Genomic DNA, 86,435 nt, shown 5'->3' with positions numbered 1-86,435 from the left:
TGATAACTTAATCGAACTGTTTGATCTTTAAACTCTTTACTGTAAATACGTTTTTTCATGTTTCTAAGATATTTGTTTTGTAACAAACGGTCTTAAATTTTGTGTCCGAGTAAAGGTAACAACTCCACCAAAACCATGTCCTCCTTTTTCATACAAATGCATTTCAACTGGAACTTTAAATTTCTTAAGCGCTTGAAAGTAATTAATACTATTTTCTACTGGAACAACGGTATCATCAGTTGCATGTATAAGAAAAGTAGAAGGAATATCTTGAGTAACTTGTTGTTCGTTAGAATATTTTTTAATTAATGAAGCAGAGGGTGATTCTCCTAATAAATTATTTCGAGATCCAATATGTGTAATTTCATCGGTCATTGAAATAACCGGATAAATTAAAATTGAAAAATCAGGACGAGCACTAATACTATCTGGAACATCATATGTTTTATCATTAAAATGAGTTGATAATGTTGAAGCTAAATGTCCACCAGCTGAAAATCCCATAATTCCAACTTTATTAATATCAATATTCCATTTTTTTGCATTACGCCTTACAAATCGAATAGCTTCCTGTGCATCTTGTAAAGGCCCAATAGTTTTATCTTTCATTATACTATCACTTGGCAATCTATATTTTAACACAAATACAGATACTCCTAACGTATTTAGCCACTTAGCAACCTCAAAACCCTCTTTATCCATAGCTAAATGATAATAACCACCTCCTGGACAAATAACAACAGCTGTTTCATTAGATTTATCTTTTTCAGGTAAAAAAATGGAAAGTGTTGGTGTTGTTACCTTACTTGTACGATAAAATTTATCTTCTTTAATAACTTTCGTTTCTTTATAATTGTCGTTATTTATTGACCCTGGAATATTTTCTGACCATAATGAAATGACCTCTTGCTGCGCGTATATAAAACCACTCAATCCCAAATAAAAGGTTATAAAAAAAAGAAGTGAATACTTATTATAGGTTTTCATATTTTATTTTTTTATTAGAATTATTTCTTCTTTTATTTGGATATCTAACAATTCTATTTGCTGTACCACTAATTTAGCTATTTCTCTTGCTCCTTTTACAGAAAGATGCGTATCATCTATTTTACCTTCTGGAAAATACGAATTTTCTCCCGGTTTAAAATGTAAATGAAGTTCTTTTGATTTTTCAACACCATAAGATTCTTCCAGTTTTTCGGTAAGATATTGAAGATCAATAAAAATAACATCTAGTTCTTGAGCAACTAATTTTGTTTCTAAAGGATATTCTCCATGCGTATCTATAAGTACCCCTTGTTCATTAAAATTTCTTCTTACAATTGATGAGAATAAAATAGGAATTGCTCCTTTGTCTCGTGTTTCTTTCACAAACCTTATTAAATTATTTCTATAAGCTGTATGTGGATTGGTATAGCGTTTTGGATCTTTTTCTTTTTGGTCATTATGTCCAAATTGAATAAAAACATAATCTCCTTTTTTTAGTTTGTTATAAACAGAATCCCATCTTTTCTCATTAATAAAACTTCGAGTACTTCTACCATTAACTGCTCTATTATCAATTTTAATATTATCATTGAAAAATTGTGGCAACATTTGAGCCCAACCACGCTCAGGATTTTCTTCAGGATTGGGTTTGTTTGCCATTGTAGAATCTCCAATTGTGTAAACTGTTGTTTTTTGTGCTAAACAATTTACAGTTAATAATAACAGAATTATAAATTTTAATTTCATATTTCAATTATTTAAAATTTGCGTACCATTTATAATCTATATCAACAGTTTTTGATCCTAAAATATTTTCAATAGTATATTTTTTAGCCTTTCTATTTTTAAGTTGATGCGACCAAGAAACTCTTTCTTTTGGTTTAAATCCTTCTCCAAAACATTTATATTCAGCATAAAAAGCTGTTTTTTCAGCTTCAGGTTTAGACCAATTATGCCAGCCGTCAGACTTAATATGATTTCCCATTTCACAATTTATAAAAACTGTTTTAGCATAAATTCTCCAAGGTCTTCCTAAATAAACTTTAGTTACATCTTCATTAGCAGTAAGTTTACAATTTTTGAATACAAAACCATATTTAGCTCCTTTTGGAGTAGATGCAGCTGTTATGTATGAATTCTTTTTACTGTGAATTGTGCAGTTTTCAAATAATACTGTTGCTTTACCAAAAATAAAATCGGTGGTTCCTTCAATATAACAATTTTTAAAATAGTGTCTATTGCCGTCTCCTGAAGTATATAATGTATCTTGATTTCCTAAAATATTACAGTTTTCAACAACAACTCTATCTGAAAAAACCGATAAAGCAACTGCCTGACCAACTTCACCAGATGTGTTTTGTATGGTTAAATTTGTAGCATAAAAATCATTGGCTTCTACCAATAAAGTATAAGTATAAAAGGTACTATTTCTACCCAAATTCATTTTCCCAAAATAATCATTGTAGGTGATTATAGTATTTTCTTTACTTTCTCCTATTAGCGAAATATTAGTATTCCATTCGGGAATCTTTATTTTTTCATAATAAATTCCATTTTTTACAAAAATTGTTACTCGTTGATACGGAAATGACTTTGTATTATTAATTGCTTCCTGAATGCTGGTATAATCACCACTACCATCTTTTGTAACAACTATATTAAATTCATTTTTTAGTTTTTTTTTTAATGTTTTAGTTTCAACCGGCTTAATTCCATATTTCTTTTTCCACTTCGGGTATTTTTTTAAAACTTCTTTTGGTTCATTTGTATACCATGCATATCCATTTCTACGTTCTGCTCCTATTTCAGCTAACGTTGCTTTTTTAATACCATCTCTATCACAGAAAAAAGGAGTATTATCATCTAACTCCATAAAACGCGCCCAAATTGGTTTCGCATCAGGATCAGGAATCATTTTTTTGTCAATTATTTTACCTTTTTCATTATAAAAACGATCTTCTCTTAATCCGGTTATCTTCACTTTTTCAAACCAAGCCACAGCACTATTTACTGCAGTAATTATTTCTTCAGACGGATTTTCAATTGACATTAATAACAAAACTATTTTAGCTGATTCTTTTCCGCTTAAAGAAGGAAGTTCATAAGCACGTGCCTTTGCCGGTAACAAAGTATTTTCATCGTGTTGTGCACACCAACTTGTTAATACTCCATTTTGCTTATACTGTGTTTTTAGTATACAATCTATACCTTTTTCAAATGCTACTTTAACACGTTCAACTGTTTCTTCTGATGGTTGTATCGAAAAATAATCTGTTTTATTTTTTATTTCTTCTAATACCCTAAGAATGTTATACATAGAGTCGTCGTTATAAGTAATATACGTATAATACCCTTTTTTTAGCGGATAAAATTGTGGCCAACCACCACTATCATATTGAGCTTCCAATATATAATCTAACCCTTTAAGAAACGCATTTTTATATCTTTCATCAGAAACTTGTCTGTACATTTTTGATAAAAAAATCATTTCTTGATATGTTGCCCTATTATCTGTTGTACACCCTTTGGTAGATTTTTTTGCAGCTAATAATTCTTGATTTTCTTTTTCAGAAAGTGGTTTTTGCATTTGAATATTTTTAGGCCAACCACCAATATCGCGTTGATAAAGCAATACATTTTCTGCAATTGCTATAGCTTCTTTTGAAGCAAACCAAGGTCCTTCTTCTTTTTCTGTAATACTTTCCCAAGATTTGTTATGAACTTGAGCATGAATAACTGAAATTGATATACTTATATATACAACAGCAATTAAAATAGTTTTAAAATAATTCATTTTTATTTATTTATTTTATTAAATCTAAACCAATCAATATCAACATTTCCCGCATCATTTATTTTTCCTTCACGAAGTGCTAAAAACCCTATTTTTGCCCCAATCCATTTACCTTCTCTAGCAGTAAAACTATTACCTATGGCATTGAATTTTTCACCATCTTCACTATACAAGAAATCACATATTGCTCCTGCTTTTACTTTTACTTGAAGATAAAAAGTATTGCTTTTCAATTGAACGGAATCGCTTTCGACTTCACCTTTATTTTTATCGGCATTTTTGCATATAACTTGAGATAAATAGAGCTTCCCTTCTCGTTGTTTCACTCTCAAATAACTATAATCTAACCCCATAATCAACAAACCTGTTTGCTCTTTATCAAAACGAGCATTGAAAGTCATTTTCGCAGTAGCTTTAAATTCTTCGGAAGGAAATTTTTGTAATAATAAATTAGGAACATCATACAAATTATCTGCTTCATCAGGCATTGAACGACAATACATTATGTAATGCCCCATATTTGTTGGGAATCCCCAATACACTTGTGAATTTGCGTGCCATTGCCATTGTAAACCAAGTTTTGGTTCATTGAATTCATCTGAATCTGGAGGAGTTACAATTGGAAATATTTTTCCAACATTCGGCTTTTTATAATTCACAACAGGTTCTCCAATTCCGTTTCCATCATCATCATTTCCTATTACGGGCCAATAGTTTACCCATTTCATAGGCTGAAGATGTACAATTCTTCCATAAGCACCTTTATCTTGAAAATGAAAAAACCAATCTTCTCCAGTTTGAGTTTGTACCCAAGCACCTTGATGTGGACCATTAATATCCGTTTTTCCTTGCTCCATTACTTTTTTCTTTTCATATGGTCCATAAATATTTTTTGACCTTAATACTGTTTGCCAACCTGTGGAAACACCACCGGCAGGAGCAAAAATGTAATAATAGCCATTGTATTTATAAAACTTAGGTCCTTCAATTGTAGGCTCATCTATATGTCCGTCAATAAGTAAAACTTCATCATTATTAACTATTGTTCCTTCTTCATTCATAGTACAAACAACAAGTAAACTTTTTATTCCGGCTCGACTTCCTGCGAAAGCATAAACCAAATAAACTTTACCATCATCATCCCATAATGGAGTTGGATCAATCAATCCTTTTCCTGCTTTCACTAAAATTGGTTCAGACCAAATACCTTTTGGATCTTTTGCTTTCACCATATAAATTCCATAATCAGGATCAGGATAATAGATATAAAATTCATTTTTATGAAATCTAATACAAGGTGCCCAAACTCCATTACCATGTTGTGGTTTATCAAAAACATCAAAAGGTGGTTGCTTTTTAAGTGCGTAATTTATCAACTCCCAATTTATCATGTCTTTTGAATGAAGAATTGGCAAACCCGGAACACAATTAAAAGAAGATGCTGTCATATAATAATCATCTCCTACCCTTATAACATCTGGGTCAGAATAATCTGCATGTAAAATAGGATTTTTATAAGTTCCATCTCCATTATCTGCAACCCAAACATTAGAATAATTATTATCGTTTTCAATTTGCCCTAACACTAATTGATTAGTGCTAAATATTAAAATAATAATTATAATTTTAAAAAATCTCATAGATTCCTATAGTTATAAAAAAGCTTTTTTTAACTTTCAGTTATTATCTATCTAATTCTAAAGCAGCCAAAATAAATGGCCCTGTCGCTTTAGGATCGTTATCTTTTTTTCTTTCATTTACATAATATTCATATGAACCATCTCTGTATGGATTTCCACCTAAACCTGCTACTGCACAAGCTTGGGTAATCGTTATTTCACCATCATCTGCTACTTTTATTAAATCTCTGGTTAAACCGTCAAATGCTTTATTTGCAATAGCTTTAAATTCAATAGGCAAGTATCCTTTATTTACACCTTTTGCTAGTGCATAAGCAAACATTGAAGTACCTGTAGATTCTAAATAATTTCCTTCTTTACCTCCCATGTCAGTTACTTGATACCACATTCCGGATTCATCCTGATATTTTGTGAGTGCTACAGCTAGCTGATTTAAATAGCCAACTAATTCTTGTTGTTTGGGATGTTCTTTAGGAAAATAATCTAACACATCAACCAATGCCATAACATACCAACCTAAAGAACGCGACCAAAAATTAGGAGATGTGCCTGTTTCTTTATTTGCCCAATCCATTGCTTTACTTTCATCCCAGCCGTGATATAACAAACCTGTTTTACTATCTAATGCATGTTTTTGAATCAATTCAAACTGTTTTGCAACATCACCTAAATTTTTACCATCTTCAAATTCAACAGTATATCTTGTATAAAATGGCTCACCCATATACAAACCGTCTAACCACATCTGACTTGGATATCTTTTTTTATGCCAAAAACCTCCTTCACTAGTTCTTGGTTGTTCTGCTAATTGTTTTCTTAACAATTGCATTGCTTTTACATATTTTTCATCTTTTGTTGTATTATACAATTCGAAAAGAATATTTCCAGCTTCAATCATATCTATATTATAATTACTGAACTTATATGTTTTAATATTTCCTGCACTATCAATAAGTACATCTGCATATTCTTTGATATAGTTATAATACTTTTGATGATGCGTTTTTTTATATAACTTTTCAAATGAAGTTAAAACTAATCCGTGTACATAATCCCACTTTGGTTTTGTTTTTCCATCAATTTGATATGCTTCCGGATTGCGTTTCATTATAGATAACGCCATTCTTTCAGACCATTTTAAAGTATCTGAAATAACCATTTCTTTTATTTCAACAACATCATCTTTATTTTCAGTTTTAACCTGTTTACAGCTTACAATTGCAACAAATACAATAATAAATCCAATTGAAATCTTATATAAACCTTTTAATTTATCACTTACCATATTATTGATTTTTTATTTTTTTTTGATATTTTTTAATAACAAGGTACTTTAATTCGGTATCTCCGGCATTAGAAATTCCATGCATAACCATTGACGGACAATATAAACTAGTATAAGCACCAACAGTAGTAGTTTTTCCATCTAAAAAGAAAGTTGCTGTTCCTTCTAAAACAAAAAAGAACTCGTCTTCAATATGCTTATGCGGTGCGTGTGTTGATTTATGTGGTGCAACCACACTCATTTTAAGGGTACGTCCATCAATAAAATCTTTATCGGCAAACCAATATTGATAACCAACTTTAGTTTTAACCGTATCTGCTATATTAAACTGATTTACACAGTTTTCAATTGTATATTTTTTTACAGAATCATTGGTAGCTTCTTCTTGAGCTGATATAGATTGGAATGAAACTATAAACAAACACATTAAAAAAATATTTTTAAGTTTAAAATCAGTCATTATCTTTATTTTAATGTATTCTTAGCATTTAATTCATTTAACAGTCCGTCTAAATAAGATAAAAACTCTGCTTCAGTTTTTATGCCGTTTTTCTCCTGTTCCCAAGCTCCTAAAAAGTAGAACGATATTTCGGCTGTTGTAGGTTTAAATACTAAAAGATAGTCGTGCTCCCACTCAGTTATTTCTTTAACTGTTTCAACTTCATAAAAAATTGCCATCCCTAATTTATCCGGAACCAAAGTTTGTTCTCCATAAGTTGCTACATACCCCCATTTTTTATTTTCACTTTCTTTAGTAAAATAATTAACACCATGTTTTACAATTCCGGTACAAATTCCTTCAACCCCTTTTGAAGGTTTAATAGTGTGCTTGGTATAACGAACATTTGGAGTTATTGATAACACTTGATGTAAATTAATGGTATCATTTGCTGTATTCCAACCATAGTAATCTGTTATAACTGTTGATTTGTCATATGCATTTTCAACTTTAGCAATTGTAGAATCAACTTTATTAAAATGCAATACTTCTTTGTTTATATATCGGCCAATAGAACCTATTCCTAAACCTTTTCCTGCCTTTAAAATATCCTGTCCCCAATCATTTTTTTCATGGTAAGAATCAAAACCATCTTGACCAACTTTTGAAAGTACCATACTATCAGTTACTTTTCCAAAAATGTCAATACAATTTCTCCAATCCAGATACATTCTGTAAGCTATTTTATTGTTTTCCCAACCCGGTCCTTCATATCTAATAAACCAAGAATGGTCAGTATGCTCAACAGGTATTTTAAGCTGTGTTATATTTTTAAAAGTTCCGCCGATATACTCTCTGCCTTCCCAATGACCACCTTCTTTAATCGATAATTCTGCATACGTTTTAGCAGTTTTGATGTTATAAGAAGTCTCAGATACAGCTGTTTCAATTTCCTCTTTCTTTTCCTGGTTTTTACAAGCAGTAAAGATTATTAATAACAAAATTGCAATGATTTTTACTATTTTCATTTTTAAAATTATAAATGGTTATATAAGATTAGCTTTCTTTAAAAATTTTATCTAAAAATTTAACGATATATTCAAGCGTATTGTTGTACCACGGATGAAACAACCAAAAAGTATGAGGCGAATTCTCAATGGTTTCAACTTGAGTATAAATATTATGTGAATTTAAAATTTTAATCATATCATCTCTTCCTGCATGAAACCTTTCATATTGACTGTTTATAAATAAAATTGGAGATGTATTTTTACTTGTGTGTGTAAGTGCCGAAGCGTTTTTCCAAATTTCAGGAATACTTTCATAACTTCCCCCCAACCATAAACCGGCTGCTTTTCCTTCTTTAGATTGAGGATGCTTAAAAGCCAAAATACCATCTATATCAATAATAGCTTGAACAGAAGATGGCATTTTATATTTACTCTTTGCATCTTCAAAAGCATGATTATTGTTAGTAGCACCAATTAGAGCCGCCATTTGCCCTCCGGATGAGCATCCTAAAATAGCCACTTTATCAGAATTAATTTTGAATTCATCAGCATTCAATTTTATAAATTGAATAGCATTTTTTACATCATAAATTCCAGCAGGATATTTAGCTTCCGGTGATAATCTATATTCAACAGTAAAACAAGCATATCCTTTTGAAGCAATACTTTGAGCTAAAGGTTTCATATGTGATTTATTCCCTGATTTCCATCCTCCTCCGTGTAATAAAACTACTGCTGGTTTTACTTCTTCAGAAGTGTTCAAATAAGCATCTAAATGAAGTTTTCTTCCTCCTATTTCTTTATAAATAATTTCCTTTTTTTCGGTTATATTTTCGAAGTTTTGAGGTTTTACAATTTCAATAAATGGATACTTTTTTATTGATTTTTTAAATGCACTATTTACTGTATAAGATGTGTCAATAGCACGACTTATTTGTGAAAAAATAAGATTTGAACACAAAAAACAAATTATAAATATTACTTTATTTATTTTCATTTAAAATTATCAATATTCAAAAACACCTATATCTGGTGCTGAACCATTAAATGGTAATCCAACATCAATCCCTTTATCAATTAAATCACTATCACTATTTAGATGAAAGAAATTAACATCCGGTAAACTTCCATCTTCTTTTCTTGAAGCCAACAGTTCACTATAATCTATACCTTTAAAATCCTCTTCAGAAGTAATAATACCATTTTGCCAACTATTATGTGTTACATCAATGGTTGTTGCATTTATACTTCCGTATGCTCCTAATGCGCTACTATTTTTTATTGTTAATTTTTCAAGCGGATTGGTACTGCTAAATGAGTAATTTTTTCCGTTATCATAAGCAGCACAATTATATAAAACGACAATACCTCTATTACTGTTATGATCAAAACCATCATAAACATTTCCAACAGCTATACAGTTTTTATAAGTTGCATTGTGTTTTAACAACTTATCATCACTTCCCCCTGTTTTAAAACCGTTTCCATCTCCATTTCCTTTTGTTCCATCTTTTAAATATCCATTTTTTACAGACCAACAATTTTCATAAGTAGTTGTTATATTATCAGTATTTCTTAAATAGCCATCCCAACCATCATCTAAATTTTGCCAAGCTCTGCAGCCTATAAATTTATTACCGGTACCGGCACTTAATTTACAAGCAAAACCATCAGCATTTTCAATTGAAGAGTCTGCATTAAAATAAGAATCGCAATTTAAAATTGTATTATTGGAAGCTCCATCATCTATTTGCAAACCTGTGTCAGCACATTCAGAAAAAGTACAAAACTCAATCAGATTATTATTTCCTTTAATTTGTAAACCATTGTCTCCAGCTTTGTAAATATCAATTCCTTTAATATGCCAAAAATTACCTGTTAAAACGATTCCTTGATTTGAAGAATTTTCAGACATTGAAGAGAAATCAAGTTTAACTCTTGCTCCTTCAGTTTGACCAAGTATTGTAATTTCATTTCCTTCTTCACCTGAAATACTCAATGTTATTTTACTATTCACCACATAATTTCCTCCATTTAAAAATATGGTTTCGCCTGCACTTACATTGGCTAAAGCCGACAAAAGTTCAGCAGTTGTAGAAACTGTATAATCATACGCTGTAGTAGTAAAACTTGAAATTTTGATTTCTTTTGTAGCAGTTATAACATTTTTATCAATTGCAGTAGCTGTAATTATAACAGTTCCATTTTGATACGCGGTTATTAGTCCGCTTGAAGAAATAGTCGCTATAGTTTCGTTAGATGAAGACCATACAATAGTTTTATTATTAGCATTTGTTGGTAAAACCTCAGCTGTCATTTGACCAGTAGTTCCCGAAGTAATATCTGAACCGTTAATTGTTATTGATTGAACATAAACAATTGGTTCTGGTATTATAACTTCTGAATTATCATCATCTTTAGAGCAAGAAAAAAGACTAATAATAAGTAACATATTTATTACTTTCATTTTCATTTACAGTTATATTTTATTTCTTAGTTAAATGAAATTTAATTTAGGATTTAATTAAAAGAGGTATGCAAAAAATGCATACCTCTAAAATTAAAACAACCTATGCATTAGATCTTATTATTGTCTCCAACGCGGATCTCCCACCTCATTATCAATTAATGTTTGATTTGTAATTGTAAAATCACCATTTTCAGCGTCTACAAATCCAGGATCTAAATTTGTAGCAGTTGGGTCATATCTTTTTTCACTCGGGTCTGTTAATGCCGGTGCATTAAAGTAATTGTTATTTTCAAAAACAATATCTTCATCTGTTTCGTCACGATCTGAGATAGCATCTATATCTGGAGTATCCGTAATCAAAGTATTTCTAATCTCAATTTCATTTGCATCAAACCTTACATAAACAATTCTTTTACTTGATGAATTTGAAACCATATATAGAGTACAACTTTCTAACAAAACGTTACAGGTTAATCCTGTTCCGGCAGAAGTACCAGCATTATCAATTCTAATAAAGTCTCTACTTGGAGCACAATTATCAAATGTACTCGTGGTTACATTTAAGTTCAATACATCTGAATTTCTAAAATCGATGAAATCTGCACTATTTGTAAGTATATTAGTAACTATACAATTTTCAATAGTTACAGTTTGTACAATTGCATCAAGAGTTTGACCCTTTATAAGTGATTTATCGTAGTCATGTATATTACAACCGCTTATTAATAATGAGTTGAAGTTTCCCGGTACTGCAAAGTCTACTACATCTGTTAAACCTAAATCAACATCACCTGTTAAATCCAAATCAATTAAACTAACATCATCTGCACCCGGATTTAAGGAGAAAGAAACTTTTAAAAGTGGTTTATCATAACTTCTTAAACCTCTAATTGTAATTGATTTATCCAATGATATTGTTCCTGTTTGCTCTGTATAATCACCAGGTTCCAACACTAAAATATCACCAGAAGCTGCATCAGCAATCATTTGTAATAAATCGTCAGTTGTTGTAACCAAAATTCCGGTACCAATATCTATTCCTGTTGTAAAGGTTGTTGTTCCTCTTATTTTAGTATTATTGAATAATACAGCTGTATATTCTGTTTCTCCGGTTAACCCAACTACTGTAGCTACTCCATCAATTTTTTCTTGAGCTGTAATATCATGTATAATATCACCTGGCTGAACTACAATTTGTGTAACATTACTATTAGGCACCCATCTTAATGTAGCTTCTACTGCTTTTATATCTCCAGGCTCTCCTGTTATAAAAAGCTGTTCTGTTAATGTTTGTGCTGTTGTAGTTGCCCATTTAGAATCATCTAAACCTCTGGCACTTACTGCTTTTACTCTAATTGAATATAGCGTTTCACCATCTAAAGTAACCTGAATAGGTAATTGGCTTGCAGTAACGTTTACAGTTTCAACAATAGTTGAAAACCCAGAGTCGTCACTAAATTCAACTACGTAATAATCAACGTAATCATTTACTGTCCAATTCAATTCAACTGTTACTTGATTTCTTACTCTCGCATTTAATGCTACCGGAGCAAATTCTCTTTCAATCGACAATTCTTCTATCAATTCCTCACTATCACTGCAACTGGAGAACGTTAATGTTAGGAAAATTACCACTATTCCTTTTAATATATATTTTGTTTTCATAATCATAATAGCTTATTATTTCTTATTTTTCTTGGCAAATTTCTAATAGCCATAGTCATTAACCAATTTTCCATTACTTCCATCAATAAATACTTGCCATATTGGCCAGAATTGTCGGTCATCAGGATTTACACCTGCTTTATAAAGAGAATTAATCATATCATCAAACATCGTATTCCAATCAAAAGCGGAATATTCTATACCGGGATCTTGATCTTCTCCTCTATTTAAACCATAAATCTGCAAAGTTTCATTATCATCATCATACTTATAATATAATGTTGTAGGTACATCGGTATATTCACCTGTACGATTTTGTAAGTTCAGCATTTTTGCTTTGGCTTCATCTAAATTAGCTTTTAATAAATTCCAACGAATAAGAGCTTGCTTACGTTCCATTTCTCCTGTAAATTCATACATATGTTCTTTTACTATAGCATTAAACATATCTTGCTTACTTGTTAAAGAGTTAACATAATTTTCTACCTTTTCATTATGATACTCTGACGAGAATGCTCTTCTTCTAATTTCTTTCAAATAAGATGCTGCAACAGCCGGTCCTTGTAATTCATTTGCTGCTTCAGCAGCTATAAGAAGCACTTCAGCATAGCGCATATAAATTTTATTAACACCATCATCATTGGTAGAAGTAACATAGCGTGTCATCCACTCATAACGATATTTTCCAAAATACCAAGTGTCTAATCCTACTAATTCCTGTTGAGAAACTCCGTTTACAGCTGTTCCCCATTCATAAGGAATGCATGTTATATCTCTTCGAGTATCATTTTCATCAAAATCGTAAAAAACAATAGGAAGCGGTCCGGCTATTCCACCTCTGGCTTGACCAGTATATTGGTCAACACTACGATGACGTACTGCAAAAGAAAACAATACACGACCACGACCTGCTGAAAATGGAATTTCCCACAAAGATTCTCCTCCTGAAGCTATTTTTTCTTCATTATAATTTCTCCATAAAGTTTCAAATGAAGATTCTAATTGTGCTGTCCCACTCAGAATTACATCACGACATTCATCTAATGCAATTTTATACATTTTACTAACAGAAAGATCCGGGTCATTACTTCTTCTAACTCCATCAGGATATTGTTGATAACCACTGGCAGTCATAGCCAAACGTGCTCTAAAAGCTTTTACAAAAGCTTTGTTAATTCGTTCAACACTAGTTGTGCTAGAAGTTTCGTTAGGCCATGCCACTAAAGTAGAAGCTTCTTCTAAATCTTGTATGATTTGTTTATAAATGATATCACGACTTGATTTTTCTAAATATATCGTTTCCGAATTTATTGGCTCAAAACGTGCTGGCACATCTCCCCAAGCTTTCATTAAATCTGCATAATAAATAGCTCTATAGGTTAAGGCTTCACCTAATAACTGCCCAAGTTCTGTTTCAGGTTCAGGATTACCAAAATTACGTAATCCTCGAATGCAGATATTTGCACGTTCAATACCTGAATACATCATTGCCCAAGCATTATTTTCAGAATTCATTTGAGTATTGGTAGATTTGGCATCGTAAATACAAAGTTCTCCTTGAGAGCTTCCAACATCATCAGAACTGTAATTCCATTCAGCATCGGTATTAAACCCATAAAAAGGTATAAAACGTCCTCTGTAAGAATTAGTTTGCCCCATAGGCTCTAAAATACCATCTACAGCACCTTTAGCTAACCCAACAGTTGAAAAAATAACAGATTCATCTAGCGTTGATTTCGCCGGTGCTTCTAAAAAATCATCTTCAAACTCTTGACAAGAGCTAAATAACCCTGCAATTATTATTCCTGCGATTATTATTTTATATTTCATCTTTAAATAATTATTAAATTAAAAATTTAGGTTTAACCCAAATACCACTTGTCTACTACGTGGAAATGGTGAATAATCTACTCCCGGCGTTAAAGGAGTCTTTCTTCTTGTAGAAACTTCAGGATCTAATCCTGAATAGTCTGTAATAATAAATACATTATTAGCCGTAACATAAAATCTTAGCTTAGAAATGCCATAACCTGACAATGCAGATTCCGGTAATGTATAACCCAATGTTAGTGTGTTCAATCTTAAGAAAGAGCCATCTTCCACTGCCCAATCACTGAAAACATAATTTTTCATATACGGCGACCACATTGTGGTATTTGCATTAAGACTGGCCAATGCATCAGGGTCAGTCACCAATTGTCCTGAAACCGGATCTAAATTCGTCCACCTTTTTCCATCAGCCATTATAGTACTCAAATTTCTATATTGTCCATTTTGATTAGATGTGGTAAATTCAACTTTATTTGCATTGTATACATCATTTCCTACACTCCAGTTAAAAACTGCCGACAAGTCAAAACCATACGCGTTGGCATTTATAACAAAACCTCCTGTATGTTTCGGATTTGAATCCCCAATAATAGTATTATCACCTGTAGTTATTACTCCATCACCATCAATATCTTTTAATTTCATAGTTCCAGGCATAATATCACCAACAATGTCATTATAATTTGCTCCTCCAGATTTTAGAGTATATTCTTGAGTAGTAGGATTATAATCGAAGTCTGAAACTTCATAACGCCCATCATTCAAGTACCCATACATAACACCTATTGACTTACTAACATTTACAACATAATCATCTCCAATTTGCGTAGATGCCCAGTTTGTATTTTCCCTGAAATCTTTCATAATTCCAAGTGAATTTATACGATTTTTATTGAACCCTATATTGAAAGAAAAACTCAAGCCGTAATTATCATTTTGTATAGCGATTATATTTAATGAAGCTTCGATACCTTTATTTTGAGTTTCCCCCATATTTCGGTACTGTGTTGTATAACCTGTACCCGGAACAGGGAAGTTAATTAAAAGGTCTTTTGTTAAATTTTTATAAGCTTCTAATGATCCTGTTACTCTATTGTTAAAAATATCAAAATCAAGCCCCACGTTTTGCGTAACTGTAGTTTCCCATTTCAAATCAGGATTTGCCAATGTTGTTGATGCAGCCCAATAAGTAGGAATATCATTTAAATATGTTGTAGTTTTCGATTCAAAATTTTGAACCGTTTGTCCTGAAGGAATATTATTGTTACCTGCTTCTCCATAACTTAGTCTTAATTTAAGTGCATTAATCCAAGAGCTGTTCTTTAAAAAATCTTCTTCAGAAATTTTCCAAGCTACTGCTGCTGATGGAAAATAGCCCCAACGATTATCCCCTAAAAATTTACTTGAACCATCGGCACGATACGTAGCTGTTAAAAGATAACGATCTTTATAAGCATAATTTATACGACCAAAGAAAGATAATAATTTATCATTTGGGCTGTAAAAATTATCAACCGATTGTGGTACACCTTGAGTTGTAAGATTTCTAGAAGTATCAAAGTCAAAATCCTTTGGAAAACCTTGAAGCTCAGTATATACTTCATTGTTTTTGGTAACCAGCATTTCCTCTCCAACAAGCAATTTTAAACTATGATCTTCACCAATAAGATTTTTAAAATCATAATTAATGGTATTTGCATTTCTAAATCTGTCTCTTTTTCTATCTTTTATTATTAATGAAGGTAGGCCTTGGTTTTCAGCTGCAGGTTTGTTGTTTGAATAGTAGGTTGAACGACCATAGAAACGGTAATCCAAACTATTGTAATTGTCAAATCCCAAATCGGTTTTAAAATTAAGGTTTTCCAATATTTCCCAAGAAAAACTACCTATCATATTAAAGTTCTTTCTTTTCTGTAAACGTTGACTATCATCAACAGCAACAAAAGGATTTACAAGATAACTTGAAACAGCTTCATCTGTATTATCAGTTGTTAAACCGGGAAGTGGTATTGGAGAATAACCTACGCTATGTCTAAGACGTGCATCAGTCGATGAGACTTCGTCTTGTTCATTTGTTCCACCTCCGTTAATTTCAGTATCTGAATAACGAATTGTAAATGACAAATCAACTTTATCACTCGTTTTGTTTTTTAATGATAATGAAAGGTTATCTCTTCTATAATCTGACCCAACCATTATTGTTTTTTCATCATAAAGTGAATAGTTGAAATTAAAACTTACTTTTTCAGATCCTCCACGAATTCCCAAATCATAATTTTGAACTTCACCTAACTCTCCATAAATTTGTTTTTGCCAGTTATTTCCTTTTATTCCTAAATATTGGTCATAATCTTGCCATTGACCAAAATATTTTTCGTACGATTCTAAGTCATCATCAAGTAAAGCATATTCGTATTGCCATTTAACAAAGTCTTCAGTTTTTTGAACATTAATTGTTTTTGCAATAGATTTAAACCCGTAGTATGTGTTAAAATTAACATCTATCTTACCATCCCTACCACTTTTAGTAGTTATAATAACAACTCCATTAGCACCTCTTGAACCATAAATTGCAGTTGATGATGCATCTTTCAATACAGATATATTTTCAATATCAGCTGGAGAAACATCACTCATGCTATTTACCGGAAATCCATCAACAATAATTAATGGTGAACTATCTTGAGTTAAAGATCCTCCACCACGAACCCTAATTTTGATATCTGCATCAGGAGATCCTTCTGAAGATGTAACTTGAACACCTGCCATACGTCCTGTTAAAGCTTCTGCAACATTTGAAATTGATTGCCTCTTCAAATCTTCGCCCGATATAGCAACTACTGAGCCTGTTAAATCTGACTTACGAGCTGTACCATAACCTATAACTACTACTTCATCAAGTGATTCTAAATCAGCTTTTAGTACAACATTTACTGTACTTTTACCAGATATATTGATTTCTTTGCTTTCAAAACCAACATAGCTGAATATTAAAATAGCGTTAGAATTTGAAACTTTTATTGTATACTTACCATCATAATCGGTAGTTGTACCATTTTTAGTACCCTTTTCAATGATATTTACACCTGGTAAAGATTGATTGGATGCTTCTGTAACTATCCCGCTTACTGTAACCCCATCCTGAGCTAAAATTCCGTTTCCCATGAATAAGAACAGGAGAAGGAAAAATGTATAATTACATTTTAAGCTGTTTTTAAATAAATATTTAATATTCATAATTTTGCTATTATTTTGGTTAATGATTGTACTAATTAATGATGCTTTTCATAAGTTCTCCATTTATATATGTATTTTCTAAATGCAAATCTTTTACATTTTCTAAAGAAAAAGGGGTCTTAACACTATCAATTGTGACATTATTTAAATGTATATTTTGTATAGGAGACTCGGCATAACCTTTTGCTAAAATTCCAAACTTACCTCCATTTTTAACTTTAATATTTTCTAAATTCACATTCCTCACAATAGGAATGAAATTCCCTGTTTGATTTCCATGAACATCATAAAACATATTTATTTTCAAAACAGCTTCTTTCACCTGCCCTACTTCAATATTTCTTACATAAACCCCTTCAACAACACCTCCTCTTTTAGAATTGGTTTTAATTCTTATAGCCCTATCAAGATTTGGACTATCCATACTACAATTTTCAACAAAAACATTTTTAACTCCCGCAGATATTTCACTGCCCATTACCACACCACCATGTCCATCAATCATTTTACAATTTTGTACTATAATGTTTTCACTTTTTATAGCAACCCTTCTTCCATCCTCATTTCTTCCAGATTTTATTGCAATACAGTCATCACCTGTATTAAAAGTACAATTTCGTATAATTACATTTTTTGAATATTCCGGATCACAACCGTCATTATTTGGCCCATGACTTTCAACAGTTACACCGTTAACAATAACATTAACGGATTTAATAGGATGTATAACCCAAAATGGAGCATTTACAATTTTAACTCCCTCAATCATAACATTTGAGCATTCAAATGGCTCAAAAAAGCTAGGACGCAAATAATGTCCGTCTCCAAAAACTCTTTCTTTTGGAGGAACATTCATTTCAGCTAACTTTACCAATTGCGGTCTATTAAGGCTGTCTTGTTGATTTGGCATACCTTCTTTCCACCCATAAGTGTCTTTTCCACACCAAGGCCACCAGTTTTCATTATTAGCTTGCCCATTTAAAATACCTTTACCTGTTACAGCAATGTTTTTTTTCTTATAAGCATAAATTAGAGGTGAGTAATTCATCAGTTCAGTTCCTTCAAATGAGGTATGAACTAAAGGGTAATAATCATTAGGGTTTGTACTAAATAAAATTTCTGCCCCTTCATCTAAATGAAGGTTTACATTACTTTCTAAATGTATTGGACCGGTCAGATATTTTCCTTCAGGAACTATAACAGAACCGCCACCATCATTTGCGCACTTTTCAATTGCTTTTTTAAAAGCTTGTGTATTATCAAAAATTTCATCTGATTTTGCTCCAAAATCTAAAACATTAAAAGTCTTATCAGGAAATGTTATTGTACCAACACTATCAATTACCTGATACATAATTTCCCAAGAACTATTTGTAATAGAACTAATTGAATCCTTTTTATTTTTACATGAAACAAAAATGAGCAGCACAATAAATAACAAGAAAAAACCTTTTTTGAAAGGCTTTCTTTTTTTCTTAAATCCAGTTTTAATAAAATGCATTATTTAAATTATCTTTTGATTAAATTAATGTAATCGATTACACAAATCTAATTAATTAGTGTTGAAAAACCAAATTTTATCATAATAAAATGTTAAATTTATATTTGCATAGGGTAATTTTTGAGATGCTTATAAAAAGATGTGTGTTTTTAGGTAAATTAATACCTTATTTTTTTAATTTTATATAATAAAGAACAGCTTTTTATATAAAAAGGTAATCGATAACATAAAATATATTAGGAGTAACCATTAGATTTTATACTTTTACAAATTATTACTATTATTAACAATAAATGAATGGGGGAAAAAGTTACCATCTACGATATTGCTAAAAAACTAAATATAACAGCAGCTACAGTTTCCAGAGCTTTAAATAACAATCCAAAAATAAAGGCAAGTACACGTGAATTAGTTATTGAAACAGCTGCTAAAATGAATTACAAACCAAATAAACTTGCTTTAGCACTTAAAAGTGGTAAAAGTAATAATGTAGGTGTGATTGTACCTCGTATTGACAGTAATTTTTTTGGATCAACTATTAGAGGAATTGAAGAAGTTTTGTATCCTCATGGATATCATGTTATAATTTGCCAAACACATGAGGAGGAAAAATTAGAAATTGAAAATATTAACACTCTTTTAAATGCACAAGTTGATGGTATTTTAATGTCTATTTCTAATGCAGAGATTGATAAAGATCATATTATTAACAGAGTTCTTAAAAAAAATGTACCACTTATATTTTTTGATAGAAAGAAAAACATAGATGGCGTTAGCACAGTAACTATTAATGATTTTGAAGCAGGATATAAGGTTACCAAACACTTAATAGATCAAGGGTGTAAGCGTATAGCCCATTTATCTGGTGATAAATCTATGGAAATATATAAAGATAGGTGTTTAGGATATAAGCAAGCATTACTTGATAATGGTTTTGAATTCGATAAAAATTACATTATCCAAACTAAAAGTAAAGTTGAAGAAGGCAGAAAAGCTGTAAAAAAACTATTAAAAATGAAAAATCCGCCTGACGCTATATTCTCAGCAAGTGATTTTGTTGCTTTAGGAGCAATTCAAGAACTAAAATCTAAGGGAATTAAAATTCCTGAAGAATTTTGTGTTGCCGGATTTAGTAACGAACCATTTACCAGATTTATGGAACTTTCCATAACTTCGGTAGATCAATTTCCCTTAGAAATGGGAAAAATGGCTGCTAAAGTATTTTTAGAACAGGTTAAAGACTCCGGTAAGGTTAAGATTGAAAAAAAGGTGGTTCTAACACCTAAATTACATATACGAAAATCAACTTTAAGAAAGAACAATGCGTAGAGTAATCAAATAAAAAACTGCTTTAAAGCAGTTTTTTTATTTTATAATGACACACCTCTACGCCAAGGAATAAAATCATTTTGATTTAAAAGCATCGACTTGGTTTTTATTTTACCACTTGCAACATCAATAATAAATTCGAGCATTTCTTCTGCCATTTCTTCAATCGTCTTTTCACCTTTAATAATTGCTCCAGTATCAATATCAATAATATCAGACATTTTATCTGCTAATTCCGAATTAGACGAAACTTTGATTATTGGAGCTATTGGATTTCCTGTTGGCGTTCCTAAACCCGTAGTAAATAAAACAATATTTGCGCCAGAACCAACCATTGCTGTTGTGCTTTCTACATCATTACCTGGTGTACACAATAAGTTTAAACCTGACTTAGAAACATATTCTCCATAATCTAAAACATCATTTACAGGTGATGTTCCACCTTTTTTTGCAGCCCCTGCTGATTTCATCGCATCGGTAATTAAACCGTCTTTAATATTTCCAGGTGAAGGGTTCATATCAAATCCTGAACCGGCATCAACAACTGATTTTTCAAAGGCTTTCATTAGTGTTAAAAATTTATCAGCTTTTTCTTCTTCAACACATCTATTAACAATTTCTTGTTCTACACCACATAACTCTGGAAATTCCGATAAAATCGCAGTTCCATTTAGAGCAACTAACAAATCCGAAGTATGTCCTAAAGTTGGGTTTGCCGATATTCCTGAAAAGCCATCAGAGCCACCACACTCTAAACCAATTCTAAGTTTAGATAATGGCGCAGGTTTTCTTTCTATTTTATTTGCTTTTTTTATAGCTTCAAATGAATCTTTAATTATTGCTCCCAACATTTCATCTACAGTTCCCATTTTTTGCTGTTCATAGATTAAAACAGGCTTATTGCTACTAGGATTAATTGATTTTAAAGCATCTTTAAATATCTGAATTTGTAAATTTTGGCAACCTAAACTTAACACTGTTGCTCCTGCAACGTTAGGATTATTAACATAACCTGCCAATAATTTTGCTAAACTTTCAGAATCTTGACGGATACCTCCACAGCCTCCTGAGTGCATTATAAATTTTACTTCAATATTTTCAAATACATTTGTTGAAGTATTATTGGTTTCTTCTTGTGTATTTCCTTTTTCATTATTTACTAACGAACGAAGTAAAAGTTGATGACTATTAACTTTTTGATTTAACAGCTCTTTTTCAAAAACTTCTTTTAAAATTTCAATGTTTCTGTTTTCACAAAAAACCAAAGGAAAAAATAACCAAACATTAGCAGTTCCAACTTGTCCGTCTTCTCTATGATACCCTAAAAATGTTTTATCTTTCCATTTATCGATATTTGGTGCTAACCAACCAATTGTATCCGTTTTTTTGAAAACTTTTTCACTCTCGTGCTTTACATTAGTAGTTGTTAAAACTTCTCCTTTTTTTATAATTCCGTTAGCTTTACCAACCAAAACACCATACATAATAATTCTATCTCCTGAATTAAAATTGTTTAATGCAATTTTGTGCTTCGCTTTTGTCTCAGTTATAATTTGTATTTCTTCCTTATCAAAAGACACTACTTCTCCAGCAGTTAAATTTACTAACGCAACTGCTACATTATCTAATGGATGAACTTTTATTAATTTCTTTTGCATAGAAGATGAATTTATTATTATAATTTATTGCTAAAACTAGCAAAACCGTTTTCTATACCGTTTTGTTCTATTTCTTCTAACGCTAACACAATGGCTTTTGTTAAATTTGGTATTATTGATAAATCTTGATCCCAAAAATCTTTGTTTGATAATGTTTGTTTTGCTACCAATTCTAAGTTATTGGTTGTCCAAATATTTTTAAAAGTATCAATAACAGCTTCACTATCATTTAATAAGATTTCTTTTCCATTCCAAGACCCTTTATAATACCTAATTAAACAAGCAAATGCGTATGTTAAATGTTTTGGAATTTTATTTTTGATGGAGATATATTCCAACAAACTTGGTAAAACTCTTACCTTAAATTTTGAAATTGCATTTAGCGATAAACTTGACAATAAATGTTTTATAAATGGATTTCTAAAACGGTCAAATATTTCTTCTGCGAAAGAAGTTAATTCTGCTTTATCCATTTTCAAAATATCTATAACTTCTTCAAAAATAGCCTTATAAATAAAATTTCCTGTAAAATTATCATCTACAGTTTCTTTTACTGTTTCATTTCCGTATAAATATGAAAGTGCAAAAATTGAGGTATGTGCTCCATTTAATATACGAACCTTTCTTGTTCTATAAGGCTGCATATCATTTACAATTTTCACGTCTAAATCAGTTTTATGAAAAGGTAATTTTTCTTTTAAAACTTCATCACCTTCAATAACCCATAAGAAAAACTTTTCAGCACTAACAATTAAATTATCTTCATAATTTAATTGACTATTATATTCTTCTATTTGATCTTTTGGGTAGCCAGGCACAATTCTATCGACTAATGTATTGTGAAAAGTACTATAATTTATAAGCCACGTTTTAAATCCTTCTTCCAGCTTCCAATCATCAATATATTTTAAAATAATTTCTTTTAAAGTATCTGAATTGTAATTGATAAGTTCGCATGGTATAATAGTAAGACCCTTAGTAATATCACCTTTAAAATGCTTATACCTCTCATACAAAAGCACTGTTAATTTAGCAGGAAATGAACTTGGAGGTTGCATTTCAGCAGTATCCGAACCTACAAAAGCAATACCTGCTTCGGTAGTGTTAGAAATGATAAATTCAAGATTTTCTTCTTTTGCAAGATTTAAATACTCATTAAAATCTGTATAAGGGTTTACACCTTTTTCAATGTTTGATATCAATTCTTTTTCTTGAACTTCTTTTCCTTTAACTATACCTTTCATAAATAAAGTATACAACCCTTCTTGTTCATTAAGCATATTCACCAATCCTCTATCAATTGGTTGTACAACTGCCACTCCAGCATTAAAATTAACTGTATTGTTTAATTTTTGTATTGCGTAATCTACAAAAGCTCTTAAAAAATTTCCTTCTCCAAATTGTACTATTTTAATTGGAAGTTTATTTTCTAATCCAGTATTTTTTCTATTTAATTTTTTCATTTTCTATATAAATATATAAGGCTTTTATTTGAAAAACATATCAATCCCTTTGGGCACTAACCCATTGAACTAGGAAGTAATTTTTAAAAACCTTGAACTTATTATTCTGTTATAGGTTTTAAATTTTCATCAAGCGGTGTCATTTTTGGCATTAATAAATGAACAAGACCAAGTATTATAAGATAAATTGAACCTGCAAATAGAAATGCCCAAAAATACCCACTATTACCTGCTTGATCTAATACCGAACCTAAAGCAGCATCTGCAACAATACCTGCTACTGCTCCAATCATTCCTCCAATTCCTACAACCGAAGCTGTTGCTTTTCTTGGAAAAACATCAGAAACTAATGTAAATATATTAGCAGACCACGCTTGATGTCCTGCCGCTCCTAAACCTATAAGAAAAATGGCAATCCATTTACTTTCTGTAATAGCTACAAAGCTTACAGGTAGTATAATTAAGGCACAAATTAAAAGCGTAATTTTCCGAGCTTTATTTACACTCCATCCTTTTCTGATAAATACTCCCGATAGATAACCTCCTAAAATACTTCCCCCATCAGCTAAAATATATATAACAAAAAATGGAAGTGCTATATTTTTAATATCAACATTAAAAGTTACTGCCAAAAATTTTGCTCCCCAGAAAAGATAAAACCACCAAACAGCATCTGTTACTTTAGCCAAAGCAAAAGCCCAAGTTTGACGCTTATTAAATACGCTTGACCATGGTAATTTTTCTTCATTTTCTGTCTCAGAATCACTTTGTATGTAGGCTAATTCTTCTTTTGAAACTTTTGGATGAACTGCAGGTTTTTTATACATACGAAACCATAAAAATACCCAAATAGCACTAAGAGCTCCTGTAATTAAAAATGGAATTTGCCAATTTTTGCCGTCTTTATGTACTATCCAACCAACTACAAATGGTGCTGCAATTGCTCCTATACTTGTTGCTGCATTAAAAAGTCCGGTTGCAAATGCACGGTCTTTTTTAGGAAACCATTCAGCAGTTGTTTTAATTGCTGCCGGAAAATTTCCTGATTCTCCAAAACCTAATCCAAATCGTGCGGCCGCAAATCCTATAACACTAAATCCCGGACGAACCAATGCGTGTAACATTCCAAAAACACTCCAAATACCTATTGATAAAGTATATCCTTTTTTTGTACCTAACCGATCTATTACTCCACCCATTAAAAGCATTCCTAAAGCATAAGCTACTTTAAATGAAATCATTATAAAGGCATAGTCACTATTAGTCCAATCAAACATTTTTTCAAGGGTTGGAGCTAACACTCCAATAATACTTCTATCAAAATAGTTAATGGTTGTTGCAAACATTAAAAGCGCTAAAATTCTATACCGGTAGTTACCTATCTTCTGATTTGTTTTATTCATAATTACTAATTTATTGGCTATATGCAATTGAATGTTTAACTCACATATTGATTACCAAATGATTTTAACTGTTATTTTTACTTTCTTACTTCTTTTATAATATCTAATGCAGCTTTAACTTTTGCTGCAAGTTTTGTATAATTTTCAGATTTTAATATTTCACTTGATATTAATTGCGATCCCATTCCTACACAAGTTACACCGGCTTTAAACCAGCCGGATAAATTTTCAACTGTTGGAGAGACACCTCCCGTTGGCATTATACTTGTCCAAGGTTGAGGACCTTTTATTCCTTTTACAAATTGAGGTCCGTAAATATCTCCAGGGAATAATTTTACAATTTCACAGCCTAATTCTTCAGCTCTTGCAATTTCGTTTAAAGTTCCACAACCCGGAGACCACAACACTTTACGTCTGTTACAAGCAATTGCTATATCTTCTCTTAATACCGGAGTTACTATAAAATTTGCTCCTAAAGCCATATATAAGGATGCTGATGCTGCATCGGTAACAGAACCTACACCCATTATCATTCCCGGTAATTCTTTAATAGCGTATTTTGTTAATTCACCAAAAACTTCGTGGGCAAAATCACCACGAGATGTAAACTCCATTAAGCGAGCACCACCATCGTAGCATGCTTTTAATACTTTTTTACTTACTTCAACATCTGTATGAAAAAATAAAGGAATCATTCCGGTTTCTTTCATTACAGAAGCTACTTCTAATCTAGAATATTGTGCCATTATTATTTTTTTATCGTAAGTTTATCTTGCAACTCTACCGGAAGCATCACCTCCCATTAGTTTTTGAACTTCATCAACAGTTACTAAATTTGCATCACCTTTAATTGTATGTTTTAAACAAGATGCTGCCACTGCAAAATCTAACGCATTTTGGTCATCTTCAGGATACGTTAATAATCCATAGATTAATCCGCCCATAAAACTATCTCCTCCACCAACTCTATCAACAATATCTGTTATTTGGTATTGACGGGTTTCGTATAATTTCTTTCCATCGTACAATACACCTGCCCATGTATTATGAGAAGCGGATATAGATCCTCTTAAGGTAGTAATTACTTTTTTGGCTTTTGGGAATTTTTCCATCATTTGTTGACAAACTGATAAGAATGCTTCAGCTTTAACATCGTGTCCGTGTTTTGTAACATCCAATCCTTCAGGTTTAATTCCAAAGTGCATTTCTGCATCTTCTTCATTACCTAAAATGATATCACAATAGGATGTTAACTCTGTCATAATAGCTTCTCTATCGCCTCCGTATTTCCATAATTTTGCTCGGTAATTTAAATCGGTTGAAATAGTTATACCTAATTTACTTGCTGCTTTTACAGCTTCTAAACAAACGTCGGCTGCTCCTTGAGAAATAGCCGGAGTTATACCTGTCCAGTGAAACCATTCAGCTCCTGCAAAAACATCAGACCAATTAATCATTCCCGGTTTAATTTCTGCTATTGCGGAATACGCCCTGTCGTATACTACTTTTGAACCACGAGATACTGCTCCTGTTTCTAAAAAGTAAATTCCTAAACGATCTCCTCCCCATACTATTTTATCAATGCCTACGCCTCTTTTTCTCATTTCCATCATTGCGCACTGTCCAATATCATTTTTTGGCAAACGCGTTACAAAATCTACCAAAATTCCATAATTGGCTAACGATACCGCTACGTTTGACTCACCTCCACCGTAAACCACATCAAAATTATCTGCTTGTGAAAATCTTAAAAATCCTTGAGGTGCTAATCTTAGCATAATCTCTCCAAAGGTTACTACTTTGCCCATTGTTAATTGTATATTAATTTTTTTAATTTAAAATTTGAAATATTCTTTTGCATTGTTATAACTAATATCGGAAACCATTTTACCAATCCACTCCATATCGTTTGGTAATTCTCCTCTTTTAATTTCATCACCTAAAAGATTACACAACACTCTTCTAAAATATTCATGTCGAGGAAAGGATAAAAAACTTCTTGAATCGGTTAACATTCCAATAAAACAACTTATAAGCCCCATATTTGAGAGCGCATTTATTTGTTTTGTCATCCCGTCTTTTTGGTCTAAAAACCACCAACCAGATCCATATTGTACTTTTCCTTTTATACTTCCATCATTAAAATTGCCTATCATAGTTGCCATAACTTCATTATCAGCAGGATTCAAATTATATAGAATGGTTTTGGTTAATTTATCTTTGCTATCTAAGGTATTTAAAAATTTTGATAGCTTTTGAGCTTGAGAATAATCTCCAATTGAATCCCATCCTGTATCAGGTCCTAAAACTCTTAACATACGTTCATTATTATTTCTCAAAGCTCCTAAATGGAATTGTTGCACCCACTCAAATTCGTGATAAGTTTCTGATAAAAATAATAAAATAGCACTTTGAAACTTAAGTGCCTCCTTATTACTTACTTCTTGATTGTTTCTTTTCTTTTTAAATATCAAATTTACTTCATTTTCAGTAAAATTTTCGAAATAGATTTGGTCCAATCCATGATCACAAAGTTTACAACCATTTTTATCAAAAAATTCAATTCTGCTTTTTAAAGCATCGCATAAATCTTGGTAAGAGTTAATAGAAATATCAGCCGCATTTTCAAGCAAATCAATATAACTATTATAACCTTCATTATTGATATAAATCGCTTTATCCGGTCTAAAAGCTGTGCTTACTTTAATACTGAGATTACTTTTAGCTATTTTTTGATGATGTTCTAAGTTGTCTATTGGATCTTCTGTAGTACATACAACTTCCACATTTACTTTATGAAGTAAATTTTGGCAACTGTATGCATTTGTATTTAATTTTTCTTTTGTTTCTTGATAAATTCTCTCTGCCGAATTTTCATTCAACAATTCATGAATATCAAAATATCTCGCCAACTCTAAATGTGTCCAATGATACAATGGATTTCTCATTGTATATGGAACCGTTTTAGCCCAATTTTTAAATTTATCTTCATCTGAAGCTCCACCGGTAATAAACTCTTCATTTACACCTAGTGTTCTCATTGCACGCCATTTATAATGATCACCATTTATCCAAACATTTGTGATATTACTAAAAATTGTATCATCAGCAATTTGTTGTGGAGGTAAATGGTTGTGGTAATCTATTATTGGCTGTTGTTTAGCATAGTTATGATACAATTCTTCTGCAAATTTATTTTCCAGCAAAAAATTATCATATATAAATTTCGTACTCATTTTACTTTATTTCTAATAAAATTATTTTTCATTTAATGGCTTTCCAATTGTTGCTAAGATACCGCCATCTACATAAACAATTTGTCCGTTTACAAAATTGCTCGCTTCAGAAGCTAAAAATATAGCAGTTCCTGCCAAATCTTCGGGATTTCCCCAACGACCCGATGGTGTTCTGTTAATAATAAATTCGTTAAAAGGATTTCCATCAACACGTATAGGCTCCGTTTGTGCTGTTGCAAAATATCCCGGTCCAATACCGTTAACTTGAATATTGTATTTCGCCCATTCTGTTGCTAAATTTCTGGTAAGCATTTTTAAACCACCTTTAGCAGCAGCGTAAGCACTTACATTATCTCTCCCAAGTTCACTCATCATTGAGCAAATATTGATGATTTTTCCTCCTCCACGTTCAATCATTCTTTTACCAATTAATTGAGACATTATAAAAGCACCAACTAAATCTACATCTACAACTCTTCTAAAATCAGAAACGGACATATTTACTGCAAGTTCCCTTTTTATAATTCCCGCATTATTTACAAGAATATGAATTTCCCCTTCATTTTTTTCAATGTTTTCAACTTGTTCAGCTGCTAATTCTTCATCAGTAATATCAAAAATATAACCTGAAGCTTTATAGCCTTTATTTTTATAGTAAGTTAAGGCTTCCTCTAATTTTTTAGGAGTTGTACTTGTTATAACAAGTTCGGCTCCTGCACTTGCCAAACCTTCCGCCATTGCCAAGCCTAAACCATGAGTTCCTCCTGTTATTAAAGCTCTTTTGTTTTTTAAATTGAATAAATTCATTGGTTTTATTTTAATTCGTTTGGTGCACAAACATCCATATCTCCATAATCTAAATTTTCACCGGCCATTCCCCAAATAAAGGAATAATTTGACGTTCCTGCGCCAGAATGGATAGACCATTCAGGTGATAATACAGCCTGATTATTTTCCATAAAAATATGTCGGGTGTTTTGTGGCTCTCCCATAAAATGACTTATTGTTTGTCCTTCTTCTAAATCAAAATAGAAATAAGCTTCCATACGTCTGTTATGTGTATGCGCAGGCATTGTATTCCAAATATTACCAGGTAACAACTCGGTAAGACCCATTTGAAGCTGACAGGTTTCAACAATACTATTTACAATCAGCTTATTTAAAACTCTTTTGTTAGCATTTTTTTGGTCACCTAACTGAATTACTTCAGCATCATTTAATCCAACTTTTTTTGTTGGATATTTTTTATGTGCCGGAGCAGAATTGACATAAAATAAAGGTTGTTCTCCATTAATACCAGAAAAAATTACTTCTTTACAGCCTTGACCTACGTAAAGTGCTTCTTTTTTTTGCAATTCATACTTTTTACCATCAACGCTTACAACACCTTTTCCACCAACGTTAATAATTCCCAATTCTCTTCTATCTAAAAAATTCTCAGACTTTAAATAAGGAATGGTTTCCAATTTCAAATCTTCATTAACCGGCATAATTCCGCCTACAATATACCTATCGTACATTGAATACGTTAAATTGATTTGATCTTCAACGAATAGCTTTTCAATTAAAAAATGTTCTCGTAATTCTGTTGTCCCATATTTTTGTGCATCTATGGGATTTGAAGCGTATCTGAAATTATAATTTATCATAATAAAGTTGTAATTGTAATCGATTACACAAATATAATATAAATTATTTTAATTCCTATTTTGATTACATTATCTTTTTAAATTAAAGGCAATATTTTCTAATTTATGATTAGAATTCTTATTTTTAATCATAAATTAGAAAAATAATTCAAACTAAATATAAATTATCATTTTACCATCAATAAGCCCTCTTTAGCCGAATTATCTTTAGGGCGATTCAGCAACACTTTTTGAAACAAAATTTTTGCATCTTTTTTATTTCCTAACCGTAAATTTGTCCAACCATACATTAACAAACCATCATAATCAAAAGGATACAAATCTACAATTTGTTTAAAATAGGTTATCGCCTTATCAAACTGACCACGATTGTAATAAATTGTTCCCAAATAATACATTGCTCGAGTATTATGGCTTGAATTGGTTAAAATTTGATTGTATACAGTTACTACTTCATCCCATTTCCCTAATGCAGATAACGGAAAAGTATAACCAAACTTTGGCTCATCGGCATAAGGCATTAATTCAATTGATTTTTTATAAAAAGCAATAGACTCGTTAAAATTACCTGCCATATAATTTAACCAACCTAAGCGTAAATTGGTTTCGTAAGAGTTTTCTTGATAAACAGATTTTAACTGATCTACTGCCGATACATAATTACCTTTCATTTCAAACTCGTAGCTTTTACTAAATGCATCTTGTAAATTTTCAAAAGGAATTTGGGCATTTGCTAAATTTCCCATCAAAAATATTCCAATAAAAATTAGTTTTTTTATAGTCTCCATGTGATACCTCCTATTATATTATTTTGATTGAATTTGTATTTTTTTGTAGAAATTAAATAATCTGCCGTTACGTAATTATCTTCCATTTCCATATAAGAATATCCAACTTTAATGATGGCTTTTTTTAGATAAACCTGTAATATAGCCCCATATTCATTAGTAGTTGTAGCAGATTGATTGTAAATTAACGAACCATTGTTTGAATTAAAATTATGCATATCTCCAAAGTTTCCAAAACCAGTGATGTTAAAATCTTTTGTTCCTGCTGAAATTCCTCCTGAAAAAATAAAACGAGAATCGGAATTGGAATTTTTACTTTCATTTTGATATTGTACCGATGCAAATGGCACAAAATAAGTGCTTCCTAAAGGATAAATTGAAATGGTATAACCGACCTGAAATTGATCGGCATCATTTAAATTTGAATAAGAAACATTTACTGTATTTCTTGTAAAATACATTGCTTTGGTAATTGAAGCTCCAAAAACATAATCGGTATAATTTTCTTCATCATATTTATATCTAACTCCACTTCCGTTTCCATTGCCATTTCCAACTGTTGTTTGAGTGGTTAAATCATCGTAACTGCCAAAAATTAAATCTAAATACATATCTAAATACCACTTATTTCCAAGGGCGAAAGTAGCATCAGCATAATATCTTATTTCCTCTCCTTCGTACGAAGTATTTTCAACTTCACCTGCTGAATTAAGTTGATAATTGGATTCTATAGGCATATAGGTAACCCTATGATACAAATTGATTCCTTTTGATAAAGGATGATTTAAACCTAAAGTGTATAACTGATACTTATCCGGAAAATAACGTGATTCGCCATCATCAGAATAGCCAACAGATGTCAACATATCATCATAATCGCTGTTATTTGTTGCTACAAATCCAACATCAATGGCAGAAACTACAGGCAATTTTAATTTTACGGAATCTTTAACCGTTTGTGCCATTTTTTGATAAAACAACTGTGATTCTAAATTCAATCCGCTATACACATAAGCCCAATATAAATACTCTTGCACAAAAATATCACTTGGGTTTACAGCATAAGCTTCTTCAAACATTTTAACGGCACTTAACATTTTTTCTACTTTAAAATAAGCAACTCCCATTCTTACTTTAAGGTAATAAAAATCAATTCCGGCTTGTTGAGATTTTTTCCCTAAATCTATAACCGATTTCCAATCTTGTTTTAAATAGAAGCTGTACGATGTACTGTCGACTTGTTTAAATGACAACTGGGTTTCTTGTGCATGTACTGTAATTACTAACAGCAATAACAATACTATTATTCTATTTTTTCCCATCTTAATTTAATTTTATTATTTCTTTTTAAACTACATTGCATTTCAATACTTCTATCTTTACCAATAACTATATTTGCTGAAAAAAGTTTTTGTTCTTTTTTACCTAAAATTTCTGATTCCAAATTTATTTCTGAAGGATTAAATATTTGTGTGATTTCCTTGTATTTGAGTATGTAATTTCCTTTTAAAAATATTCCAAAAGGCACTAAAAAATCTTGAATTGTAAGCAACGGAAAACTGTATAAATGATGTATAGGAAAACGTGTTTCTACCACCAAATTTGAACTTTCGCTTAAAATAACTTTGAAAAAAGAGCTGTAAAAATAAAATAGCGGACTTTTTTTTGAACCTACATAATTTAAAGCGGAAAAAGTTTTTCCATTATTTTCATAATACAATTTTGCTCCGGTTTTTATACAATTTAAATAGGACTGATTGTAAGCATTAACCTCATTTCTAATTAAATAAGAAGTTTCTTCTTCTTCATTTACCAACTTATACAACATAAATTCATCTCCGGGATTCCATAAAAAAGCATCATTCAATAATTGCGAAGTTGAAATGTTTGCAATACATTCATTTTCTTTCGGAATTCCTTTCGGAATAAATTCAAATTGAGACGTATCTGATCTAAAATATTCAAAAAGCGGCCAAAAAATTGTTTGGCTGCCTATAGCTTGAGTTGATTGTATTTGAAAATGAAGATGTGGATATGGTGAACGCCCTGAATTACCACACTTACCAATAAATTGCCCTTCTGTAACAACTTCTCCAACCGAAACTTTTATAGTACCTTTTTTTAAATGACTTAATTTGGAATACAAATACTCTTCGTGTTTAATTACAACTGTATTACCCCAATTTTGAAGTGTATTGGCTATACCAATTTCATTATCATCAACAGTATCAACTACTTCAACTATTGTTCCCTGAGCAGGAGCAACTATGGGTTTGTCAAAACAAAAATAATCACCGGTTAAGTTTCCTTCATTTGCATATTCTTTATTTGAAGATGAATCTTTAATAACAAAATCCCATGCGTATTTAAAAAAATCTTTATGAGTATGCTCCCCTTTATGACCCTGACTTACTGTCCATTCACCCATAAATGGCAATCTTATTGGTATGGTATAAGCTCCATATTTTTTTACCGGCTGACTATGATATAAATACGCATTAATTTCCGGATTTTTTTGTTGAATTCCAGTTAAAATTGGCGGATGTATTTGGTTATAACGTATTTTAAATGCATACAACATTCCAATCACTATTAAATTGAAAGGCAATGCAAAAACCGACAATTCAAATAATGCAAACAGTCGGTCAGAACCAATAGTGGTAACTACCAAAACAGGAATTAAAACAATACTCCATAAAAATGATTGCCTAGATGGTATTAAATAATACCCTCCAATAGCAATTGCCGACAAAATAAAGTTGAAGCCGTAATACGTATAATTTAAAGAGCCGGTATAAATTCCTAAAAAAGAATAAAACCAAAAAGCTATCAAAAAACCTACTACAGAAAAAAGAAAATGCACTCTTGAATGCAATAATAATCCTATAGCAATAAGTAATCCTGCCAATAAATTAAATTGAAAAAAAATGGCTCCCAACGACAAAAAATAAGTACCTACAACCGTGTTTAAAAACAATTTGTTAAGTCCATCAACCAAAATAACCAACCAACCTCCTCCAAGTTTAAAAAACATATTTGAAGGATATATAACCTCTGTATTTAAACTAATATCGGTAAATGATTGAAACGACAAAAGCAACAACCACATAGACAAAATAAAAGGAAAACTTAAAAAAGGTAAACCGTATTTTGTAAAAATGCCCATTATTAAAATGGTTGTAAAAAAAGCTACAACAGCACCAATTTCAACCAAAAAAAAAGCTTCTATACCCGGCGAAAAATAAGTACCAACACCTAAACCTACCAATAAAGCATTAAAACTAAAAAATCCTTTTCGAGTAGTTTCCGGTGAATAACCAAAAACCTCAGCTAAAATTACAGCAGTTAAAACAGCCAATAAACCGTTTAAGCCGGTCCACCAATTGATAAAACTTACTATAATTAAAATAGCCGCCAACAGCTTATTTTCACTGAAAAAAATTTGAGGATAGCTGTTTAAAATAGCTTCAACTATAAAATAACCCTTTGTTAATACTTTATTTTTCATGTATTTAGGTTAACCAAATATTTTGATATAACATTAGTTTTTTAATTCTGCCTTTTCAAGAAGGTGTTTCGGAACAATTTCTTGTTTACGAAAAACTTCTTTATCTTCTCCTTTACGTATTAAATGTAACTTCCCTTTTTCATCAATCAAAACCACATTTGGACGATAGGTTATAAACTGCATCCACTGAGTCATGGTATAAGCACCAACTCTTTTTATAACAAATCTGTCATCTTTATTCAACAATGGAAAATCTATATTTTTTCTAATCACGTCAATATTCATACATAACGGTCCGTACATAGTTGTTGGCTCTGATTGAAAGCTGGATTCGTTTACAGGATGAATTTCATAATCGTACCAAAAGGCGGTAAACATAATATTTACACCAACATCTAAAACCATTGCTCGGTGTCCGTCAGCCAATCGTTTATTAGCCAAAACGGTTCCTGCCAACCAACCGGCTTCATCAATTAAAGCCCTGCCGGTTTCTAAAATTAGTGTTGGCACTTCATTATTTGGGAAGTTTACTGAAGTTAGTGCTGTTGTTATGGCATGTGCGTAATCATCAAAACTTGGTGTAGTATCGGTAGCAGGTAAATAGGCTCCTTGCAATGTGTTTTGTGAAGCAAAACCTCCTCCAACATCAATATATTTAATAGTTGTTTTAAAACGTTCAAAAGTTTTATTGGCCAAAGATGCCAATTTTTCAATAGCAATTGCATACGCTTTAGACACTGTTATATATGTACCAATATGAGTATGCAAACCTATTAAATCTATTTTAGAATTGGTTAAAATGCGATTAATGGCATTCCACGCCTCTCCGTTTTCATAATTAAAACCAAACCTGTCCCACTGCGGATAAATGCCGGTATCCATATTAACTCGTATGGCAACTTGCGGACGTTCATTTAACTCATCAGTTAATTGAATAATTGTATATAATTCATCAAAATGATCAATATGAATTAACGATTTATTTTGAATGGCCTTTACTAAATCATTTTTACTTTTATCAGGTCCGTTAAAAATAATTTTATTGCAGGGAACATGGTTTGCCAATGCTTTTTCGTATTCAAAACCAGAAACCACTTCGGCCCAAGAACCTTCGCTATGAAAAATTCTGCAAACTGCGTCTAAATAGTTGGTTTTATATGACCATGCAAACTGAACTTTAGGATATCGGTTTGAAAATGCCCTGTAAGCCGATTTGTATGTGTCTCTTATTGTTTTTTCTGAAAGAATAAAAACAGGCGAACCATAGCTATCAATTATATCATCAATTAAAACATTATCAATCGTATTTATTGGACGTATTCTTTTCATACTTCCAAACTTATTTGGCATTCCTTCTACAACTTTGCGCAATATTGGACGCTCATATATTTTTTTATTCATAATTACACGTTTTTACAATTCACCAAAAATTACAATCTTTTCAAAATCACTGATATCACCTATCAAATCCCAAGAATAGCGAATAAACATTACTCCATTTTTATAAGTATTAATCGGTTTTACAGTTTCTCCCATAGCAAGTTTACAAAGCATTTCAGGAATATTTTGACCTGCTCCAACAGCCAAGTACACCCAAGCAGGAATACGAGGATTTATTTCGATAAGATAATACTCACCATCTTCTGTCTTAATCATTTCAAGCTCCATTCCTCCTCTCCATTTTGTAGATTTTATAATATGCCTTGTAATTTCAAGCATACGCTCATCTTCAATAGTAATACCTCCCCATGCTTTGCCTTTATCGGTAATATATTGCTTTCGCATAGGAACTGCTGCAACAGTATTGCCTTCTCCATCACCTAAAGCAATAACATTAACTTCGGTACCGTAAATTGATTGTTGAATAACTACCGGAAGTCCCCACTTTGCCGATAGTTTATTGAAATAATATTTTGCCTGACTGCTATCAGTTACCTTAAAAGCCTCATAAAATTTACCTTTAATCCAATACGGAAAAACTAAAGGTTTTGGTAAATCGTTTAAATCTTTAATACTGGTAAGTGCTATACTTTCAGGTACTTTAATGTCGTATTTTTCAGCAAATTCGGGTAAGTTGGATTTGTGGCGTTCTTCAAACTGTTCTAAAGTTGGCAAAAATGTACGAATGCCCATTTTTTTTAACTCATCATCAAACTTTATGAATAAATACAATTCAGAATCAAAATTTGGAATAACAACATCGATCTTTTCTTTAGAATGAATATACGAAAGACGCTCTAAAAAAGCTTCGCTTCCTGTTGAAGGATACGGCATTAAATAAGTTTTATCTACCAATCCGGGCATATAAATTCCGGGCTCCAAATTCTCGTACGCCAAACCTATAATTCGTACATCTAAATTAGAATCTTTAATTCCTCTAATTACAGGAACTCCGGGTCCCGGACTGTCAATATTATTAAGTCCGGTAACAGCAATTGTAAGTTTTTTATTCATAATTAGACCATATTCTCACGCTTTAACAAGTCTAAAAACTCATCCAAGTCGCGTGAAGCTGTTAATTTATCAATCTCAAACTCTCGGGTAATCTCAGTAATAATTTCATTTGTAGATTTATTCTCTTTTAAAAGATGAATAATATGCAGGCCTAATTCATTAGTTGTAAACGATTCTCCCGTAGATGGTTTGAATATGAATCCGTTATCACTAATTGCAAGTGAGTTTAATTTGCTCATTTCTACTAATTTTATGTTTATATTAGACTATAGTCTATATAAAAGGTTTAAAAAAACACCTCTGCAAACTATCAATACAAAACTTGAACGATACGTTTTGCAAAAATCTGTAAATCAGTATTTTAATAATAATTTATACTAAATTTACGTTATTATAGTATCGAGAAATGTATCAATTATTACATATAAAAGTTAGTAGTATCAATTCAACTTAAAAAATATGAAATCGTATATTTAAACAGTTTTAAACTAAAATTTCAATTAAATTTATTTAAAATTATTCAATTAACACTACGTTAAATGATTTACTTTCTTTAGCTTAACAATAAAAATCACTATATTTGATAGGCAAGCTATATTGGTTTAACTGCTTAATTCCATATTAATTATAGTGATGAAACCCTTTCAATTTTATAACAAGATTAAAAACTTTTTTATTGAAATAGGTGAACTGGCTTATTTTGCCGGCAGATTTTTTAAAGAGTTTTTTACAAGACCATTTGAGTTTAAAGAACTTTTGCGCCAGTGTTATACTATGGGAAATCGATCTTTAATTTTAGTTGGTGTAACCGGTTTTATTTTAGGTTTGGTTTTTTCACTTCAAACCAGACCAACTTTAATGAAATTTGGTGCAGAATCGTGGATGCCGTCAATGGTTAGTATTTCAATTATTAGAGAATTAGGGCCTGTTATTTTTGCTCTGATTTGTGCGGGCAAAATAAGTTCAGGAATTGGCGCTGAACTAGGTTCAATGAGAGTAACCGAACAAATTGATGCAATGGAAGTATCCGGCACTAATCCTTTTAAATATTTAGTGGTTACCCGAATTTTAGCTGCTACTTTAATGCTTCCTTTACTCATTATTTTTGGAGACGCCATCGCTTTATTCGGTTCTGCTTTAGTTGAAAATTTAAGAGGAGATGTATCCTTTCAGTTATATTTTATCAAGGTTTTTAAAGCTTTACATTTTTCAGATATAATTCCTGCTACTGTAAAATCTTTTTTCTTTGGATTTGCTATTGGTTTAGTTGGGTGCTTTAAAGGTTATAATTGTGAAAAAGGTACTGTTGGCGTTGGTGAAGCTTCAAATTCGGCAGTAGTATATACCTCAATGCTCCTTTTTATAATTGATTTTATTGCTGTATTTGTTTCTGATATTTTATTTGAAATTTAATAATGGAAAAAACAACAAACATATCGCCAATTATTGAAATTAAAGATTTGAAAAAAAGCTTTATAAATAATCATGTGCTTAATGGTTTCTCAATGCAATTGAACAAAGGTGAAAGTTTAGTTATCATGGGGAAATCCGGATCTGGAAAATCTGTTATGATCAGATGTTTGATAGGTTTAATGCAGCCAGACAGCGGTATTGTTAAAATAATGAACAAAAATATTGTTAACTTAGAACGAAATGACCTTGATAATTTGAGAACTGAAATTGGGTTTCTTTTTCAAGGTAGTGCCTTGTACGATTCTATGACTGTTCGTGAAAATTTAGAATTTCCATTACGCAAAAAAAAATTAAGTGCTAAAGAGAAAGAAACATTGGTAAGTGATGCTTTAGAAAGTGTTGGGTTACCGGAAACAGTAAATTTGATACCTAACGAACTTTCCGGAGGAATGAAAAGAAGAGTTGCGCTTGCAAGAGCCATTATTTTAAAACCTAAAATTATTATTTATGATGAACCAACAACCGGATTGGACCCAATAACTTCAAAAGAAATTACTCAACTAATGAAAGAAATTCAGCTTAAATACGGTACTTCATCATTAGTAATTACACATGATATTGACTGTGCCAGAGTAATTTCGGACAGAATGATTTTATTAATTGACGGCATAAATTATAAAGAAGGAACTTTTAAAGAGTTATCTTCTTCAAATGATAAAAGAATACAAGCATTCTTTAAATAATAAACTTATGAAAAACTCTAATTTACAAAAATTTTACCTTGGAATATTTGTTATTGTAAGCACCGTTTTATTAATTACAGCTTTATATTTTATTGGAAACAAACAAAATATTTTTGGAAAGACCTTTAAAATAAGCGCTGTTTTTAATAATGTAAATGGTTTATTATTAGGTAATAATGTTAGATATTCCGGTATAAATGTAGGTACTGTAAAAAATATTGTTATGATTAACGACACTACTATTTGTGTTGATATGGTTTTAGAAGATAAAATTTTAAAACACCTAAAAAAGAATGCTGTAGCTACAATAGGTTCCGATGGTTTGGTTGGAAGCATGATTATTAATATAATACCTGCAAAAGGAGAATCAGAATTATTAGTATCGGGAGATACCATAATGTCTTATAGTAAAATTACTACTAACGATATACTTACTACTTTAAATACAACCAATGAAAATGCTGCATTATTAACATCCGATTTGCTAAAAATTACAACAGCCATAAATCAAGGACAAGGAACTTTAGGAATGTTAATTACTGATAATGAATTGGCTTTAAGCCTAAAACAAACTGTTTTAAATTTAAATAAATCAAGTGCAGAGATTTCAACTACTATAAAAGAATTGAACAATATCATTAAATCAATTAATTATGATGAAAGTTTAGCCGCAGTTTTTTTAAGCGACTCTATTTCAGCAAATAAAATGAAATCTGTAATTAACAATCTTAACAATTCCAGCAAAAATATTGATTCTGTAATTGCCAATTATAATGCAATTGCTTTGGATATTAAAAATGGAGAAGGAACTTTAAATTATTTGGTAAACGATTCTACTTTAGTAAATAATATTGATGAAACTGTTAAAAATATTAAAGAAGGCAGTATACGCTTAAACGAAGATTTGGAAGCTTTAAAACATAATTTTTTATTTAGAAAGTATTTTAAAAAGCTTGAAAGACAAAAGAAAAAAGAAGAAAGGAAGAAAGAAAACAATTAAATTAAAAATATTTTTACTTGTTCTTTATAATTTTTGAGTAATTTAAATGTCTCTATTTCAGTCTGTTTTTTATGTTTTATCAAAGTTCAAATATTTTTGATACGCTTTTTGAAGCCATTCCTGAAGGTGCTATTATTATTGATAAAAAACATACCATTGTTGCTGCAAATTTTTCTGCCGAAAAAATGTTTGGTTATAAAAAGGGAGAATTGAATTTTAAAGATTTAACCGTTTTAATTCCAAAAAAATACCAAGAAAAATATGAAAAACATTTTACCTTTTTTTTAAACAATCAAAAATTAAGAAGAAAAAGAAATGGATTAACCCTTTTTGGAATCACAAAAACTAAAAAGATTTTTCCTACTCAAATAAGCTTAAATCCTTTCAGTATTAATAAAAAAACTTATGCTATTGCTTTAATAGCCGATATTTCTGCCAGAAAAGAAACTGAAAAAAAAATAGAGCAGTTACACTCTCAACTTGAAAAAAAAATACAATTGAGAACCTTTGAATTAAAAAACACCATTAAACAATTAAAAGAACTGAATTTCAACTATAAAAAAGAAATTGTAAAAAGAGTTGAAGCCGAAAATAAGATAAAAGTAGCCTTAAAAAAAGAAATTGAACTTAATGAACTTAAAACAAAATTTCTTTCACTTGTTTCTCATGAATTTAAAACACCGCTCAGTGGCATTTTAACATCAACTTTTTTATTAAAAAAATATCAATCTGGTGATCAACAAGATAAAAGAGATAAACACATAAAAACTATTAACGACAAAGTTGTTTATTTAAACAATATTTTAAACGATTTTTTATCGATTGAGCGATTAGATTCCAATAAACTGAATTACAAGTACACAACCTTTAATTTAAGTAAAATTATAAATGAAGTTGTTTACAATTCTAACATGCTTTTAAAAAGCGGACAAAGAATAACTATTCCTAAAGATACAGATAGTTACATACTTCATCAGGATGAGAAAATACTAGAACTGGCACTTTCTAATTTAATACACAATGCCATAAAATATTCACCCGAAAATACCGATATTAACTTAGAGTTATATACTAAAAATAAAAACATCGTTTTTAAAGTTATTGATAAAGGTATTGGAATACCGGAAAAAGATCAAAAATTTGTATTTAACCGATATTTTAGAGCTGAAAACGTATTAAATACTCAAGGAACCGGTATTGGACTTAATATTGTAAAGTCACATTTAGAAAATATTGGCGGTTCAATAAGTTTTACAAGTAAAGAAAACAAAGGTTCTGTTTTTACCATTGAATTACCCTTAAAAAGCGAGCAATGAAAACAATTTTATTAATTGAAGACGATACAGTAGTAAGAGAAAATATTGCTGAACTTTTAGAATTAGCAAATTATAAGGTTTTTACTGCTTCAAATGGTAAAATTGGCGTTATTGAAGCTAAAAAACATTTACCCGATATTATTATTTGTGATATTATGATGCCTGAATTAAATGGTTATGGGGTTTTACAAGTATTGTCTAAAGAAGAAACTACAAAAAAAATTCCTTTTATATTTCTTTCAGCAAAAACAGAACATAAAGATATTCGAAAAGGTATGAATTTAGGTGCTGATGATTACATTACCAAACCTTTTGACGAATCGGAATTATATAGCGCAATTGAAAGTCGTTTAGCTAAAATTGAAATTCTTAAAGATAATTTAGAGAAAGAAGAAGCTGAAAACAATGATTCTCCTGAAAATCAAATAAAATCGTTAGATCATTTAAAAAAATATTTTTCCGAAAAAGTTGAAATTTTTTCATTTAAAACAGGTGAAATTATATATCGTAAAGGCGATAATTCCAATTACGTTTATTTAATTCAAAAAGGAGTTGTAAAAACATATAAAATGGATGAACATGGTAAAGAATTGATAACCGGTTTACATAAAGAAAATGATTTTTTTGGTTTCACTTCCTTTATCCGAAATATACCACATTCTGAGCATGCAGCAGCTATAGAAAATACTCAGGTTTTAAGACTCATCAAAAGAGAGTTTAAACATATTTTACAAAAAAACCACGAAATTACTATTGAATTAATTGATTATTTATCTGATAATGTTTCGGAAATTAAAGAGCATTTAATTCAAATGGCTTATAGTTCGGTAAGAAAAAAAACTGCCGATACCATACTTCAATTCACCGAAAAAATTCAAAAACAAACCAAAGAAAATATTCAAATTTCACGAAGCGATTTAGCTAGTATAGCAGGTATAGCTACCGAAACTTTTATTAGAACTCTCTCCGATTTGAAAAAAGATGGAATTATTGATATTGATGGCAGAAATATTAAAATTGTTAATATTGAGAAGCTAAAAAAAGTTACCTAAAAACAAAGGTCATTTTAAACCTCTCAATTGATATATATCATTTTAAAAAATATATATACACACTATATTCGATAGTAATAAAAACCTGAAAATCAAATGAAAACAATTTTAATTCCAACAGACTTTTCAAAAAATTCGTGGAATGCAATAAAATACGCTTTGAATTTTTTTAAAAATATAGATTGCGATTTTTACATTTTGCATGTAACCGTAATTTCTTATTATGCTGATGCAGAAGTTTCGTTAGTTCCATCAGATGAAGTAATTGAAAAAACCATTTTGGACCAAGCTAAAACAGAGTTACAAAAACTGGTTAAAAGAATTAAAAATATAACACAAAACCCTAATCATAATTTTTATACAATATCAGACTATAATTTTTTTATAGAATCGGTAAAAGAACAAATTGAAGAAAAAAATATAGATCTAATAGTTATGGGAACTAAAGGAGCGTCTGGTATAAAAGAAGTTATTGTAGGTAGTAATACAGGCGATTTAATAACCAAAGTTAAATGCCCTGTTTTAATTATTCCTGAAAATGCTTCATTTATTACACCAACAGAAATAGCTTTCCCAACAGATTATAATATATTTTATCCACCTAAAATTTTAAATGATATTACAGATATCTGTAAAATGTACAATTCAACCATTAGAATACTTCATATAGCCAGAAAAGACGAAACATTAACCGATTTTCAACTTCAAAATAAAGAATTTTTAAATATTTATTTTATGGATGAAAAACACAGTTTTCATAGAGTAACCAGTAAAAAAGTAGAAAATGGCATACAATGTTTTATAGAAAGCAGAAATGTAAATATGATAATTATGGTAGCTAAAAACTTAAATCTTTTCCAAAGAATTTTATTTAAACCAACTGTTGAAGAAATTAGCTATCATACAGATATCCCTTTTTTAGTATTGCATGAATAATTAAACTATAATTATGGAAGATACTTCTACGTTTTTAGCGAAATTTTGGGGATGGTACTTAATAATTTTCTTTTTTGTACTAAGTTTAAATCCTAAAAGAATAGTACAAATTATGAAAGATTTATACGATCAAAAGTTTGTTATTATTTTTTCCTCTTTAGCAATTATTTTGGGTCTTTTAAACATTTTGCTTCACAATGTTTGGAAAAACAGTTGGATACTAATTATTACGCTTATTGGTTGGGTTTCACTTATTATTGGTTTAGCACTATTTATATTTCCTAAAAAAACAATTAAATGGTTGAACTATATTAATGTGAAATTTGTTCAAATTATTTATTTATTGCTTTTTTTAATAGGTGTTTTTTTACTTAATATGGCTTATAAAATTGTATTATATTAAAAAATAAAATTAGTTACAAAAAAGCAACTTTCCTTTTTAATATTGATTGTTATCACATCAACTGATAACAATCATATCCATAGCTGAGACATATCATTTCACAATCAATAATTAGCATATAATTTTACTCTACAAATTTAAAGTTCATTGATTTAATAGATTTCAAAAATATCTTCAGCATAAATCTGTATTGTTAGTTTTAATAATACAGATACTTTTAAAAAGTTTAGGTATTGTTAAATCAAAGGTAATTTTAGTATTATTTTAGAAATAAAAGTGATAGAAAAATTATTTGAAGTAATAGAGCAATCTTAATCTTTTTAAAAGAGGAAACAGGAAGTTAAGGCTTCCTGTTTCTATTAAATTAAAAAGTGTTATTTATTAGGTAACACTAAATTTGAAGAGATGAAACGGAAAATCTAAGTGAATATGGTTTTTTGTATTGTTTTAATTTAGAAATAATATAAAAAATTGTTTGAAAGTTGTAGATCAAACTTAATCTCTTCAAAAGGAAACAGGGAAGCTTTTGCTTCCCTGTTTCTATTTTAAAACATCATATTTAATCATTATAAAACTATTTTAAATGTATTATTTCACAAAAACGCTAAAGAATATCACATTTTACGAAGCTATTGAAAAAGTTACTCACGACCTTAAAAGTGAAGGCTTTGGAGTACTAACAACTATAGATTTAAAATCTACATTTAAAAATAAACTTGATGTAGATTTTTATAACTACACAATTTTAGGAGCTTGCAACCCACAATTTGCCTATAAAGCTTTAACTGCCGAAGATAAAATTGGAACAATGCTTCCTTGTAATGTGATTGTTCAAGAAAAAGAGTTTGGAAAAATTGAAATTTCGGCTGTTAATCCTATAGCATCTATGCAGGCAGTTAAAAATAAATCTTTATCAACTATTGCAATTAACGTAAGTAATAAGTTAAAAAAAGTTATTGATAATTTATAATGTTCGTATTTTTTTATAAAACAACTTAATTATGATCCAATGAAATCTAAAATAAAAAAAGATTGGCATAACAGAGATAAAAGTATTGATGAAATCCATCACGAATCAATGGAGTGGATATCAGAAATTGATTTTATTAGTGATGAAATACGTTTTTTAAATAATTTATTAAGTTCTAATTATATTGATTGTTTAGATGCCGGTTTAACTAAAAAAACAACTATTTTTTTAAAAAAATTGGATGAATACAAAAAAATAGGTAAAACTCTACATGAACTAATAAATAAACACGAAACTATTTTAGCTAATTTAATTGAAACAAATAGTGTAACCAGCAACATAAACTATTTAAAAACTCATAAAAACTTAGATAATGAAGTTTATAATTATTTTAAAAAATATAAACGTCTTAAAAAGCAAATTTTTGAAGTAGTAGAAAATAGAATAAAAAAGAAAGATCAAAAAAAATTGATATAAATCCGTTTTTAAGGTAAAATATAAACTAAAAAAATTGAGAGTCTATCTAGTAAATTAAGCAAGTTATAAATTAAATCTATTAAGATTAATTATGAGTTCTACTAAATTCAATTTAAAAAAATGAAAACCTATATATTTTCAAAAAGATATAAAATTAACAATAATTAATAATATAGTTTGTAAAAAAAGTTTCTATACTTTTAGTGGTTAATTTTGAGTTTTTTTTATTTCTTAAGAAATAACAACTAGATGTTTCAATTTCTATATGCTCAAACTTATTAGGGTTAAAATATCTTTTTACATATGTTCCATAAGTATTGAATCTCTTTGTTTTTATAACAGTTCCATCCTGATTTATTCTATTTTTATTTTTTTTGGGGTTTAGTTCTTTTAGTGTAGGTGCTCCCATAAAACCAAATGAAGCCATTTTATTATTTGAATATGTGTCTAAAATAGTTTTAGTAACAGTATTTAAGATCATTAAAAAGTTTCTTGCACCTGATGAGCCTTTACGAATTGAAGGCTTGTTTAACAAACAATATCTATGTTTAGAATCCCTATGATTTTTTTGAAAAAATTTTATAATATATATATCATTTGGATGACATTCTACTTCTACTATATACGCTTGATTGAACCCACATTTAAATGAATATAAATCAGTATAATACACTTCATTATTTTCTTTTCCAACTGATTTACAACTGAACGTATTTTCAAGCAAAATATAAATATATTATATTATAAGCTTAGGTAAGAATATGCCATACAACGGTTAGCTTCAACGTCAGAAGGTGTTAAAACTTTAGCTTTATGAATAACTTTTTTTGTGGATATAGATTGAATTTTACTCACACCAGTAAAAACCTTCTTTGAATTTGAAGACTTTGCTTTGTTTTTGTTAATAAAATTTCCCATCTTTTTTCTTTTTTGTGCAAATGTATGTATAAATATATAAATTATTGTATTAACTAACAAAATATTAACAAAGTATTCACAACATTATATACAGTATATATCTAAAATCATACCAATATACATTTCTTAAAACAATAATTCGATGCTGTGTATTATACAGTTTATTTTCTTGGTATCTATAAGTCGTTATAAAACTTCTTTTATTCAAAATATGCTACTCATTAATTAAAGTGATTATAAGATCTAATTTCTTTAGAAAAAAATATTTTTTAACACATTTCCCCTACATAAATTACACCAAACCCAGTGTTTACTAGATATTTATATTTTATATCTTACTTAAAATTTAACATTCTACATGTCAAAATATTAGATATATTTGGCATATTATTTTTAATCCATTTTATTAATAAATGAAAACAAATCTGTTATATCTTTTTTTTATATTGTGTTTTACAACCAATTTATTGGCTCAAACTGATTTGCCTCTTAAGGTTGACAATTCTAAAATAAAACCTTTAAAAAGTTTAGTTAATCCTAATTTGCAAGCCTACTTAGAAAAAGAATTAATGAACAATCCTGAATGGAAAAATTTAATTAATCAACACAAAATGGCTGTAGGTGTAATAGATTTAAGTGATATAGACAACGTAAAATTTGCTCGTGTAAATGGAAATCAAATGATGTACGCTGCAAGTTTACCTAAAATTGCAATTCTTTTAACCGCAATGGATGCCATTGAAAAAGGTGAACTTATAGAAACTCCTGAAATTAGTAATGACATGAAGCTTATGATTAGCAAATCAGACAATCAAGCTTCAACAAGAATGATTGACAGATTAGGATATGATAAAATTGAAGCTGTAATGCTAGATAAAAAATACCAATTTTATGATAAAGTAAACGGAGGTTTATGGGTTGGCAAAAGATATGGTGGTGGTGGAGATACCAACAGAGAACCTTTAAAAAATTTAAGTCATGCCGCAACAGTTACACAGGTTTGTAAATATTATTATTATTTAGCCACAGGAAAACTCGTAAATCAAAACCGTTCTAAAGAAATGCTTGACATTATGGAAAATCCGGCATTACACCATAAGTTTGTGAACACTTTAGATCAAATTGCTCCTGATGCAAGATTGTTTAGAAAATCAGGATCTTGGAAAAATTTTCATTCAGATTCAGTTTTGGTTTGGGGTAAAGATCCTAAAAGACGTTATATTTTAGTTGCCTTAATTGATGATTCAAATGGAGAACAAATTATAAGAAATTTAGTTAAACCTGTTGAAAAAGTTTTAAAAAGAAGTCAATTATATCTATAAACTTTAAAAATACTTCTATTTTATTTACAAGATAATAATGCATTATTATTGTGAAATAAGTTCTGTTTTTTAATTAAAATTACTTCGTTAAAAAGCCCATAAAAAGGTGAATTCTTTTATAAATTATTATTTGCAATCAATACCAGATTAGCTATCTTTAACACCTAAGGTTTTGTTTTTAAAACCGTTAATAAAAATTCTTTTGGTAAAAATTATAAAAGAAAAACACTCTAAATGTTGGTTATTAATACAATTGAAAAATATATCTTAAAAGTTTTTGATTTAAAAGAAGATGAGCTGCATAAAACCCTTCTATTACAGCTCAACATCTTTTTGTTAATAACAACATTACTAATTGTTAAACCTACAATTACCTCTCTTTTCCTTTCTGAACTGTCATCAGATGCTTTACCGTTAGGATATGTTCTAACAGCTATTATGGCAGTTGTAGGCTCTCATTTTTATAATAAATTTTTAGAAAAATATCCTTTAAATAAAATTATAGAAAATACAATATACGGGGCTATTGTTTCATTAATACTATTTGGTGTTTATTTTAATTTTAACTCTGCGGGCGGTTATATAATGTATATACCTTATGTATGGGTAGCAATTTTTGGTTTATTAACTGCATCTCAATTTTGGATTTTAGCCAATCTTGTATATAATGTTAGAGAAGCAAAACGTGTTTTTGGATTTATTGGTGCAGGAGCAATAGCAGGAGGTATATTTGGAGGTTACCTTACATCAATACTAACAAAAGTTATAAGTACCGAAAACTTGCTTTTTGTTGCTGCAGTATTATTAGCATTTTGTTTACCAATAACAAAATATATATGGAAAAACGAAGTAGTTAAATTAAATACATTTCAAGTATCGCTTCGTACCAATCCAAAAGGAGATTCTCCATTTAAACTCATAAAACAATCAAAATTATTAAGCTTAATAGCCATAGTTATCGGTATTAGTGTTTTAGTTGCAAAACTAATTGATTATCAGTACAGTGATTACGCATCAAGGTTAATTGAAGATCAGGAAAAATTAACTTCTTTCTTTGGTTTTTGGTATTCAACATTAAGTGTAATTTCACTTGTAATTCAATTGTTTTTAACTCAAAAAATTGTGGGCACTTTTGGTGTTGGAAAATCATTGCTTTGGTTACCTTCAGGCATTTTATTGGGTTCTTTTTTACTGCTATTTGTACCTCAACTATGGGTAGTAGTCATTATAAAAATTGTAGATGGAAGTTTAAAACAGTCCGTAAATAAAGCTGCAACCGAGCTTCTTTCAATACCAATACCTATAGATATCAAGAAAAAAACAAAAACTTTTACTGATGTTGTGGTAGACAGCATTGCTACCGGTTTAGCTGGTTTTATACTTATATTTTTTATAAACGGACTTGATATTTCTTCAACTTATATAAGTTTAATAACTATTGCCTTAATTTTAATTTGGCTGTATTTTATATATAAATTACGAAAAGAGTATATCGTATCTTTTAAAGAGTTGTTAGACATTTCACATATTAAAAAGGAAAAATCAGATAAAAAAGAAATTCCCGTTACATCTATAATAGATACTGTTATAAAAGTTTTCTCTAATGGTTCTGAAGGACAAATTTTATATATGCTTCAAAAAACTTTAGAAGTTAAAGATGAACGCTTTTTTTTCTCAATTAAAAACTTATTAGAACATGAGTCACCTAAAGTACGTTCATTGGCAATAGAAAACCTGTATTTTCTAAAAACTGAAAATTTATGTTCTCAAATAGAATTAATGGTAAACGATAAAGACCAACAAGTTACAACAAATGCTTTTAGATATTTATTAAAAAAATATGATAGTGATATTGTTGATCTTTTTGATAAGTACATTAATACAAACGACACAACAATAGCTAATGCAGCATTAATTGGGCTATCATTAGAAGTAAGAAATAACGAACTTTTGCAAGATAAATTTAGTTTAAAAAACAGGTTAAATCAAGCGCTACAGCAATGGAATGAACTGAATATTGAAGAGCAAAAAGCAAATAAAATGTTAGCAATTTTAGAAGCCATAGGTAATGCTAAAGTGAAAAATTTTTATACAGTTATTGAGGAGCAAATTTCTTCAAACAATATTAAAATCCAAAATAAAGCCATTTTAAGCGCATCCAAAACACTCGATCAACTGTTTATAAATTTAATTGTAGCTCAACTTTCGGGTAAAGACACCAGAAAATCAGCAATTGAAGCTCTTAGCAATTATGGTGAACCTATAATTGACATTTTAACAACCAAAATTAGAGAAGAATCTATTGATATAGATGATGCCCATTATGCAATTTTAGTAATTGAAAAATTTGCTTCTCAAAAAGCCGTAAATACTTTAATGAAACTAACTGAAGAAACTGAACACTCTATAAAAATTGAAGTTATTGAAGCACTTGGAAGACTTAAATGGAAGTATTCTCATTTACATATTAAAGACCGATTTGTAATTGATAAAATTTTAGATGAATGCCATTTATATCAAAACACTTTATCTGTAATACATTCTCAAATTGTAATTCAATATAAAAAGAAAGATCAAAGCCACGAGACCAAAGAGGAAAATAATGCCAGAAATGGACTTATTCATTTATTGGAACAAAGGCTAGATAGACAATTACAACGAATTTTTAAATTTTTAGGAATTAAATATCCGCCAAACGATATAGAGCCTATTTTTAATTCAATTATAAATGGTCAAGAAGAACAGCGTATACATGCTATTGAATTTTTAGATAATATTTTAGATATTGAACTTAAAAAAGAATTGATCCCAATAGCCGAATCAATAGTAGTTGAGGTTACTTCTGAAGAAAAAATTAAAAAACTAAACCTAAAGGTTTATAGTGAAGCCGAATGCTATAGAACTTTATTAAATCGAAAGGATATAAAGCTGAAACAAGCTGTTCTTTATCTAATAGAAAAAACCAACGATAGTAAGTTTACACCGTTGGTTGAAATGGTTTTAAATGATAAAAATGAAAAGATAAGAAATAAAGCTTCAGAAATACTTAACAAAATCTCATCCTAAATTACTTTCTCAAAACTTTATCAATACTTGATGCTAAAGCCATATGATCTGAAGCTGAGTTTTTTCTCAATACATTAGTCATTAATACAACAATATATTTACAATTATCAGGATGCTCAATTATGGAAACAGAATTCATAAAGTTGTTTACATTTCCCATATATTTACCACAAGCCTCACCTTTTGATCTGTCACATTTATACAAACTACCCGATTTAAAATAAACCGCCGCATCTTTTAAAGCAGGAGATTGTGCATAGCGTATTCTGCGGTCAGTCATATACATCAATCGTTTCATTTCTAAGCTCGATTTTTCGTCAACTACCTTACCTTGTTCTAATTGAATTAAAAATTTCATCAACCCAATAGGAGTTCCAATACTGCCTCCTTTATCACTTACATAAATATTTGCTCCTTTAGTGAAAAAACTACCCAAACGCCATTCATCAGATGTAATTCCTAAATCTCGAAGTGGTAAATTCACAACATCATTACCTAAATCTGTCAATTCTTTTCTTGAAGTATTTTTAAAATAATCATCCGCTTCTTCTTGCGTTAAAGCCGGATATTTTTTTCCAAAAGCAGCCATCAATAACACTTCTCTCCAAACAATACTTGCGGCACCATTATTACTAACAGACATCATATGGTCTGCCCATTCAAACAAGGTAAAAACATCACCGGCAATTACTTGACGTTTTACCAATTTATTGGTTTCAATATTAAAAATTGGAATTGTATGTTCATCCGTTAAACCCCAAGAGCCAGATTTTACTGATTTGTTTTTAAGTAATTCTAAACGCTTCTCAAAAGAATCGGGATAAATTTTAGCTAATTGTGTAAACAAACCATTTAATACTGCTAATTTTCCAACACTTCCCGGTTGATATCCGGCGGTTTCATTTCTTGCAGCATATCGAAGATTATTTACATCAGAAATGTCTAAAACAGTTAATGAATAACTCTTGTCTAAACCTCTAAACAAATTGTTTATTTCTCCATTAAATTTTTCATCTTTCACTAAAAACATAGCTGTGCTATCCTTCTTTTTTGAAAGAAGATTTAAGGAAATCTCATTATAAGATTTTAAAGCACCTGCAGGAAGCGTATTTGCATCTTTAATTTCACCGTTTTTTATACGTTCTAATCGTAATAAACGCTTTATCCCAGTACGAGAATATCCATCAATTGGGTATGGATTTAAACCTGTAAACGCAAAACAAACCGAGATTAAAATAGTGTATAGCAAGTATTTTTTCATCTTATATTTTTTTTGAAAGTAAAATTTCTTTGTTTTTATCAATTTTAGGAGTTATAGATTCTAAATAACCCGAACTTAATGCTTTTTTGTTCTCTACAAATGGTCTTATTTGAAATAACCACAACTTATTATTTAAAAACCCTAGCTCAACATCATAAGCTCCTTTATAACTTGATTTTGTTTCTACAGGAAGTCTTTTTCTAATAGTTTCAGCTAGAACTCTAATTTCATTCACATTTTGTTCATTTAAAATAGGCTTTTCAAAAGTGGCTATTTTTTTACCGGTTCCTCCTGTTATAGGAAGACTGTTGTATAAAGGTTCTCTTGCAGGTGCAATTAATTCATAACCTCCTTCAAACTTTACTAAATAAGACTCTGCCGATTGCCCATCAACTGCTCCACCTGCACCTCTGCTAAAGGCAATTGTCAAATCTTTATCATTTCCTGAACTTATCCCTTTTGTAATCATAACTCCTGAATAATTAACATCTACACTTGGAATTACTAAAATTGAAGGAAACACATTTTCAGGATTCAATAAATATTTTTGACGCCATTTAAAACTACGCTCTGTGTAAGGTGAAGCCCAAACATCTTTTATTCCTTGCAAAATTTTATCTTTTTGAACAACATTAAAAAGCGTTAAATTAAGTCCTGCTCCAGAAAAATCTTTCAAATCTTCCATGTTGGTATCACTTCTTAAAAATACCGGAATATCTCCCATTTTTTTACCTAAAACAGCTTGAAACTCATTTTCTAATTGAGTTACAAAAGATTGCTTTAGAGGCATTTTTTTTATGGCTTCTCTTAAAATTTCCAATTGATTAAGTTGGTATTTTTCAACCTCAACTTCCGGAATTTTTTGCACGCGCATTTTTTCAGCTTCAGCAAACATTTTATTTAAAAATTCCCAGTATGAACCATTTTGATTAGGCATTTGCTGATCCATATGCGTTCTAAAAATTCCAAAAGGAATTACAACTCCTTCCACCACTTTATCAGGAAACATTTTTTTTAATTGCCCTAAATTAGCTGCCTTTGGTCCGCAAATTTTTCCAGAATCATTTGCATCAACATTTATTAAATTTAAAATACTCGTTTCATTTAATCGAATATTCTCTACAGGTACTTCAATTTTTTTCTCACTTCGTTCTTTTTTAGAGAATAAAGCAAGTTCCTCTGCAGTCATTTCCTTTTCAAGCTTTAAAATAACATTTCCTTTGTTAGAGACTGCATAAAACACTTTTTGACCACTATATTTTTTTAAGTTTTGAAGATTTTCTCCTGATAACGCTGCATTAGGAATTCCTAAATTTCTTGCTAATAATTGAACATGAGAAACTAAATTTCCTTCAGCAACAGTAGCAATTCCGGCAACAGGTTTTAGGTCTGATGGTGGTTTTTGAAAAACATATATTTTAGTTGAAACTACTTCAATAGCTTCAGGAATGCCATCAACAACAACTAATTCACCAAAAGCATACCCGGGATTTAATCCGCGAACAGAACTTTGATTCGGAATATCAATAACTTTATTAGTTAAGAAAGATTCCTTAGCGATAATATCACCTAATTTTCCAACACTTTCTCCAAGATGCAACGCAACAGAACCTCTAATTTTATCATCAATAAAACCATATGCTTTAGGTTCAAAAGCTGTATAAATAGTAACAACATCACCATAATTTGCCTTTACCATAGAAGCGCTCCATTCTACAATACTTCTTGCTTTTTCTAAAACAGTTGTTAAGTTCGTTAAAGACATTGCATTCCTATTTTTAGGCTTTAGTATCTCTTCAACTTCTCCCCATTCCCAAAGCTCAATATAACCTGCACCTGTGGTTGCCATACCTAAATAATATATTTTGGTAATTAGTTCATTTAAATCTTTAGCTTGCCACTGCGGAGCATTTTTAAAAATTAGTTCTTCTAATTTTAATGAAGTATCCAATAATTGCAATCTTGCTACCGGTCTTTTTTCAAGTAAAATTGCTTTTCTTATATCGACTAATAATTGAGCAGTTTCGGCAACTAAAACAGATGGTTTTGTTTCATTAGTATTCTTTAAAACATAGTTGCTAATTGCTGTACCTATTGATGTATTTTTTAAACTAGTTGTTTTTTTCTGAAGTGAACCAATATCAAAAGGTTTATAAAAATCAATCATTGTAACAACTAATTCATCAATTTTAGTATTTAAACTTGGCGTTAATTTAGCACTATTTTTAAGCTTAAATGCTTGTACTTTTTCTATATCGTTAACTTCAGGTTGACTATGAATTTTCACTCTCAAATCCATAAAAGAAGGAAACAAGTCGGAAATCACTTTAGATTGACTTCTAACCAATTGAGCCAAATTATTATCTCCTTTATGAGGAATATCTTTTAAAGATTGCCTGATTAAAAAGTAATTTGAAGCTGTATTTTGATCATTTGCTAAAAGCCATTTGTAAAAATCAACTCCCCAAGCTTCTTCATCTTCTATTTGAATTGCTCCTCTATAATATTGTCCTTTTTGTAAAATCCAACCATCATCTACAGTTCGTAAATATTTATCAAGTTGGTATTGTTTTAATCGAGAATGATTATTTGAAGCGTCCCAAAATTCATCTTTATCTGTATACGCTAAAATTTGTCCTAAAAAAATATGATTCTTTTTTCCTATAGATTCCACTACATCTTTATAACGTGCATGTTGCACACCCGGACCAATATTATCCGGACAAGGATCTCTTGCGGCTCTTACACTTCCGTCAGTACAAAACCAACGAATATCTTTATATGGTCCTCGAACATCATTTTTATACAAAGCAATTTGCTCTTTAATATATTGATTATTCAAGTTTTGAGAAACAGCTATTGTGGTAAGTAGAAATACCATAAAACTGTATAGCAATTGCTTTTTCATATATAATTAATTTAGTAGTATTCTTTTCAAATATAATACCATATTTTTATAAATGATATCAGATTTAAATATTTAGTTGATAATTAATTAACAATTTTTATATACAAGTAATGCCTTTATAATTTCTTAAAAATCAGCTTTAATATTTGGTTTTAAAATAACTTATTTATCAAACATAAAAAAAGCAGCAATTAAAATTGCTGCTTTTTATGAAATAATATTTTTCAATTAATTACAAATTAAAAATCTAAGCCTACATACACTTGTAAAACTCTATTTTTAAAATCTGTATCTTCGTAAACATCTCCCATACCAAAGTTATATCTAACACCTATAGTTGTTGCATTTAATTTTAACCCAGTTCCTACATTTATACCCCAATCAAAAGCTTCCGGTTCCGAATCTTCTTCAATATTAAACCATGAAGTTTCTAAAGACTCTTCTTTACTTACAGCTATACCTATTTGAGGTCCTGCTTCTATAAAAAATGAATCAGCTAAATATCCTTTTAACATAATTGGTACATTTATATAATCTCGTTTTAAGGTATATGTTGAATTATTGCTTTCTACTTTAAAACCTTGCTGAGAAAATAAAACCTCAGGTTGTATTGAAAAGTGTTCTCCTATAAAATTTTCGGCATAAAAACCTGCCTGAAAACCGCTTCTTGAATCTGTTTCATTTCCATCTTCATCTGTTACAGAAGCTAAATTATAACCTCCTTTTATTCCTATATTCAATGTATTATTTCTTTCCGTATTTTGTGCTACAGTAAAAGTTGTTGCAAATAGTACTAAAACCGAGCTTATTATTATATTCTTTATCATAATTTGTTATTTTAATTTATTATTAAATGTTTGCTTATTTTATTAAACCTTTTTAAAATTGATATCTCAATCCTAATGCAATATCAAAATCCAGATCATCATCTGAATAATCGTCATTAAAACCTATTTCGGGTCTAAAATCTAAAGAAATTAACAACGGAATATCAAAATTATATTCAATACCTAAATCTCCTGCAATTAAGGCAAAAGAGCCATCATTATCTCCTGCATCAAAAGAACCAATACCTGCACCTGCACCAACATACCAGTTAAAGTTATTTTCAATTGGCAGCACCCATTGATACAAACCAACAAGCTTAAAAGCTTCTACGTTGTTTGAGTCTCTCCAACCCAAATCAAATTCAAGTCTGTTATTTAGTGATAAATATCTTTGATAAGAAATTTCTCCACCAAAACCATCATTGTCTCCAATTCTAAAACCTAGTGCGTTTTTTGATATCTCTTGTGCTTTCAAATCAGTAATATTTATACCAAAAACTAAAACTGCAATTGCTGCTATAATATAATTTTTCATTTTTCTATTTTTTATGTTAGTATTCATTATTTTAATTTCTAAATTTAAAACTCCTCAAAATGAGGAGTTTTATTTAACTTATTAAAAAACTCTTTTTAATCAATCACATTAAATTCGTCAACAATAAAAAAGTCGTGATCTTTATTATCTACATAGTAAGCGCCTTTTCCTATTATATATTCTATATATTTTTCATCAACCTTAACACCAAATCCATTATCTGTTGGCACTAATTCAAAACTGTCATTTGAATCTTTTTGATATCTAAGCACTATGTATCTATCATAGCTTTTATCTACATCATTATCAACAAATATTAGTTTTGTTACATATTCCGGTGTTTTTACAACATCTTGATTTACTTTGTTTTTATCTTCTTTTTCAAATTTTATTTTGTGAGTACTATTCTCAAAAACTTTGATTCTAAATGGTATTTGTTTTCCATCTTTTTCAAAATAAAAATTTTTTGTTGTTGTTGTTTTCACAACATCTGTTGGTTGTTCTTGCGAGAATCCATTTAACGCAAACATCAAAATTAATACGGTTATAATTTTTTTTAGTGTTTTCATTTTTTTTTTAATTTTTAATAGTTAATAATTAAATTTTAATACTAGATAATAATCTTATATTCAGAATATTAAATACTTTTTTTTGATTTAAAAAACTTACCCCTTTTACTAAAGGCAGTAATTATAGAGTTTATTTCATTTTTACTTTTTGTTTGTTATCACCTGTATTCATTATCCAGGCATCAAGCATCCAAGAAGTTTTTTCCAACTCTCTTATATAAGCACCTATAAGATCAATTGTTCCTTCGTCTTCATCTAAGGAAGCGCAATCAACAACTTTTCGCATTTGCTTTAATAAAATTCCATGATCTTTTAATAATGTTTCAACCATTTCAACATCTGTACAGTCAGAATTAGACTCTGAAATATTTGAAACTTTTAAATACTCTGACAAATTACTTATTGGTTGATATCTTAGCGTGAGTATACGTTCTGCTATATCATCAATTTTAACTTTAGCGTCATTATACATGTTTTCAAATTTTTCATGTAGGTCAAAAAAGTTTTTACCAACTATATTCCAATGAAAATTTCTTAGTTTTTGATAATACACATGATAATCTGCCAATAATACATTTAATCCTTTAACTGTATTTTCAGTTTTCTTTTTATCTAAGTTTAAGTAATCCATAATTATTATTTTTTTTAGTTATTTAATAATTTTTCTAATAATTGCTATTGCTCCATATTTACTTACAAATTTTAAAACTGAATTAAAATAACTATAAGGTTCAAGACTTTTTTGAATATTATTTTTCATCAATTTTAACTCTTCAAAGGCTATCTCTCTTTGAAGATTAAGCACTTTCAAATCATTAGATATTTCTTTTAATGAGTTATATGTTTTCTTATTATTCTTCAAAATAATTAATTGCTATTTTTTTTATTATTATTTTTTCTATTTGCTTTCGTGATAAGTAAATAATTAAAGAAATTCCAAAAAGTATAAACGCCATAATTAAATATCCCAGCACTATATTATTTAACCATTCACTAATTAAATTAGCACCTGAAAAGGCTAAAAACACCAAGCCTAATAGTGAAACACTACCTATAAATATTATTTTTATAAATAAACTAAATGAAGTAGTTAACAAGTAAAACAATTTTAGCTTATAATACTTAACACTTGCATTTATATATCTTTCACTTCTATCAATGGCTTTGTTAGAATTTTCGTTTATGGAGTTTAGTATACTCATTATGATTTTTGGAATTTTTTATTTTTTGTTTTTAAATCTTTCAACTTGTTTTCTAAACTCGCTATTAAATCTTCTGTTTTATAACTTGCATCTGAAACAAGTTCTTCAATTCTATCTTCTACCGTTTGTTTTTCACTTGTAAACTTTTCTGTTACTTTCTCTTTTAAATTATTCGCATTTTCAGCTATAGTATCTTTTGTTGAAATTGCTTTTTCAGCTATTTTTTTTCTTGTTTCAGAACCTTTATCCGGAGCAAATAAAATTCCCATAGTTGCACCAATTGCTGTTCCTGCTAAAATTCCTAATATTGTATTACTATTATTATTCATCTTTTTTAATTTTTAGGTTAATAAATCATTTAATCAATCAATAATCCGACTAATTACAATACAAATTTGAGGCTATTCTATTACTTTACTTAACTCAAAAAACATAAATATTAACTCTATAAAAAAACTAACAACCTATTTAACAGATTTTTAAGATTCATAATCTTTTGAGTTAATATTTGAATTAAATCAGCTAACATATATGTATTACTCTCTGTAGTTTCGGAGAAATCACATAAAAAAAATAAAAATGGCAATTTTAGGAAGTATTATTAAAGGTATAATTGATATTAGAGATACATTCTCTTCTCGGATAGACCATGAAGTAACACAAGTAGAAATGCTAAGAAATCTTTTAAGCTTAGCAAAAGACACCCAATTTGGTAACTATTATAATTTTGAAGAAATTTTAAATTCAGAAAACATTGAAGAAACCTTTAGAAAAAAAATACCCTATTTTGATTATAAAAAAATTAATGAAGAATGGTGGTATAAATTACATAAAGGAGAAACCAATATTACCTGGCCGGGAAAACCAACTTATTTTGCTTTAAGTTCCGGCACAACAGGAAAAAAAAGTAAACGCATTCCTATAACAGACGAAATGGTCAAATCCATTAAAGATACAGGTATAAAACAAATATTTACATTGAGTAATTTTGAACTTTCTTCTGATTTTTTTGAAAAGGAAATTTTAATGTTGGGAAGTTCTACGAATCTTAATGAAAGTGGTAATTTTTTAGAAGGAGAAATAAGTGGTATTAGCGCTAATAATATTCCATATTGGTTTAAAGGTTATTATAAACCGGGTGATGATATTGCTCAAATAGACGACTGGGATCAACGAGTAAATCAAATTGTAAAAAGGGCAAAAAATTGGGATATTGGAGCTATTAGCGGAATACCGTCGTGGATAGAAATAGTACTCCAAAAAATTATTTCATTTTATAACCTAAAAAACATTCATGAAATTTGGCCTAATTTTCAGGTTTACACATCTGGAGGTGTGGCGTTTGAATCGTATCAAAAAAGTTTTAATGCGCTATTAGGAAAACCTATAACGGTTATAGATACTTATTTAGCCTCAGAAGGATTTTTAGCATTTCAAACCAGACCTGAAACCTCCTCAATGAAACTAGTAACAGATAAAGGAATTTATTTTGAATTTGTTCCTTTTAAGCCGGAATATATTAAAGAAGACGGATCTATTATACAAGATGCTCCATCTTTAAAACTATCAGAAGTAGAAGAAAATCAAGAATATATTTTGATTATAAGTACGGTTACCGGCGCATGGCGCTATTTAATTGGTGATACTATTAGATTTACCGATATAGATAAAATTGAAATTAAAATTACAGGAAGAACAAAATTCTTTTTAAATACAGTTGGCTCACAACTTTCTGTTGAAAAACTAAATGATGCAATACAATTTTTAGAAGAAAAATTTGATGTAAAAATTCCGGAATATGTTTTAAGTGCAAAAAGAATTGATGGTGATTTTTACCATTGCTGGTATTTAGGAATTGAAAGTGAAATTAACACACAACAAATTGAAGAATCGCTTGATTCATTTTTAAAAGATGCAAATAAAAATTATAACGTTGCCCGAAACAAAGCTTTAAAAGGTATTAAAGTAAAATTAATTACTTTAGACATATTTTATCAATGGAATGAAAAGAATAAGAAAAAAGGAGGTCAGGTAAAAATGGAACGTGTAATGAATGAAGATACATTTAAAAAGTGGGAAAAATTTACTGATAAAAAGCTTTCAAAAATCAACTTTTAATTTACTAAAAGCCTTTATCAAATTTGCAATTGCAAATTTGATAAAGGGTATTTTTTATATTGCAGTTGGCAAAGTTTTATAGCTGTCTAAATAAAAACTTGGACTACAATTGTATTTTTCTTTAAATATTTTTGAAAAATAGCTTCTACTCGAAAAACCAATACTATACACAATTTGTGAAATATTCATGTCGGTTGTTTTCATCAATTTTTCGGCAGTTTCAATACGAACATTTCTGATAAATTCAGTCACGGTTTTATTGTGCATTAGTTTAAAACCTTCTTGTAATTTTGATGCAGATAAACCTGTTTTTTTACATAAATATTTAATAGTATATGTATAATCCGGTTCTTTTTGAATTTGTTCTGAAACTTCTCTTAATAAAGACATTTCTCTATTGGTTAAAGAACCTCTATTTTGTTTATTATTATTTAACTCATTAACACGTTGTTCAATTTCCATAGCTAAAATTAAATGAACTCTTCCTTCTATTAATAAACTTTTAATAATGCCTTCTTCTTTAACAGATGACAATTGATTTATTTGATCTGCAATTTTTAAATTATAACTTCCTATATACTCATACCTTTTATTGGCAATTTCCGAAAACAATTCAGAAAACTGATTGTTATCTAAATGTTGATCTTTATAAAAATTTATAAAATCACTTTTACGCTCTATTCTAATTATCAACACTTTACAATATTCATCTTTTTTGAAATAAAACTCACTCCCATTTCCAAAATTTGCTGCTGATAGTATTGAAGTTTGAAATCTCTCAATTTTTCTTCTTTTATCTCCATTATTCCAAGCGTGTTCAATGCTTCCTTTAGAACAATAAATAAAGTAAATAGGATTGTTTTCAGAATTATCTAACTTAATTTTATAATCTTCTCTAAATTTTAAATTGTATTGTAAGGCTGAAACTCCTCCTTTAAATGAGTATCCTTTTATACACCCTTTTGCTAATTTATTATTAAGTTCTAAAAAATGTTCTATAGTATTAACGGTTAAATCTCCCCCAAGCAAATTATTGAATTGCTCCAGCATCGTTTGTATGTTTGATGTTTGCATTTGTATGATTTTCATAATCGTTATTTTTATAGTTAATAATCTTTTATTTAACATTACAAAGGTGAAAAAACACAGTAGTTTTTGTGTTATACAACTTTTTGATTGTGTTATATAATTTCATTATTTAACTAAAAAAATGTGGAAAGCATAAATACAAAAATTGCATTATGCTATTTTTGAATTACATTAGAAGTAATAAATTTTATAAGAAATAAAGTTTATACAGGTAATTTTATTGTGATAACCGTTCCAACATCCGGTTCACTTTTTGCTGAAATACTACCATTATGTGTTTCTGCTATTTTTTTACAGATAGCTAAACCAATACCTGTACCTGAATATTCTTCGTTTTGATGTAATCGTTGAAACAGTTCAAAAATTTTACTTGCATGTTCTTGACTAAAACCAATACCATTATCTTTAACATAAATTTCAACAAATTTTTTATTGATTCGTTTTGATGAAATTTCTATTGTTAGTTGAACATCTTGTTTACGATATTTAATAGAATTATTAATCACATTATTAAAAAGTTGCTCTAACTGAAATGAAACACCTTTTACCAATGGCAATGTTTCTATTGTTATTTTTGCGTTAGTATCTATAATTTGTTCAGCTAAATCTTCTTGTACTTTTTCTAATACTTCATTAAGATTGGTTGGTGAAAATTTTTGATTTCCTTTGGTAATTCTAGAGTACAAAAGCAAGTGTTGAATAAGAGATTGCATTCTATTGGCTGAACTACTTACTTTATCTAAATACAGTTTACCTTTTTCTGTCAATGAATCTATTTCAGAATCGTATAAACGAGAAATAAATAATTGTATTTTGCGTAAAGGTTCTTGCAAATCATGACTTGCAACACGGTTAAAAGACTCTAATTCAGCATTTGATCGTTTTAAAACTTTGTTCTTTTGTGCTAATTTTTGTTCTGCTTTCTTTTGATAAGTTACATCTGTAGATGCAATTGTAACACCATCATTAATTTTTCGGGCAGTATTATAAAACCACTTTCGTTCTCCTATAAAATTAAAGTCACGCTCATAATGTTGAGGTATATTTTTATCAACACATTCTACTAATAAATCAAATACACCATTTTCAAATAATACCGGATAAATTTTTGAAATTGGTTTTCCTACAATATTTTTAGCAGTATCTCCATATATATTTTTTATCTGCTCATTGGTAAAACGTATTTTAAAGTCTACAATTTTATCTTCTTCGTCTCGCACAGCTTCAAAATGGCTAATTACATTCTCTGTACTTTTAAAAATATTTTGTAATAATAATTGGGTTTCTTCTAATTCTTTTCTAGAATCGTTTATTTTTTTGAATGCTAATAAAAAGATACTTATTGATATTAAAACCATTAGTAAAGAAACTATAGGAGTAGTTCTTGTTTCTAAAAGGTATGCTTCCATTCTTTGTACTAATAACAAGTCCTCTTCTAACAATAACCTATCTTTAAGCAGTTGAATATCATCAAGTAGATCAGAAATCTTTTGCATCTCTTTTTGCACCCAACGAGAGCCAATCCTTTCATCATCTAATCGCTCATTAACAACTTGCAAACTATTAAAAAGACTATCTTTAAGTTTTGAAACAGATAACAATCTTTCTTGTTGAAATGAATGGTTACTTGTAGTTTTTATCAATTCATTTAAAGATGCTTCACTTTTCCGTTTTAAATTATGAAGTGTTTGTAATTGTAAAGTATCCTTAGTAATGCTATAGCTTAATTCTGCAGACTCAACCAACACTAATGATGTGTATAGTTTTTGGATTTCTTCTTTAACTTCAACAGTTTGAGAAACCAAATCGGCCGATTTATTAAGTTTATGTATTTGCCTGTTTAATAAATAACCCGAAAGCAATATTAAAACTATGGCTACAATAAATGCTACTAAATAAGTTCTTTTTAAGTTTGAAATAAAATTTAACATCTACACTAATTTTATATATTAAATTTTTAGCAAAAAATTTTCTTTATTTAAACCTGATGTAAAATATTGCCAATTTATTTTTAATACCTTTTCTAATACGTTTTTAAGCTTATTAAAATCGTTTGGCTTTTTAATATATATATTTGCCCCTTTTACAAATGTATCTTCAATATCTTTGTCTGATGAAGATGTGGAATATATAGCTACGGACAAAGCACTTAAATCATTATTCTTCCTAATTTCCGTAAGACATTGTATTCCATTAATAACCGGCATATTCAGATCTAAAAAAACCAATTCAGGTAAAATAATATCAGGTTTAAAAATATAATCTAAAAACTCTTTCCCATTTTTAAAAAGAGATAAGTTTGTGTTCATTTCTATATCCTCAATAGCTTCTTTAAAAAGAAATCTATCATCTTCATCATCATCAACTAGTGCTATTTGTAATATTTCCAAATTCATTAAAATAAATATTAGTTATTAAAACTATTCTTTTTTCCTTCTAGTAATTATTTTTTGAAAAACTGTTGGTGTTAAGCCTGTAGTTTTTTTAAACTGTGCCGATAAATGAGCTACACTGCTATAATTTAATTTATAAGCTATTTCTGTAAGTGTTAGTTCATCATTAATAATTAAACTTTTTACATAATCTATCCGTTTTAGAATTATAAAATTTTCTATTGACGTATAGGTTACTTCTGAAAACAAGTTTGATAAATAGGTATATGAATAATTTAATTTTTCTGATAAATATACCGATACCTTATAAGATTTTTCTTCATACTCTTCATTATAAATCATTTCAGTTACAGAATCTTTAATTCGCTGAACCAACTGACTTTTATAATCTTCTATAATTGTTATTCCATATTTTTCTAACTGATCACTAAGGGTTTTTAATTCATTTGAATCAATATTTTTAAGCAAATTTACTTCTCCTATTCCGTTAAGCTCATACTGAATATCTGTTTTATCTAACTGCTCTTTAAGTACAGCTTTATAAACAACATTAATGTCATAATTTAAATATAATTTCATTGAAAGTAGCCATTTTTTATTGTGGTGATTTTATCAAAGATAGTTTTTTTTGTTTAACTTTCTTAGCATATCATATTTTAATATTTTTTAAAAAAACAGCTATTAATTAACAGGTAACAATCTGTTGTTTTTCCAGTAAATATTCCTTTAAATTAAAACAAGCTCATACTTTTATTTTAATAAAATTGGAAAAAACCTACTCTGGTTTAAATGAGTTAATATTTACACCATTTGAACTAATCTAACCTTTATGTACATAGTATGTTTGTTGTATAAAATTTAGACAAATAAAATTGATGTTAAAAAGTAAACATCTAAAAAAAATACTTCTAATTATAAAAAATTAAAATTATGAAAACATACACTAAAAAAATGGGAGACAAATTAAATGCTTTATTAGAAAAAACATATGATGCCGAAAAAGGTTATAAAAAAGCGGCAGAAAATGTAAGTAATTCAGGATTGAAATTATATTTTAAACAAAAATCTGAAGAGCGTTCTAATTTTGGAAGAGAACTAAAATCTGAGCTAATAGCTTTTGGCCAAGAAATAGATAAAGGTGGTAGTTTAAAAGGAGATACACATCGTGCATGGATGGATATAAAATCTCTCTTTTCATCAAATGATGAAGAAGCTATGTTAAAAGAAGCTATTAGAGGAGAAAAAGCCGCAATTGCTGAATACAATGATGTTATTAGTGATGAAATGCCTTTGAGTACAAAAAACATCTTAGAATCTCAAAGAAACACTATTGAAAGCGGTTTATCTACAATATCAGGGTTAAAAGATTTAGCATAATTAAATGGGAAATACGCTTTGAAATATGAAATAAAAAAGGGTGCTAATAGCACCCTTTTTTTATCCAAAAAAATCAATTTATAAAATTGATACTATTCCTAATGAGTTAATATTCAAATTTATAGCGTTAACAAACCTTATTAATTATTTAGATATTTACACTATAAAATTCTGATAAACAGAAATTAAATATTTATTAACTAAAAACTATATATTATGTTACGTTGGACTGTCACATTTATTATACTTGCAATAGTTGCCGGTATATTTGGCTTTGGAGGAATTGCTGCCGGAGCTGCCAGTATTGCTAAAATTTTATTCTTTATATTTCTAGTACTATTTGTACTCTCTTTATTTTCAGGAAGATTTAAGAGTAAACTATAAAGTTAAAATCAACAAATAAATTTAGGGTAATAAAAATATCAATTGCTTAAAAATTCTTAGTACATTTTTATTACTCTTAATTTTAAGATTACTAACAAAGTAATAATTTATAATTATGAAAAATGAATTTTCAAAACACGAAATAGACTATATTAAAAAATATGAAAAACAAGGTTATACTCATAATTTTAGATATGAAAACAACAAATTAATAAATATATCTACTAAAGAAGAATTTGTTCCTGAAGATATTTTTATAGTTGCCGAAAATAGATTTGAAGGCATGAGTGATCCTTCTGATTCATCAATACTCTATGTAATTAAAACTAAAAGCGAATGCAAAGGAACCATATTAGTTAATTATAGCCCAAAAGGCGATTTAGATGTAGCTTATTTTTTTAAAAATATTCCAAAAGAAAACTATTTAAAAAATACTTCTAACAAATAATTAGCAACAAGCCTAATTAAAGATTTTACTTATTTATTCCATTACCCAATTAGCTTCTAACTAATGAACCTCCTTTTCTTCAACATCTCCCTTTTTCAAAGAGGTAATGTACAATCACGATATTATATATTATTTAATACCATCAAATTCAATTTTGCTTTTATTTTTTTTCTACCATTAAAGTTCTTACTTTTAATAAATTAATTCACCCATTTATAAATGAATAAAACGCTGGTTTCATCAAAAGCTAACTTTGGTACTTTACCTGTTTTTTTAACAGCTATTTCTACAATACTTGGAGCCATAATGTTCTTACGTTTTGGTTTTGCCGTAGGCTCTGTAGGTTTTATTGGAACATTAGCTATTATTTTAATTGGGCATTTAGTAACCATTCCAACAGCTATGGCTTTGGCCGAAATTGCCACAAATCAAAAAGTAGAAGGTGGTGGCGAGTATTTTATTATATCGAGATCTTTCGGATTAAATATAGGCGCAGCTATAGGTATTACTTTATATTTATCACAAGCCGTTAGCGTAGCTTTTTATGTAATTGCTTTTGCCGAATCTTTTGAAGCTATAAAGCCTTGGGTACTTTCAGAATTTGGGTACGAAATTTATGACAATCGCCTATTTAGTATTCCCGCCTTATTATTATTAATTTGGTTGATGGTAACTAAAGGTGCTGTTTTAGGTGTAAAAGCTTTATATGTAGTTGTTACCATATTAGCCATTTCATTGCTGTTTTTCTTTTTTGGAAACACTCCTTTTGCTGAAACATTCGATAATTCACAACTTTTTAACAGCGTAGCTTCAGATAAAAGTTTCTTTTACGTTTTTGCAATTATTTTTCCTGCTTTTACAGGAATGACAGCAGGTGTTGGACTCTCTGGCGATTTACGTGATCCCAAAAAATCTATTCCTTTAGGCACACTTTCTGCAACAATACTTGGAATGATAATTTACATATTTATTGCATATAAACTTATTTCTTCTGCCAGTGTTGAAGATTTAGTTAACAATCAATTAATTATGAGTAAAATAGCTATTTGGGGACCTATTATACCTATTGGTTTGGCTGCTGCAACAATTTCTTCTGCCATAGGTTCATTTATGGTAGCTCCCAGAACTATACAAGCAATTGCCGGAGATAAAGTTTTCCCTAATAGATTTGTTAATTTTTGGGTTTCTAAAGGAACCAAAAATAATAATGAACCCAGAAACGCAACCATTGTTACCAGTGTAATTGCATTATTATTTGTGCTAATGGGAGATGTAAATGCTGTGGCTGAAATTATTTCTATGTTTTTTATGGTAACCTATGGTTCTTTATGTTTAATTTCTTTTATGCAACATTTTGCGGCAGATCCATCTTACCGTCCATCTTTTAAATCTAAATGGTATTTATCTCTCTTAGGTGCTGTAATGTGTATTTTTTTAATGTTTAAAATAAATACACCTTATGCTATTGCAGCAATCTCTTTAATGGTTGCTCTTTATTTTTACATCTCAACTAAAAACGATAATAAAACCGGTATGGCTACTATTTTTCAAGGAGTTATTTATCAGCTAAGCCGAACAATGCAAGTATTTCTTCAAAAAACAAAAAAAGAAAAAACAGAAGAAGCTTGGCGCCCAGCTCTACTATGCCTTTCTAAAAGCAGTTTTGAACGTTACAGTGCCTTGGAAATGATGAAATGGATATCGTACCGTTACGGATTTGGAACTTACATACATTTTGAAAAAGATTATTTTTCTGAAGAAACCAAGAAAAATGCCGAATTAAAACTCGAAAAATTAATAAAAAACGCTTCAACAAGTGAATCTAACGTTTTTTTACAAACGCTAATTTTCCCTTCAAATACAGCAGCAATTGTACAGGCAATTCAACAACCGGGCATTTCCGGTCAGCCTAACAATATGATGCTTTTTGAGTATAAAAAAGGTGAAAAAGAATGGCTTACAAGTATTATAGATAATTTCAATGTTTTAAAAACCGCTAAATACGATTTATGTATTTTGGCAAGTTCTGATAAAGGTTTTGGATTTAAAAAAGATATTCACGTATGGATTAGAAAAGAGGATTATGAAAATGCAAACTTAATGATATTGCTTTCTTATATAATTTTGGGACATCCTGATTGGAAAAAAGGTGAAATCAAAATTTACGCAACTTTCCCTAAAGAAGAGTTATTACAAGAAGAAAAAAACTTAATTGAACTTACTTCAAGTGGTCGTTTACCAATATCTGCCAATAATATAAGGGTGTTGCCTATTGATGAAAACAAAAGCAGAATTGAATTAATTAATGAATACTCTGCTGATGCCGACTTAACTCTAATTGGTTTTCAAGAAAGTATGCTTAAACCTGATAACAGTACCGAAATTTTTGAAGGTTATGACCGTATAGGAAATATTCTATTTGTTAACACATTAACTTCTAAATTTATTAAATAGTTTAGTTTATAGTATCTTTCTTTTTCTTTTTACCACCTAAAAGCCCTTTTAAACCTTCTTTTATAGCATTATTTACAGCTTCTTTTGGCTTTGTGATTGTTGTATTTGTAGAATCTAATACTTTAGGCACTCCAGTTTTTGTTGAATCAGTTCCTTTTATAACACCACTTAACAAACCTGATAAAGCATTTTGCCCTGTACTTTTCAACTTACTTTCTACAAGTTGAGTAACTAAATTACTTACCATACTTTTATAATCTGTAGTTATGGTTGGATTGCTAAAATTACCTGTTATATTAGCTGTAATTGGCACTTTTATTTTTGACGCATCTTGGTCGCTCATTTTTGCCATTAAACCGGTAACTTCACTTCCTAAATATTTCCCGGGAACCATAAAAGTAGCTTTATACCCCATTGTTTTATCAAAATTATGACTTCCGCTAATAGCAATATCAATATCTTTATATTTTAACTGAAATGGTTTTACATTTACTTTTCCGCCTTCAAAATCAAATTGAGTTTTTATATCTTTTAAATCTAGTTTATCTAAATCTATAAATTGAAGCTGACTTGTAAGTGCATTTAACAATGGTGCATTTTCAGGTTTTATATTTTGTGTTAGTATTTGAGCAAATGCGTTGCCGGACAAACTATTTAAATTTGGTGTAAACTCTTCATTTAAATTCCCCGAGAACTGTAATGTAGTATTTAATTTCCCTTTAATTACATTAGAAATAGGTGCCAATGCAGTTAACAAGTCCAATCCGTTAAAAGAATCGGAAATATCTACAGCATCCATTTTAACGTCCATTTTAAACGTAGGTGTAGCTTCTTTGGTAGAAACATTCCCTGCAAAAGCCAAACTTCCTCCAAATACTGAAGATGTAACATTTTGAAGTGCCACTTTTTCATCTTTTATAACTAAAACTCCTTTTACATTTTGAAGCTTCAAATTATCGTATAAAACAGTTTTTGCATCAGCAGAAATTGTGCAATTTAAAAATGCCGGTATTTTTAAGGCACTTTTTTTAGTTGTTACCTGTGTGGTATCAACTGCTGCTTCAGCCATAAAATCATTTACAGAAAAAGTGTTGGATGTTATAATGAAATTTCCTTTTAATTCTTTACCGGAAATTACAAAGCCAATCAAATCATTTATGGTACCCGTAGCATTGATATCCGTTTTGCCGGTAGTTGCATTAAATTGTTTTAACGTAATAACTTCCGGAGTAAAATTAACGGCTGCAGCACTAATTTTAACCGGATTTGAAAATTCTTTTGACGTATAATTAAAGTTATTTAATGTTAAATTACCGCTGCTTTTAATTCTTTCGTACTTACTTTTTTCAATAGCATCCATATCAAACGCTGTTGAAACATCCATTTTTAAAATTCCTTCTAAAGCTTCCTCTTGTTTAATTGGATAAGCTTTTGAGATATTGGCCAAATTAATTACACCATTTAAATTAGCGCTAATCAAAGGATTGATAGTGATGTTTTTTACAGTTCCGTTAGATTTAAAAACATCTTGATCAATTCTAAAATTAAATGCGTTGATATTTACTGCTGTATTTTTTAGCAATCCTGTTTCATTTTTGACAGTAGCATTAATTACTATATCTCTAACTTCTTTAGGTAAATCGGGATATTTAAACGAAGCATTGTTAGAAGCAATATTAATATCAATATTGGGTATTCTTTCATCATTATTAAATCCTTTTATAATTCCTTCTACTTTAAAATCTCCTTCCGTTTTAACATTATCCAAATTTTTAGAGTACTCTTTTGGCATTACCGCCAAAAAGTTTTTAAATGATGATGAAGGCGTTTTAAAACTAATATTGATATCTTGACCGTTTTCACCTAAAACCAAATTCCCATCAAAAGTTAAAGGCAATCCACTAATGTTGGCTTCATTTTTAAGAAAAGAATAGGTATTGGTTTTTAAATCTATTCCAAAAAGTGCTTCTAAAATCAACTCACTATTTTCAAAATAGTTGGTTTCTCCATATTTAAATGAAATCAATGTTGAAGATTTTGTATCTAATTTTGATTGTTCAGCCGATAAATCACCAGAACCTGAATGATTGAACTCATTCAAAATCAACATCATATTAGATGTTTCATCTTCATATTTTATATTGCTGTTTTTTATTTCATACTTTTTTACAGCAAAATTAAATCCGCTGTTATTTATAGTATCAGTATCCTTATTTTCAGAAGATTTAAATATATCGTAATTAGCTATTCCTTCTTTATTTGATATAATATTTATATAGGCTTCATCAATACTAATTGCAGTAATATCAATTGTTTCACTTTCACCTTTAAAAAGTGCCGAAATTGGCATTTCTAAATCTAAATTTTTCACAAAAACCAATGTATCGTTTTCAAAAGGTGCATTGTTAATTAAAGAAAGATTCTTCAATTTTAATGAAGCTTGCGGAAAACTGCTTAGCAAACTTAAATCTACATCTTCAAAAGCAAAACGTGCATTCAAATTATTATTCACACTGGTTACAACCAATTCTTTTAATTTATCTTTAAAAAGATATGGTACCGCAATAAGTGAAATGATAAAAATTAAAACAAATACAGCTACTATTTTACCAATTTTTTTATAATTCATCTTTTTAGTTATTTGTGTTATAAATCTAACTGATTTAATTGTATAAAAGTATAAAACAAATAAATTAACATTGAAAATTATATGTTAAATAATACTTCTTTAAAGTAATAACTAATTATTATTTTGGTTCTTTATCAGTATCAATTTTTGAATGATATTAGTTCATACTAATATCAGGAAGCTTCACAGTCCAAATAGGCTATTTCACCTTAAAATTAAAAATATTGAATTCTTATTATACTAATTTTAGCTAAAATTTAAAAAATCACTTTAAAATGAAAACACATAAATTAGTAACTATCATAAGCATTTTTATGCTACTTTTTACAGGTGGTAAAATAAATGCTCAAAGAGTTGTAGTAAAAACTCCAAGAGGAACTGTAGTAAAAGCACGAAATCCGGCAGTAGTTTATCACAAAAGAGTTCCGGCTGCAAGAGTGGTAAAAACTGTGCCTCGCGGTGCTGTTGTTGTGAACTATTCAGGTTTAAAATACTATTACGGAGCAGGTGTTTATTACAGGTATTACAATGGCAACTATATGGTAATTGCTGCACCTATAGGTATTAGAGTGGCTGTTTTACCTGTTGGATATACAACCATAGTTGTAGCAGATTCAAGTTACTACTATTACCAAGGCAATTACTACGTAAAAGTTGATGGAACTAATGAATACGAAGTTGTTTCACCTCCAAAAGATATAACTGTTGAGTTTTTGCCCGAAGAAGCTCAAATTGTTGAAATAGATGGAAAACAATACTACGAATACGCAGGAACACTATACAAAGTTGTAATTACGCCAAAAGGTAAAGCTTTTAAAGTTGTTGGGCAGCTTGACGAATGATTTAAACATTATAACCTTTGAAAACTTCATCAAAAAATAATTCAACCCCAAAAACTTAATTTCATTCTAGTTAATAATCATTAAAAAAGTAAATTTATAGGTAAGAAATCATAAATTTACTTTTTTCTATTATGATTATAATTTACAACTAGTGCTTTATTTTATGGTAATTTTTTATGAATATAAAACATTTTTATTGGCTTTTAAGTAGTGTTATTTTTATAGTTTCAATTATTCCTTGCAATGCTCAAATGCAAGAAAACAGTGAACTGTTAGCTTTAAATGAAGTAATTACAGAGAAAACAACTGAAACTCAAGCAAATTATTTAGATGATAAGTTTATTCCGGCATTAACAGTTTATTTAAAATCCCAATTTCCCATTCAAAATGCTATTGGTTTTGAGTATTGTACTTCGAGTCGTATTTCAGGTTATGCAGGTTTTGGACAACTTTCAAGAGCCTATATGGTTATTGCCTTAGATATTTTACCTGAAGGCAGTGAAGAAGAAGCTGTAAGAAAACAATTTATTAAAGATAATATACAAGGTGGTTTTGATTTTGAGATTGGAGTAAATTACCATATTGCCCAATGGAAAGATACTTATTTTGGTGCCAACATACAATTTCAACGATTTAAACTAAAAGCAACTCCGCAAGAATTGGTAGAAAAATATGATTTTGGCGACTCATTAGGTTTCTCGGATGAGCTTCTAAAAGTGGTGAACAATAACGAACTGGCTAAATCATTTTACGAAAATACCGTTATAGAACCCATTTTTGTTCCTATTCAATTAGGAATTACCATTGGAAAAAGGTTTACTTTTAAAAATAATCGAAATTTAGGGTTGAATATTGAAGCTTCTTATCAGTTTAACCTGTCTATGAAAACATCGGTAGAATCTCCATCGGGAACAGGTAAACTTATTGTCGATAATTTTATAGAACCTATTATTGTTTACGGAACTTCTCACAGTTTTAGATCGTTTAATTTACCTTCAATAGCTGTTAAGTTAAATTACCAATTAGGAAATACAATTTATTACCCCTCAAAAAGACGGTAAATTATGATTTTTGCATCAACCTACATTTTTAAGAGCCTTAAAATAAGTCGTTTTAACAACCTTTTTAGCTGTTTCGCCTTAATTAATCACCACAAAATTTTAAACAACGTAATTTTACACAACAAATTTAATACTAAAACTATGAAAACACTTTTTTTTACAATTGCCTTATTTACAACAGTAATGATTTCTGCTCAAACCTATGAAACAGAAAACAAACAAATTTATCAGGAAATTTTAAATGGACAAGTTGAAGAATTATCGCTAACCGGAGAACAAAAACAACCTTTTATTGATTTAAGCAACAAATACTTCGACAAAATTATTGAAACAAGACAAAGTGATGTGTCTCGAATGTCAAAGTTTAAAACATTAAAAAAATTACAAGAAGAAAAAGATACTGAAGTTGAAAATATGCTTAGTAAAGAGCAATTTAAAAAATACAAAGAATTACAAAAAAAGAATAGAAACAAATTAAAAACGGTTTACAAGCAAAGAAATGGCTAATAATAATTAGCTAAACCGGATAGAAGTTTTTACTTCTTTTTTTCTATAAAAAGTAAACAACCCCAATTTAAAATGCAATAAGATGAAGGTAACTAACACAGAAAAAAAAGTGATAATTTACACAGCAGTTTTTATTGCTATTTCATTAAACATTCATAAATTATTGAGTCTTTTCCCTGCAGGAAAAAATGTTGGTATTCAGTGGAATTTTAATTGGCCTGAACTTATTTATCAAACTATCTACAATTTTGTGTTTTGCTTTTTTATAGGATATCTCAATTTTAAATTTATCAATCGAATCACTTTTAAAACAACAGCCGGTAGGGTAAAACTTATTGGCCTTAATTTAATTCTGTTTCTTTTATTTCTCTTTTTAGGACTTAAATCACAACTGGTTATTTTTCAAAATGTAACTAATGTTCGTTTTTTTGTTGGCGGCTACATCCTTCGTTTTATGGTAAGTGCCGGATTAATGGGAATTTTAATTAAAATCCTATTACTGTACAGAAATCAAAAATTGAAAGATGTTGAAAACGAAAAACTTAAAACTGCTTATTTTGATGCACAAATAGCCAATTTAAGAGCACAAATAAATCCACATTTTTTATTTAATTCATTAACAAACCTATCAGCCCTAATTAGAGAAAAACCTGTTAAAGCTCAAGAATATGTAACGCATCTTTCAAAGGTTTTTAGATATTCACTCTCTAACAGAAATGAACAAGTTGTTGAATTAAAAAAAGAACTTGGCTTATTGCATTCAAACATTGAATTGCTAAAAATGAGACTTGAAGATGCTTTAATTATACATATTGACATTGCAGATTCTAATGCTTTAAACAAAAAAATTCCATACATGTCTTTACCGCCGTTACTTGAAAACGCCGTAAAGCACAACCTTGTATCATTAGAAAACCCGCTTTATGTAGATTTAATTCTTGAAGGAGATAACCTACTATTTAAAAATACCATTAAAGAACCTAAGTTTAAAGAACCTTCAACAGGTATAGGACTTTTAAATATAAACGAACGCTACAAACTTTTATTCAATAAAGAAATTGAAATTCAAAAAACAGCAACCCATTTTATTGTTAAATTGCCTTTAATTTGAAAACCATATTATGCCATTAAACGTAGCCATTATTGAAGATGAACCTGCTATTGCCAGAAATTTAGAATTTTCGCTTAACGAAATTGATAGTAGTATCACCATTTTAAACAAATTAACCAGCGTAAAAGAGTCTGTAAATTGGTTAAAGGAAAATATCCAACGCTGTGATTTACTTTTTATGGATATTAGGTTAACGGATGGACTTTCTTTTGAAATTTTCAATTCAATAACACCAACCATTCCGGTAGTTTTTATAACTGCTTATGATGATTATGCTTTAGAAGCTTTTAAAGTAAATAGTATTGATTACATTTTAAAACCTTTTGAAAAAAGCGATTTGGTAAATGCTCTTGAGAAATTTAACAAAACTTCAAAACCAAAAGAAACCGCTTTTTCTTATGATAAACTGCAAGCTTTGTTAAACTATTTTGAATTGAAAGAATTCAAATCGTACAAAGAAGCGTATTTGGTGCATTATCAAAATAAATTAATTCCACTTAATGTTGAAAAAATAAATTGGTTTTACACAACGCAAGAAATAGTTTATGCACATACTTATGATGGTAAAAAATATGTTATCGATTCTACGCTAGAAAGAATTCAGGAAGAAATTTCTCCAAAACAATTTTACAGAGCCAACAGGCAATTTATTGTTCAAAAAAAAGCAATACAGGATATTGACTTTTACTTTAATGGAAGATTACTCTTAAATGTTTTACCAAAACCGGAAGAAAAAATAATTGTTAGCAAAGCCAAATCTTCTGAATTTAAAAAGTGGTTAGACGAATAAATAAGACTTACAATTTCAAATTTGGTAACACCTTCAATAGTTCCCTTTTTACAAAGTACATCCCCATACTCGCAGTAAATTTTATTGTCTGTAGTTTTACGGTTTCTCCTTCTAAAAGTGAAGTAATAATTGTTTCTACAGCAGGCTGTAATAATTTATATTAGTCTTTTATATCTAACTTTGTATAATACACTCTATTGAAATAATAATATGTAACACCACCATAGTAAAAAAAAGTAACGTATAAATAAATCGCGTTTTCATAATTTAACGTTTTTAGTATTGTTATTATCTTTTAACACAGTAAATATCTATCAACATTAAATTATTTTTAATAACTAAATTAATGAAACCGATAAAATCAATATTGAAGCATCCTTTTTTTCAGATGAAGTAGTTTTTGCAGTAAACAAGTTAACTAACAAACTTTAATATAAAAATAAATTCTCTTCCTAATTTATTAGTTTCACCTCATAAAATGTTTCTCTTCTATAACTTAAAAGTGATTAAACGACTAATTCACCCTTATTTTTACCAGCTTCATCTTTATTTCCAAAAATAAAAATATCTTTTTTAAAACCTTTGATTAAAAAAGATAATGGAGGCTATAAAAAACAATTTTCAGCATTTAAAAGGCACCGTACTTTTAATACTAGTCCTTTTAGTTATTGCTGAAATAATATGGAGCTGGAGTACCAATAAAAAAACGTACGAATTAAAAGATACTTTTGCTAATATTTCAATTTTTATAGGTTTTCAAATTTCTAAACTACTGTTTTTTGGCTTACAATATAGTTTTCTAAACTATTTAGCTAACTATTCAATTCTAAAATGGAACACCACAAAATTCACCTTTTTACTAACTCTTCTATCTGTTGATTTTGTGTATTATTGGTATCACAGACTTTCTCATAAAATACATTTTTTATGGGCTTTCCATCTCATACATCATTCAAGTTTATGTATGAATTTAACCGTATCGTACAGGTTAAATTGGCTAAATACCATACTTACCCCTTTTGTACTAACACCACTTGTTTTAATTGGATTTCCTATAGAATATATTATTTTATCATTTGCAATAAACTTATTGTTTCAGTTCTTTTTACACACTGAAGCGGTCGGTAAACTTGGAATTTTAGAAGGCATTTTGGCAACACCTTCGGCACACAGAGTACATCACGGATCTAATGCTGTTTATATTGATAAAAATTTTGGAGGCATATTAATGATTTGGGACAAACTTTTTGGAACGTATCAAAAAGAAACAGAAACTCCGGTTTACGGTACTACCAAAGGTTTTATCAGCAACAATCCATTTGTTTTAAACTTTAAAGGTTTTGTCGATTATTTTAAAGGAAAAATGGATTACAAAGGCTAATAGTTAGTTCACCCTTAAAAAAGTCAGTCTCAACGTTTTTACTAAAACATACAATATCAAATAGAAATACTTTAGCATAAACTTTAAATATTAAAATCATGAAAACACCAATTTTAAATTCAGTATTATTAAAAAACAAAATGCTTTTAATTGCATTTGCAATCTTATCCATTACACTAATTTCTTGTGATGATGATGATAATAACACAACACCAACAGCTGTAGAAATTTCTGAAGATGAAGCTGCTGAAGCTATTTCAATGGCAGTTACTCCTGATACCGGCGGAATGGTAGAACAAAGTATGGAAGCTATCTACATTGTAGAAGGTAATGTTGATACCTCAGGGAAATCTACTGACTCTCAAAAAAGCTATGATTACGAATGTGGACAAGAATATACTTCTACCTATATTAGATCAAACGATTCCGGAAACTTTACATACAACGTAAACTATATATGGAGTTGGATGCTTACTTGTGATGAAGAAGGTAATCCTTCTGAATTCAATTTTCAATTAGATGGTACAGGCTCATATACATCTCCAAGGATGTCTTCAAGCGATACTAATGCAGCCACGATTAACATTACCAGTTTAGACGAGGCTCAAAGTGTGTATATTTTAAATCAAGAATATACCAGAGAAGGAACACAAGAATCTTTTGTGAGAAATCAAAATAGTTTTACAAGTTCAATCAACTTAAAAACGAGCAATCTTGAAGTTTTAAAAGCAAACCACAACATAACTTCCGGAACAATTACAGCAAGCTTTACAGGAGAATCTTCTAATGGAAATACCTACAACTTTTCAGGTGAAATAGTTTTTACGGGCAACCAAACAGCAACTTTAACCATGGGCAGTGGTAATACTTATAATTTAGCTTGGTAGCTAATTAGGTTAGTTTAGTTTTAAGTTGATTTTAGCATGGATACAAAACCCTATATCCATGCTTTTTTTATGAAATTAACACGCTAAAAAAAATAAAAATCTTAAAAGAAAAAAAAGATTAAAATATTCAATAAAAAATTTGGTTATTATTTTTAAAGTAATTTAATTTGTAGCCGCAAAAAAGCCGATGTAGCTCAGCTGGCTAGAGCAGCTGATTTGTAATCAGCAGGTCGTGGGTTCGAGTCCCTCTATCGGCTCAAAAAAGCCTCTTCATTTGAAGAGGTTTTTTTTATCTAATTTTTTCAAAAGAATTCTTTTAAATTGATACATTTGCTTATCCTTTTTTCTGAAACAGTCCAAAAGCCGACATAGCTCAGTTGGTAGAGCAGCTGAATCGTAATCAGCAGGTCGTGGGTTCGAGTCCCTCTATCGGCTCAAAAAAAAATACAAACTCATTTTATCCTATTTTTAATTCATTAAATTTGCAATAAATTAAACAAAACCTTTAATATGCTAATAATTGGGATTGCCGGAGGAACAGGAAGCGGAAAAACTACTGTTGTAAATCAAATTTTAAATGAATTACCTGCTGATGAAGTTTGTGTTATTTCACAAGATTCATACTATAATGCTACCGAAAATTTATCGTATGAAGAACGTACCAAAATAAATTTTGATCACCCTAAAGCAATTGATTTCGAATTACTTGTAGATCATGTAACTCAATTAAAAAAAGGAAATATAATTGAACAACCTGTATATTCTTTTGTAACTCACAACAGAATTAAAGATACATTGGTAACACATCCAAGAAAAGTTGTTATTGTAGAAGGAATTTTAATTTTTAACAGTAAACAATTAAGAGATTTGTTTGATATTAAAATATTTGTGCATGCTGATGCCGATGAACGTTTAATTAGACGTATAAGACGCGATATTGAAGAACGAGGCCGAGATATAAACGAAGTATTAAATCGTTACCAAAACACACTAAAACCTATGCATCAGCAATTTATAGAGCCCACAAAAAGTTATGCCGATATAATTATTCCTAACGATAGATATAATACAGTAGCGGTAGATATCGTTAGAACTGTAATTAGCCACAAACTGTAGTTTATGACATTTAAGCAATTCGCAAATAAACCAATCATAAAGTTTATTACTAACAGATATGTAATAATACTTTCTGTTTTTATTGTATGGATGGCTTTTTTTGATGAAAATTCATTTCTTAATCATAGAGAATTAGATAAAGAAATACATAAGCTTAAAAATGAAAAAGAGTATTTCAAATCTCAAATCGAACAAGATAAAGAGCTTATAAAAAAACTTGAAGACAAAGAAAAATTAGAAAAGTTCGCCAGAGAACAATACCACATGAAAAAAGAGAATGAAGAAATATACATTATTGAGTATGACACCTTGCCTAAAAAATAGCTATATTTATTTACCGGAATAAACAAACAAAACCGCTCATATTTCAATATTATTTCAGAGTTTTGTTTAAATACTATTTATATGAGTAACTTAATTACAACCGATTTTGAACCAAGTTCTGCTGCAGCTTGGAAACAAAAAATACAATTTGATTTAAAAGGTGCTGATTATAATGAAACTCTTTTAACTAAAACTCTTGAAGGTATTACTATAAAACCTTTTTATCATTCAGACGATTTTGAGAAATTAGAAATTCCAACTTCTGATACTGATTTTAAAATTTGCGAAAAAATTACTGTTACCAATGAAGTTGAAGCCAATAAACAAGCTTTAGATGTAATTAAAAGAGGTGCAAACTCTCTTAAATTTATTTCAAAACAACCTTTTAATATCACCAACTTATTCAAAAACCTCTTACATAAAAATATCGATTTTCAGTTTCAGCTAGAATTTCTTTCAGAAGAATTTTGTATTGAACTTTCAGAATTTCTTAAAAACGAAACTGTATTTTTAAACATTGATATTGTTGGTGATTTAGCACAAAGCGGTAATTGGTATAAATCTTTAAATGAAGATTTTAAAAAGTTAGAACATATTCTCGCTAAAACTTCAACAACTCATCATACTTTAAGCGTTAATACTCAAATTTATCAAAATGCAGGAGCCAATACAGTACAACAAATTGCTTACGCATTAGCACATGCTAATGAGTATTTAACTAAATTTGGTGGAGAAATCTCACATAAAATTCAGTTTAATTTTGCCATTGGCAGCAATTATTTCTTTGAAATTTCAAAAATAAGAGCCTTTAAATACTTATACAATCTCATTTTAAAAGAATATAATACAAGTTGTAATGCTACAGTTTTTGCTGAACCTAGCATCCGCAATAAAACATTATACGATTATAATGTTAACTTACTTAGAACTACAACTGAAAGTATGAGTGCTATTTTAGGCGGAGCTAATACAATTTCGAATTGTTCGTATGATGTCCTTTTCAAAAAACCAAACGAATTTGGAACAAGAATAGCACGAAATCAATTATTAATTTTGAAAGAAGAAAGCTATTTTAAAAATGCTCAATACATAGTAAAAGATTCGTACTACATAGAATCTATTACTCTACAAATCGCAGAAAAAGCATTGGTATTATTTAAAGAAATTGAAAAAAGTGGTGGTTTTTTACATCAGTTAAAAGAAGGAACCATACAACGTAAAATAAAAGAAAATACTCAAAAAGAACAAGCCCAATTTGATGCTTGTGAATTAGTTTTATTGGGAACCAACAAATACCCTAATGAACAAGATTTGATGAAAAATGAAATGGAAACTAACCCATTTAAAGAAAAAAAAGCTATAAAAACATTAATAATTCCAATAACACCAAAACGCTTATCAGAAAAATTGGAACAAAAAAAATTGAAAAATGAAGCGTAAAGATTTTTCAAAACTAGAAATTAGAACTCAAAATAAAAAAGATATTTCATTTGAGCACGAAAACTTTATTGCAGGTGTAGCACCAAATTTAAGAGGTCCATATTCTACTATGTATGTACGCAGACCTTGGACAATTAGGCAATATGCCGGATTTTCAACAGCTGAAGAAAGCAATGCTTTTTACAGAAGAAATTTAGCTGCCGGGCAAAAAGGTTTATCTGTTGCTTTTGACTTGGCTACACACCGCGGTTACGATTCGGATCACGAACGTGTGCAGGGCGATGTTGGAAAAGCCGGTGTGGCCATTGATTCTGTCGAAGACATGAAAATGTTGTTTGACCAAATTCCGCTAGACCAAATGTCGGTTTCAATGACGATGAATGGCGCCGTTTTGCCTATTTTGGCCTTTTACATTGTGGCCGCAAAAGAGCAAGGCGTTGCTGAAAAATTATTGGAAGGCACCATTCAGAACGATATTTTGAAAGAATTTATGGTGCGCAACACCTACATTTATCCGCCAACGCCCTCCATGAAAATTATCGCTGACATCTTTGAATATGCCAGCAAAAATATGCCAAAATTCAATTCGATTTCTATTTCGGGGTATCATATGCAGGAAGCCGGCGCCACACCCGAAATTGAATTGGCATATACATTAGCCGATGGTTTAGAGTATTTAAGAACAGGTATTGCAAGCGGTATGGATATTGACTCTTTTGCTCCTCGTTTATCTTTCTTTTGGGCAATTGGAATGGATCATTTCAGCGAAATTGCAAAAATGAGAGCAGCACGTATGTTGTGGGCAAAAATTGTGAAGCAATTTAATCCAAAAAACTCAAAATCACTCGCATTACGTACGCATTGCCAAACCAGTGGTTGGAGCTTATCAGAACAAGATCCTTTTAATAATGTTGCAAGAACGGTAATAGAAGCTATGGCAGCAGCTTTTGGGGGAACTCAAAGCCTCCACACAAACGCTTTAGACGAAGCCATTGCTTTACCAACCGATTTTTCGGCAAGAATTGCCCGAAATACACAAATTTATATACAAGAAGAAACTCAAATTACTAAAACTGTTGATCCTTGGGCAGGCTCTTCTTTTGTTGAAAAAAGAACCGAAGAAATTATGAATAAAGCCTGGGAATTGCTTCAAGAAGTTGAAGAACTTGGCGGAATGACCAAAGCGATTGAACAAGGTATTCCAAAAATGCGTATTGAAGAAGCCGCCGCTAAAAAACAAGCAAGAATTGACAGCAATCAGGATACAATTGTTGGTGTAAACAAATACAAATTAACCGAAGAAGATCCTTTACAAATTTTAGAAGTTGATAACGAAGCTGTTAGAAAGTCTCAAATTGTACGTTTAAATAACTTAAAAGCTACTAGAAATAGCGAAGAAGTTAATATTGCACTTAAAAATTTAACAATTTGTGCAAAATCAGGTGAAGGAAATTTATTAGATTTGGCTGTAATTGCAGCTGAAAAAAGAGCTACATTAGGTGAAATTTCAAGTGCTTTAGAAGAAGTATTTGGAAGGTATAAAGCAACTATAAAATCAATTTCGGGCGTGTACAGTAAAGAAATTAAAAATGATAAAGACTTCAATAAAGCAAAAGATTTAGCTAATCAATTTGCTGAATTGGAAGGAAGAAGACCTCGAATTATGATTACCAAATTAGGTCAAGATGGCCACGATAGAGGTGCAAAAGTCGTTTCATCCGGTTATGCCGATTTAGGTTTTGATGTTGATATTGGACCATTATTTCAATCACCTCAGGAAGCTGTAAAACAAGCTGTAGAAAATGACGTTCATATATTAGGAGTTTCATCTTTAGCTGCCGGACATAAAACACTTGTTCCTCAAGTAATTGCTGAGCTTAAAAAATATGGAAGAGAAGATATTATGGTAATTGCCGGAGGAGTAATTCCGACTCAAGATTATCAATTTTTATTTGATGCCGGTGTGGTTGGTGTTTATGGTCCCGGCACAAAAATATCAAAAGCTGCTATTGAAATATTGAATATATTAATTGAAAGTATTAACTAAAACTAAAAAAATGAAAAACATTCTTAAAACACTTATAATTTTAACTATTACAACGGGTTGTGCTCAAAATTCAGAAGAATTAAATATTGGTGATATTGCTCCTGATTTTAATGGAACTGACAGTGAAGGTACACAGTGGGCATCTAAAGATGTTTCAACCGATTTTTTAGTAGTTTATTTTTATCCTGCTGCTATGACCGGTGGCTGTACTAAACAAGCATGCGCTTATAGAGATGATAAAGCTTCGTTTGATAAAATGGGCGTAACTGTTATTGGAGTTAGTGGCGATGAAATTGAGGGTCTAAAACATTTTAAAGAATCGTATCAATTAAATTTTCCTTTGTTATCTGACAGTGAAGGTAAAATTGCCAAAAAATTTGGAGTTCCCGTAAGTGATGGCGGAACATTTGAAGCCGGTAATTTTTTATTAACAAGAGGAGTTACTACGCAAAGATGGACTTTTGTTTTAGATAAAAACAAAAAAGTAATTTATAAAAATTCAAATGTAAATGCTGAAGAAGACAGTAAACAAGTAAAAAACATTATTGAAAAATATAAAAGTTAAAACCAAAAAAAAGTCCCGTTTTGAACGGGACTTTTTTTAAAACACCTTTTTACTTTGTATGATATCCTTGTAAAGCTTTTTTAAAGTACACACCTTGACGTGATGGTGTGTAATTCCAATCGGTGAATAACATTGGAGCCCATTCCGGATCAAAAACCCAAACAGTATAAGAAATACCTCTTTCATCAGCATATTTAGTAATTGCATCGCCATAAGACTCATCACTAATTACAGGCACGTGCGCACCTTCATCATCAGCACCACAAAAACCCATTTCTGATAAAATTAGTGGATATTTTTCTCCAGCAAACCCCCAATCTTCCGTCCATTGTAGTTCCCATGGTTTTTCTCTTTTTTGAGGATATGGATGACTCACATAACCAATTCCTTCTGCAGCAATCGGATTTTCTTTTAAAGGAGATAAATCGTATCCCCAATTAAAACCTGCAACTAAAGGAACTGCATTGCAACCATTCTCTCTAATTACTCCAATTAATTTTTCAACAATAACTTTCCACTCATTCCAAGTACATTCACCTAACTGTCCGTTATAGGTTGTTGGTTCATTAAAAATTTCAAAAAAAGCAACTGTATTATTTCCTTTATATCTTTTGGCCATTGTACGCCAAAAATCTTCAGTTTCTTCCATTGAAGTTTCATACATAGGCATAAAATATTTATTATCTTTTAAATTACCTATACTGTGCCAATCTATAATAACATAAATACCAACTTCTGTAGCCCATTTTATACCATCATCCATTAACTTTAAATATGCCTCTTTTCCACGTTCTCTCCATGCTTTTGGATGAACCGGAAAACGCGTAATTGTAGCTCCCCAATTCTTCATTTCTTGAAAATACTCAATACCCCAATGACCGTCTTTTTCTAATTTATCAGGATCACTGGCATCTAATCCTCTAAAAACAATAGGAGTTGCATCTGCAGTTACAAATGAGTTCCCTTTTACGCTAATTTTTGACAGTTCAAGTTTTATAGGTGTTGAATTTTCATCTACTAAGGCTTTTTTAGCCTTATCATCACAAGATGTAAACAATAGTAAGAATACTGAAACTAATTGTAATAAAATTATTTTTTTCATAATTGATTTTATTCTATATTCAACATAGTTAATAAGGCTTACAGTAAACATTAATAACTACGCAAAACATAATTATTTATTTAAAATTTAACTACTCAAATGTACTTAAATAATAACTTTCTATAAATAATTTTACTATTTATTTTAGTGATGTAAAAGGTGTTTTTTTTCTTTTTCTAAGGATTCTTCTTTCAGCATTTTACGTAATAAAAACATTAATATAACAGCTAAAAATCCAAATCCTCCCATCAAAAACCAATTTGCAGTATAGCCAAATCTGTCTATAATTTCCATACCTGTTTTCGCACTAAATATATGTGCAAGCGAAAATGCCATTGTATACAATGCCATATAACGGCCTTCTTTACCTATTGGAGCTCTGTTCATAGCAAAATTATTTGTAAATGGAAATGCCAACATTTCTCCAACAGTTATAAGTAACATGCTTATAATTAATATACCAACCCAAGTTGTACTATTTAAAACAATAAAACTTAAAGCAAGTAAAACTAAACTCCAAGTAATAATCTTCATTCTATCTAACAAGGTTTTTTCTATATAATGAATTAAAGGCATCTCAATCAAAAATATTAAAAACCCATTAAGAGACAGTATTAATCCTATTTGAACTTCAGTTAACTTATGAACTTCACTATAAAACAACGGTATTGTTGTAAAAAGTTGTAAAAAAATTAAACCCATTAAAAAAATTACTGCTAAAAAAACCCAATAAAGTTTATCTTTATATACTGAAAGTACCACATTTAAACTCTCCAAATTAGTTTCTGTTTTTTTAGGCTTATATTGTTTACGGTCTAATACAATTCTCATCAAAATTATAGCCGCAATACATGTAAGTCCATCAACCCAAAAAAGTCCGGAATAACTTAAAGTCGCTATTATTAAACCTCCTAAAAATGGCCCGAATGAAAATCCTAAATTTATTGCTAAACGAATTAACGTTAATGACCTTGTTTGATTTTCAGGTTTGCTGTAGGCTTTTAATGAAACGAACATGGCAGGTCTAAAAGTATCTGCAACTGTCATTGTTAAAAATATTCCAATTGCAAATCCTGCAAACGACGTAATAAACTGCAATCCAATAAACAAAAATCCAGTAACCAAAAGACTCCAAAACATTACCGTGTAAAAACCAATTTTATCTGTAAGTTTTCCTCCCAACCACGAACCTAATAAAGAACCAACTCCAAAACTACTCATAATCCATCCCACTTCTGAAAAACTCATATGTAAGTCTTCTGTTAAATATAAAGACATAAATGGTAATACCATTGTACCGGCTCTATTAATAAATGTTATTAAAGCCAACCACCAAACCTCTTTTGAAAGTCCTTTAAATGATTCTTGGTAGCTATTAAATGCTCTTTTTATCATATTTAAAATGTAAAAACCCAGCTCTAAGCCGGGTTTATATATAAATTTATTAATTGTAATAATTATATCATAAATATCCGGCAATATTAAATAACCACTTGTGCACAGATTTGATTTTGGTATAATTATTCATGTTTATCTTATTTCTATACCAAAACTACAAAAATTTTTAACATAAAATTTTATTTAATTTTCTTAACTGTTATTTTATTGTTATTATTTAGTATTAGTATAAATATTCTATTTTTACATAAATTCAAATTCTTAAAAATGAAAAAAATTGTTACTCTTACTGTTATTTTACTAACATTTATTACTACCAGTTGTGGTTCTATGTACACATTTAATCGATTTTATAATAACCATAAAAACGATATGAATTCTACAGCATTTCAATTACCACGATTTATGACTAATATTTTAAGTGGTATGTCGCCTGAAATTAATTCGTTTTTTACCAATGTATACGATTTTAAATACATTACTATTGATAACATCAATCCTGTAAATCTTCAAAAAATAAATACTGAAATTAATATGATAACAAGTTCTAATTTTACTGATATTGTTAGAAGCAATCAAGAAAGCAACAGATTGGTAATCTCCGGAAAAGAATATCAAGGAATTGTTAAAGAACTTGTATATTATAAAATGGACGGAAACAAAATAAATGCTTTTTATTTGAAAGGAAATTTTAATACCAATACAATTAAACAACTTTCAGAAAAAGGTGAATTTGATGCCTTTACAACCAAATTACAACTTCAACCAACAAATACTATTATTCCAAACACTATACAATAAAATGAAACATATTTTAATTTTTACCTTTTCTATTTTCTTTATGAGCTGTAACTCGCAAACAAAAAGTTATGAAGATGAAATTAAACAATTTCAATATGAATTAAATACAGAATTTGCCGATAAAGATAAATCTCCATTAACAGAAGAAGGTTTTAAACTATTCAAGGGCTTAGATTTTTTTGAAATTGACAGAAATTACAGAGTTGAAGCCGAATTTACATTAACACCTAACACACCAATATTTGAAATGCAAACAACAACTGATCGTTTGCCTTTATACAGAAAATACGGTATTGTAAAATTTACTTTAAATGGAAGAGAATTCAAACTAAGCATATACCAAAATCAAAACTTAATAACAACCGTTGAGTATGCAAATTACTTATTTTTACCTTTTAACGATTTAACTAATGGAACTTCAAGCTATGGCGGTGGACGGTATATTGATTTAGAAATTCCTGAAAAAGAAAGTAGAACTATTATTATCGATTTTAATAAAGCGTATAATCCATATTGTGCATACAATCATAAATATTCGTGCCCTATTCCTCCAAAAGAAAATGATTTAGACATTGCTATACCTGTTGGTGTTAAATTATACAATAAACAACTTTAAAAAGAAAAGCCTGCCCAAATTTTATTGAGCAGGCCAAAAAACCTAAAATAATAATTAACAAAAAATATTTTTATAAGGATAGTATAAATACTAAATAAGCATCTTCTGTATCAGGGTTAAATATTGCTGATGCCGATGCTCCTAAACTAAATGACTCTGTAATTTTAACCCAAGTTGCAGCTGTCATGCCGAACTCCCTTTGTTTAGAGCATATTGGTAATTTTTAATTTCCAGTTTGTGTACTACGGATTTTTTTGTAAAAGGCTGTTTTTTTATTTTTAGGGAGGTGTA

General features: G+C 29.6%; 76 protein-coding genes and 2 tRNA genes. 33 read left to right on the top strand and 45 right to left on the bottom strand.

Features of this window, described 5'->3' with window-relative positions; genetic code table 11:
- Positions 1 to 63: 63 nt before the first annotated feature.
- The 13 genes from HGB55_RS11015 to HGB55_RS10955 form a co-directional block, all read right to left on the bottom strand.
- Positions 64 to 987: an alpha/beta hydrolase gene (locus tag HGB55_RS11015; protein ID WP_168816953.1), complete on the bottom strand. Its 924-nt coding sequence runs from the start codon at positions 985 to 987 to the stop codon at positions 64 to 66.
- A gap of 3 nt (positions 988 to 990) precedes the next feature.
- Complete coding sequence (locus HGB55_RS11010; protein WP_168816952.1) at positions 991 to 1,734, bottom strand: rhamnogalacturonan acetylesterase; 744 nt, start codon at positions 1,732 to 1,734, stop codon at positions 991 to 993.
- 7 nt (positions 1,735 to 1,741) lie between these two features.
- A complete protein-coding gene (gene pelA / locus HGB55_RS11005; RefSeq protein WP_168816951.1) occupies positions 1,742 to 3,781 on the bottom strand; it encodes a pectate lyase in 2,040 nt (679 codons plus the stop codon).
- Positions 3,782 to 3,783: 2 nt separating this feature from the next.
- A complete protein-coding gene (locus HGB55_RS11000; protein WP_168816950.1) occupies positions 3,784 to 5,421 on the bottom strand; it encodes a glycoside hydrolase 43 family protein in 1,638 nt (545 codons plus the stop codon).
- Positions 5,422 to 5,464: 43 nt separating this feature from the next.
- Positions 5,465 to 6,706 (bottom strand): glycoside hydrolase family 105 protein, encoded by a 1,242-nt coding sequence (locus HGB55_RS10995; RefSeq protein ID WP_168816949.1) that lies wholly within the window; start codon positions 6,704 to 6,706, stop codon positions 5,465 to 5,467.
- Position 6,707: 1 nt separating this feature from the next.
- A complete protein-coding gene (locus HGB55_RS10990; protein WP_247649207.1) occupies positions 6,708 to 7,166 on the bottom strand; it encodes a cupin domain-containing protein in 459 nt (152 codons plus the stop codon).
- A gap of 5 nt (positions 7,167 to 7,171) precedes the next feature.
- The gene (locus HGB55_RS10985) at positions 7,172 to 8,173 is read right to left on the bottom strand and encodes a DUF4861 family protein (RefSeq protein ID WP_168816948.1); all 1,002 of its coding nucleotides are present in this window, start codon (positions 8,171 to 8,173) and stop codon (positions 7,172 to 7,174) included.
- Positions 8,174 to 8,201: 28 nt separating this feature from the next.
- Positions 8,202 to 9,152 (bottom strand): alpha/beta hydrolase, encoded by a 951-nt coding sequence (locus HGB55_RS10980; protein WP_168816947.1) that lies wholly within the window; start codon positions 9,150 to 9,152, stop codon positions 8,202 to 8,204.
- Positions 9,153 to 9,161: 9 nt separating this feature from the next.
- Positions 9,162 to 10,628 carry an Ig-like domain-containing protein gene (locus HGB55_RS10975; RefSeq protein WP_168816946.1) on the bottom strand — a complete coding sequence of 489 codons (1,467 nt, stop codon included), beginning with the start codon at positions 10,626 to 10,628 and terminating at the stop codon, positions 9,162 to 9,164.
- Between the two features lie 114 nt (positions 10,629 to 10,742).
- Positions 10,743 to 12,290 (bottom strand): DUF5123 domain-containing protein, encoded by a 1,548-nt coding sequence (locus HGB55_RS10970; protein ID WP_168816945.1) that lies wholly within the window; start codon positions 12,288 to 12,290, stop codon positions 10,743 to 10,745.
- A gap of 42 nt (positions 12,291 to 12,332) precedes the next feature.
- Complete coding sequence (locus HGB55_RS10965) at positions 12,333 to 14,120, bottom strand: RagB/SusD family nutrient uptake outer membrane protein (protein ID WP_168816944.1); 1,788 nt, start codon at positions 14,118 to 14,120, stop codon at positions 12,333 to 12,335.
- Positions 14,121 to 14,138: 18 nt separating this feature from the next.
- Positions 14,139 to 17,285 (bottom strand): TonB-dependent receptor, encoded by a 3,147-nt coding sequence (locus HGB55_RS10960; protein ID WP_247649206.1) that lies wholly within the window; start codon positions 17,283 to 17,285, stop codon positions 14,139 to 14,141.
- A 103-nt stretch (positions 17,286 to 17,388) separates the two neighbouring features.
- Positions 17,389 to 18,858 (bottom strand): glycoside hydrolase family 28 protein, encoded by a 1,470-nt coding sequence (locus HGB55_RS10955; RefSeq protein WP_168816942.1) that lies wholly within the window; start codon positions 18,856 to 18,858, stop codon positions 17,389 to 17,391.
- A gap of 297 nt (positions 18,859 to 19,155) precedes the next feature.
- On the opposite strand from HGB55_RS10955, the gene HGB55_RS10950 reads away from it, so the two are divergent.
- Positions 19,156 to 20,187, top strand: a complete 1,032-nt coding sequence (locus HGB55_RS10950; protein WP_168816941.1) for a LacI family DNA-binding transcriptional regulator — start codon at positions 19,156 to 19,158, stop codon at positions 20,185 to 20,187.
- Positions 20,188 to 20,228: 41 nt separating this feature from the next.
- Here the strand turns inward: HGB55_RS10950 and HGB55_RS10945 are convergent, their stop codons facing one another.
- The 14 genes from HGB55_RS10945 to HGB55_RS10880 all read right to left on the bottom strand — a co-directional run bounded on the left by HGB55_RS10945 (position 20,229) and on the right by HGB55_RS10880 (position 36,585).
- Positions 20,229 to 21,845: a UxaA family hydrolase gene (locus HGB55_RS10945; RefSeq protein ID WP_168816940.1), complete on the bottom strand. Its 1,617-nt coding sequence runs from the start codon at positions 21,843 to 21,845 to the stop codon at positions 20,229 to 20,231.
- A gap of 17 nt (positions 21,846 to 21,862) precedes the next feature.
- Complete coding sequence (locus HGB55_RS10940; RefSeq protein ID WP_168816939.1) at positions 21,863 to 23,308, bottom strand: tagaturonate reductase; 1,446 nt, start codon at positions 23,306 to 23,308, stop codon at positions 21,863 to 21,865.
- A gap of 101 nt (positions 23,309 to 23,409) precedes the next feature.
- Positions 23,410 to 24,711, bottom strand: a complete 1,302-nt coding sequence (locus HGB55_RS10935) for an MFS transporter (protein ID WP_168816938.1) — start codon at positions 24,709 to 24,711, stop codon at positions 23,410 to 23,412.
- A 77-nt stretch (positions 24,712 to 24,788) separates the two neighbouring features.
- Positions 24,789 to 25,457 (bottom strand): bifunctional 4-hydroxy-2-oxoglutarate aldolase/2-dehydro-3-deoxy-phosphogluconate aldolase, encoded by a 669-nt coding sequence (locus HGB55_RS10930; RefSeq protein ID WP_168816937.1) that lies wholly within the window; start codon positions 25,455 to 25,457, stop codon positions 24,789 to 24,791.
- A gap of 21 nt (positions 25,458 to 25,478) precedes the next feature.
- Entirely contained in the window at positions 25,479 to 26,519 is a 1,041-nt protein-coding gene (locus tag HGB55_RS10925; protein WP_168816936.1) for a sugar kinase, read from the bottom strand.
- 27 nt (positions 26,520 to 26,546) lie between these two features.
- Positions 26,547 to 27,947, bottom strand: a complete 1,401-nt coding sequence (uxaC, locus tag HGB55_RS10920; protein WP_168816935.1) for a glucuronate isomerase — start codon at positions 27,945 to 27,947, stop codon at positions 26,547 to 26,549.
- A 21-nt stretch (positions 27,948 to 27,968) separates the two neighbouring features.
- On the bottom strand, positions 27,969 to 28,754 hold the full coding sequence (locus tag HGB55_RS10915; RefSeq protein WP_168816934.1) for a gluconate 5-dehydrogenase: 786 nt from the start codon (positions 28,752 to 28,754) through the stop codon (positions 27,969 to 27,971).
- Between the two features lie 5 nt (positions 28,755 to 28,759).
- On the bottom strand, positions 28,760 to 29,596 hold the full coding sequence (kduI, locus tag HGB55_RS10910; RefSeq protein WP_168816933.1) for a 5-dehydro-4-deoxy-D-glucuronate isomerase: 837 nt from the start codon (positions 29,594 to 29,596) through the stop codon (positions 28,760 to 28,762).
- Between the two features lie 167 nt (positions 29,597 to 29,763).
- Positions 29,764 to 30,384 carry a tetratricopeptide repeat protein gene (locus HGB55_RS10905; RefSeq protein WP_211047382.1) on the bottom strand — a complete coding sequence of 207 codons (621 nt, stop codon included), beginning with the start codon at positions 30,382 to 30,384 and terminating at the stop codon, positions 29,764 to 29,766.
- Positions 30,372 to 31,706 carry a hypothetical protein gene (locus tag HGB55_RS10900; protein ID WP_168816932.1) on the bottom strand — a complete coding sequence of 445 codons (1,335 nt, stop codon included), beginning with the start codon at positions 31,704 to 31,706 and terminating at the stop codon, positions 30,372 to 30,374. The genes HGB55_RS10905 and HGB55_RS10900 overlap by 13 nt, the downstream gene beginning before the upstream one ends.
- Positions 31,688 to 33,892, bottom strand: coding sequence for an urea transporter (locus HGB55_RS10895; RefSeq protein ID WP_168816931.1), 2,205 nt, complete (start codon positions 33,890 to 33,892; stop codon positions 31,688 to 31,690). The genes HGB55_RS10900 and HGB55_RS10895 overlap by 19 nt, the downstream gene beginning before the upstream one ends.
- Positions 33,893 to 33,925: 33 nt before the next feature.
- Positions 33,926 to 35,293: a diaminopimelate decarboxylase gene (locus HGB55_RS10890; RefSeq protein ID WP_168816930.1), complete on the bottom strand. Its 1,368-nt coding sequence runs from the start codon at positions 35,291 to 35,293 to the stop codon at positions 33,926 to 33,928.
- 12 nt (positions 35,294 to 35,305) lie between these two features.
- On the bottom strand, positions 35,306 to 36,346 hold the full coding sequence (locus HGB55_RS10885; RefSeq protein ID WP_168816929.1) for an ATP-grasp domain-containing protein: 1,041 nt from the start codon (positions 36,344 to 36,346) through the stop codon (positions 35,306 to 35,308).
- Positions 36,347 to 36,348: 2 nt separating this feature from the next.
- A complete protein-coding gene (locus HGB55_RS10880) occupies positions 36,349 to 36,585 on the bottom strand; it encodes a PqqD family protein (RefSeq protein ID WP_168816928.1) in 237 nt (78 codons plus the stop codon).
- A 394-nt stretch (positions 36,586 to 36,979) separates the two neighbouring features.
- On the opposite strand from HGB55_RS10880, the gene HGB55_RS10875 reads away from it, so the two are divergent.
- The 9 genes from HGB55_RS10875 (at position 36,980) to HGB55_RS10835 (ending at position 44,656) form a co-directional block, all read left to right on the top strand.
- Entirely contained in the window at positions 36,980 to 37,759 is a 780-nt protein-coding gene (locus HGB55_RS10875; RefSeq protein ID WP_168816927.1) for an ABC transporter permease, read from the top strand.
- 2 nt (positions 37,760 to 37,761) lie between these two features.
- Positions 37,762 to 38,502: an ABC transporter ATP-binding protein gene (locus HGB55_RS10870; protein WP_168816926.1), complete on the top strand. Its 741-nt coding sequence runs from the start codon at positions 37,762 to 37,764 to the stop codon at positions 38,500 to 38,502.
- A 7-nt stretch (positions 38,503 to 38,509) separates the two neighbouring features.
- Positions 38,510 to 39,502, top strand: coding sequence for an MlaD family protein (locus HGB55_RS10865; protein ID WP_168816925.1), 993 nt, complete (start codon positions 38,510 to 38,512; stop codon positions 39,500 to 39,502).
- A gap of 71 nt (positions 39,503 to 39,573) precedes the next feature.
- Positions 39,574 to 40,818: a PAS domain-containing sensor histidine kinase gene (locus HGB55_RS10860; RefSeq protein WP_168816924.1), complete on the top strand. Its 1,245-nt coding sequence runs from the start codon at positions 39,574 to 39,576 to the stop codon at positions 40,816 to 40,818.
- On the top strand, positions 40,815 to 41,870 hold the full coding sequence (locus HGB55_RS10855) for a response regulator (protein WP_168816923.1): 1,056 nt from the start codon (positions 40,815 to 40,817) through the stop codon (positions 41,868 to 41,870). The genes HGB55_RS10860 and HGB55_RS10855 overlap by 4 nt, the downstream gene beginning before the upstream one ends.
- Positions 41,871 to 41,966: 96 nt before the next feature.
- A complete protein-coding gene (locus HGB55_RS10850; RefSeq protein WP_168816922.1) occupies positions 41,967 to 42,806 on the top strand; it encodes a universal stress protein in 840 nt (279 codons plus the stop codon).
- Between the two features lie 13 nt (positions 42,807 to 42,819).
- Complete coding sequence (locus HGB55_RS10845) at positions 42,820 to 43,209, top strand: hypothetical protein (protein ID WP_168816921.1); 390 nt, start codon at positions 42,820 to 42,822, stop codon at positions 43,207 to 43,209.
- 583 nt (positions 43,210 to 43,792) lie between these two features.
- The gene (locus tag HGB55_RS10840; protein ID WP_168816920.1) at positions 43,793 to 44,179 is read left to right on the top strand and encodes a DUF302 domain-containing protein; all 387 of its coding nucleotides are present in this window, start codon (positions 43,793 to 43,795) and stop codon (positions 44,177 to 44,179) included.
- 39 nt (positions 44,180 to 44,218) lie between these two features.
- Entirely contained in the window at positions 44,219 to 44,656 is a 438-nt protein-coding gene (locus HGB55_RS10835; RefSeq protein ID WP_168816919.1) for a hypothetical protein, read from the top strand.
- 154 nt (positions 44,657 to 44,810) lie between these two features.
- On the opposite strand, the gene HGB55_RS10830 is transcribed toward HGB55_RS10835, so the two are convergent.
- Both HGB55_RS10830 and HGB55_RS10825 read right to left on the bottom strand, forming a co-directional pair.
- Positions 44,811 to 45,380: a hypothetical protein gene (locus HGB55_RS10830; protein WP_168816918.1), complete on the bottom strand. Its 570-nt coding sequence runs from the start codon at positions 45,378 to 45,380 to the stop codon at positions 44,811 to 44,813.
- A gap of 17 nt (positions 45,381 to 45,397) precedes the next feature.
- Positions 45,398 to 45,574: a hypothetical protein gene (locus tag HGB55_RS10825; protein WP_168816917.1), complete on the bottom strand. Its 177-nt coding sequence runs from the start codon at positions 45,572 to 45,574 to the stop codon at positions 45,398 to 45,400.
- Between the two features lie 413 nt (positions 45,575 to 45,987).
- On the opposite strand from HGB55_RS10825, the gene HGB55_RS10820 reads away from it, so the two are divergent.
- Together HGB55_RS10820 and HGB55_RS10815 are read left to right on the top strand one after the other, a co-directional pair.
- Positions 45,988 to 46,896, top strand: coding sequence for a serine hydrolase (locus HGB55_RS10820; protein ID WP_168816916.1), 909 nt, complete (start codon positions 45,988 to 45,990; stop codon positions 46,894 to 46,896).
- Positions 46,897 to 47,130: 234 nt separating this feature from the next.
- Positions 47,131 to 49,962, top strand: a complete 2,832-nt coding sequence (locus tag HGB55_RS10815) for an Npt1/Npt2 family nucleotide transporter (RefSeq protein WP_168816915.1) — start codon at positions 47,131 to 47,133, stop codon at positions 49,960 to 49,962.
- A gap of 1 nt (position 49,963) precedes the next feature.
- Here HGB55_RS10815 and HGB55_RS10810 read toward each other — a convergent pair whose 3' ends face one another.
- The 9 genes from HGB55_RS10810 to HGB55_RS10770 form a co-directional block, all read right to left on the bottom strand.
- Positions 49,964 to 51,223, bottom strand: a complete 1,260-nt coding sequence (locus HGB55_RS10810) for a serine hydrolase (RefSeq protein ID WP_168816914.1) — start codon at positions 51,221 to 51,223, stop codon at positions 49,964 to 49,966.
- Between the two features lies 1 nt (position 51,224).
- Complete coding sequence (locus HGB55_RS10805) at positions 51,225 to 54,131, bottom strand: PEP/pyruvate-binding domain-containing protein (protein ID WP_168816913.1); 2,907 nt, start codon at positions 54,129 to 54,131, stop codon at positions 51,225 to 51,227.
- A 239-nt stretch (positions 54,132 to 54,370) separates the two neighbouring features.
- On the bottom strand, positions 54,371 to 54,958 hold the full coding sequence (locus HGB55_RS10800; RefSeq protein WP_168816912.1) for a porin family protein: 588 nt from the start codon (positions 54,956 to 54,958) through the stop codon (positions 54,371 to 54,373).
- Positions 54,959 to 55,010: 52 nt separating this feature from the next.
- The gene (locus tag HGB55_RS10795; RefSeq protein WP_168816911.1) at positions 55,011 to 55,493 is read right to left on the bottom strand and encodes a hypothetical protein; all 483 of its coding nucleotides are present in this window, start codon (positions 55,491 to 55,493) and stop codon (positions 55,011 to 55,013) included.
- A gap of 95 nt (positions 55,494 to 55,588) precedes the next feature.
- On the bottom strand, positions 55,589 to 56,062 hold the full coding sequence (locus HGB55_RS10790; RefSeq protein WP_168816910.1) for a hypothetical protein: 474 nt from the start codon (positions 56,060 to 56,062) through the stop codon (positions 55,589 to 55,591).
- Positions 56,063 to 56,192: 130 nt separating this feature from the next.
- Positions 56,193 to 56,693, bottom strand: coding sequence for a Dps family protein (locus HGB55_RS10785; protein WP_168816909.1), 501 nt, complete (start codon positions 56,691 to 56,693; stop codon positions 56,193 to 56,195).
- An 18-nt stretch (positions 56,694 to 56,711) separates the two neighbouring features.
- A complete protein-coding gene (locus HGB55_RS10780; protein WP_168816908.1) occupies positions 56,712 to 56,924 on the bottom strand; it encodes a DUF6327 family protein in 213 nt (70 codons plus the stop codon).
- Positions 56,914 to 57,264 carry a hypothetical protein gene (locus tag HGB55_RS10775; protein ID WP_168816907.1) on the bottom strand — a complete coding sequence of 117 codons (351 nt, stop codon included), beginning with the start codon at positions 57,262 to 57,264 and terminating at the stop codon, positions 56,914 to 56,916. Before HGB55_RS10775 ends, HGB55_RS10780 begins: the two co-directional genes overlap by 11 nt.
- The gene (locus tag HGB55_RS10770) at positions 57,264 to 57,593 is read right to left on the bottom strand and encodes a YtxH domain-containing protein (protein WP_168816906.1); all 330 of its coding nucleotides are present in this window, start codon (positions 57,591 to 57,593) and stop codon (positions 57,264 to 57,266) included. Before HGB55_RS10770 ends, HGB55_RS10775 begins: the two co-directional genes overlap by 1 nt.
- 250 nt (positions 57,594 to 57,843) lie before the next feature.
- Between HGB55_RS10770 and HGB55_RS10765 the strand changes: the two genes are divergently transcribed.
- The gene (locus HGB55_RS10765) at positions 57,844 to 59,382 is read left to right on the top strand and encodes a GH3 auxin-responsive promoter family protein (protein ID WP_168816905.1); all 1,539 of its coding nucleotides are present in this window, start codon (positions 57,844 to 57,846) and stop codon (positions 59,380 to 59,382) included.
- Positions 59,383 to 59,436: 54 nt separating this feature from the next.
- Here HGB55_RS10765 and HGB55_RS10760 read toward each other — a convergent pair whose 3' ends face one another.
- The 4 genes from HGB55_RS10760 to HGB55_RS10745 form a co-directional block, all read right to left on the bottom strand.
- Positions 59,437 to 60,471 (bottom strand): AraC family transcriptional regulator, encoded by a 1,035-nt coding sequence (locus tag HGB55_RS10760; RefSeq protein ID WP_168816904.1) that lies wholly within the window; start codon positions 60,469 to 60,471, stop codon positions 59,437 to 59,439.
- Between the two features lie 203 nt (positions 60,472 to 60,674).
- Positions 60,675 to 62,402 carry an ATP-binding protein gene (locus tag HGB55_RS10755; protein WP_168816903.1) on the bottom strand — a complete coding sequence of 576 codons (1,728 nt, stop codon included), beginning with the start codon at positions 62,400 to 62,402 and terminating at the stop codon, positions 60,675 to 60,677.
- Positions 62,403 to 62,420: 18 nt separating this feature from the next.
- The gene (locus HGB55_RS10750) at positions 62,421 to 62,867 is read right to left on the bottom strand and encodes a response regulator (RefSeq protein ID WP_168816902.1); all 447 of its coding nucleotides are present in this window, start codon (positions 62,865 to 62,867) and stop codon (positions 62,421 to 62,423) included.
- A gap of 24 nt (positions 62,868 to 62,891) precedes the next feature.
- Positions 62,892 to 63,443: an AraC family transcriptional regulator gene (locus HGB55_RS10745; protein WP_168816901.1), complete on the bottom strand. Its 552-nt coding sequence runs from the start codon at positions 63,441 to 63,443 to the stop codon at positions 62,892 to 62,894.
- A gap of 351 nt (positions 63,444 to 63,794) precedes the next feature.
- Here HGB55_RS10745 and HGB55_RS10740 point away from each other — a divergent pair, with 351 nt between their 5' ends.
- From HGB55_RS10740 to HGB55_RS10725, 4 genes are all read left to right on the top strand, one after another.
- Positions 63,795 to 64,241, top strand: a complete 447-nt coding sequence (locus HGB55_RS10740) for a PA2169 family four-helix-bundle protein (RefSeq protein WP_168816900.1) — start codon at positions 63,795 to 63,797, stop codon at positions 64,239 to 64,241.
- Between the two features lie 216 nt (positions 64,242 to 64,457).
- Positions 64,458 to 64,625 (top strand): DUF1328 domain-containing protein, encoded by a 168-nt coding sequence (locus HGB55_RS10735; RefSeq protein WP_168816899.1) that lies wholly within the window; start codon positions 64,458 to 64,460, stop codon positions 64,623 to 64,625.
- A 115-nt stretch (positions 64,626 to 64,740) separates the two neighbouring features.
- A complete protein-coding gene (locus HGB55_RS10730) occupies positions 64,741 to 65,073 on the top strand; it encodes a hypothetical protein (protein ID WP_168816898.1) in 333 nt (110 codons plus the stop codon).
- A gap of 219 nt (positions 65,074 to 65,292) precedes the next feature.
- Positions 65,293 to 67,527, top strand: coding sequence for an amino acid permease (locus tag HGB55_RS10725; protein ID WP_168816897.1), 2,235 nt, complete (start codon positions 65,293 to 65,295; stop codon positions 67,525 to 67,527).
- 1 nt (position 67,528) lies between these two features.
- Here the strand turns inward: HGB55_RS10725 and HGB55_RS10720 are convergent, their stop codons facing one another.
- Positions 67,529 to 70,156, bottom strand: a complete 2,628-nt coding sequence (locus HGB55_RS10720) for an AsmA family protein (protein WP_168816896.1) — start codon at positions 70,154 to 70,156, stop codon at positions 67,529 to 67,531.
- Between the two features lie 275 nt (positions 70,157 to 70,431).
- Here HGB55_RS10720 and HGB55_RS10715 point away from each other — a divergent pair, with 275 nt between their 5' ends.
- The 14 genes from HGB55_RS10715 (at position 70,432) to HGB55_RS10650 (ending at position 82,227) form a co-directional block, all read left to right on the top strand.
- Positions 70,432 to 70,998 (top strand): DUF6515 family protein, encoded by a 567-nt coding sequence (locus HGB55_RS10715; protein ID WP_168816895.1) that lies wholly within the window; start codon positions 70,432 to 70,434, stop codon positions 70,996 to 70,998.
- A gap of 176 nt (positions 70,999 to 71,174) precedes the next feature.
- Positions 71,175 to 72,059, top strand: a complete 885-nt coding sequence (locus HGB55_RS10710) for a hypothetical protein (protein ID WP_168816894.1) — start codon at positions 71,175 to 71,177, stop codon at positions 72,057 to 72,059.
- 141 nt (positions 72,060 to 72,200) lie between these two features.
- Positions 72,201 to 72,566, top strand: coding sequence for a hypothetical protein (locus HGB55_RS10705; protein WP_168816893.1), 366 nt, complete (start codon positions 72,201 to 72,203; stop codon positions 72,564 to 72,566).
- Between the two features lie 82 nt (positions 72,567 to 72,648).
- Complete coding sequence (locus HGB55_RS10700) at positions 72,649 to 73,677, top strand: sensor histidine kinase (RefSeq protein WP_168816892.1); 1,029 nt, start codon at positions 72,649 to 72,651, stop codon at positions 73,675 to 73,677.
- A gap of 10 nt (positions 73,678 to 73,687) precedes the next feature.
- Positions 73,688 to 74,467: a LytTR family DNA-binding domain-containing protein gene (locus HGB55_RS10695; protein ID WP_168816891.1), complete on the top strand. Its 780-nt coding sequence runs from the start codon at positions 73,688 to 73,690 to the stop codon at positions 74,465 to 74,467.
- A 598-nt stretch (positions 74,468 to 75,065) separates the two neighbouring features.
- On the top strand, positions 75,066 to 75,848 hold the full coding sequence (locus tag HGB55_RS10690; protein ID WP_168816890.1) for a sterol desaturase family protein: 783 nt from the start codon (positions 75,066 to 75,068) through the stop codon (positions 75,846 to 75,848).
- A 98-nt stretch (positions 75,849 to 75,946) separates the two neighbouring features.
- Complete coding sequence (locus HGB55_RS10685) at positions 75,947 to 76,735, top strand: hypothetical protein (RefSeq protein ID WP_168816889.1); 789 nt, start codon at positions 75,947 to 75,949, stop codon at positions 76,733 to 76,735.
- A gap of 183 nt (positions 76,736 to 76,918) precedes the next feature.
- Positions 76,919 to 76,992, top strand: a tRNA-Thr gene (locus HGB55_RS10680).
- A gap of 105 nt (positions 76,993 to 77,097) precedes the next feature.
- Positions 77,098 to 77,170, top strand: a tRNA-Thr gene (locus HGB55_RS10675).
- A gap of 75 nt (positions 77,171 to 77,245) precedes the next feature.
- Complete coding sequence (gene udk / locus HGB55_RS10670) at positions 77,246 to 77,851, top strand: uridine kinase (protein WP_168816888.1); 606 nt, start codon at positions 77,246 to 77,248, stop codon at positions 77,849 to 77,851.
- Between the two features lie 3 nt (positions 77,852 to 77,854).
- Positions 77,855 to 78,175 carry a septum formation initiator family protein gene (locus HGB55_RS10665; protein WP_168816887.1) on the top strand — a complete coding sequence of 107 codons (321 nt, stop codon included), beginning with the start codon at positions 77,855 to 77,857 and terminating at the stop codon, positions 78,173 to 78,175.
- An 81-nt stretch (positions 78,176 to 78,256) separates the two neighbouring features.
- A complete protein-coding gene (locus HGB55_RS10660) occupies positions 78,257 to 79,615 on the top strand; it encodes a methylmalonyl-CoA mutase subunit beta (RefSeq protein WP_168816886.1) in 1,359 nt (452 codons plus the stop codon).
- Positions 79,605 to 81,662 carry a methylmalonyl-CoA mutase gene (gene scpA, locus HGB55_RS10655; RefSeq protein ID WP_168816885.1) on the top strand — a complete coding sequence of 686 codons (2,058 nt, stop codon included), beginning with the start codon at positions 79,605 to 79,607 and terminating at the stop codon, positions 81,660 to 81,662. Before HGB55_RS10660 ends, scpA begins: the two co-directional genes overlap by 11 nt.
- A gap of 10 nt (positions 81,663 to 81,672) precedes the next feature.
- Complete coding sequence (locus HGB55_RS10650; protein WP_168816884.1) at positions 81,673 to 82,227, top strand: peroxiredoxin; 555 nt, start codon at positions 81,673 to 81,675, stop codon at positions 82,225 to 82,227.
- Positions 82,228 to 82,276: 49 nt separating this feature from the next.
- Here HGB55_RS10650 and HGB55_RS10645 read toward each other — a convergent pair whose 3' ends face one another.
- Together HGB55_RS10645 and HGB55_RS10640 are read right to left on the bottom strand one after the other, a co-directional pair.
- Positions 82,277 to 83,329, bottom strand: coding sequence for a glycoside hydrolase family 5 protein (locus HGB55_RS10645; RefSeq protein WP_168816883.1), 1,053 nt, complete (start codon positions 83,327 to 83,329; stop codon positions 82,277 to 82,279).
- Positions 83,330 to 83,473: 144 nt separating this feature from the next.
- Positions 83,474 to 84,724, bottom strand: coding sequence for an MFS transporter (locus HGB55_RS10640; RefSeq protein WP_168816882.1), 1,251 nt, complete (start codon positions 84,722 to 84,724; stop codon positions 83,474 to 83,476).
- Between the two features lie 270 nt (positions 84,725 to 84,994).
- Here HGB55_RS10640 and HGB55_RS10635 point away from each other — a divergent pair, with 270 nt between their 5' ends.
- On the top strand, positions 84,995 to 85,528 hold the full coding sequence (locus tag HGB55_RS10635) for a DUF4252 domain-containing protein (protein WP_168816881.1): 534 nt from the start codon (positions 84,995 to 84,997) through the stop codon (positions 85,526 to 85,528).
- 1 nt (position 85,529) lies between these two features.
- Positions 85,530 to 86,144: a DUF1684 domain-containing protein gene (locus HGB55_RS10630; RefSeq protein ID WP_168816880.1), complete on the top strand. Its 615-nt coding sequence runs from the start codon at positions 85,530 to 85,532 to the stop codon at positions 86,142 to 86,144.
- Positions 86,145 to 86,435: the final 291 nt, after the last annotated feature.

Origin of the sequence: Lutibacter sp. B1, from assembly GCF_012524075.1 — a bacterium.
In the GTDB taxonomy this organism is placed as follows: Bacteria; Bacteroidota; Bacteroidia; order Flavobacteriales; family Flavobacteriaceae; genus Lutibacter.
This window is presented reverse-complemented; position numbering and strand designations above follow the sequence as displayed.

Coding starts and splice junctions, on each gene's coding strand:
- HGB55_RS11015 (WP_168816953.1), bottom strand. CDS start 987: ATGAAAACCTATAATAAGTATTCACTTCTTTTTTTTATAACCTTTTAT.
- HGB55_RS11010 (WP_168816952.1), bottom strand. CDS start 1,734: ATGAAATTAAAATTTATAATTCTGTTATTATTAACTGTAAATTGTTTA.
- pelA (WP_168816951.1), bottom strand. CDS start 3,781: ATGAATTATTTTAAAACTATTTTAATTGCTGTTGTATATATAAGTATA.
- HGB55_RS11000 (WP_168816950.1), bottom strand. CDS start 5,421: ATGAGATTTTTTAAAATTATAATTATTATTTTAATATTTAGCACTAAT.
- HGB55_RS10995 (WP_168816949.1), bottom strand. CDS start 6,706: ATGGTAAGTGATAAATTAAAAGGTTTATATAAGATTTCAATTGGATTT.
- HGB55_RS10990 (WP_247649207.1), bottom strand. CDS start 7,166: ATGACTGATTTTAAACTTAAAAATATTTTTTTAATGTGTTTGTTTATA.
- HGB55_RS10985 (WP_168816948.1), bottom strand. CDS start 8,173: ATGAAAATAGTAAAAATCATTGCAATTTTGTTATTAATAATCTTTACT.
- HGB55_RS10980 (WP_168816947.1), bottom strand. CDS start 9,152: ATGAAAATAAATAAAGTAATATTTATAATTTGTTTTTTGTGTTCAAAT.
- HGB55_RS10975 (WP_168816946.1), bottom strand. CDS start 10,628: ATGAAAATGAAAGTAATAAATATGTTACTTATTATTAGTCTTTTTTCT.
- HGB55_RS10970 (WP_168816945.1), bottom strand. CDS start 12,290: ATGAAAACAAAATATATATTAAAAGGAATAGTGGTAATTTTCCTAACA.
- HGB55_RS10965 (WP_168816944.1), bottom strand. CDS start 14,120: ATGAAATATAAAATAATAATCGCAGGAATAATAATTGCAGGGTTATTT.
- HGB55_RS10960 (WP_247649206.1), bottom strand. CDS start 17,285: ATGGGAAACGGAATTTTAGCTCAGGATGGGGTTACAGTAAGCGGGATA.
- HGB55_RS10955 (WP_168816942.1), bottom strand. CDS start 18,858: ATGCATTTTATTAAAACTGGATTTAAGAAAAAAAGAAAGCCTTTCAAA.
- HGB55_RS10950 (WP_168816941.1), top strand. CDS start 19,156: ATGGGGGAAAAAGTTACCATCTACGATATTGCTAAAAAACTAAATATA.
- HGB55_RS10945 (WP_168816940.1), bottom strand. CDS start 21,845: ATGCAAAAGAAATTAATAAAAGTTCATCCATTAGATAATGTAGCAGTT.
- HGB55_RS10940 (WP_168816939.1), bottom strand. CDS start 23,308: ATGAAAAAATTAAATAGAAAAAATACTGGATTAGAAAATAAACTTCCA.
- HGB55_RS10935 (WP_168816938.1), bottom strand. CDS start 24,711: ATGAATAAAACAAATCAGAAGATAGGTAACTACCGGTATAGAATTTTA.
- HGB55_RS10930 (WP_168816937.1), bottom strand. CDS start 25,457: ATGGCACAATATTCTAGATTAGAAGTAGCTTCTGTAATGAAAGAAACC.
- HGB55_RS10925 (WP_168816936.1), bottom strand. CDS start 26,519: ATGGGCAAAGTAGTAACCTTTGGAGAGATTATGCTAAGATTAGCACCT.
- uxaC (WP_168816935.1), bottom strand. CDS start 27,947: ATGAGTACGAAATTTATATATGATAATTTTTTGCTGGAAAATAAATTT.
- HGB55_RS10915 (WP_168816934.1), bottom strand. CDS start 28,754: ATGAATTTATTCAATTTAAAAAACAAAAGAGCTTTAATAACAGGAGGA.
- kduI (WP_168816933.1), bottom strand. CDS start 29,596: ATGATAAATTATAATTTCAGATACGCTTCAAATCCCATAGATGCACAA.
- HGB55_RS10905 (WP_211047382.1), bottom strand. CDS start 30,384: ATGGAGACTATAAAAAAACTAATTTTTATTGGAATATTTTTGATGGGA.
- HGB55_RS10900 (WP_168816932.1), bottom strand. CDS start 31,706: ATGGGAAAAAATAGAATAATAGTATTGTTATTGCTGTTAGTAATTACA.
- HGB55_RS10895 (WP_168816931.1), bottom strand. CDS start 33,892: ATGAAAAATAAAGTATTAACAAAGGGTTATTTTATAGTTGAAGCTATT.
- HGB55_RS10890 (WP_168816930.1), bottom strand. CDS start 35,293: ATGAATAAAAAAATATATGAGCGTCCAATATTGCGCAAAGTTGTAGAA.
- HGB55_RS10885 (WP_168816929.1), bottom strand. CDS start 36,346: ATGAATAAAAAACTTACAATTGCTGTTACCGGACTTAATAATATTGAC.
- HGB55_RS10880 (WP_168816928.1), bottom strand. CDS start 36,585: ATGAGCAAATTAAACTCACTTGCAATTAGTGATAACGGATTCATATTC.
- HGB55_RS10875 (WP_168816927.1), top strand. CDS start 36,980: ATGAAACCCTTTCAATTTTATAACAAGATTAAAAACTTTTTTATTGAA.
- HGB55_RS10870 (WP_168816926.1), top strand. CDS start 37,762: ATGGAAAAAACAACAAACATATCGCCAATTATTGAAATTAAAGATTTG.
- HGB55_RS10865 (WP_168816925.1), top strand. CDS start 38,510: ATGAAAAACTCTAATTTACAAAAATTTTACCTTGGAATATTTGTTATT.
- HGB55_RS10860 (WP_168816924.1), top strand. CDS start 39,574: ATGTTTTATCAAAGTTCAAATATTTTTGATACGCTTTTTGAAGCCATT.
- HGB55_RS10855 (WP_168816923.1), top strand. CDS start 40,815: ATGAAAACAATTTTATTAATTGAAGACGATACAGTAGTAAGAGAAAAT.
- HGB55_RS10850 (WP_168816922.1), top strand. CDS start 41,967: ATGAAAACAATTTTAATTCCAACAGACTTTTCAAAAAATTCGTGGAAT.
- HGB55_RS10845 (WP_168816921.1), top strand. CDS start 42,820: ATGGAAGATACTTCTACGTTTTTAGCGAAATTTTGGGGATGGTACTTA.
- HGB55_RS10840 (WP_168816920.1), top strand. CDS start 43,793: ATGTATTATTTCACAAAAACGCTAAAGAATATCACATTTTACGAAGCT.
- HGB55_RS10835 (WP_168816919.1), top strand. CDS start 44,219: ATGAAATCTAAAATAAAAAAAGATTGGCATAACAGAGATAAAAGTATT.
- HGB55_RS10825 (WP_168816917.1), bottom strand. CDS start 45,574: ATGGGAAATTTTATTAACAAAAACAAAGCAAAGTCTTCAAATTCAAAG.
- HGB55_RS10820 (WP_168816916.1), top strand. CDS start 45,988: ATGAAAACAAATCTGTTATATCTTTTTTTTATATTGTGTTTTACAACC.
- HGB55_RS10815 (WP_168816915.1), top strand. CDS start 47,131: ATGTTGGTTATTAATACAATTGAAAAATATATCTTAAAAGTTTTTGAT.
- HGB55_RS10810 (WP_168816914.1), bottom strand. CDS start 51,223: ATGAAAAAATACTTGCTATACACTATTTTAATCTCGGTTTGTTTTGCG.
- HGB55_RS10805 (WP_168816913.1), bottom strand. CDS start 54,131: ATGAAAAAGCAATTGCTATACAGTTTTATGGTATTTCTACTTACCACA.
- HGB55_RS10800 (WP_168816912.1), bottom strand. CDS start 54,958: ATGATAAAGAATATAATAATAAGCTCGGTTTTAGTACTATTTGCAACA.
- HGB55_RS10795 (WP_168816911.1), bottom strand. CDS start 55,493: ATGAAAAATTATATTATAGCAGCAATTGCAGTTTTAGTTTTTGGTATA.
- HGB55_RS10790 (WP_168816910.1), bottom strand. CDS start 56,062: ATGAAAACACTAAAAAAAATTATAACCGTATTAATTTTGATGTTTGCG.
- HGB55_RS10785 (WP_168816909.1), bottom strand. CDS start 56,693: ATGGATTACTTAAACTTAGATAAAAAGAAAACTGAAAATACAGTTAAA.
- HGB55_RS10775 (WP_168816907.1), bottom strand. CDS start 57,264: ATGAGTATACTAAACTCCATAAACGAAAATTCTAACAAAGCCATTGAT.
- HGB55_RS10770 (WP_168816906.1), bottom strand. CDS start 57,593: ATGAATAATAATAGTAATACAATATTAGGAATTTTAGCAGGAACAGCA.
- HGB55_RS10765 (WP_168816905.1), top strand. CDS start 57,844: ATGGCAATTTTAGGAAGTATTATTAAAGGTATAATTGATATTAGAGAT.
- HGB55_RS10760 (WP_168816904.1), bottom strand. CDS start 60,471: ATGAAAATCATACAAATGCAAACATCAAACATACAAACGATGCTGGAG.
- HGB55_RS10755 (WP_168816903.1), bottom strand. CDS start 62,402: ATGTTAAATTTTATTTCAAACTTAAAAAGAACTTATTTAGTAGCATTT.
- HGB55_RS10750 (WP_168816902.1), bottom strand. CDS start 62,867: ATGAATTTGGAAATATTACAAATAGCACTAGTTGATGATGATGAAGAT.
- HGB55_RS10745 (WP_168816901.1), bottom strand. CDS start 63,443: ATGAAATTATATTTAAATTATGACATTAATGTTGTTTATAAAGCTGTA.
- HGB55_RS10740 (WP_168816900.1), top strand. CDS start 63,795: ATGAAAACATACACTAAAAAAATGGGAGACAAATTAAATGCTTTATTA.
- HGB55_RS10735 (WP_168816899.1), top strand. CDS start 64,458: ATGTTACGTTGGACTGTCACATTTATTATACTTGCAATAGTTGCCGGT.
- HGB55_RS10730 (WP_168816898.1), top strand. CDS start 64,741: ATGAAAAATGAATTTTCAAAACACGAAATAGACTATATTAAAAAATAT.
- HGB55_RS10725 (WP_168816897.1), top strand. CDS start 65,293: ATGAATAAAACGCTGGTTTCATCAAAAGCTAACTTTGGTACTTTACCT.
- HGB55_RS10720 (WP_168816896.1), bottom strand. CDS start 70,156: ATGAATTATAAAAAAATTGGTAAAATAGTAGCTGTATTTGTTTTAATT.
- HGB55_RS10715 (WP_168816895.1), top strand. CDS start 70,432: ATGAAAACACATAAATTAGTAACTATCATAAGCATTTTTATGCTACTT.
- HGB55_RS10710 (WP_168816894.1), top strand. CDS start 71,175: ATGAATATAAAACATTTTTATTGGCTTTTAAGTAGTGTTATTTTTATA.
- HGB55_RS10705 (WP_168816893.1), top strand. CDS start 72,201: ATGAAAACACTTTTTTTTACAATTGCCTTATTTACAACAGTAATGATT.
- HGB55_RS10700 (WP_168816892.1), top strand. CDS start 72,649: ATGAAGGTAACTAACACAGAAAAAAAAGTGATAATTTACACAGCAGTT.
- HGB55_RS10695 (WP_168816891.1), top strand. CDS start 73,688: ATGCCATTAAACGTAGCCATTATTGAAGATGAACCTGCTATTGCCAGA.
- HGB55_RS10690 (WP_168816890.1), top strand. CDS start 75,066: ATGGAGGCTATAAAAAACAATTTTCAGCATTTAAAAGGCACCGTACTT.
- HGB55_RS10685 (WP_168816889.1), top strand. CDS start 75,947: ATGAAAACACCAATTTTAAATTCAGTATTATTAAAAAACAAAATGCTT.
- udk (WP_168816888.1), top strand. CDS start 77,246: ATGCTAATAATTGGGATTGCCGGAGGAACAGGAAGCGGAAAAACTACT.
- HGB55_RS10665 (WP_168816887.1), top strand. CDS start 77,855: ATGACATTTAAGCAATTCGCAAATAAACCAATCATAAAGTTTATTACT.
- HGB55_RS10660 (WP_168816886.1), top strand. CDS start 78,257: ATGAGTAACTTAATTACAACCGATTTTGAACCAAGTTCTGCTGCAGCT.
- scpA (WP_168816885.1), top strand. CDS start 79,605: ATGAAGCGTAAAGATTTTTCAAAACTAGAAATTAGAACTCAAAATAAA.
- HGB55_RS10650 (WP_168816884.1), top strand. CDS start 81,673: ATGAAAAACATTCTTAAAACACTTATAATTTTAACTATTACAACGGGT.
- HGB55_RS10645 (WP_168816883.1), bottom strand. CDS start 83,329: ATGAAAAAAATAATTTTATTACAATTAGTTTCAGTATTCTTACTATTG.
- HGB55_RS10640 (WP_168816882.1), bottom strand. CDS start 84,724: ATGATAAAAAGAGCATTTAATAGCTACCAAGAATCATTTAAAGGACTT.
- HGB55_RS10635 (WP_168816881.1), top strand. CDS start 84,995: ATGAAAAAAATTGTTACTCTTACTGTTATTTTACTAACATTTATTACT.
- HGB55_RS10630 (WP_168816880.1), top strand. CDS start 85,530: ATGAAACATATTTTAATTTTTACCTTTTCTATTTTCTTTATGAGCTGT.